Origin of the sequence: Exiguobacterium chiriqhucha RW-2, assembly GCF_000416965.1 — a bacterium.
GTDB classification, from domain to species: domain Bacteria; phylum Bacillota; class Bacilli; order Exiguobacteriales; family Exiguobacteriaceae; genus Exiguobacterium; species Exiguobacterium chiriqhucha.
The window spans coordinates 1-110,619 of the sequence record NZ_ATCL01000021.1 but is presented as its reverse complement, the minus strand read 5'-3'; the positions used below and the strand labels follow the sequence as shown (position 1 = coordinate 110,619).

Genomic DNA, 110,619 nt, shown 5'->3' with positions numbered 1-110,619 from the left:
AGCGGGTGAAGAGAATCGAACTCTCGTCATCAGCTTGGAAGGCTGAGGTTTTACCATTAAACTACACCCGCGAAACGCTTAACGTTACGGTAATATAATAGCACAGGATTTTAGCTTTGCAAACCCTTTTTTGAAAAAACATTGGTTGTTGCGGCTAGGTCGTCTTGCTAAGATAATAGAGGAGAGGAGTGGATGGGGCATGAGTGAGCGTAAATCCTATTTACAGATGATGAGCGAAGGGTTTCGGATGATGAAACAATCCAAACAACTCAACCACGAGACGAAGCTTCGCCAATGGATGTTCTCGATTAATCGCGAGTCGGACTGGCAGGTGATTCTTCGAACGGAACGATTGAAATGGATCGGCCCGGCGACGAATGAGTTCATCGTCGAACCGCTATCCGTTCAAATTGGGGCACTTCAGCTCACGCGTCATCTCGAAACGAACGAAGTACGTTTGAAGATCGAGGAAGAATGGGGAATTGAAAGTAAGGTCGTCTGTGACGACAAGGAGTGGGAACGATTCGTCGCGTCGCTCAAACAATTGAAGGGGGAGTAGTCGTGAGTCGAGAAAGGCTATATCGGATTGAAGCGGAAGCTCGGGGCAGTGCCTGGCGAGCCCGTGTATTGACCGGCATCCAACGATTCCGCTTTTTTAAAGGGGAATTGCTCGCACCGACTGAACGTCCTTATGTCGTCTTGAGCATCTCACAAGACAAGCAGGCACTCCCCGATTTGATTGAGACGGATATGGGAGTGTTGCTCATCCATGAACGAATCGGTCCAATTTTTATGAACCTATGCCCATACGATATTCAGCTTGTTCGAGTCGAGTTGCACACGAGCACCGGGAAGACGGATCAATATTGCGCGCTCAACGTATTGCGTCGCTTCGAGATTGAGCATCTCGAAGATTCAGGCGAATATCGACCGTTAGACCCGGACCGACTCTATTTTTTATCACATCAAACCGTAAGATTGAACTTATTCGGGCACATGATTGCCCAAGACCAAAACAGTCAACGTCTTTACGTGACCGAGCGCCTCAAATATGCGCTCCAAGCGAAGATGGTGACAGGTCTAGCATTTAAGAAGACGAAGGAGCAAACAGCATGAAGGAATACGAGATTGACGGTTGGATCCGTCTATCCTACCCAGAACACTTTGAATACAATGAAGAAGAAGACCATGTCAGCTTTTATTCGGTAGAAGCCGACGCCCAAGGGACGCTTCAGATGTCCATCTATGAAGCCGAGGAAGAGCAAGCGCCGAGCGACGCGGCTCTCCAAGAGTTGAACACATTTTTAGGCGAGTTCCCGATTGACGTCAAAGTCGCCCCGAGCGTCACGACGGAGGCAGGCGGTATGACGACGGCCTATGCGAGCGGAATCGAGGACGGGATGCATCTCGACGTCTGGTCACTCACAGACGGGAAACGACTCCTGTTTTTGACGTACGTCGCCGATGAAGTGACGAATGAAAAAGTAGAGATTGAATCGATTATCGACTCCATTGAATGGACATAACAAGAGACACGCGCCAACGTCGGCTGCGTGTCTCTTTGTGTCTTACTGGAATTTTGGAACTTCGAAGTAAAGCGTGTAGGCGTCGAGCTGTTGATACATGTTGTAGATGTTGGCGGTTTGTTTCGTCGCCCAAGCGATATCCGTGGCATATTGCATCGTCCCAGGATTTGATGGATTAAAGCGCATTTTATAGAGCGTGTTCTGTTTCCGGCTCGGGTTGTTAATATACGAATCCCCGATGAACTTGGCACCGCCGATGATGGCGGCTTCCGGTGTGAACCAACCTTCTTTATAAGCGCGCTCAGCCCCTTTGACGTGGGCGTTCCCGTCAATCGCACCGATTCCGTACATATTGTAGACGGTCTTCGGTGTGACGGCCTTGCCGTCGACGCTCGAGACAACTGTCCCGGTGGCGAGGGCGGACGTCCCATGACCGGTTTCAAGCAATGCATGCGACAATAGGTAAATTTCGTTGACGTTGTGCGTACGTGACGCATCGATGAACGCTTGACCGCGTCCATCTAAAATCCCTTTACCGACGAGCGACTTGTTCAAGACCGGCGCCGTCAAATCGGCTCCCTTCGACAAATCGAGGAACTGGAAATATTCCCGTGACGTCGTGGCGAACGAAGACGGTGACACGTGACGTGTGATTTCCTCATCCGTCGCAAGACGCCAAGACCGGTCATAGACGCGAATGTTGTATCCACTCGGGCGATAGTAGCTGATTGTGTAATATTGTCCGAGCTCACCAGTGATGCTCACCGTCTCACCTGGGTTGAGCACCCCGAACGAGTGAGCTGTCATAGAAGCGTCTTTCAATACCTTGACATTACCAGCGACGTTGGCGGCGCTGACGTATCCGGTCAGTATACCCGATTTTACTTTATACCAAGTCGTCGAACCGACTTTTTGTGTGCCGAGGTACTCAAGTTTCGTATTCGTCGACAAGCCGCCCAAGTTTGCTGCGGCTGTTGAAGCGGTTGCCTTCAAATATTGGAATGAAGTCGTCATGAGTTCCGTCGAACTGATCGTCCCTGTCGTGGCGGTCGGTGTCGCGCGAGTGATATACGCTTTCGGTACATAGGCGTTCGCAGCCCGGAAGGCGTCCGACTGGGCGAACACGTTGCGTTGCGTCGTCACCATCGATGCGAGCGTGTATGGATAGGCCGTTTCGGTGATGACCATTTCCTTACTGCCGGCGACAGGCGGTGTGTACGGTTTCGTATAAGTGAGGGAGATGTACCCTTTCACGAGCGAGCCGTTGACGAGATATGAGATGACCCCCCAGTCGCTACCGACGATTGGCTTCACTTTGACGACCGTCCCGTTCGCGAGCGTCCCGATGACGGCGCCATCAACTGCTTTATTGCGCACGTTCAGCGTCCCGTTGTTCGCGACGACGACCTCGACTTCACGTTCTGATTCGAGCTGTTCTTCTGGCACTGGCGGCTTGTCCGCAAAGTAACTCGCGGTCGCATAGCCCGTGAGCGAGCCGTACTTGATTTTATACAACGAGCTGGTCAATCCGGCCTCAGAAATTTGCTGAACTTTTGTCCCTGTCGGAATGACTGCGATTTTTGTTTTCGGTGATGCCGACCGGTCATAGAGGACGACTCGTTGCGTCGTGTAGTAATCTGTCACGACAATCACCTCCGGTTTTTCGACTGAGAAGTGACGTGAAGCGGCATAACCGGTTTTCCCGTCATAGCGGACTTTGAACCATGAGCTCGATAATCCGCTTTGAGAGATTTGTTCGATTTTCGCACCGAATGGAATCGTATCGATTTTCGTTGCGCCCGAGGCGGACGAACTGTACATCGCTACGTTCCGAATCGCGTAATAAGGCTTGATGACAATCACTTCTGGTGGTGTCGTCGAGAAATTGCGAGCGGCGGCATAGCCGGTGACACCGTCATACTCGATTTTAAACCATGAGCTCGCGAGTCCAGCATCCGACACTTGTGTCACTTTACTGCCGGCGCGGATGGTCCGGAGACGATCTGCACCCGAGGCAGACGATTTATACAAGACGAGATCGCGAGCGGCGTAATAAGGCGTTCGTACGACGACTTCCGGCTTCGTCTTCGAGAAGTTACGGGCTGCGGCATAGCCGGTGACGCCATTGTAACGAATCTTGAACCAGGACGAACTGAGTCCTGCCATTGCGATTTGTTCGACTTGGGCCCCCGAAGGGATGGTCGCGATCTTCGTCGCGCCTGAGGCCGAACTGTTATAAAGGGCGACGTTTGTGATTGAAAAATAAGGCGTCGTCGTTTCAGGCGTCGACGTATCTGGAGTCAATAGTGACGTCGAGAAGTTACGGGATGGAGCGTAGCCGATTTTCGTGCCATATTGGATTTTAAACCATGAGCCGGTCGCGCCGAGTGAGGCGAGATGCGTCACTTTGGCACCAGCCGGAATCGTCGCGAGTTTCGTCGCGCCCGAACCGGTCGAGTTGTATAGCACTGCTGTCTTGTTCGCGTAATACGGTGTTTCGACAGGAGCCGACGGCGTAAAGTATCGAGCTACGACGTAACCGGTGTACTTGCCGTACGTCACTTTCATCCATGAACCGGTTGCGCCATGCGAAGAAATATAAGTGACGGTCGCGCCTTTCGGGATGGTCGTCAAGACGGTGGCAGACGTCGATGTCGATGAGCGCAAGTTGACGTTCGCATCAGCCTTGTAAGCAGACGTCGCCGTCGTCGAGGCGGTCGTCGCCGTTTTCGTGACGGTCGATTTGAGTGTCAAATAAGTCGACGATACGTAGCGCTTTTCGCCTTCGAATTCAATTTGAGCCCAGTTGTCGTTCGTCGTATACACTTGAACGGTTTCGCCTTCGGTCAATTTCCCGACAATATCCGAAGTGGTAGATGTGGCGGAACGAACATTTAAAATCGATGTATTCACTGTTCCTTCGTATGTTGCTGCATATGAATGAGCGGGGACGAGCGTACTCAACACCGTGCTAGAGATGAGGACGGCCGTGCTCAATCGTGTGATCGTTGGCTTCAATGTGTTACCCCTTTCGGTGAATACGTATCAAAATATGTGTATTCTTTTAGTGTGCGGTCTAAGTATAGCGCACTTAAAAATTGGAAAGAAGAATCTAAATTACAAAAAAGGTAAATGAATTAGAATCCTATTGTATGATTTTGGTAAACAAAAAGAACCTCCTAGGAAATGGAGGTTCTTTTTGCGATTCGTATCGTTTGATGCATCCAGTCGCCGATGTCCGTCCAGATGTCTTGGCGTTGGCGCTCACGAAGCACTTCGTGGCGAGCCTGATCATAAGACAGCACGGTCAATTCGATGTCGGCGGCCTGATGTTTGCGGACGATTCCGGAGAGTCCTTCTCCGTCATGTACGACGGGATCATCGGCACCTACGACGAACAAAATTGGTAGTGTTTTCGGATGTTCTTGTATCCGGGCGGCAGAGGTCACATCGAGTGACGCTTTTGCTACCTCGTGTAAATATCCGAGCGTCGGAATCCCACCACAGTCCGGATCGTTCATATAGGCGGTCACTTCCTCGGGGACACTAGAAATCCAATCGCTCTCGGTCGTGGCGGGTAAGAATTTCAAGTTATATCGTCCGAACAACAAGCGTTCGAATAAACGGGATTCATGGGTGCTCCCTTTGAACCGAATGGCCAAATCGATCGCATACAGTCCGGCACGTCCAATCAATCCAGAATGCGGGGGCGGGGAAACGGCGATGACACCCGCCAAGCGATGACCTAACTGTTGACCGAGTCGACGCGCGAGCAACGAGCCGAAACTATGGCCGAGGACGACGGTCGGCAATTCATCTTGATAGTGATCGAGGAGCGAGATGGCGTCGTCGACCATTTGATCAAATCCTTCGTGTGGAGATAGATGAGCGTAAGTGGACTGGGTTCGGGCCAAGGAACCGGCGCCGCGAAGGTCGCACAGAAACACATTAAAACCAATTTCTGACAAAAAATCAGCGAATTCGACATAACGTTGATGATGTTCAAGCATCCCATGGAAAATGAAACAATTTCCAATCGGTTGTCTGGCCTTGACGTGCAATAGTTGTGTACGGTATCCGTCCGCATACGTATGTTCCGTGACGTCCATCCCTATCCCTCCGTTGTCTTGATTAGAATAAGCCAATCGCTTTCCCAGTCTCATCAATCCCCATATTCAAGGCGGCCGGTTGTTTCGGCAGACCCGGCATCGTCAAGACGTTACCTGTCAAGGCGACGAGGAAGCCAGCGCCGACCGACGGTTTCAACTCTCGCACCGTCACGGTGAACCCGTGTTGGTATCCGAGTTTCGTCGGGTCATCCGAGAGCGAGAACGGCGTCTTCGCCATACAAATCGGCAAGCTCTGCCAGCCGTTCGCTTCGATTTGTGCCATCTGTTTTTTCGCGGTTGCGGTAAAGGTGACGTCGGCCGCTCCATACACTTCACGGGCGATCGTCAAAATTTTCTGTTCGATGGAATCGGTTAACGCATAGAGCGGGGTAAACGAACTCTCATTCGACTCAATCGTGTCGATGACGGCCTCGGCGAGGGCACGACCGCCTTGTCCACCATTCGACCACACTTCACTGAGCGCCACTCGAATGTGGTTCGCTTCACACCAATCGAGGACGGCCGCCAACTCTTCGGCTGTATCCGAATTGAATCGATTGAGGGCGACGACGGTCGGCAAACCGAGTTTCCCCATCGTCTCGACATGTTTGGCGAGAAGTTTTAACCCGTTTCCGACAGCTCCGACGTTCTCGACGTGGAGTTGGTCTTTGGCGACACCGCCATGCATTTTCAAAGCACGGACTGTTGCCACGAGAACGACGGCGTCCGGGTTCAATTTTCCGATGCGTGACTTGATATGACAGAATTTCTCGGCGCCAAGATCGGCTCCGAAACCAGCTTCGGTGACGACATATTCACCGAGCTTGAGCGCGGTTTTCGTCGCAATCAATGAGTTGCATCCGTGCGCGATATTGGCGAACGGACCACCATGAACGAGGGCTGGTGTCTGTTCAAGTGTTTGCACCAAGTTCGGCTTGAACGCTTCTTTCAATAGCAGTGTCGCGGCACCGGCCGCACCGATTTGTTCGGCCGTGATCGGCTCATTGTCCCGATCGTATGCGACGACGATTCGCTTGATGCGTGCCTCGAGGTCAGTCAACGAATCGGCGAGACAGAGGATGGCCATGATTTCAGACGCGACCGTGATATCAAAGCCTTCTTCACGAGGTACGCCATGGGCACTGCCGCCAAGGCCAATCGTCACGTGACGGAGCGCCCGGTCATTCAAGTCGAGCACACGTTTCCAGACGATTTTCCGGACATCGATGCCAAGGTCGTTCCCTTGATGGAGATGATTGTCGAGCATGGCGCTAATCGTGTTGTGGGCCGCGGTGATAGCGTGCATGTCGCCTGTAAAGTGAAGGTTGATGTCTTCCATCGGCAACACTTGGCTGAATCCTCCGCCGGCGGCACCGCCTTTTAAGCCCATTGTCGGCCCGAGTGACGGTTCTCGCAAACAGACGATCGCTTGTTTGTCGAGTTGGTTGAGCGCTTGGCCGAGCCCGACGGTCACGGTCGACTTTCCTTCACCGGCTGGAGTCGGATTGATTGCCGTGACGAGAATGAGCTTCCCGTCTTCGCGAGTCGCCATCCGATCGATGACGTCGAAGGATAACTTGGCTTTATATTTCCCGTATAGGTCGAGGTCATCTTCTTGTAATCCGAGCTTTTCCGCAATCTCTTTGACGGGCAACATCTCGGCTTGTTGGGCAATCGTTAGGTCGGATAACGGTTTAATCGTCGTCATGTATAAAATCCCTCCACTTTCGAACATTGTAATCGGTTTATTTCATTTCATTCGTGAATCGACTTAGAATCAAGGTTTAATTCTTCATTCAGGAAGACTCGTTCGTGTTGTCATTGAGTTTATCATAACGCATCGTCTCGTATAATTCACCCATTGAGTGCAATATATTCCACCCTTTCCGTCAAATGTATCCGTTTTCATTTTGGTTATTTGAAGGTAAGTTGATAGTGGAGGCGATGAAGATGACAGAAACACCAAAACAACACAAGCGAAGACGAAATTGGAAGAAACCAGCGAGTTTTATTGCATTCGTCGGTCCGGCCTTTTTGGCGTTTGTGGCGATTGTGCTCATACCGTTCATAAACGGGATTTATTACAGCTTCACGGATTGGAACGGTGTGACGGGTCAGTTGAACGTAGTCGGGTGGGACAATTATCAGCGGATTCTATTCGAGGATGAACAGTTCCGCGCCTCGTTCTGGATTACGACGAAATACACGATTGTGGCCGTCATCTTGACGAACATCGTCGGTTTCTTACTGGCCTTACTGTTGACGATGAACATCAAGACACGCAATATCCTGCGCACCGTCTTTTTCATGCCAAACTTGATTGGCGGGCTCATTCTCGGATTCATTTGGCAGTTTATCTATGTGAAGGGCTTTGAATCAATTGGGGCACTGACCGGATGGAGTCTGTTCGAACTGCCGTGGCTCGGTGACGCCCGGACAGCCTTTTGGGGCATCGTCATCGTCGCCATCTGGCAAGGCGGAGGCTACGTCATGGTCATCTACATCGCAGCGCTTCAAAACGTGCCGACGGATTTGCTGGAGGCGGCCAAAATCGATGGGGCGAATCGGTTGAAGATGTTGCGTCACATCACGTTACCGATGATTATGCCGTCGATCACCATCTGTCTGTTTTTGACGATTTCCTGGTCGTTCAAAGTGTTCGACACGAACTTGTCGCTCACGAACGGTGGCCCATTCAAATCGACAGAGATGCTCGCCTTGAACATCTATACAGAATCATTCGTGAATAATAATTACGGGCTCGGCTCGGCGAAAGCGGTCATCTTCTTCCTTGTCGTCGCGGCGATTACCGTCACTCAAGTCTACTTGACGAAAAAGCGGGAGGTGGAGGCATGACGACAGAAAAAATTGAACGCATCGAAGCGAAGGTCGATTCATCTCCCCAGCGATTGCTACCGCAAAAACCGCTGCGGGCGGGTGGATATACGGCCGGTCTCGGTCTCGTCGAACTGGTGGCGATTCTACTTGGACTGTTATATCTCGTCCCGTTCTATTACGTCATCGTCAACTCGTTCAAATCAATTGCCGAGATTTACACGAACACGTCTGCCTTGCCGAGCGTCTGGCTCGCGTCGAACTATACAGAAGCCTGGGAGGCGATGAACTACGGACGCGTCTTCTTGAACTCGCTTCTCATCACGGCCGGGGCGAACCTTCTCATCGTGCTGTTCACCTCGATGGCGGCCTGGAAGCTCGTCCGGACAAAACATTGGATTTCGACCGTCATCTTCTTCTTGTTCGTCGCGGCGATGGTCATCCCGTTTCAGTCAATCATGATTCCGCTCGTGAAAGTGTCGAGCCTGCTCGGTCTTTTAAACAGTCATTGGGGACTGATGGTCATGTATCTCGGCTTCGGGTCTGGTATTTCGGTATTCTTATATCATGGCTTCATGAAGTCGATTCCGGAAGAGATTGAAGAAGCGGCCATCATTGACGGTTGCTCGACGTGGGGCGTGTTTTGGCGAATTGTCTTCCCGCTCCTCAAACCAATCACGGTGACAATCGTCATCTTGAACAGCCTTTGGATTTGGAATGACTTTCTCTTACCTTCACTTGTCCTCCGAGACATCGAGCTGCGGACGATTCCGCTCGCGACGTTCTATTTCTTCGGACAATATACAAAACAATGGGATTTGGCACTTGCTGGTTTAGTCCTTGGGATCGTTCCGCTCCTCGTCTTTTTCTTCGGTATGCAAAAGCATATTATCAAAGGGATTACGAGCGGCTCGATCAAATAACCCTGCCCAAGGGATCTCCCCCGTTCGCTACACGGGGGAGAATTTTTTTTTGGAAAAGTGGTTGACATTCGTCTGAATATTGATAATAATTGGGTCAATTCAATTGTGAACGACATTGAAAGGACGAGTACACAGAAGACGTAAGCAAAGCGAGCCGGGGAAGGTGAGAGCCCGGACTGAAATCTCTGTCGAAGAACCTCCTGGAGTCGCTACCCGAACGCTTTGCAAGTAGACGTAGCCGGACTGTTCCCCGTTATCGGAACTACGAGATGTTCGTCTCGAAAAAGTGAGTAGATTCGTCTACTAATTTGGGTGGCACCGCGGAGCTTGAAGCCTTCCGTCCCATAGTCCATGGGATTGGAGGGCTTTTTTCTATTGCTCCATCCCGAAATCCCACAATTGGAGGAAGAAAACATGACAACAACAGCAATGAGCAAGATGAAGGAAAAACAACAGGCGATTACAGTAGTGAAGGCGACATTCGAAGACAAGTTCAGCACGGCGCTCGGACTCACACAAGTTCAGGCCCCACTGTTCGTCACATCGGCGAGCGGTGTCAACGACCACTTGAACGGTGTCGAACGCATCATCCAGTTCGATACGCAGTATCCAGGGCATGAACTCGAAATCGTTCAGTCGCTCGCGAAGTGGAAACGTGAAGCGCTCGGCCGCTACGGATTCGAAGTCGGTGAAGGGTTGTACACACAGATGCGCGCCATCCGTCGGGATGAAGAACTCGACGCGACACACTCACTCCACGTCGATCAATGGGACTGGGAACGTGTCATCGCTCGGGAACACCGGACGACGGAGTACTTGAAGGCGACGGTCGAAACGATTTACGCGGCACTCCGCGAGACGGAACAGACGGTCGAAACGATGTACGGGATTGAGGCGATCTTGCCAGAGTCGATTCACTTCTTGACGAGCCAAGAGTTAGAAGACCTTTACCCGGATCTTACACCAAAAGAGCGTGAGCACGCGATTTGTAAAGCGTACGGTGCGGTCTTCCTCTCGCAAATCGGCGGCGCACTCGCTTCGGGCGATAAGCACGACGGTCGCGCGGCTGACTATGACGACTGGTCGCTCAACGGCGATATCCTCGTCTGGCACCCGGAACTCGAATCGGCGTTCGAACTGTCATCGATGGGAATTCGTGTCGACGAGACAGCGCTTGCCGAGCAGTTGGTGACAGCCGGAGCTGAAGACAAACGCAAGTACCCGTTCCACCAAGCGGTCCTCGAAGGACGTCTCCCGCTTACAATCGGGGGTGGCATCGGGCAATCGCGTGTCGCCATGTATTTGCTTCGTGCTCGTCACATCGGTGAAGTCCAATCTTCGGTCTGGCCGAGTGAGATGATCACAGCATGTGAAGAAGCTGGAATCAGCCTGTTGTAATTATATAGAAGAAACTAAAACCAGGACTTTCTTTTCAATAAGAAAGTCCTGGTTTTCTGTGCAACATTTTCCACCCTACACGTCAATTTTGACACCTACATAATGGAAGCGTTTTCATCTAAAGTTAGGGTGTACCGAATGATGAAGGATTGTCGACTCTATACTTAGGAGGAAGCGAAATGAAACGTAAATGGAAATTATCAACTGCCGTCATGACGGCAGGGATGGTATTGACGCTTGCGGCCTGTGGCGGCGGGTCGCTTACGGAAGATGAAGGATCGAACGATGCGAACGCGGATAACGGGGACAAGCAAGACGTCACGTTGAACGTCTTCCAGTTTAAAGCGGAAATCGCCAAAGATCTTGAAGCGATGGCGAAAGAATACGAGGAAGAGACGGGCGTCAAAGTGACCGTTCAAACGGTCGGCGGCGGAGCCGATTACGGCGCTGCGCTCAAGTCACAGTTCGCGTCAGGCAACGAGCCGGACATCTTCAATAACGGCGGGTTCACCGAAGCTCAGACATGGAAAGACAAATTGGAAGATTTGTCAGGCGAGAAGTGGGTCGGGGATTTGACGGAAGTGGCCAAGGAACCGATGACGATGGACGGAAAACTGTACGGGATGCCGATGAACTTGGAAGGATACGGCTTCATCTACAACAAGGAGCTGTTCGAGAAGGCGGGCATCAGTGAGTTGCCGAAGACGTTGTCTGAGTTGACGGATGCGGCTGAGAAGTTGGATAAAGCAGGCATCACACCGTTCTCGGTCGGTTATGCCGAGTTTTGGATTCTCGGAATTCACTTGCTCAACATTCCGATGGCGCAACAAGACGACCCGGATGCGTTCATCCAGGCACTCAACGAGAATAAAGAAAAATTTGAGGACAATGAGCAGTTCCAACAATTCTTGAAACTGTTTGACCTCACCATCAAATACGGCAATAAGAACCCGCTCACGACGGACTATAACACGCAAGTCACACAGTTCGCTCAAGGTGAGACGGCAATGCTTCAGCAAGGGAACTGGGCGCAACAGATGATTCTCGACGTGAATCCGGACATTGAGATGGGCTTCGTCCCAATCCCAATCAACGATGACAAAGAGAAGATGGATCGTCTCCCGGTCGGCGTCCCGAACAACTGGGTCGTCAATAAAAACTCGAAGTATAAAGAAGAAGCGAAAGACTTCCTCGAATGGATGGCGACATCTGATACAGGTAAAGATTACATGGTCAACAAATTCAAATTCATTCCGGCGTTCAAGTCGATCGAAGCGAACGACCTCGGTCCGCTTGCTGACGACATCTTGGCTTATTCGAACGAAGGCAAGACGATTTCATGGAACTGGTTCAAGTATCCGGATGGCGCGGTCAACGAGTACGGCGCGTTGATGCAAGCGTACGTCGGTGGTCAAAAGACCGGAGACGAGATGCTCCAAGACTTCACAAAAGTATGGGCCGATAAGGCAAAATAACAGCAACACAAGCAGCGAAATGACCCCTTCGCCGCTTGTGTTTTTTTTATGAAGAAACTGTCACACGAATCCCATAAAAACGACACACATACCCCCGTGGGTTTTCGTACAATATGTTCTGTAAGCGATTCATCAAGAGGAGGGGTTATGAGACGACTAAGCTGGTTACTCGCGTTATGGTTCTTCTCACCGATAGCTGTTCAAGCGGACACAGAACCGGTGTTGCTCGAAGAACCGATTGTGATTCAATCGAACGAAACGTTCAACGGTGCAGGAAAACGGTTCATCAGTTGTGAACGACCCGCTTTCCAACTCGAAGGAATCGGGGCCGTGCTCGAGAACGTCGAGATCGAACAGTGCGAACGGACGACTGTACCCGCGGTGCTCGTCGAGGGGTTGGGCCACCAAGTCATCGATGCGAGAATCGAAGCAGCCGGGACCGGGATTGCCGTCAGTGACAGTCATGGGGTCCGGTTGATTCGACCGAACGTGACCGGGACAGGTCGGGGAGAAGGCATCTCCGTACATAATAGTGAAGCGACGGTGATTAAAGGTGCCATCATCGACCACGCCCGAGACGGGATTTACATCGAAGATGGGAGCGGACATGAATTGGTTCGGCCACTCGTTATGAACTCACGGTACGGCATTCATCTCATGTTCCCGACGGACGTTTCAATCACCTCACCCATCCTGCACCATAACGAAACCGGCGCGATGGTGATGGGAACCGAGCGCGTCAGCATCGAAAATGGACAAATTCATGACCAGACAGGTGCGACGGGGATGGGGCTCATGCTGTTCGAGGCGGTCGAGACGACCGTTCGTGCGAATGCAATTCATGGGAACCGCGTGGGGATTTACGCCGAGAAATCGGAGTGGACGGCAATCCATCATAACGGAGTGAACGGAAATGATATCGCGTTGCGGTTGCAGCGGGCTACCGGGATGACCCTGGCCGGGAATGATTTGACACATAATCGCTATCCGGTCATATCGTTCAAAGCGGCTGACAACGTGATTACCGGCAACAGATGGGGCGGGCTGACGCTTGATTTGACCGAGGACGGACAGAGCGAGATTCCGTATCGGGCTGACCCGTATTTGTTTTTGCTCGCCGATTCGTATGAAGCGTTTGAATTATTGTACGGGGCCCCCGGGCTGACCGTACTCGAGCGTGCCCTCAGAAGTCCCGATGAGGTCACGCTCATTGACACGGCGCCACTTGTGACGAATTTCAAGTTTACGTGGCAAGGAACAGTCGGGGCGACCGTGTTAAGTGGATTATTGATGTTATTATGGCGATTTGGGAGGAAACAAGATGATTACTTATAAGAAGATGGCAGGATTACTTACCGTATCTGGATTGACACTCGCGCTAGGGGCGTGTTCAAGTGCGGCAGCGGAACCGTTCGACATCAAATGGGGCGAGACCGAATGTGAAGTGTGCAACATGAAAATCATGGACGAACAGTTCGCTGCCGAGGCAATCATGGACAACGGAAAAGGCTATGCGTTCGATGACATCGGTTGTTTGATGCGGGACTGGTATCCGGAACAGACCGAGGAAGACATTGCGGCCATGTACGTCAAAGACTATAACACGAAAGAATGGGTCGATCTCGAGGAAGGAACGTTCGTCCACGATAAGATGTCGAAGACGCCGATGGCATACAATATTGTCTCGTTCGCAAAAAAAGCGGACGCTGAGGCATATGCGGATGAGAACGGCGGAACGGTCATGGACTTCGACGACTTGAAAGAGCATTCATGGGAACGTGGTGAGATGAACCAACATAAAAAAATGAACACGGGTGATGACAACAAGATGAGTGACAGTGATTCATCAGAAGGCCACGGACAGTAAATGATGCTCTGGCGGATCGAGTGGTCGCGCACGTTGCGTCAAAAAGAGAGTTACGTCTTCCTGTTCACTTGGATGGTGACGCTCGTCTTGCTCGGTGGTCTTGGACAAGCACTGCCGGTAGCGTCTGCCTACACGAACGTCAACGCGTCACTGCTCACGATTATCGGTCTCGTCTTGCCGCTGTTCGTCATGTTGACGACGGCACTCCAATGGGGAGGAGAGCGGGAGTCAAAACGGTTGCGCCTCTTGACGACGTACCCGCTATCGATGTTTCGTCTCATTTGGATGCGATACAGCGCTTTTCTCGCGACGCAAGCTTTGATCGTGACGCTCGCCTATGCACTCGCCTCATTCGTCGTATCGATGCCCCTCACCACATGGTTCGTCTTATGGACCTATTCAATCGGACTCATCGCGTATGGGGCGGCGCTCGGGACGTTCGTTGGCGTTATCGGTCGAAATCGACTTCAAGCCGTCCTTCTGTCTTTCCTCATCTGGATCGTCATGATTTTATTGTGGCCAACGATACTCGTAAGTGTCATTGCTTGGATGCCGTATGGGATTCAGGCGGAAGCGATGATCGGTGCTTTGTTCTTGAACGGATTTGAACTGTTGCGTGTCTGGGTGAGCGCGGTTTTAGCAGCACCTGATTTGTTCGGCGCCATCTATGAGACGTTTATTGATTGGCTCGATGGATCAATCGGCACGGCCGTCGTCGGTTTTACAATCGCAACGGTTATTCTTTGGATGCTATCCGCTTCAGCCTGGTGGTTACGACGGGAGGGTCGACATGATTCAGCTTAAGCAAGTAGGGAAACGTTACGGCGAGTCATGGGCGCTCCATCCGCTCGACGTAACGATAGAAGCGGGTCAAATCGTGGCTTTGTGCGGCAGCAATGGGGCAGGTAAATCGACGCTGTTGAATCTCATGAACGGCACGATCACCCCAAGCGTCGGGAGCGTGTCGTTGAACGGTCGAACGATTGGTGACGGGAAAGCGTACCATCAGACGTTCGGTTACATGCCAGACGATTTTGCGTTCGACCCGTCTTGGACCGTCGGTGAGACGTACGCCTATTACGCCTTATGGCAAGGTGTGAAGCCGGACAAGGTACTGTTGAAGCGAGTCGGTCTCGATGAACTGAGGCATCGTCACGTTGGGAAGCTATCGAAAGGGATGCGACAACGGCTCTTGCTCGCGCAGGCGCTCGTAACCAAACCAGACATCCTACTCCTCGACGAACCGACGAACGGACTCGACCCAACATGGATGCATCTGCTCGGCGGTCTGTTACGGGATGAAGCGGCGCGTGGAGCGACAATCGTCTGTTCGACACATCAGCTCGACGTCGCAGCGATGCTTGCTGACGAAGTGTGGATGCTCAAGGACGGTCGGGTCGCCGGTCGCGTTATCGTAACGGACGAAACGGAGGCCTACGCTGAGATTAAACGTTTCTTTTTCGAATCGGAAGTTGAGGCTTGTCAAACGGGCGTCGCTCGCACAAAATAATAGACAGTTGAAGTGGTGCTCGGAACCTTCCGGCACCACTATTTTATTGGGGAGATGACAGATATGAGAAAGAATGTCACGGTCGCGTTGTTGTTGGCGACTTTTTTAGCGGCGATTGAAGGGACGGTCGTCTCGGTCGCGACGCCGGTCATCGCGAGCGAGTTGAACGGGGCCGCCCTCGTGAGTTGGGTGTTCGCCGCCTTCTTGCTGTTCACGGCGGTGTCGACACCGATTTATGGAAAAGTGGCCGATTTGTTCGGTCGCAAGCGGGTCCTACTGTTCGGGATCGGTTTGTTCACCCTTGCCTCGCTCTTATGCGGTCTCGCCACATCGATGGAGCAATTGATTATCTTTCGGGCGCTCCAAGGACTTGGTGCCGGGGCGGTATTGCCGATTTCGATGACCATCATCGGCGATTTGTATAAGTATGAGGAACGTGGCAAGATTCAAGGCATCTTAAGCGCGGTCTGGGGGGTCTCGGGCGTGCTCGGGCCGGTCATCGGCGGGTTCTTGGTCGAGACGTTGTCTTGGCGCTACGTCTTCCTCTTAAACGTACCGTTCGCACTGTTATCGTTCATCATGATCATTGTCTTCTATAAAGAGACGGTGACCGAGACGACGGAGCGGATTGACGTCAAAGGGGCGCTGTTGTTCGCGTTCGGTACGACGGCATTCTTATATGGACTGATCACGTTCAGCGAAACGAACGTCTGGACACCATCGATCATCGTCAGTGCCGTGTTCAGTGTCGTTCTGCTTACCAGTTTCTTTTTATCAGAGCGGCGTGCGAAAACACCGTTACTACCGCTCGATTTATTGAAACAACCGATTATCGCATCCATCAATGGCGCCGTCTTCTTCGCGGCATGGGTGCTCGTCTCGATGTCGGCCTATATCCCAATCTGGGCCCAGGCCGTACTTGGTAAATCGGCGACGGAAGCCGGATTCATGCTGATGCCACTCTCGGTCGCTTGGACGTTCACGTCGATTATCGGCGGCCGTACACTTGGAGCGGCCTCGCCACGGCGTCGGGCCGTGACAGGAATGAGTCTCTTGTTGATCGGGACAATCATCTTGACGCTGCTCACGCAATCAAGCCCAGACCTGTTCGTCTACCTCGCTGTCGCCATTATCGGCGTCGGGTTCGGCTTGTCACAGCCGATGTTCATCGTCGTTTTACAGACGGTCGTGTCTTATCGTCAACGCGGGACCGCGACGGCGGCAAACTCCTTCTTGAGTACCGTCGGTCAGACGCTCGGTGTCGCCGTATTCGGTGCCGTGTTTAACTTCATCGTCCTGAGTGGCTTCCGTGACGAGCCCGGGTTAAGCGGTGTGTCACTCGAATCGTTCTTCAATCGGAGTATGACCGAGGCGCTAAACGCGACAGTCCGGCTCCAAGGCGAGCAACTCATCGCCACAGGATTGAACACGGTCTTCATCGGTGCGGCACTTGCCGCATTCATCGCACTGTTGATTGCGCTGCGTTTACCGGTTAGCCCACCCGAACCTTCACGCGATAACTAAAGACACGGTATGATGGTGAAAAGGAGGCGATCATGTTGAGACGATGGATGTTCATCTTGTCGCTCGTATTTGTTGCCGGTTGTGCCTCGGAATCGACCGAGGCGCCGGAACCTGAACAGGCACCAGTCGAAGAGTCGACCGAAGAAGCACCGTCTGACACGGCACCTGATCCGGAACCAACTGAGCCAGAAGGCGACGTGTCGACCGGTGCGACCGAATCGATTGTCGAACAGTTAGAGGCACCGTGGTCAATCGCAAAAACCGATGACGGATGGCTCGTCTCAGAACGCGGCGGCACGATTGCCGTCATCGATGCAGACGGGAGTCTCGACCGACAAGCGGTCGTCTTGGACGAAGACGTGCTTGAAATCGGAGAAGGCGGTCTCCTCGGACTCGCGTTGACCGTAGATTTTGCGACGTCACGCCAACTGTACGCTTATCATACGTACGGGACACCCGGGAACGTCCAAAACCGGGTCGTCGAGTTGACGTGGGATGGCAATCAGTTTGAAGAGACGGACGTCGTGCTCGATGAGATTCCAGGGGCCCAGTTCCATAACGGCGGACGGTTATTGCTCGACGGTGACGTGCTTTGGGTCACGACCGGAGATGCGCTCGTGCCGGAACTTGCTCAAGACGAGACATCGATTGCCGGAAAAGTGTTACGGGTGCCATTATCCGGAGCGGGCAATCCGACCGATTGGATTTATTCGTCCGGGCACCGCAATCCTCAAGGTTTGACGAAAATCGAGGATACGTTCTATGCGAGTGAACATGGGGCGTCCGGTCACGATGAAGTGAATATCATCGAAGAGGGTAACAATTACGGCTGGCCGCTCATCGAGGCAGACCAAGAACGAGATGGGCTCGAGACACCATGGTTCGAGGTCGGGGAGACGTCGTGGGCACCGTCGGGCATCGTTGCCGACGACCGTTACGTGTATATGGCGACGCTGCGCGGGAATCGCCTCGTTGCCATCGACCGGGAATCACGTGAGGTCATCCCGCTCGTCGAGGATAAAGGTCGCATCCGTGACGTCTGGTTGGAAGACGACGGACTTTACTACATCACAAACAATACGGACGGACGTGGCAACCCTGGAAGTGGGGACGACCAGCTGTATCGCCTCACGATCGAATAGAAACTGACATACGTGTCAGTTTCTATTTTTTTGTTGAATACATCCATTTATCCGGTATAATGGACTTCATATGGAAAATGAAGGGGATTTTTACATGAAACAATCGCAATTGGTACATAAGAACGAAACATTGTATTTTGGACTGCTCGTCGCCGCCAGCGTGTTGACGGTGGTGCTAGGAATCGTCTTCACGATTGCCTCGCTCGGCATCTTTTTATGGGTGATCGGATCAATTTTAGCACTGTCTCTATTCACACACTGGCTCCAAATCGGATATATTCGCACGAACGGCGTCAAAGTCACGGAGCGTCAATTCGCCGACCTGTATCAGACGTATCAGCGTGTCGGGCAGGAAATGGGAATTCGCTTACTCCCAGACGTGTACATTCTTCAAGCCGGAGGCGTCTTGAACGCTTTTGCGACTCGTTTCTTCCAAAAGAACATGGTCATTCTGTATTCGGATGTCGTCGAGTTGTCACGTGACGGATATACGAAAGAAGTTGAATTTGTCATTGCCCATGAGTTGGCACATATTCGCCGGAATCATGTCCAAAAACAATGGGCGATGATGCTCGGCGGTTGGATTCCGTTTTTAGGGTCGGCTTATTCGCGTGCTTGTGAGTTTACGTGTGACCGTATGGCCGCCCATCATATTCAAGATCAGGCGGCATCGAAACGTGCTCTCACGATTCTTGCGATTGGTGGGAAATTGGCAAAAGAAGTGAGCGAGTTTGACTACTTATATGAAGCGAGTCGTGAGAACGGATTTATCGCCAAGTTGAGCGAGTTGTTATCGACACATCCGCCACTCCCGAAACGAATTGCGGCCATCGCGACGAACGCCGGTGAGACGAACGTTCCGGTCTTCAAGACGGCAGGGTATGTCAAAGGGTCGATTATCGGGACGATTGTATTGAGTGTCATTGTCAATGTGGCCATTGTCGCCTGGTTGTTCACGAGCGACGGATTGACTGGCTTCTCAGAAGGGTTCGGCTCTCTTGATGCCATGGCAGAAGAGCCGATTCAAGAACTTGCCTACAACGCCGCAACGTACGAAGAGTTTGAGGCCTTACTGGCAGACGGGGCTGACGTCAACACGCAAGACTTGTACGGCGACACGCCGCTTCATAACTTGCTCTATAATGAAGGCGTGGACATCGATACGGTTGGGTTGTTGCTTGAGAACGGCGCCGACGTCTCGCTTGAGAACGAGGATGGCATGACGCCGGCCGAACTCGCAGCTGACTCCGGGCAACCGACAGGCATCATCGAATTGATTCAATCATACGAATAAATAACGAGGTTTATGGCCGGAACAAAGGTCATAGACCTTTTTATTTTCAAGTATTGCAAACGCTTGCATAAGCCGTGATATAATGACAGCGAGGAGGCGATACGTGGATGAGCATTCGGACGAAGCTGACGGGAATGATCGCATTGACGATTATCGTTCCCGTCATTTTGGCGACGATCATTTCCTTTTGGTACGTCAAAGACCGGGAGCGGGAACGGGGGCTTCAGCTCACGGAATGGTCGCTTGAGCGAGGCACACTACAGATGGAACGGTATGTCTCGGACTTGAGTCGCTTGCCGACGAGTCTGTATGCGAATCGGGATGTGCTCGATATTCTCGAGTACGGCCCGGGACTGTCGCTCGAACAGACTGAACTCGAGGTACGACGGGCGCTGCTCGGGATGTACTTATCCCGTGAGGATGTGGCCCAAATCCAACTGCTCATGCTTGAGGATATGGATTCGTTCGCCGCCTATAAGATGAAAGTGTCCCCGCGCTCGAAACGGCAGCCAAGTGAGATTCAGCAACAACTATTGAAATATGAGGAGAGCCGCGTCCTGCTTGAGGCCTCGCATCCGCTCGTGCCCTATCATGATTTCGGGCCGCTCGTCTCGGAAGAGCAGGTCGTCACACTCCATTTCCGACTCGACAAAATCGAGACGGATCAGCCACTCGCGATATTGTCGATTGATATTCCGGAGGACATTTTCATCGGCCAACTCGCCTCACTACAGAACAATCCGAGCGAGAGCCTCTGGTTCGTCGGGGGAGGCAATCAAGTGTTCGCACAACTCGGTGACGGTGAAATCCCGCAAAATGTATCGACGAACTCGCTGTCGAGCGATGGAAAGCATCACCGTATCGTCAAATCGTTCGAGTTTGAGAACCAGACGTTCTACGTCGGAAAATCGATACCGGATCGATTGTTGACCGAGCCGGCGTCGCGGACGTCGTTCATCATCTTTGTCGTCGGGATGGTGTCGCTCGTATTGGCATTGATTGGGGCGACCTATGCCTCGATGCGTTTGACGACTCCAATCAAGACGCTCACGTCGAACATTTGGCGAATCGAACAAGGGGACATGACGGTCTCATTCGATTCCCTCGGAAATGATGAGTTCGGCGTGCTCGGACGGCAGTTCAAGCGGATGATTGAACGAATCGATGATTTGATTCAACGGGAGTACCGATTGGCGCTCGAGAATCGGACGAATGAGCTGAGGGCGCTCCAAGCCCAGACGAACCCACACTTCCTGTTCAACGCCTTGCAGTCAATCGGGACGCTCGCATTGAAAGGCGATGGCAAGACGGTGTACCGTCTCATCACGCAGCTCTCCTCGATGATGCGCTATACGATGCACCCTGATGAGTCGCTCGTGACGCTAAAGCGAGAAGTCGATCACCTCACGTCCTACATTCGCTTGCAACAAGTCCGGTTCCCGGATCAATTTGAGATTGAGGTCGATGTGCCGGAGCCGCTCCTCGATTTGATTGTGCCGAAGATGATTTTGCAGCCGCTCGCCGAGAACTTTTTCAAGCATGGGTTTGAGCGCGACGGTGCGACAGCGGCCAACCGTTTCTCCGTGCGAATTCATCAGTCGGGACAAAATCTTGTGATTCATTGTGAGAATAGCGGACGCGATCTCTCGGATGAAGAGTTGACGCTATTGAAAGAACGGATCGAGGTATCGACCGAGCCATTGAATGGGGCGGAAGGTACCGGTTTAAAGAACATTCGGGATCGACTCATGTTAAACTATAATCGGGAGGCTCAGTTTATGTTGGCTACACCAGAGACAGGCGGATTTCGTATTGTCATGCGTTTCCCGGCCGTAAAGGAGGCGGATGCGTCATGACGAAAGTGTTGATCGTTGATGATGAATCGCCGGTACGGGAAGCGGTGAAACTGCTCGGGGAGTGGGACCGGCTCGGCGTCACGAAAGTGATTGAGGCGCAAGACGGGGAAGAAGCGAAACGGATTATCGTCAAAGAACGGCCGGCGTTGATTTTATCGGACCTTCAAATGCCTCGATGTAACGGCATCGAGTTGATGGAGTGGGTCCATATGGAGGCGGAGACGGCCAAACTGATCGTCTTGACGGGCTATGACGAATATTCGTACATGCGGCGCGCGATCCAGCTAGGCAGTTTCGACTACTTGCTGAAACCGATTGACCCGGATGTCTTGAACGAGACGCTCGCACGTGCCCTCGCCGACGTCATTCCTGACGAAGACGATCCGATTCTACAGATTGGCGCGTTCATCGAACGCCATTATGCGGAAGAACTCAGCTTACAAGGGATGAGCGAGCGCTTTTACTTGAGCCGCGAATACATATCGCGTCGCTTCAAACAGCAGTACGGCGTCAACTTATCCGAATACTTGCTGTCGATCCGGATGCTCGAGGCGAAACGTCTCCTTGAGACGAGTAGACAACGTATTTATGAAGTCGCCCAAGCGGTCGGCTTTTCGGATGATAAGTATTTCCGGAAAGTCTTCAAAAAACAGATTGGTATCACCCCGAATGAATATCGGGAGCAGTGCCAACGACTATCTTGAAGGAGGAATTTAATCATGAGTGTACACATTGGGGCAGAAGCAGGACAAATCGCAGAAACGGTATTATTGCCAGGAGATCCGTTGCGTGCGAAATATATCGCGGAGACGTTCCTCGAGGATGTTGAGTTATACAACGAAGTCCGCGGCATGTATGGCTTCACAGGAACATATAAAGGAAAACGTATTTCCGTTCAAGGGACTGGGATGGGTGTTCCATCGATGTCGATTTACGTGAACGAATTGATTATGTCATACGGCGTAAAAAACTTGATTCGTGTCGGTACGGCTGGCGGAATTCAAGAAGACGTCAAAGTACGTGACGTCGTCATCGCGATGAGTGCATCGAGTGAGATGGCCCAAAACCGGGTTCGTTTCAACGGCATGGACTATGCACCGACAGCGACGTTCGACCTCCTACATCGTGCATATTTGAACGCCGAAAAGGCTGGTATTCCGGTCAAAGTCGGTCAAATCTTCACAGCCGACCAGTTCTACCAGGATGATTTCCACCATTTCAAGAAGTGGGCCGACTTCGGTTGCCTCGCCATCGAGATGGAAGCGGCAGGTCTCTACACACTCGCTGCGAAACACAAAGTGAATGCGTTGACGATCCTCACAATCTCAGACCACTTGTTGACAGGTGAAGAGACGACATCGGAAGAGCGTCAATCGACGTTTGACGAAATGATTCGTGTCGCACTCGATACAGCGGTCGAAGTCACAAACTAATGAACACGCCTTACAGACCATTGGTTTGTAAGGCGTTTTTGTGTCCGCGCGCCTTGTCTTGTATACAAAGTGAAACTGGCAGGCTAGACTGAAGCTGAAACGAACAGTTCCCGTATCGGGCTGGATCAAGGAGTTGTCATCATGAATAAAGCGTCCGCTTTTGTCATTTATAGTATCGTCTTTTTTGCCTTCTTTGATTTATTCGCCCAGCTTCCGGTCATGAGCACGTTTGCGACATCGGTTGGTGCGACACCGTTCATCGCAGGGCTCGTCATCGCCGTCTACTCGTTGTCGAATACGTTCGGCAACATTTTATCCGGCATTTGGACCGACCGGATTGGTCCGATCGTCATCTTGCTCGTTGGTCTTGCGCTGTCGAGCCTCAGTCTCTTGTCGTATCATCTCGTCGACACAGCGACGACGCTATTAATTGTCCGGATCGTGCACGGCTTTGTAGCGGGTTTGATTGTCCCAGCCGCGTTCACGTTGTCCGCCAATCTGACTGCCGCGAACCGACAAGGTAAAAAAGTGGCATTGACCGGCAGTTTTGTTGGTTTGGCAGCCATCGTCGGTCCGGCGTTCAGCGGCATCATGGCCAGCCAGACGACCGTGCCGATCGTCTTCACGTACGTCGCGCTGTTCGGGGTAGCCGTCGCGCTCCTCGCACTCGTCTTTTTGCGCCCGTCGAAGTTAACGCTTGAACCTTCCCATCGTACAGATGAAGGGACGTCGCGCCTGGAACGAGACGTAGTGAAAGCGTATATCGGCGCCTTCCTCTTGATGTTCTCGCAAGGGGCAATCGCGTACTTGCTTCCCCTTTACGTGCAGGCGCTCGGGTATGACTCTCGTCTGAGCGGGACATTGCTCAGCACGTTCGGTATCATGGCGGTGCTCGTGTTTGTGTTGCCGACGAATCGCCTGTTCGACCAAATCGAACCAGCGAAGCTCGCGGCACTCGGTGTCGGCATTCTCGGTGTGAGCCAACTGTTGATTGGCCAATCAGAGACGTCGCTCCTCTTGTACGCTGTCCTCGCCTTGTATGGCGTCGGGTTCGCCATCTTATTCCCAGCCATCAATACGATGTTGATTAAAGCGACGAATCAGGCCAATCGTGGTAAGTCGTACGGCTATTTTTATGCGTTCTTCTCGCTCGGGACAGTGACGGGCTCGGCATTGTTAGGCTGGCTCTCGATTACGCTGACACAAAAATTCGCGCTGACAGGTGGCATCCTGCTCGTCGCCGGTTTGATATTTGTCGTCATGCAACAAACGAAGAAACGGGACGTGCCTGTCAGATAGGACGGACGCATATCGAAGGTTCAAAATGGTCGCTGACCGAGTGAAGATGATAAGATGAAGCTAGCGTTATCATCCAAGGGAGGCAGATTTATGCTCGCACCAATCGAACAGTTGACCATTGAAGAGCTCATTCGTAAACAGCGTCGCTTCTTTCGGACGCAAGCGACCAAGTCGCTCGCATTCCGTCTCAGCATGTTGACGTTTTTAAAAGAGTCAATCAAGCATCATGAAGCAGAGATTCTTCAAGCGTTGGAGCAGGATTTGAACAAATCAGAACTCGACGCGTTCACGACGGAGATCGGTTTCGTCTATGACGAAATCACACGGACGACACGTGAGTTGAAGCGTTGGATGCGCCCGAAACGTGTCCGTGGCGCCTCAATCCATCTGGGGACGCAAAGTGAGGTCATGTATGAACCTTACGGAACGGTACTCGTGATCGCTCCGTGGAACTATCCGTTTCAATTGGCGATGGCGCCGCTCATCGGAGCGATTGCCGCAGGCAACACGGCTGTCGTGAAACCTTCGGAATTGACACCGAACGTCGCCCAAATGATCACGAAAGTGCTCGAACGGGCGTTCACCGACCGCTACGTCGTCAGCGTCGAAGGGGATAAGGACGTTGCGACCGAGTTGCTTGCCCAGAAATGGGACCATATCTTCTTCACAGGGTCGACGCCAGTCGGGAAAATCGTCATGGAAGCGGCGGCGAAGCACTTGACGCCCGTCACGCTCGAACTTGGTGGGAAATCACCGGCCATCGTCCATGAAGATGCCAATATCGAAATTGCAGCCAAGCGCATCGCCTGGGGCAAATGGATGAATGCCGGGCAGACATGCGTCGCTCCGGATTACGTCCTTGTCCACGAATCTAAACGAGAGGCATTCCTCGAGGCCATCAAACGGGAGGCGTTCACGATGTTCGGAAACGGCGTCGGGACGAAACGGTTCACACGAATCGTCAATGAGACCCACTTCGACCGCTTGACCGCATATTTGACAGAAGGAGACATTTTCTTTGGTGGCCAGACGGACCGGGACGAATTGAAGATTGCCCCGACCGTGTTGACGGATATCGAGGAGGACGCGAACGTGATGAAAGATGAGATTTTCGGACCGATTCTACCAGTCCTCACGTACCGCCAACTCGACGAAGTGATTGAGTTTGTGTCATCGCGTCCGCATCCGCTCGCGCTCTATTTGTTCACCGAGACGAAAGCCGTGGAGCAGACCGTGATGAAACACCTCACGTTCGGTGGAGGCTGTGTCAATGACGTGCTCATGCATTTGACGAACCCGAACCTGCCGTTCGGCGGCGTCGGCGAGAGCGGGATGGGCTCGTACCATGGACGTTACAGTTTTGAGACGTTTAGTCACGCCAAATCGATTTTACGAAACACGACGAAATTTGATTTACCAATTCGTTATCCGAACTTCAAAGCGGCCGAGAAGTTGATTCGACTCGTCTACCGTTGACCAGACTAGACTGCAGGGAGCCTGCAGTCTTTTTTTGTGGGCAAAGAATAAGAAGATTGTTTGAAATGTCACATACTTTTATGAAACTAGCTACATACCTCTTGTATAATATAGCCATACACATGACGTACGAGACTTAATCAGATATACGATTAGTGGAGGGAGCAGATAACATGACTATGAAATGCGGAACGACCAAACCGAACAGCTTTGTCTTTTCGCAAGAGACGAAACAGCTCTTGCTCGAGATGATGACGTTTCAAGATCATTCGAAAGGGAGCATCGTTTGTTGGGAAGGCGAGAAGTGCAACAAGTTCTTTTATTTGAAGAGCGGTTCCGTCAAATTCACGAAGCTGACGAAAAAAGGGAGCGCACTCATCATGTTCATCTATGGGGCGGACGACTTCTTCGGGGAGTTCGATATCGACGAGGTGTTCCCGAGTTCGTATAGCATCGAGACGACATCGGACAGTGTCATCGGTTGGATCTCGAAGCAAGAGATGGATGAACTCGTTCGGCGCGATGCGCAGTTGGCCACTGAAGTATTGCGGTGGACGTCGATGATGCGCAAGCAGTCCGAGATGAAACTCCGTGACTTGCTGCTATATGGGAAACCGGGTGCCCTCGCCTCCACGTTATTACGCATGGCGGCGATGGACGGCGTCGAGTCAGCAGAAGGGATCGTCGTGCCGAAACATCCGTCAGACGGGGAGCTCGGTCAGCTGATTGGCGCACCTCGCGAGACGGTGAATCGGATGATGAACCAGTGGCGGAAGGAAGGCATGTTGACGACGACGGGGACAGAGATGATTTTGCATGACATCGATTTCTTGAAAGAACTATGTTACTGCGAAGGCTGTCCCGCCGGTATCTGTCGGCTTTAATCTTTCAAGAGAGCTGCAACATTTCACCTTGTCAAAGCGCGTGAAACCGAACAGGTGGTTGACTCGATTCGTGTCGGGACAATCGCCTTTTTTGTATGCCTTTATACCAAATGTGAACTTTATGTGTGGAAACTACGCAAATTTGATGTGATTGTCACTTTTGGAGTGATAAATGTCACATATTAATCCCCATCCCATTTCATACAATAAAAGTGGAAATCACAGGGAAAGGGGTCCTTCACGTGGAGAAAAACGATGGACAAGAACCGAACTTAAAAGGCACGTTCACATCGGTCATGATTGTCGCGGGCGTCATCATTGCCATGTGGTCGTCAGTGTTTTACCTATTTATGACGCGATAACGAGCAGGAGGAGAGCAACAGATGCATATTCATAAACTTGAAAAATATTGGCTTGTATTCGGCATCATTTTATTAGGTGTGTTTTTAACCGTGCTTGGTATCTCTGCCTTTGCGGCAGGAAATCAACCGGCTTCGGACGCGGATTTAATCGATCCGGCGAAAGTACATCAAACCGCACCGTTCGACAAACCGGGACTTCATAAAATTGACGACAACGAATATGAACTTGTCATGGTCGCGCAAGCGTTCACGTTCACGCCGGGCAACGTCGAGATTCCAAAAGGGGCGAAAGTCACGTTTCTCGTCACGTCACCGGACGTCGTTCACGGTTTCCAGTTGACGGGCACACCGGTCAATATGATGGTCGTACCTGGTCATATCAACTCGCTCACGTATACGTTCGATGAGGCGGGCGAATTTTTAATCCTTTGTAACGAATATTGTGGTACCGGACATCACATGATGTCGACAAAAATTAAGGTGGTGGACTAAATGAATGACGTAGCCTCAAAACTAAAGCAGTGGGAAATGGAACGCGGCGTACCGGTACCGAGTATCGGTGTCAAAGAAGCACGCCTCGCCTATGCCCACGTCGTCATCTCGGTCCTCGCCGTCTTAATCGGTGGACTAGCCGGACTCATGCAGACGCTCATCCGGACCGGTGTCATCCCGGAAGTGTTCGGCTATTATCAACTGTTGACTGCACACGGCATCATGCTCGGTCTCGTTTTCACGACAATGTTCATCATCGGTCTGCTTTACGCGCTCCTCGCCAAGTCGTTCGGACGCTTTGAGTCGTTCCCAACGAGGGTTGCTTGGCTCGGGTTTTGGATGATTATCGCCGGCGCCGTGCTCGTCACGATCATGGTGCTCGCCAATAAAGCGACCGTTTTGTATACGTTCTACGCACCACTCATGGCCGACCCAGTGTTTTATATCGGTCTCGTCTTGTTCGTCGTCGGTACGTGGTTATCGGCGTTCGCCATGTTCCGGATGTATGCGGACTACAAACGGGAGAACCCAGGTATTCATCCGCCGCTTCCGGCGTATATGAGTATCATGACGATGCTCTTGTGGGTCATCGCCACGCTCGGTGTCGCCGGAACGATTTTATTCCAACTGCTCCCGCTCTCGCTTGGTTGGAAAGACACGGTCGGAATCGAGTTGTCACGGACGCTCTTCTGGTATTTCGGTCATCCGCTCGTCTATTTCTGGCTCATGCCGGCCTATATTGTCTGGTATACGGTCGTGCCGAAAGTCATCGGCGGAAAGATTTTCTCCGATGCGCTCGCCCGGATGGCATTCCTGTTGTTCCTGCTATTCTCGTTCCCGGTCGGCTTCCATCACCAGTTGACGGAACCAGGGATTGAACCGTTCTGGAAGTTCGTTCAAGTCATCTTGACGTTCCTCGTCGTCATCCCGTCGTTTATGACGGCGTTCTCGCTGTTTGCGACGTTCGAGCTGCGCGGCCGCGCACTCGGAGCTCGCGGTTTATTTGGTTGGGTCAAGAAGATGCCATATGGGGATGTCCGTTTCCTCGCTCCGTTCGTCGGCATGTTGTTCTTCATTCCGGCTGGAGCCGGCGGAATCATCAACGCATCGCACCAATTGAACGCGATGGTCCACAACACACTTTGGGTCACGGGCCACTTCCATATCACGGTCGGAACGGCCGTCGCCTTGACGTTCTTCGGAACGGCATATTGGCTCGTGCCGGTATTGCGCGGTCGTATTCTAACGAAAAAGATGAATCGAATCGGATTAATTCAAGCAGGCACGTGGGCGTTCGGAATGTCGATCATGTCTTACGCAATGCACATCTCAGGACTGCAAGGTAATCCGCGTCGGACCGGTCCGGCAACGTACTTCTCGGATGCGCTTACGCGCGAGTGGATTCCATACCACATCGCGATGGCGATTGGCGGGACGATCCTCTTGATTTCGGTCCTCATCTTCGTCTATTCAATGTTCAACTTGTCGTTCCTCGCTCCGAAGGGAGAAGAGGAGTTCCCGCTCGCCGAGACCGAAGAGGCGGCGATGGAGACACCGCGTTTCTTCGAGAATTGGAAGCTTTGGATTACGGTCACGTTCGTTTTAATTGCCTTCGCCTATACGATTCCGATTTGGCACTTGATTGAAAGTGCGCCGCCGGGAGCGAAAGGTTGGGTGCTCTGGTAAACTGAAGTCAGCCTCGCTAGCGGGGCTGACTTTTTCATGTGGGGAGATGGAAAGATGGAGCTACTTCGTGCAGATATTCACCGTGAATATGTTAGACGCGAGCCGGATCGGCCGTTCCTCGTCGCGATCGACGGGTTGAGCGGGGCAGGGAAGACGACGATGGTCGAACAACTACGCGGGATTGCAACGAATGAAGTGGTGTTACATATTGACGACTTTATCGTCGAGCGGCACCGACGTTACGCGACGGGACAGTCAGAGGCGATGGAATATTATGCGCTCCAATGGGACGTCGAGTTGCTCGTGGAGACCTTGTTCAAACCGCTTCGGGAAGGGCAGACGAATCTGATGTTGCCGTATTATGAGCGAGACCAGGACGCGGTCAACATGCGAACAATTGAGATTGCTCCGAACACACTTGTCTTGATCGAAGGGATCTTCTTATTGCGGGACGAGTGGCGTCCTTATTTTGACTACATCGTCTATCTCGACTGTCCGCGGGAAGTCCGGTATGAACGGGTCTTGAATCGTGATACGTATATCGGCGACTTGTCGGAGCGGCTTGCTAAGTACGAACGCCGGTATTGGCCGGGAGAAGCGCATTACATCAAAACGATCAACCCGCAAGCCCAGGCCGATCAAATCGTTCCATCTAGTTGACGCATCCATTTATAGGGGATGCGTTTTTGTTTTGGAAAAAACTGTTGACTCCGTTAGTGTACTATGGTGATAATACAGTTAGATAGTGTATTATTCGCATCATACACTTAGAGAGGTGACAACATGATCATACAATTCAACACGAGAGCCCCGGTTTACATTCAAGTCGTCGATTACTTCAAAAAGAAGATGGCGCTTGGCGAACTGCAGGCGGGCGAAGAGATGCCGTCGCGACGTGAGCTCGCGACCGAACTGAAAATCAATCCGAACACCGTCCAAAAGGCGTTCAAAGAGATGGAGGAACAACAATTGATTACGACCGAACGGAACCGTCCGAGCCGCGTGACGACCGATGAACATGTATTGAAACGCATCCGCACGGAACTCGTCGATGAGGCAGTCGCTGTCTTTGTCGAATCGATTCAAGAACTTGACGTCACGATGGATGAGCTCGTCGATAAAATCAAACGGCAATACGGGGAGGGGAATATTAATGATCGAAGTACTGGGAGTTAAGAAGCGTTACCGCAAAAAACAAGTCATCGAAGAGGTGTCGTTCACGGCCCAAAAAGGGGAAATCACGTGCTTGATCGGGTTGAACGGTACCGGGAAATCGACGATTTTAAAAGGCATCATGGGACTGACGCCGTTCGACCAGGGGACGGTGCTTGTCGACGGCAAACCGATCGATTTGAATCGTGTCGCGTTCGTACCGGACCATTCGACGTTTCCCATCCATTTCACCATTGAACAGTGCGAGGCGTTCATGCGCGACTTTTATCCAAAGTTCGACCCGAAATTGTTTGCCCGTCTTGTCGATGAGTTCAAGCTGTTCCCGGAGGACAAGTTGAACGAACTGTCGAAAGGGACGCTCGCGAAAGTGAACTTGGCGCTCGGCATTGCCCAAGATCCGGACTATTTGTTGCTAGACGAACCATTCTCAGGGATCGACGTGTTCTCGAAAGAACAAATTGTCGAGTTGTTCTCGAGTGACATTATGGAAGACCGCGGCGTGTTGATTACGACGCATGAGATTGAAGACATCGAATACTTGGTCGACAAGGCCGTCATGTTGAACCGCGGCCGGATCGTTCGCGAGTTCGATGTCGAGGACGTCCGCTTCATTCATGGGAAGTCGATTGTCGATGTCATGAGAGAGGAGTATGGCGCGTGAACCTATTAAAATTACTCGGGTGGGAAGTGGAGCGGGCGACGAAACCGTATCTCATCTTGATCACATTGCTTGTTGTCGCACAGTTCGCTTGGCTCGGCTTCTTTTTATGGAGCGAGACGAATATGTATGAAGAGATTCGTCGCACCGGGACGCCAGATTACGTCTTAACGTTTGCCAATTATCTCGGAGGGACACCGTTCATCTTGTCAATCGGCGTGGCGGTCGCGGCGATGGTATTCTTCAGTTTTTGGATTTGGTACCGTGACTTCCAAGGCCGTGGGACGTTCATGATGCGCCTATTGCTCATGCCGCAAAAACGGATGATCGTCTTCGGTGCGAAGCTAGTGACGATGATGTTGATGATCCTTGGCTTGTTCTCCGTCCAGTGGATTGCGCTCAAACTCCAGTACATAGCGTTTTCGAGTTGGTTGGACTCGCAGATGATTCCGGTGGGTGGGTCGTTCGAACAAGCGATTCGCTTCGATGGAGCTCTCTCGCCGATGTATCCTGCGTCTTTCGTCAATTTCCTGATTCATCAAGTGCTCATCGTGCTCGTCATTTTATTCATCTTCGCATTCGTGTTGATTGAGCGGAGTCTATGGCAACGCACATTGTGGTCACCGATTATTGCGATATTGATGCTTGGGGCGTTGATTGCCGTTCCAGTGACGGCGTTCTTTTTCCTAGAAAGTCGATTGTTCATGGACGAGATGATGGTTGTGGTTGGGCTCGGTCTGATGGGATGGATGAGTGTAACGGTATGGTTAAGTCGTCTCTACTTGACGAAAAAACTAAGTGTGTGAGGTGAGCAGATGAAACGAATGTGGAATGTGGCCGCGCTCGGCGCGGTCATCGTCATCGGTCTCGGGACGTTTGCTTTTGATATGAGGGACACGAAAGCAGAATGGGACTTGGCCGTCACGACGAATCCTGAGGTTTGGAAAGATCAAACAGTGAACTTGTACTACAATACGGAAGAAGGCGAGAAAGAACGGTTCGAAGTGACGATCGACCAAAGTCAGGTGACGACTGATTTGAATTATATCGAACAGGCGTTAGCGTATGACGACGAGGTCGACTCGTCCGTGCGCGACTTTTATCGGCAACTCTCAGGTCTAAGTTTTGTGCAATCGATTCAGACGCCTGACGGTTATATCGGGATCGGGCAGGACGGGAATAAAGAGATTGCTGTGTTTCGCTTGAACGGTCAGGATGTGACTAAACAAATCTTTGGGACAGACGTCAATGGTGCGTCTGAACTCATGGATAGCCCTTGGGCCGGCCTGTTCGTTCGTGCAGGAAACGTACATGTCATTTATCGCGACGGGTACGGGGAAAATCCAGTCACAAAAATTGCCATGATCGATGAAGGCGCCAAACAAATCAAGATCGAAACCGTGAAACTGCAAGATGAAGCCATTTCGTCTGTGACAGGCACTTCTTGGGCATTCCGACCATACGTGGCAACGATTGACGCAGACAATCGGTTCATCCCGGTCAGCATGACCGAACAGACATCGGTTACAGAGGGTGGAGAAACGTATTTGAGTGAGCAAGAGAAAGCGGGGCTTCATGCGTATGACGTGGAAACGAAGCAAGTCGTTGAATTGATGCCAGATGGTGACATGTGGAATGCGACCGTTTATGAGGATCAGTTAATTGCGTTACAAGAAGGTGGGACCGAACTTGTCGTCGATTTGAAGACGGGTAAACAATCGACGCGTCAAGTCATCGATGGTTCGGTCGGCACGACCTCTTACGTTGGCGACCAATTGTACCATGCCCGTCCGACAAAAGAGGGCGCCGTCATCGATGTATATCAAGATGGAAAAGCCATCTCGAGCGCCGTTGTGAAAGCGACGAACGACGAAGCGAAAGCGTTGCTTCCGAGCACGCAATTCTACGTGGAATAACAAATAACCGAGAGGCGACCGCCTCTCGGTTATTTTGATGGTTTCGGGACGATGACCCCGTCTTCTAAATCGAGCAACATGTCGATCAGTTCTGCACAGAACTCTGGGAACTGATCGAGGAACGCACCCGGACCGACCTCATCGGTGAAGTCGATATACAGGTCCGATACGTTACCGGCCATTTTCGCCGGAAGAGCGAGGAACGCCGACCCGAAACGCCAGCTGCCTCGGATATCGAGCAGCTTGCCGAGCATAATGTCGCCGACCTCACGTTTTTCTGGAAGGTTGACGCGATACGTCTCTTTCGTCTCCCAATCGCGCAGTCCTTCCTCGGTCACTTCAAACACTGAACAACGCGGGACCGCCAAGCCACGGAGCGCGTGATACAAGGCAGGGGACATGTCGGCTTTTTGATCCGCCAAATAGCGGCCGTGCGGTGTCATCCCGTCCTCGTCCGTCTCAAAGAAGACGGCCCAGTCGATGAACAGGTCGCGGAATAGCTCGGCGTCTTTCAACTGCCACGTGCCTTCCGAGGCGATTTCTTGAATATAGTTCGTCCAATGTGTGCTGCGAGCGAGCGCGGCTTGCTCATACAACTTTTTCAGCTCGGCCAGCAATTCGGACTCTTCTACAAGCAAAGGGAATGGAATTACTTTCCGGTCTTTTTTCATCGGCGCGGTCCTCGTTTGTTCGCAGGACGCTTCACGACCGGCGGTTTATCTTCGATCCGTTTCTCGATGACATCGCCACGATAAATCTCGAGTTCTTTCAATTCCACGCCTAGCTGGCGAGCGAACGATTTCAAGTGCGTCAAGTCTTCATCCGTCACGAGCGAGAGCACGGTCCCGGCCGCATTCCCGCGTGCCGTCCGGCCCGAGCGGTGAATGAAGTCATCAATCGATTCTGGCAAATCGAAGTGGACGACGTGCGTCACTTCTTCGATGTCGAGACCACGGGCCGCGAGACCCGTCGTGATGAGAAGTGGATAGTCGCCTTTCCGGAATTCACGGAGCGTCTCCACGCGTTCGCGTTTCCCTTTTAGGCTGTCGAGCATCCGGTAATTCACTTTCATTTTATCGAGTTCGCCTCTGAGTGGTGGCAAGAATGAGCGGTTGTTGATGAAAGCGAGCGCTTTGACGCCGTTGACGTGTGACAAACGACGAAGCAATTCCGGCTTATAGCGGCGTGTCGTCAACATATAGCCGTACGTCACTTGACTGCTCACAGCTCGTTCGATTTTCACGTGTGCCGGCTCCTTCAAGAACGGGGCAGCCCATGCTTGAAGCGTGTCTGTGAGCGTTGCCGATACGAGGGCGATTTGATGTTCGTGCGCCGTGTGCTTGATGATGCGTTCGGCAGCTTCTGTTAATCCGCTATCGATGATTTGGTCAGCTTCATCGAGGACGATTGTGTGCGTCTCATGAAGCTTCAATTTTTTCTTGTCGATCAGTTCGACGAGTCGGCCCGGTGTCCCGACAATCAAATGGGGCTTTTTCTTCAAGCGATCGATTTGACGTTTCAATTCGACACCGCCAATAAATGAAGCGATGCGGACATCACCTTTCTCGGTGAAGCGTTGCGCGACCGTTTGAATCTGCATGACGAGCTCACGCGTCGGCGCGACGATGACGACTTGAATCCGGTCGTTCGAGGCGTCGATTTTTTCAATGGCGGGTAACAAATAAGCAAGCGTCTTCCCGGTACCTGTGGGCGCTTCGATCGTGACGTCTTTTCCGTCAAGAAGAAGCGGGAAGGCTTCGGCTTGGACCGGCATTGGTTCAGTAAAGCCAAGGCGATCCCAGGCTTCGTTAATAAATGGTTTTGTAAAGTTCATATCAATTCTCCTTATCGTGGGGCAAAAACAAAGGAAGCATAAGCGCTCCCTGTCTTAGATATAGCGAACATGTTCAGTATCTTGGTCGAATGAAGAACGGAGTGTCTGTGTGAACGTCTGTCCGTCCTCGATGAGTTTGATGTGCACATCGATTTGGTCAGCCGACGCCTCGACGCCTTCGACGGTGAAGCCTTGATACACACGATACTGCAATTCTTTCGTCAACCGTTCGTATGAAGCGAGCTCTGGATACGTCGCTGCCACGTCAATCGGGCGCGAGATGAGAGCAACGAGCAAGTTATCGCGGTAGTCGATGAAATCCTCGTTTTCGATGTCGTCGTCAAACCGAATCCAAAAACCTGCGTCTTCAAATTCTGTGATAAATCCATCACGTTGTTCACCGTTCGCTTCTACTTTAAGGGAGATGCGGTCACCGGCTTTCAAGTCGTGATCAGCTGTCAATAATTCGTACGTCATGGGAAGAACCCCTTCCTCTTCTACAATGTTCTGCCTTCATTGTGTCCGATGTAAGGCAAAAATTCAAGTTCTATCCCCGAGTCGTGATATACATCACACTAAAAACTGTATAAATCGTCACATCCGAATCGAGATGATACAGAATCGACGTAAATCCTATCGTGACGTGAATTATCTGTTTCATAGTGAATGAGAAATGCGTTATAACAGATTTTAAAGCGCTTACAAAAATGGCTTTAAGCCAACGTTCATGAGATTGTTACAACTTTCACAAGAATGTAAAACATAATGTTCACGTTTTCACGTACACTCAACTTATAGAAAGCACGCAGTTATCTCAACTATGAGGAGTGACCCACAATGGCAACCGAAATTAAATCAGCCTGGTCAGGATTTGTACCTGGGCAGTGGACGAACGAAGTGAACGTCGGTGAGTTTATCCGTTTGAACCGACATGAGTACACAGGAGACGACCGTTTCCTCGTCGGACCGACCGAAGCGACGAATCGTCTTTGGGCACAAGTGATGGAATTGACGAAAGAAGAGCGGGAACGCGGTGGTGTTTGGGCCGTCGATCAAAACAACCCATCGACAATCGTCTCGCACGGACCGGGATACTTAAACAAAGAGCTCGAGAAAGTGGTCGGCGTTCAAACGGACGAGCCGTTCAAACGTTCGATTCATCCGAACGGCGGCATCCGGATGGTCGACGCTGCACTTGAATCGTATGGCTTCGAACCGAACCCTGAAATCACAAAGATTTATTCGGAAATCCGCAAAACGCATAACCAAGGTGTCTTCGATGCGTATACACCTGAGATGCGAGCAGCACGGAAGTCAGGGATTATCACAGGACTTCCTGATGCCTATGGCCGTGGACGGATTATCGGCGACTACCGTCGCGTTGCCTTGTACGGGTTAGACTTCTTGATTGCCGCACGTAAAAAAGATTTGGCGAACCGTGGCGGTTTCTTATCAGAGGCAGATATTCGGACACGGGAAGAAATGTCTGAGCAGCTCCGGGCCCTCCAAGAGTTGAAACAACTCGGTGCGGCGTACGGGTTTGACCTCGGCCGTCCGGCGGAAAATACACAAGAGGCGTACCAATGGGTATACCTTGCATATCTCGCAGCCGTCAAAGAACAGAACGGCGCCGCCATGTCACTCGGGCGTGTCTCGACATTCCTCGATGTATACGCAGAGCGTGACATCGAAGCGGGTCGTTTGACCGAGTCGGATGTTCAAGAAATCGTCGACCACTTCATCATGAAGCTCCGGATCGTCAAATTCTTACGCACACCAGACTATAACGAATTGTTCTCGGGTGACCCAACATGGGTGACCGAGTCAATCGGTGGGATGAGCGAAGACGGACGCTCGAACGTGACGAAGAGCTCGTTCCGCTTCTTGCATTCACTCTCGAACCTTGGACCAGCACCAGAACCGAACTTGACGGTGCTTTGGTCGACGAAATTGCCAGAAGGCTTCAAACAATATTGTGCGAAGATGTCGATTGAGACGTCCGCCATCCAATATGAGAACGATGACCTCATGCTTCCAGAGTTCGGTGACGATTACGGCATCGCCTGCTGTGTGTCACCGATGAAAATCGGGAAACAGATGCAGTTCTTCGGAGCCCGCGCCAACATGGCGAAAGCACTCCTTTATAGCATGAACGGAGGCCGTGATGAGAAGAGCGGCGACCAAATCGCACCGGTTTGGGAGATGAACACCGAGGACGTGCTCACGTACGACAAAGTGTATGCCGACTTCGACCGGACGCTCGATTGGCTCGCCGAGCTCTATGTCAACACGCTCAACGTCATCCACTTCATGCATGATAAATATGCATACGAACGAATCGAGATGGCGCTCCACGACCCTGAGATTTTACGGACGATGGCATGTGGCATCGCCGGCCTCTCGGTCACGGCGGATAGTCTGTCAGCCATCAAATATGCGACCGTGAAACCGGTCCGCAACGAGCAAGGCATTGCCGTCGACTTCGAGACAGAAGGCGACTTCCCTAAATTCGGCAACAACGACGACCGTGTCGATGCGATTGCCGTCGAGCTCGTCGAGTCGTTCATGCAAAAAGTACGCAAGCATAAAACGTACCGCGATGCGCTCCATACGCAATCGGTCTTGACGATCACATCAAACGTCGTTTACGGCAAAAAGACAGGGAACACACCGGACGGACGTCGCGCCGGCGAACCGTTCGCACCTGGTGCGAACCCGATGCATGGCCGCGATACGAAAGGGGCAGCTGCGTCGCTCTCATCAGTCGCGAAACTCCCGTTCGAACACGCACAAGACGGAATTTCATACACGTTCTCAATCGTACCGAAAGCGCTCGGTAAAGAAGAAGTGGCCCGTGAACTCAACTTGGCGGCACTCCTTGACGGTTATATGGGCGGCGAGCATAAAGGACATCACTTGAACGTCAACGTCTTCAACCGTGAGACGTTGCTCGATGCGATGGAGCACCCGGAAGAATATCCACAGCTCACGATTCGTGTCTCTGGCTATGCGGTCAACTTCATCAAATTGACACGGGAGCAACAAATCGACGTCATCAACCGGACGTTCCACGGTTCATTGTAAACAAAGGCTTGGCGGCCTTCACTCGAGGGCCGCTCATTCGTTAGGAGGTCATTTCGATGACAATGGGATATGTACACTCGGTCGAATCGTTTGGAACCGTTGACGGCCCGGGAATTCGTTTTATCGTCTTTTTACAAGGTTGTGCGCTTCGTTGCTTGTATTGCCACAATGCTGACACGTGGGATTTCAAAAAGAATAACCATCGTTCGGCCGAGGACGTCATTCAAGAAGCGCTCAGCTATCGTCCGTTCATGGAAGCGTCAAAAGGCGGCATCACGATTTCTGGGGGCGACCCGCTCGCGCAGCCAGAGTTTTTAGAGGCGCTCTTGCGTGAAGCAAAGAAACACGGGCTTCATACGACACTCGACACGTCCGGTGCACTCCGTCCCCCTAACTTGGATGCGATTTTAGACCATACGGACCTCGTGTTGCTTGATATCAAACATATCGACGATGACATGTGTAAGAAACTGACAGGACGGAGCAACGTCAACACGCTCGCGCTCGCTGAACATTTATCCGAGCGCGGAACGAAAATGTGGATTCGCCACGTCCTCGTCCCGGAATGGACACTTGATGAAGGAGCGCTCCGCCGCACGGCAGCGTTCATTCAAAAGCTCGACCACGTCGAGAAAGTCGAAATTTTGCCGTACCATGAGATGGGCGTCTATAAATGGGAGGCGCTCGGTCTCGACTATCCGCTCAAAGGAATTAAACCCCCGACGACGGAAGAAGTCGAATGGGCGGAAGGGATTTTACAAGGAACCGTTTAAAAAACTGCGCAGACCATCATGGTCTGCGCAGTTTTTGGATTACAAATGTTTTTGACTGACGTGCTGACGGATGGCGGCCTCATCGAGAGGACGTTTGGCGACGCCGGTCTCGACGGCGGCTTTGGCGACCGCGACCGCCACGGCCGGTGCGATTCGTTCATCGAATGGGCTCGGGATGACGACACCGTTCGCCAAATCTTCTTCGGTCAATAAATCGGCAATCGCGTGGACGGCCGCTTCCTTCATCTCCTCATTGATTTCGCTGGCGCGAACGTCAAGTGCGCCCCGGAAAATACCTGGGAAGGCGAGGACGTTGTTCACTTGGTTGGCGAAATCGGAACGGCCGGTCGCGACGACACGCGCCCCGGCTTTTGTCGCGAGGTCTGGCATAATCTCCGGAATCGGGTTCGCCAGAGCGAAGATGATTGGATCGACGGCCATCGAGCGGACCATGTCTTCCGTGACGGCCCCGGCCGCCGAGACACCGATAAAGACGTCGGCACCTTGAAGCACGTCGGCGAGCAATCCTTCGTGTTGCTTCCGATTCGTCGCTTTGGCGATTTGATCTTTGAACGGGTTCATCCCTTCGACGCGTCCTTCGTAAATCGCGCCTTTCGTATCACAGATGACGAGGTCCTCGACACCGAAACGCTTCAACAGTTTGGCGATGGCGATGCCCGCGGCCCCGGCACCGTTCATGACGACACGGAGTTCAGGCATCGTTTTATCGACGAGGCGCAACGCGTTGACGAGACCGGCCAAAACGACGATGGCTGTCCCGTGCTGGTCGTCATGGAAGACAGGAATCGGGAGCGATTGTTTCAAACGGGCTTCGATTTCAAAACACTCGGGTGCTTTAATGTCTTCTAAGTTGACGGCACCAAACGTCGGTGCGAGCAGTTCGACCGTCCGGACGATTTCATCGACGTTGTGCGTGTCGAGACAGATGGGAAACGCATCGACGCCAGCGAAGCTTTTGAACAAGACGGCTTTTCCTTCCATGACCGGCAGTGCGGCTTCTGGACCGATATTGCCGAGACCGAGCACGGCGCTCCCGTCCGAGACAACGGCGACCGTGTTGGCGCGGAGCGTGTAGTCATACGACAACTCTTTATCCTCGGCGATGCGACGGCACGGTTCGGCGACGCCAGGCGAATAGGCGAGGCTGAGTGCTTCTTTCGTGTCGACGTCGACTTTCGGTGTCGTTTCCAATTTTCCGTGATGGAAGGCATGCATCTCGAGTGCGCGTTCGTTCAATGTTTTCATAAGTCTCTCCCTATAATTAGCGATTTTAATCTGTGACAATACGAGTCCATTGTAACGGAGAAACCGCTTACTTTCGAGGGTTTTACCTGCATTTGGGCGAACTATTTCTGAACGGTTGTTCACAAATGTCGGATTGCTGATAGGACTTGGTGCTAGGTCAGGAAGGTCAAAAAAGGAGCCACAGTTTTTCTGTGACTCCTTTCGTAGATTAAGCTTTCGTTTTTCGTTTCTTCTTCTCGGCGAGACGAGCCGCTTCCGCTTGTCGTTTTTCGGCGTAGCGGAGTTCACGCTCGAGCTTGACGAAGCTTTGATAGCGCTTCGCGTCGAGCATCCCGGTTTCAATCGCCTTGCGGACCGCACAACCGGGTTCGGTCTGGTGTGAACAGTCCCGGAACCGACACGCCTCGGCGAGCGCCTCGATATCCCGAAACGTATCGTCGAGGTGATCGGCCCCGTCCCAAAGGCCAAATTCACGCATCCCCGGTGTATCGATGACGAACAAATCGTCAATCTGGAACAGTTCGCGATGCGTCGTCGTATGCTTGCCGCGTTCATCGCTCTCGCGGACGGCCTGTGTCTCGGCGACGGTCGTCCCGGCGAGCGCGTTCGTCAGCGTCGATTTCCCGACACCGGACGAGCCGACGAGCACGATGGTGCTTCCGCTCGGCAGTGCGGCTCGCAACGCTTCGACGCCGTCACCAGTGACTGAACTGACAGGGAAGACGTCGACCCCAGGCACTGTCAACGTAAGTTCGTCGACGAGTGCATCTGCGTTGTCGACTTGGTCCGATTTCGTCAAGACGATGAACGGCGTGGCGCCAGTTTCCCACGCGGCGAGCGAGTAACGCTCGAGCCGACGCAGATTGAAATCGTGTCCGCACGCCATCGTGATTAAGATAAAGTCGACGTTCGCACAGATCAGCTGTTCGCGCGTCTCGTTGCCGGCGGCTGCCCGTGATAGGACAGTGCGCCGTTCAAGGAGACGTCGAATTACGCCTTGACCGTGTTCGCGAACGGTGAACTCGACGAAGTCACCGATGACCGGATAGTCGCGCTCGCTTTCAGCCTCATGTCGGAATTTCCCGGTGACGCTGCACGTGTAGGCTGCATTTTCGGTCGTGACCGTGTACATATGTTGGAACTGTGCCGTGACACGCCCCGTTGTGATTGTTGTTTGATTCAAATAGAATCCTCCTCTTAGTGATGGAGGACAGTCGCCCTCCGATTGGCTGACAAGGTGTATACTGCGTTGAATACGGTGCTCATAAAACATCATCCTTTCATTGTTCGATGCCTTTAGTATAGCACAGGATTTGAGAACGCTATCATCTCAGTCTATAGACCGAGGGAAAACGGGCCTTGCGCTCGTCGCGCTATAAAAAATAACGTATTATGATAAGAGTGTACTTAACGAGGAGGGATGATAGATGAATCGCCAGGTGAAACAAGTGTTGTTCATCGTGGCCGCGATCTCTTTAGTTCTCGTTCTAATCGGCTTTTTACCGAATATGATCATGTTCGGTTTGGGGGCGCTCTTAGCACTGTGGGCTGGAGTCAGATTCATGGCCGTGACACATGTCGGCGCAAAAATCGGTTACGGCGCGCTTGCCGTGATCGGGATCATCACAATTTTATCGAATATTTGGGCGTTGATCGGAATTGTGGTGGCATGGGTATTGTTTAAAGGGTATATGATGTATGCCAACCAAAAACAAGACGTCGAGATTTTGAATGCGGACGGCTCGCGTGCGAACCGGAGCAGCTTTCAATCGTTTGATCAAGTGTGGCAGAAGTTTGTAAACCGTCGCTAAGCTTCACAAGGAGGATATTATGATGAAAACACCATTTGACCAGTTTCGTGATTTAGCTAACGAGTTGACGAAAGAATTGTCGAAAGAGATGAAGAAGTTCCAAGATAAAGAGGGTCCACGTTCGGCACCGCGTTCGAGCGGGGAGGCCGAGTTGAACCGCCACATCCGTGGTGCTGAAAAAGAAGCGATGTCTGTCGAACGTCTCGTCGAACGTCAAAAGGCGCTCCTCGATGAGCTGGCGACAAAACGTGATGACGCTAAACTGATGGCGGATAAGCGTTACGAGCAGACCGAGCTCGCCAAACAAGCGGGCGAAGAAAAACTCGCGGAGCGGGCCGCGCTCGAGTCGAAGCATTACGGTGAGCAGTATCGTTACTTTGAAGGGTTGCTCGACGAAGGAGCGCGCGAACTCGATGCCCTCGAGCGCCGTGCCCTCGAGATGCGACTGAAACTCGATGAGATGCAAAACAAACGCTATGAGTTCGCGATGCGAGAGAACCTGGATTTATTGAAAGGTGCGCTCGATCAAATCTTCGGAGCGGAGACGTCGAAGACTCATCCGTTCACGGAAGAAGAGAAGAAGCAAGAACCGGCCGCTGAAGAGAAAATCGATGCAGCGGACGAAGATGATTTCGAAGCAAAACTAAAAGAACTTGAGCGTCGATTCAAACAAGACTGACGTAACGGTTCAGCGATGGTCCGGCGAATGAGTTGGGCCATCGCTTCTTTGCTTCATTGTACATACTGTCAGAGAGGGGGAAGCAACGTGGAACGTTGGAACACACGCCAAATCATCGGATTCATGATTATTTTGTTTGCCATTGGACTATTTATCGATATCGTGACGGGTGGAAACAGCGTCCTCTTCAGCATGGTCGTCCCGTTATTGTTGCTTTATATCGGACGACGTTTCAGCCGCAAAGGCAATCAGCCGGTCAGCTATATCTTTTACGGGATTGGCGGCATCATGCTCGTCGGACTCATCTTTTCGTCGGCGGCATTTGGTTTCGTGTTGTCGGGTCTATTGCTCATGTTCGGTTATCGGCTGTATAAAAACCGTCCGCTCGAATCGAGCCGATTCAAGTCGCACATCCGGCAAGAACAGGCGTTTACGTTCGGAACAAAGGAAAGTGGTCACTACGTGCTCCAAGACACGAATGAATTTTTCTTGTTGCGTGACGTCGAACTCGACTTGTCGCGCGCGATTATTCCGGAAGGAGAGACGTTCTTACTGTTGAATGGGCTCGCCGGGGATATCCGGATTCTCATTCCGGCAGGTTACGATTACTCGATTGACGCCTCGATCGGGTTCGGCAAGATTCAAGTCGACGAATCGAATTATTCGCCCGTGTTCAATCGTCGCTTTTATACGGCATCGGACGATTACGCGTCAGCGACGCGAAAAGTCCGGATTCATATCGTGCTCATGAGCGGAAGTGTCGAGGTGATGACTGTATGAAGAAGGACTCGTATCCAAGGACCGTTGTCTGGCATCAACTGTTCAGTAGCCTCTTGACGGCACTGTTCGTCACGATTGCATTTTTAATAGGTGACTCGACTTCACTCCGAGATTTGTTCACACGTGAAGAAGGGTTGCCTTTCGGTGTGTCTATCCTCGTCATCGCCGTCTTGATTGGTAGCGTGTTCGGGGTCGGTTCGTACTTTTATTTGCGCCGTGACTTCCGGGAAGTGGCGATTGCCTTATGGAAGCTCGAGAATCAAAAAGAAATCACGTTCCGGCCGCTGTCGCCTTATCGCGATACACTCGAACGGATTGCACGCATCTCGAAACAGCGCGCAGAAATGGTCGAGATGGCGAAACGGGTCGGTGACCGGCCTGTCAGTGTCGAGGAAGCGCGCAGTGAAGCCGTCGTTGAGGAGCGGCGCCGTGTCGCCCGAGAGTTACATGACTCGGTCAGCCAGCAACTGTACGCCATCTCGATGATGACGACGGCAGCCAAGCAGACGATTGAGGCGAAGCCGGACGTGGCCGCCAAACAAATCGAACAAGTCGAAGTGATGGCGCAAACGGCTCAGGCCGAAATGCGCTCGCTCTTATTGCAACTTCGTCCGGTCGAACTTGAAGGGATGACGCTCAAGACGGGTATCGAGCGATTGTTAGAAGAGCTGTCGCGCAAACAGTCGACCGAACTTATCTGGCGCCTCGAAGAAGTCGAGTTGTCGCGTCACACCGAAAATGAACTGTTCCGTATCGTTCAAGAAGCGATCAGCAATACGCTTCGACATGCGAAAGCGAAGCGACTCGAAATCGAAATGCGGACCGTGCAACAGACGGTCATCTTAAAAATAAACGACGACGGCATCGGCTTTAATGTCGATGATACACAAGTCGCCTCATATGGCTTACAATCGATAAGAGAGAGGACGGCTGAGGTCGGCGGGACGTTACGACTCGTCAGTGTGCCCGGCGTCGGTACTCAGATTGAAGTGCGTGTGAAACAACAAGTGGAGGGGTTACAATGATTCGAGTCGTATTGATTGATGACCATGAGATGGTGCGGGCCGGAGTCTCGGCGTTCTTGTCGACGCAGCCTGACATCGAAGTCGTCGGAGAGGCATCGGACGGCGCGACTGGAGCGGAACTCGCGATCCAAGAAAAGCCGGATGTGGTCTTGATGGATTTAGTAATGGAACCTGTCGATGGGGTCGAGTCGACAAAACGGATCAAGGCGAGTTGGAAAGACGCTAAAATCTTGGTCGTGACGAGCTTCTTAGATGATGAGAAAGTGTATCCCGTCATCGAGGCCGGGGCGATGAGTTACGTCTTGAAGACGGCAAACGCCAATGAGATCGCTGATGCGATTCGTCAAACGGCAGCGGGCAATCCCGTCATGGCCGCCCAAGTGACGGGCAAGATGCTCGAGCGGCTCCGTCACCCGGAAAAGACGTTGCACGAGAGTCTAACGGCCCGGGAACGTGAGATTTTGCAGTTGATGGCAGAAGGAAAGTCGAACCAAGTCATCGCCGATGAACTATACATCTCGTTGAAGACGGTAAAGACGCACGTCTCCAACATTTTGACGAAGCTCGACGTCTATGACCGGACGCAAGCTGTCGTCTATGCATTTCAACATAACATCGTCAGTAAAGGGTGAACGGGATGCTTCCAACGATTGAAACGGAACGGCTCCGATTACGACAACTCGACGTGACCGACGCTGAACGGCTGTTTACCATCTTTTCAGACCCAAACGTCTTGCGCTACTACGGAATGGAACCTCACACGTCCATCGTGGAGACGCAACAGATGCTAGCCGGTATGCTCGAAGGGATTGAATCCGGTGCGGTGATGCGCTGGGGCATCGTGACGAAAGAGTCGTCTGACTTGATTGGAACGATTGGATTCCATAACCGAGCGCCGCGACATCGACGTGCCGAAGTCGGCTATGAAATTCACCCGAACTATTGGCGTCACGGATATGCGACCGAAGCACTCCAGGCCGCGTTAAGCTATGCCGCGCAGACAGGCGAGATGGAACGGGTCGGGGCCATCGTCTTCACCGAGAACGTCGCGTCGCAACAAATGCTCGAAAAGAACGGCTTCTCGCGGGAAGGGACGCTCCGTCACTATATGCGACAAGGCGACCGCGCGCACGATGTGCATGTATATGGCTATACGACAAACAAGGATCACGCCGACGCGTGATCCTTGTTTTCATTTCTTCTGTGCTTGAATTTGTTCATCAATCTCCGATAAATATTCCCAACGCTCCATCTTCGCATCGAGTGCTTCTTTCAACGCGGCAATTTCGGCGTACAGTTCATTCACTTTGCCGAGGTCGCTTCCGGCTATAGCGAGCCGAGCTTCCGCTGCTTCAATCTCGGACTCGAGAGAAGCGATATCTTCCTCGATCGTCTCCCATTCCTTCTGCTCTTTGAAAGTGAATTTGACGACGTCGACTTTGACACGCTCTTTCTTTTCTTTCGATTCTTTCTTCACTTGTTGCTTCGTCTGTTCTTGGAGTGTGGCCAAGTAATCACTGTATTCGGCGTGATAGACGTTGATCGTCCCATCTTCGAAGGCGATGAGCTGCTCTGCAATCCGATCTAAGAAATAGCGATCGTGACTGACGGCGATGACCGTACCTGGGAACGACTCCAAGTAGTCCTCGAGGACGGACAGTGTCTCCGTATCAAGGTCGTTCGTCGGTTCATCCAAAAACAGTACGTTCGGCTCGTCCATCAAGATACGGAGCAAGACGAGGCGGCGTTTCTCGCCACCGGATAGTTTGGCAATCGGTTTGTATTGCGCGTCCGGGGTGAACAGGAACCGTTCGAGCATCTGACTGGCCGTGATCGTCTCGCCGTCCGGCGTATAAATGACTTGAGCGATGCGTTCAATCTCATCGATGACGCGGCGCGATGTGTCCTCAAACTCGACTTGTTGCCCGTAATAGCCGAGATGGACCGTCTCGCCATGGACGACCGTTCCTTGCGTCGGTTGAAGGCGATGGGCGAGCAAGTTCATGAGCGTCGTCTTCCCGCTACCGTTTGGTCCGACGATGCCGTACCGCTCACGTCGTCCGAACAACCACGTGAAGTCTTGGATGAGCAACTTGTCGTCGTAGCCGAATGATAAGTTCTCGACTTCAATCACTTTTTTCCCGAGACGACGTGATCCGACGGACACTTCGAGCGCCTCATCCTCGGCGAGCGTCTCTTGGTGTTTCAAATCTTCGACGCGTTGGATACGCGCCTTCTGTTTCGTCGTCCGGGCTTTGGCGCCTCGGCGCAACCAGGCGAGCTCGCGGCGCAAGATGTTTTGGCGTTTCTGCTCCATCGAATGCGACCGGGCTTTTCGTTCGGCGCGTTTTTCAAGGAAGAGTTCATAGTTCCCGTCATAAAAATAACTTGTCCCGTCGGCGATCTCGAGAATGTGGTTCGTGACTCGATTCAAGAAATAGCGGTCGTGGGTGATGAGTAAGATGGCGCCTCGATAATCGGCCAGAACCGTCTCGAGCCAAGCAATCGTATCGGCGTCGAGTTCGTTTGTCGGCTCATCGAGCAACAACAGGTCGGCTTCATCGAGCAGGGCGGCGGCCAAAGCGACCCGTTTCTGCTGTCCACCGGAGAGCGAACTGATTTCCGCCGTCACATCCGGAAGGCCGAGCCGATTCAAAATCGATTTCAACTTGGCCTCTGTCTCCCAAGCGTCGGCTGCATCGACTGCTTGTTGGGCTTTCATGAAGCGTCCCAACCACTGTTCACTCGTCGGGTTTGCCTCGAGTGCTTGGCGGGCCAGTTCATATTGCTTCAATGCTTGAACGGATGGGGTGTCACTCGTGAACAAGGCGTCCAAAATCGTTTGACCCGGATCGAAATCGACCGTTTGCGTCAAATAGCGAATCCGATAGTCGTTTGGATGTTGCATCGAACCGCGGTCTGCCGTCTCGACGCCAGCGACGATTTTTAAAAACGTCGATTTTCCGGAGCCGTTGACTCCAATCACACCGATGCGATTGCCTGGATGAATCGTCATCGTGACGTCATCGAATAACACTTTATCTGCAAATTCTTTGTGGATACCTTCAATCGTTAATAAGCTCATGATTCTTCTCCTTCAACAACGCGGCGAATCATCGTCTCCGCAAGCGCGGCAATTTCTTTGTTCGGGACGTCGGCCGGATCGATGACCGGTAAAAAGGTGACGTCGACCGTCCCAGGGGTGATGCGGTTTTTCGTTTCGAGCAAATGATGACTGCCTTTGATGGCAACCGGGACAATCTTGGCGCCACTTGATGTGGCGAGCGTCAGGCTGCCGGCTTTAAACTCTTTAATCGGCCCGCCTTTCGAGCGGGTGCCTTCCGGGAAGACGATAATCGATTGGCCGGATTGAATCGTCTCGACGCCGGAGCGGATGGCTTTAATCGACTGGCGGCGGTCGCTGCGGTCGATGAAGATACAACCCATTAGTTCCATCCAACGTGGGATGATTGGGAACTTTTGAACTTCGATTTTTGAGATGAACGCTTTCGGATGTTTCGTCGCCGTGATCATGATCGGGACATCGAAGTTCCCTTGGTGGTTCGCGACGTAGACGACCGGTTCATTCGGAATGTTCTCTTGGCCATGAACGCGGACGCGAGCGCCGGCAATCCGGAGTAGAAAGCTTGCCCATGTATAGGCGACGGTTTGAACGTACGCGTAACGTTCGGGCGGCGTCAGCCGTTTCGCTTTCGGATAGAACGGAAGCGTCAGCGGTAAGACGGCAAAAAAGGTGATAAACCAGATGGCGGTGCGGATCATGAGTCATTCTCCTTTCAATCGTACAACTGTTAGTCTGGACACGAAGAAAGAGTCTTCTTCTCTAAGCGAGAATCCGACTCTTCGGCATGAATCCTTATTCCCAGAAGCGAGATTCGCTTTCCTCTTCTTCTTCCTCGAGTTCGAACGTGATTCGTTTATTCACCGGGTCCACGGCAAAGTAAGCCCCGTCTTGATCGATGCTCTTGAACTGCATGACGTGATCAGTGCTGATTTCGAGGGTGAGTCGAATCCGGTTGTCATCGTCGACGAGCAAGATGCCGTCTTCTTTCAGCCATAGCTCCATGACAGGTGAATAACGTAATAGCCATTCGTTCGATAAAGGGATTTCATTCATACGTGTTTGTGCCTCCTACGGGTTGAGTCCGTTTTGCTCTCTGTCTACAATAGAATAACAAAAGTGGAGGGTGAAGACGAGTGTTATGTAGAACGTTTACGTGTACTTGAATGCATACGTGCCACGATGCGTTTGATTTTTTTCTGGTTGCGGCGTTCAATCAATAAGACGTTCGTTTGTGCGACTAACTGTTTAAATGAAGATAAGCCCATGGCGAGCAATACGGCGAACAGGAATGTACCGATCGGGTCTTTGAAAAAACCGGTTTGGAGCGAGACGGACAAACCGACGACCGAAAGAATCGTGGTGAGAAAATAAAATAGCATGAGTGGCTCTCCCTTCCCAGATGATTCAATAGTAAAAGCCGAACGTTATGTTCGTTCGACAGCTGCACAAAAAATCCCTTTTTTTGTCGGAACAAAACAAAAAAACGCCTTCTGTCAGGAGAGGGCGTTTACTCTTGGACCATCGTGACGGATGAAGATACGTTTGTATCGACTCCGTTTGAGAAAATGAAGCTAAGTGAAGCGAGTAGCGCGAAGAAAGCAATCAATAAGCCTTTCATAAAGCGCTTCGCAAATGATCGAGATTGAACATCAAACATTTATTATCCCCCGTTCGGCCATGGCTGAAACCTAATTCGTTAAACAACACTTCCTTAATAATAACGTTTTCAAAATGTGGATACTAGATGGAAAATGCACGTTCACAAAATTGTCACAAAATTTGAAATAAAGACGTTAGAATGCTCGCCAATCGGTCATATGCGTCTTCGTCTCTCGTTCACAATTTAGACACAATTAAGCGGAGCAATGAAATCGAACATGATATGATTAGGAACGTGTGTAGGTAGGTATACTGACAGTAATAGATGAAAAAGGATGTGGATTGTATGGCATTACGTGCAGGAGAAGTAGTAGACTTGGTCGCGGAACGTTCAGCTGATTTTGGAGTGTTTATCGGTAACGGTCGCGAAGAGGTACTCCTTCATCGAAAAGAACAAACAGAAGAAGTTGCGGTCGGACAGACGGTACGCGTCTTCCTTTATCACGACTCGGAAGGACGTCTCGCTTCGACGATGACGATTCCTAGTGTCACGTTCGATGACTATGAATGGTATGAAGTGACAGGGGTCCGGTATAACACAGGTGTGTTCGTCAATATCGGGATTCAAAAAGATGTACTCGTCTCATTAGATGATCTTCCTGAGAACCGGTCGTATTGGCCGAAAGAAGGAGACAAGCTATGCATTCGTCTCAAGTACGACCAAAAGAGCCGCCTCCTCGGCGAACCGGCTCATTATGCGTACTTGAACTTATTGGCGCGTCCCGCCAAAGAAGAGTGGGGCAACCAAGATGTGCAGGCGATCGTCGTCAATCGACGCGACGTCGGTGTGAACGTCTGGGTCGAGAACGAGTCGCTTGGCTTCCTACATGAAGCAGAGATGACACGTTGGCCGCGCCTCGGTGAGCAATTGACGGTGCGCGTGACACAAGTGAAGCAAGACGGGACGGTCCTCGTCTCAATGAAACCTCGGGCCTATGAGGCGATCGACCCGGATGCGGAAAGTATCCGTGCCTACATTGAAGAGCGCGGCGGCCAAATGCCTTACGGCGACAAGACGGCGCCGGATGTGATTGATCGTGAGTTCGGGATGAGTAAAGCAGCGTTCAAACGGGCGCTCGGGAAACTGCTGAAAGAAAAGCAAGTTGAAAAACTCGACAATGGCTATAAATTGAAATAAGATAACTCATGTCCAGGTGGCTATAAAAAGTTTTAGAATGTATTTCTTTCATTTTAGAAACAAATGCGTTATAGTAGTAAGAGTTGACTACGAGGAAACATTGTAAAAACGTCTGTAGAACTAAACCTCAGACGTTTTTTGTATGAAAAAAGGAGAATATAATTTGACAAAATTCCAAGATTTACAGTTAAGTGAAGTATTAGTAAAAGGTGTACTCAAAATGGGCTTCGAAGAAGCTACACCGATCCAAGCTGAGACAATTCCTGTCGCACTCACAGGAGTGGACGTATTAGGTCAAGCGCAAACAGGTACAGGGAAAACAGCAGCTTTCGGTATTCCGACAATTGAGCGAATCGATACAAAGGCACGTCAAGTCCAAGCACTTGTTCTTGCACCGACACGTGAACTTGCGATTCAAGTTGCAGAAGAATTGAACAAAATTGGTGAAGCGAAGCGCGTTTACGCACTTCCAGTATACGGTGGCCAACAAATCGACCGCCAAATCCGTGGTTTGAAAAAGAACCCACAAATCGTCGTTGCGACACCTGGACGTCTCATGGACCACATGAAACGCAAGACGATCAAACTCGACGAGATCCAAACAGTGATCTTGGATGAGGCAGATGAAATGCTCAACATGGGCTTCGTTGAAGATATCGAGATGATTTTGAAAGGCCTTCCGGCTGAACGTCAAACGCTTCTCTTCTCTGCAACAATGCCACCACAAATCAAGAAGATTGCTGAGCGCTTCATGAAGTCGCCGACAATCATCAAAGTCAAAGCGAAGGAAATGACAGTTGAGAACATCAACCAACAATTCCTCGAATTGCGCGAAGGCCAAAAATTCGATACGCTTTGCCGTTTGATCGACATCGACTCACCAGAACTCAGCATCATCTTCGCTCGTACGAAGAAACGTGTTGACGAAGTGACAGAAGCACTTATCAAACGTGGTTACACGGCTGATGGTCTTCACGGTGACTTAACGCAATCAAAACGTGACCAAGTCATTCGTCGCTTCAAAAACAGCACGATTGACATCTTGGTCGCAACAGACGTAGCGGCACGTGGTCTTGATATCACAGGCGTTACACACGTTTACAACTTTGACGTCCCACAAGACCCGGAAAGCTACGTGCACCGTATCGGACGTACAGGCCGTGCTGGTAAAACAGGTACAGCTCTTACGTTCATCACGCCACGTGAATTCGGTCAAGTCAAAGCAATCGAACGCGTAACAAACAAGAAGATGAACCGTCGTCACGTTCCGACAATCGCAGAAGTGCTTGAGGGCAACCAAAAGCAATCGGCTGAAGATTTGATCGAACGTGTACAAGCGGGCGACTTCAAAGCTTACACGCAACTTGCGACTGAGCTTCTTGAAGAGTACGAAGCAGTCGAGCTTCTCGCAGCGGCACTTCGTGGATTGACGAAAGAGCCAGATTCAACTCCGGTTGAAATCTCGTATGCAGAACCAGTTCGCGTCAAACGTCAAGGTGGACGCAACGACCGTGGTGGATACCGTGGAAATCGCAGTGGCGGCGGCGAACGTCGTGGCGGCGGTGACCGTGGTGGACGCAGCGGTGGCGGCGGTGGATACCGTGGCAAACGCACGGGTGGAGAAGACCGTCGTCGTTCAGACGACCGTGGCCCACGCCGTCCGCGTGACTAATCAATAACCCAAAACCGCATCTCCCTAAGTGGATTTGCGGTTTTTTTTTTGGTGTCATGCTACACTAAACGAGTAGAGACAGAAAAATGAGGTGTCAACGGATGATTGAACTAGGTTTTGGTCTCGTCATACTATTGGCGTGCGTCCTGGCTTTGAAACCGATTATAACGCGGACCGAGCGTCCGAATTTCCGATATATCCCGGTCGCCACGCTCCTGTTCGGCGCCATGATTTGGCTGGTGATGGCCATCGGCGTCGGTGGGAAGATGGGAATCGGGTACGGTGTGATGAGTATCGTATATTTCATTGCTTGTTTCGGTGCCTATATGTATGTGCATACACGAGCGAGCTGAGCCCAGCTCGCTTTCGTGTTTAGAAAAAAAGACGAGGTGATCAAGGTGGATGCAGTGGATGTGATGATGAACCCAGAGGAAGTCGAAGTGACATTTGAACCGATTCTCGGGGCTGCTACCTTTCAAGTAGAGGGGTATATGGTGCATGGGCAGTTCAGGGGCGAGTCGCTCACGCCTTTCTTTTATGACGATGACGTTCCGCTTGAGTACCAGCTCGATATCGCTAAACGAATGGAGCGTCTTGCGGCCGAACAGTTGCGGGACGAAACGCAATTCGTCACGTTCCGATGTCGGTCGGAATGGATTCTCGATCAAGGCGGCGAGGCGTTTTTGGCCCCGCTGCGGGAGTTGAACTTCCCGCTCCATCGCATTTATGTGACGCTTCAAGGGACCGATCTCGTCGACGTGTCACGTTTGTCGCGAGTCGTCCAATATTATCGTTCGTCCGGTGTCAAAGTCGCGCTCGACTTCGCTGAGTCGACAAGCATTGAAGATATCATGACGGTGGCGCCTGAGATGCTACTCGTCGATTTGGCGACGATGGTCGAGAAGAAGACGTTATCGGTCACGTATCCGCAAATGCTTCAGACGATGGAATATATCGCTTCCCGTCTCGGGGCACCGCTCCTGTACAAATCGATTGATCACCTCGGACAGCTGCGTTATGCGTGGCGTCACGGCGGACGTTATTATATGGGTGGACTCCTTGGTCAAGGTGATGCGACACCGCCGCGCGAAGCGAAAGGCATGAGCGTCTTGACACAAGAAGTGCCGTCATTTTTCTTGCACGATCAAGAGCGGATTAAGCGATTGTATGAGCTTGAGTTCGAACTCCATAAACAAATTCACGACCTCGTCCAAAGCGGGAAGTGGTCGCGCGATAAAAAAGATGAATGGTTGCTCCATATTGCGCCGAAACTCGAAGGAACGTTCGTCCGTTACTATTTGACGGACCAAACCGGGTTCCAGACGAGCGCGAACGTCTATCAGGCGCAGTCGAATTGGACGGTCGACAATACGTATCGCGGCTATAACTGGAGTTTCCGGCCGTACTTCATTCGCACGATGGCGGCGATGGACGTGCGCGGACGAGGCTACTTGTCCGAGGATTATCGTGACTTCAGCTCGAACGAAGTGACACGGACGTTCAGTTATCCGTTACCGGATGGCATGTTCTTGTTTGCGGATTTATCAGAAGAGTTCTTATATCAAAATCGACTATTAGATTGAGAGGGAAAACGATGTTAGATTATGATTACGATGCATTGCGTGAGATTGGACGGATTGTCGCCTTGGCGCGCGACGAGATGGCGAAAGCGGTCAAACCGGGCATGACGACGAAACAGTTGGATGAGATTGGACAACGTATTTTGGAAGCGGAAGGGGCCGCCTCGGCCCCGATTACGATGTATGAGTTCCCAGGCTACACGTGCATCTCCATCAATGAAGTCGCAGCCCACGGGATTCCGGGCGACCTTGTCATCCAAGACGGGGACGTGGTCAACGTCGATGTATCGGCCGTGAAGGATGGCTACTATGCCGACACTGGGCGTACGGTCATCGCGGGCACGCCGAAATCGGCTAAACACGAGCGTTTGGTCGAAGTATCATTGACCTCGCTCGAAGCAGGTCTCAGTAAAGTGAAGGCGGGCGTCAAGGTCAACCAAATCGGCAAGGCGATTTATGCCGATGCCCGGAAGAACGGCTTCACGGTCATCCGCAACTTGGCGGGCCATGGTCTTGGGCGCACCCTTCACGGGGAGCCGGAGACGATCTCGAACTACTATAGTCGTGAAGAAAACGACATCTTGAAAGAAGGTCAAGTTATTGCCGTCGAGACGTTCATCTCGACGCAAGACGAAATCGTCTATCAATCGGAAGAAGACGGCTGGTCGTTGTTCACCCCGAACAACAGCCTCGTCTCTCAATTCGAGCACACGGTCGTCGTCACGAAAGACGGCTATGAAGTGTTGACGGGCACATTCCGTTAACGATGAAAAGGCGGCAGACGCGAGGTCTGCCGCCTTTTTTGCGGAGTTTTTACAGGAGTCGAATCGTCTGTTCGCTCAGTTGCTCGATTGTCGTCCAATCCGGTGCGACTTGATCGGGAAGCATCAACTGTCCGTTCTCGACCTCGAGCGGGGTATCGAGCAAATCGGTCTCGAAGTAAACGCTCGTCCCGGCCATATCGGCCGGGTAGGCGGCTCCGCTCATTGAGGCGAATAAGAGCGTGTGATAACGGCCGATGGAGGACTCATACATACCACCGACCCAGTAGGGGGTGCCGCTATCGCGAATCGCGAGTGCCTCGCTCCAGCCGCCGACGCGGGCCGGTTTGATATTGACGATGCGACCGGCTCGAAGTCGATGCATCGTCGCCACGTCTTGAGCCGAGCTAATCGATTCATCGAGACAAATCGGTGTGGCGAGCCGTGCCTGCAAGTCTGCTGTCTCGACCCAATGTGTGCTCGGATAAGGCTGCTCAATCATCAAGAGACGGTAGGTATCTAACGCCTCAAACCAGTCAAGCGGTTGCTCGGAGCCACTTCCGTTCAAATCAATCATGAGCGGGGCGTCCGGAAAATTGTTCCGAATTTCGCCGAGCGCAGGGAGTAGTTCATGCGGGGACGCTTTTAACTTGATCCGGTCGAATCCGGACGCGAGCGCAGACTCGATGGCGTTCAATGTTTGACTGAGCAGACCGATGCCGATGGTCCGGCCACAGGCCACGGTGTCGCCGGCTTGGACGTATTGTTTTAATGTCTGATTCGCGCGGGCCGCTTCCACTTCCCATAGAGCGCTCTCCCACATCGCTTTCGCCATCGGGTGGCCGATGATGGAGCTGACATGGGTACCGAACGAGGCGGCGGACAACGTCATTCCTTTCAACAGTTGGATAATTAAAGCGGACGTATCGATGACGGAGCGGACGGTCTCAGCCGTATACCATGGCGTCTCGAACGCGACACCTTCCCCGTAGCCGACAACACCGTCGACCGTCTCCAGACGGAGGATGGCCGTCCGTCTCGTCGTCAACACGGCGTGGGCGGTGACAATCGGATGTTTGAACGTGAGGGGGACGATATACAGTTCAGCGCGACGAATCATGGTCAGCCTCCTTTAAGCGATGACGCATCAATTTACCGTTGGCGTTACGAGGCAACTCGTCGACGGCAATCCATGCTTTCGGATGTTTATAAGACGCCAGATGGTCGTGCAACAGCTGAATTGCCTCATCGAAATCGAACGTACCGACCGTGAAGGCGACAGGTATCGCTCCCCAAGTCGGGTCGGGACGACCGACGACCCCTACGTCTTGAATGCCCTGGCAACGCAATAACACGCTCTCGATTTCGGCTGGATAAATGTTCTCGCCGCCAGAGATAATCAAGTCACTGCGACGGTCATGGACGTACAAGTAACCGTCCTTGATTGTGCCGAGATCACCGGTCTGCCAATAGCCGTCGGGCGTCCAGGCGTCGGCCTCTGGCTGTCTATAGTAACCAGGGGTCACCGTCGGTCCGTTCACTTCAATCTCCCCATCCGCATTGATACGGAGTTGGGTCGGCGCAATCGATTGACCGCTCGAACCGATGTGGGCGAGCGCCTCGGATGGCAAGAGCGTCGCGACTTGCGAACACGTCTCCGTCATTCCGTACGTCTGGGCGACCGGTAACTGCCGCCGCTCGGCTTCTTCGAGCAACGGGCGCGGTACGGGACCACCACCGACGAGCAGAAGTCGTAGCTGATGGCGGGAAAGACCTGCGTCGAGGAGACGCTGAAGCATGACGGCGACAAGCGAGATGTGGGTGATTCTTGCCGTCTCAATCAACTCGAGTGTCCGGACGACATCGAACTTCGGTTCGACGTATAATGTCGAACCGAAACGGGCGCTCCGATACACTTGGGCGAGTCCGCTCATATGGAAGAGTGGCGTCACGATGAGCATCCGATCACTCATCCCATATCCGAGGCGCGTCTTGGCCGCCTCGGCGCTCGCGATGTGATTGCCGAACGTCTGCTTTACGGCCTTGGCTCGACCGGTCGTGCCTGAGGTGAACATGAGCGACATGACTTCATCGTCTGCCCACTCGTGCGGTGTGGCGAGTGACGCCTCATCTCGTGACGTCAACGCGAATTGGGTGATCGACAGTTCAATCGGTTCATCGACGAGCAATACATCGATATCGGCCGTCTCGATTTGTCCTGCCAGTTCGCTCATCGTCAACCGCGTGTTGAGCGGAACGAGCACTTTTCCGAGTAACTGGATGGCATGGACAGCGATGACATAATCAGCGCTGTTCGCAGCGCGTAATCCGATATGGCGGGCTTCGGGTGCGACCCTTTCCAGGAAGTGGGCCAAACGGGCACTCTCCGTGCTTAACTCGGCCCAGGTCAAACTGACGGACGCGGTGACGAGTGCCATGGCATCACGTCGATGTTGTGTCACATAACGATTCATCATCAGGACCTCCAAAAAAAGAGTAGCGAAGTCGCTACTCTTTGTCGATTTACGGGAAACGCGGGAACTGACCGAAGTCTGGGTCGCGTTTTTCTTTGAAAGCGTCGCGTCCTTCTTTCGCTTCGTCTGTCGTGTAGTAGAGAAGCGTCGCGTCGCCGGCAAGCTGTTGAAGTCCTGCAAGTCCGTCCGTGTCGGCGTTCATCGCTGCCTTCAAGAAGCGAAGTGCCGTCGGAGAGTGTTGCAAGATCTCTTGGCACCATTGGATCGTCTCGGCTTCAAGTTGCTCGAGTGGGACGACCGTGTTGACGAGTCCCATGTCAAGCGCTTGCTGTGCGTCGTATTGACGGCAGAGGTACCAGATTTCGCGTGCTTTCTTGTGGCCGATGATGCGAGCCAAGTAACCTGAACCGTAACCGGCATCGAACGAGCCCACTTTTGGTCCAGTTTGACCGAAACGGGCGTTGTCGGCTGCAATCGTCAAGTCACAGACGACGTGCAAGACGTGTCCGCCACCGATCGCATAACCGGCTACCATGGCGATAACTGGTTTCGGGATGACGCGAATCAAGCGTTGAAGGTCGAGGACGTTCAAGCGTGGAATCTCGTCGTCACCGACGTAGCCGCCGTGGCCTCGTACTTTTTGGTCGCCGCCTGAGCAGAAGGCTTGATCGCCTTCACCAGTCAAGATGATGGCACCGACTTCTTTATCGTCACGGGCGCGTGCGAACGCGTCGATGAGCTCGTTTACCGTGAGTGGACGGAACGCGTTCCGTACTTCCGGACGGTTGATGGTGATTTTGGCGATGCCATTCCACTTCTCGTACTTGATATCTTCGTACGTGCGGACCGATGTCCAGTTTGCTACTGATTCCATTTAAATTCCCCCTAAAATCAATTTCTCTATCATTGTACCAAATTGTTGGGCATTCTCGACATGTGGAGCATGAGATGCGTCCGAAATTTCATGAATTTCAATATCGGGACGAATCAACTGCATGTTCCTAGCAATCTGTTGAAACTTCACATCGTGTTCTCCGACGATCAAATCGGTGCGAGGTAAACGGTCGAGTAGCGGCCAGAGCGACGGCATGCTACCCGTCCCGATGGCGCGGAGGCTGTCCGCGAGTGCGGCTGGACGTTGGGCCAACCGCTCAGGACGGAGTGCGGCACGCATCTCATCAGTCTGATGCCAGAGCGGAAGCTGTTCCCAACGGTCGACGAACGCCTCCAGTCCTGCTTGCTCGATGAATTCGGCGAGCTTTTCGTCTTGAAGCCGGCGTTGTCGACGTTCGGCCGCACTGAGTCCGGGCGTCGTGCTAATCCCAATGAAATGGGTGACCCGATCATCATAGGCGGCGAGTGTCATGCCGATACGTCCGCCGAGCGAGTAACCGACGACCGTCCACGGACCTTCGTCCGTATCGAGTAGCGCCGACAAGTCTTTTACCTGTTGACTCATCTTGGCACGCTCGACCGGCTGATGGCCCGTTTCACCATGTTGCAACAGTGTCGGGGCGACGAGTCGGACGGGTAGTTCCGGGAAGCGGGAAAGCCATCCCGCGTTTCCTGTGAAGCCGTGCAACAGCAAGACCGGCCGCCCGTTGCCGCGTTCGAGCACCTCGTACGAGACGCCTCGCAGCGGACGCATCACGACTCATTCCCCGTCGCCAAGCGGTCCGTGAGCGAGGCAGTCCAAAGACGGTGCTCCGCCACGTTCGTCGTACGGTCGGATGGGAACTCGATGAGTTGGACGCCCGCCTCGATGGCGGCCGTGACGTCTTCAGGCTGCTCGAGCCGTTGATAGCTGAGCCCGTACGTGTCAGCGAACCCACGTAGATTCAACTGCAGCGGCGTCCCGAACAAGTCCTCGAACATTTGCGGTGCAATCGAAGCTTGTGGCAAGAAGGAGAAGATGCCGCCCCCGTCGTTGTTGACGACGACGATGGAGAACGTACCTGGGTGCGATCTGACGAGCTGGAGCGCGTTGCTGTCATGATAAAACGCCAAGTCGCCAATCAACAGGGCGGCCTTGTCCGTATCGTGACAGGCACCGAGCGCGCTCGAGATGATGCCGTCAATCCCATTCGCCCCGCGGTTGGCGACGACGTCAATCGACTGACCGGCTGAAAGTGTCGTATCGATATCACGAATCGGCATGCTATTGCTAACGAAGATGCGTTCGAGACGTGACGCTAGCAAATGACGCGTCAATGCACTTTCTCCGCTCAAAGCAGGTTTCGCGGATTCGGTGATCTGTTCGAACAACGCGAACCGATCGAATAAGTCGACGTCATAGTTTTTGTTGATGGCGGCTACATAATCAATCGCATCTCCGTACACGACCGTAGCATGATTTGACGGGTCGCGGAACGAGCCCGGTTGCTCAATCAAGACGCACGGGACGTCCTGGAGCCACTGGTTCAATCGTTTCGAGACAGGAGCGGCGCCGAAGCGGACGACCGTGTCAGGCGTCCATTCCGTCCGATGCTCGCTCGCGAGCCACGTGTCGTAGTTCGTCAGCACGTGATCAAATCGGCGCATCCCGCTTAACGGGTCGGCGAAAATCGGGATTTGATACGTCCGTGCCGTCTGATAAATCGGTTCGAGCCATGACGTCGGCGTCCCAGGACCGACAAGAAAGGCGAGATGCGCGACATCGATTTCTCGTTTGAACCGGTTCACGTCACTTGTTGTCGGCTTGAGATAAGTCGGTTCAGACCATTCGGCGTTCCCGTCAAGCAGTGACGTTAAGCGTTCGATGTCCGGCACTAACGGCTCGCGGAACGGGATGTTCATGTGGACCGGCCCGAACGGGGCGTGCAGGCTCGTCCGGACGATTCGGGTCACCGCTTGTTCCATATAACGCTGACTGGCGGCTTCAGGAACAGGGAGGTCGATACTCGCTTTGACGTGTTCGCCGTACAGTCGGACTTGATCGATTGCTTGAGGGGCGCCCACGTTCCGTAGTTCGTGCGGGCGATCCGTCGTCAATACGATGAGCGGCAGTTGCGAGATGTTCGCCTCGGCTACCGCAGAAAAGTAATTGGTCGCGGCGGTGCCGCTCGTGCAGATGAGCGCGACCGGTCGCAACGATGAGGTGGAGCGGGTCAAGCCGAGAGCGAAGAAGGCGGCCGAACGTTCATCGACGATGATATGATGACGGACGCTCGGATGAAGATAAGCGGCCATGGCCAGCGGGGTCGAGCGCGAACCGGGACTGATGACGATATCCTCGACGCCTTGTTCGACGAGCCGGTTCATCATCTGGGCGACCCAATCCGTTAACGTTTCATTCATGCTTGATTGCCTCCTGCGCTTACTTTGTCCAACCCGAGTGCTTGCTTGATTGGACTGAGCTTGATTTCCGTCTCGGCGAGTTCCGCTTCGAGCTCAGACTCTTGGACGATTCCACAGCCTGCGTATAGCGCCACGAATTGGTGATGCACGAGGGCGGATCGGATTGAGACGACGAATTCGCCTTCTCCTTCCGTATTCAACCAGCCGAACGGCGAACCGTACCAACCGCGGTCGAAGCGCTCAATCTCACGCAATAAGCGGACAGACGTCCGTTTCGGTGAACCGCCGAGCGCGGGGGTCGGGTGGAGCGACTCGATGATGGACAGCAAGGACGCATTCGTGTCGAGCGTCGCTTGAATCGGTGTATGCAGATGGAACACCGAGCGATTTTCTAATATACGCGGCGTCTCGGGTGCCTTGATGGTAGCAGCGTATGGGGTGAGGGCATTTTTAATGTCCTTCACGACGATTTGATGTTCCTCTAAATTTTTGGCGTCGTGCAACAGCGTCTGTTTGGCAGCATCCGCCTCGATTTCTGTGTCCGGTCGTTTAATCGTCCCGGCGATAGCGGCCGTTTCGATATACGGTCCTTGCTTTTTGACGAGGCGCTCTGGGGTCGCCCCGAAAAAGCCGATTTCGCGCTTCGGTTGATATAAGAAGACGTAACTGCCCGTTTGATGTTCTGACAAATGGCGTAACGTTGTCGCGAACGGGAACGGATCTTCTGATGTTTGATAAATCTCTTCACGGGCGATGACGATTTTCTCGACACGTTCTTCCGAGATGTTCAATTTGGCTTGTTGGAAGCTCGACTTGAAGTGGTCGACGCCATCTTTCACTTGAGAGTAGGTCGGTGCCTGCTCGTCGGGAGCGTGCAACGCGTTGAACTGGGCGAGCTGATCGGCCAGTTGAATCAAATATTGTTCGACTGAACGTTTCGCGGAGACGAGTGTCGAGACGGTCAACGTGTGTTTGTCACCCGAACGGCGATATAAAAATTTAGGCACGACCAATGACGCTTCGCCGAACGCTTCCCACATATTTTTCTGGGGGCGGATGAACGTGTCGAACGAGAAGCCTGAGAACGCATAAATGACCGCATCGACGTCCCGGCGGTGCAGGCTCCAATCATATTGCAACCGTTGGAACCGTTCCGGGCCAGAAGCCGTCAACACGAGCGCATCGGCACATCCGAGCATCTCGAGGGAGCGGTCGGGTGTCGAAAAATAATAATGGGACGTTTCGGTATTTTGAATGATATGAAACGCGTCGAACGAAGGGATCTCCCACGTGTAGGAGGCCAAGACCGGCCGTTGCCAAGCACGTGCCCGTTTATGGGCTTGCTCGATTCGTTGTTTAATGTGTGTTTGAGTATCTGGCATGTAAGAAAAGCCTCCTCAATCCAATGGAATTCTCATTCTTTAGTGTATCATGACTTCACGGCAGAACTGGCCGTCAAATGCTCGGGAAAGTGAAGGGAACCGTTCGAGCGACTGGCATTGACAGATTTTTTTAAAGAGACGTAAACTAACGAAGGGAGGGAAGTGCATGAAGAAGAGAGAGAAAGGTGCCTATTGGCGCATGATTCGTCCGCACACATTGACGGCGAGCTTCATACCGGTGCTGTTAGGGACGTTCATCGTCCTCGGGCAAGTCGAATTGAAATGGGGACTGTTCCTAGCGATGCTCATCGCCTCGGTCTTGATTCAAATCGCGACGAATTTATTCAATGAGTATTACGATTATAAGCGCGGGCTCGACCATGAAGGATCGATCGGAATCGGCGGTTCAATCGTACGCGATGGATTCACACCGGGCCAAGTCCTCGGGATTGCCCTTGGGATGTACGGGGTAGCGGCCGTGCTCGGTCTTTATATCGCCGCTTCGACGAGCTGGCACTTGATTTGGATCGGCGTGTTGTCGATGGTCGTCGGGTTCCTCTATACAGGAGGTCCGCTTCCCATCGCCTATACGCCGTTCGGTGAACTCGTCGCCGGTCTGTTCATGGGGTATGTCATTATCGGGATTTCAGGATACATCCAAATCGGAACGGTGACGACGGAGTTGTTGCTCGTGTCGTTCCCGATGGCGCTGTTAATCGGGGCCATCTTGCTCGCGAACAATATTCGCGACTTAGATAACGATAAAGTGAACGGGCGCAAAACGATTGCCTGTCTCGTCGGACATCGACGTGCGGTTCTCGTCTTAGCTGGATTCTTTATCGCGGCGTTGATTGGCATTATCGTCGCTGTCGTCGGGTTTGGCGTGACGCCTTGGGTGCTGTTGTCACTCTTGACCATTCCGATTATGATTCGGGCGGTGAAACGCTTTTGGGTCAAACAGGAACCGGCTCAATTGATGCCAGCGATGGCGATGACCGCAAAAGTGAACACGTTGTTCGGTGCTTGGATGGTCATCGGTTTGATGGTCGCGCGATTCATCGCGTAAATAAAAGGAGGGAACCATATGTCAGTCGTTCAAGAAATGTTAGCGTTCAATGAAAAATTCGTCTCGGAGAAACAATACGAAGAGTTCGTCTCGGACAAGTTCCCCGATAAGAAAATTGTCATTTTAACATGTATGGATACACGTCTGACGGCGTTACTGCCGAAAGCTCTCGGTTTGAAAAACGGGGATGCTAAAATTATAAAAAATGCGGGTGCTGTCCTATCACATCCGTTCGGTTCGGTCATGCGTTCCATTCTTGTCGCGCTGTATGCGCTCGGAGCGGAAGAAGTCATCGTCATCGGGCACTATGATTGCGGGATGGCGGCCATCGACCCAAACGCGGTCATCGGCGAAATGGAGCGTCGCGGGATCGAACCGCAAACGCTCCAGACGCTCAAATCGTCGGGTATGGATTTGGAGAAGTGGCTACACGGGTTTGACTCGGTCGAAGCGAACGTCGTCAACTCGGTCAGTCTCATCAAAAATCATCCGCTCTTGCCACCGGGCACGAACGTCCACGGATTCGTCATCGATCCGGCGACGGGACGTCTCGATGTCGTCGAAGCATAACGTAAAAGGCGGTCTCTCCTGCAGAGACCGCCTTTCTTTGGTTACCCGTATGTGTTGACGGGAATGTCTTTATACTCGTCCTCGTCCGAATCTTTCGATTTGGACTTTTTATTTTTCTTATAGTTTTTCTCGTACTCACGTTCGCTCGGCGTTTTGAAGAAACGTTGCCAAGTAGCATTGATTTCTGACCCGATCAAAATGATCATGCCGGTCAATTGTAACCAGAGCAACGTGACGATAATCCCCCCGAGTGAACCGTATGTCGAATCGTAGTTGCCGAAGTTCGAGACGTACAGGCTGAATCCGAGCGAGACGAGCTGCCAGGCGATGACGCCGAAGATCGCGCCTGGAATCGTGCTCTTCCAAAACACGTGTTGTTGAGGAGCAATCTTATAAAAAATCGAGAGCGTCAAAATCAAGATGACGGTCGTCAACACGTAGCGGAACACGTTAATCAAGATGACGTCAGCCCCTGAGATGGGGATGAAGCGCATCAAAAAGTCGATGATCTGTGAACCGAACACGTTCGAGACGATGAGCAACAGTACGCCGACACCGAGCAAGAGCGTCAAGCCGAGCGCGATGCCTTTGCTGACGAAAAAATTTCGTTCGTTGTCTTCCCCGTATGCGTGAATCGCCATGTTAATCAAGCGTTCGACCCCTTTAGCGGCCGACCAAATCGCCAAAATCGCACCGATTGAGAGGAGTCCGCCGCGCGGTTCGCCAATCGCGTCAAAAATCCCGGTCAAAAAATCAGTCGCGGCCGCCCCGGGTGCCAAGTTGTTTAACTGTTCTTGGAACGATGCCTGGGAAATGTCGAAGAACGACAGCAACGCGAGAATGAAGATGATGCCCGGGAAAATCGATAAGAACCAAAAAAAAGCGAGCGTCGCGCCGTAATCTTGAACATCATGTTCTTTGAAGCGACGAAGCAGCTCCTTCCCGAAGGCGAACCAATTCTTTTTTTCTTTCACTTCTGTAGTATCCATGTATGAGCCTCCTGAACGTTATCGTTAGAAACTTTCTTTCCCGAAATGTCAGGAGGCTACACATAAAATCAGTCTTCGGCCAGCGTTTTATTGAAAAAGCGCTCGGCCTCGTTCGCGAGCAAGTCGGCGAGTGACGGCGGTCGTACCGGCAAATGGCTGAGCGCGCTGCGTTTCACCCACATCGGTGTGTATGAACCGTTCGTCTGTTCGGCTTGAAACTCTTCGCCCGTGCCGGTGCCGAATTCGCCACCGGTCACGCGAGCCCAGTAATACGGGTTCAACTCGCCATTGAAAGCGACGTGAGCGGCGATCCCTTCGAGTTCGACGTGGACGCCGAGCTCTTCGAACGCCTCACGGACGGCCGTCTCTTCGGCGGTATGGCCGAATTCGACTCCGCCACCTGGGAAGACATAATACAAGAGGTTCTCTTTTTCTCGGCGAATGAGCGCGACTTCGTCATGTTCATTCACGAGGATGATGGCACTGCGTAATTTCGTTCTGACCAATGGAATCGTTCCTTTCGATTTCGAATCGTGAACAAAACGCATCGACTCGCGGCCGATGCGTTTTGGTTAATCTGCTGCTGGTTGTTCGAGTGATGCATACATATCAGGCGTCAGGCCGTTATCGTGCGAGGCGATGACTTTCCCGGCGACGCGCATGCCGAGTCGGAGCGCATCCTCAATCGGATGACGTTTCATCAACTCGGAGATGACAGCGGAGAAGAACGAGTCACCGGCACCGGTCGAGTCGGCGACTTTCACTTTCGTCGTCGGGACGTGGCCTTGTTCGTTCGTACGCAAGTCGACATAGACCGCACCGAGTTCACTCATCGTGACGATTGTGAGCGGGGCACCTTTCATGGCGAGCACTTCGGCGACACGTAACGCATCGTCCACCGTGACGATCGACATGTCAGATAAAATCTCTGCTTCTTCACGGCTACAGATGAAGCCGGTGAAGCCTTGAAGCAAATGGCGGTTCCGTTCGATGACAGACAGATGGCCACACACGCCGTAAAGCGGGAGTTTCATCTCGCGGCATAGCTCAATCGTCTCGTTGAGCACGTTGACCGACAAGTCGAGGTCGATGGCGACCGCCTGACTTTCGGCGAACACCGTATCGATGCGACGAAGGATACATTCTTCCATCATCGCCTCGTCCGGTTGCTTCGAGATCGACGTTTGAAGATCGCCGTTGTTATCCATGACGGCCAGCCACATGCCCATGCCGTTGTCATCGAGCAAATCGACGTGATCGACGTTCACATTCAAACCGCGGAGTTCCTCGAGGACACCCATTCCGATTTGATCGTTCGTCACGGTCGACACGAAACGGACATCATTGCCGAGGACACCTAAATTTTGAGCGACGTTACGGCCGGTTCCGCCGTTTGAGAACGCGATGTCACCGACGTTCTTGGCATCTTTATGGAGCGGGGCGAACGAGGTTCCTTTAATATCGACAAACACTTTGCCGATTACTGCTATCGTATTCATACACTGTACCACCTTTAGCCAATCTTCCTAATCAGTTCCGGTCTAATTAGACACATTGTTTCAATTATAGCGAAATCGCCAACGGCTTTCAATGACGGTTTCGGAAGGTGTCGAATTTTGTCAGTCCCATGACGTGCTGAGCAAGCGCAGGCCGTTCAAAATGACGAGGATGGTCGATCCTTCGTGCCCGACGACGGCGAATGGCATGACGAGCAATTCGAAGATGTTCGTCGCAATCAAGACGAGGATGACCCCTAATGCGAACACGACGTTTTGGAGGACGACCCGATTCAACTTACGCGACTGTTTGATGGCCGAGCTTAGGCGGTTCAAGTCGTTCTTCATCAAGACGACGTCGGCCGTCTCGAGAGCGGCGTCCGTCCCTTCTCCCATCGCAATCCCGACATCGGCCGTCGCGAGGGCAGGGGCGTCGTTAATCCCGTCACCAATCATGCCGATGCTGCCATACTCTTGTTTCAATCGTTTAATGTGCTCGACTTTCTCTTCCGGAAGACATTCGGCAATATAGCGGGTCAAGCCGGCCTCGGAGGCGATGGCGCGTGCTGTTGCCTCGTTGTCACCCGTGATCATGATGGTGGCGATGCCGAGGTGGTTGAGTCGCTCGATCGCTTGCTTGGCCTCGGGACGTAACGTGTCTCGAAGCGCGAACGCCCCAATTGTCTTCTCTTCGTCACTGATGAATACGAGTGTGTGGCCGGCCGCTTTCAAACGTTCGACTTCGTCGCGGAAAAAGTCGTGGCTGCGATCGGCGAATTTCTGTTTACCGACCCGGTAAGCGACACCGTCGATGGTCGCTTCAATCCCAGACCCGGTCACGTCTTTAAAGTGTTCCATCGCCCCCGTATAACTGCCCGTGTACTGAACGAGCGCCTCGGCGAGCGGATGCATCGAATGTTCTTCAATCAAGCTGACAATGCGATACACGTGTTCTTGTGTCGTATCGGGATGAATCAACGCCGCTTGGACTTCTGGTTTACCGATTGTGAGCGTACCGGTCTTATCGAACGCGACGGCTTTCAAACGTCCCATATTTTCGATATGGACACCGCCTTTGAATAAAATCCCGTGTTTAGCAGACGAGGCAATGGCTGCGAGTGCCGCCGGCGTGATGGCGGCAACGAGGGCACACGGCGAAGCGACAACGAGAAGGATCATCCCGCGGTAAATGCTCGTCTCGAGCGACCATGACGTCAATACCGGGCCTAGCAAGATGATTGCCGTGACGGAAGCGAGCACGACTTGAACGTAGCGTCCCTCGTACCGGTCGATGAACTGGGCGGACGGTGATTTTTCTTCTTGCGCCTGCTGGACCATTTGAATGATTTTTTGGAACAATGTCTCTGTGGCGAGCTTTGTCACTTCGAGCGTCAAGACACCGTTCAAGTTTACGCTTGATCCATATACCTCATCGCCGACGTTCCGGTCGACCGGAATCGATTCACCGGTGATGGCGGCTTCCTCAATCGAGGCGCTACCTTTCAAAATCCGACCGTCGACCGGGATGCGCTCGCCGGGTCTTACGTAGATGTGGTCACCGACGCGCAGTTCGTCGATATGGACGACCTCGAGGCCGCCCGAGCTGTTCAATCGGGTCGCCTGCTCAGGTTGGAGTTCCATGAGCGATTCAAGGGCACGCTCATTTTTATTCATCGTATACGTCTCAAGGGCGCCTGATAACGCGAAGATGAAGATTAGGATGGCGCCTTCCATCCAGTACCCGATTGAAGCAGCACCGATGGCGGCGATAATCATGAGTAGCTCGACGTTCAAGGAGCGCGTCTCCCATGTATCGGTCAAGCCTTCCTTGGCTTTGGCATATCCGCCGATTAAAAAGGCGGTCAAATACAGAGTGACGTAGAGCGCAGGAGCTCCGTCTTGTCTTTCCGCGATATATGCGAGTACAATCAATACACCACTGATGAGCGCCATGATGAGCTCGATATGTTCGACCCAGCTGGCCCGTTTGAAGACGTGGCTTTTTTCGTGTGTGACGGTTGATGTGTTCATGTGAGCACCTCTTTCTAATTGAGAATATATATCAGTTAAATGATAATGAATGAGGATGATTATCATTATCTATTGTTGATATTATTAGGTTTTACGCGAATTAAAGGTGAATCCCTTATTTATAATGATTATCGTGTAAGTCTATTTTAGCACCAAACGTAATCACTCACAAACTAAAAGATTAAGGAGTTTTTGTGTCATGCCGAATGTATTTCAACGCCCTTGGACGGTCACGTTCTTAGCCCTATTCAACACGTTCTTATGGGGGAGCGCTTTTCCGTTCATCAAACTGAGCTACGAAGCGCTCGATATCCAGGAAAACGAATACGGGCAACAGCTGTTCTTTGCCGGGGAACGCTTTTTATTGGCCGGTCTGCTCTTACTCGTCATCAGTCGACTCGTCTTCAAGCGTCCGATTCGCTTAACTGCTGAAAAGCTAAAGGCGTATGCGCATTTAGGGGCATTTCTGACGTTCTTACAATATTTGTTCTTCTATATCGGTCTTTCGATCTCGACGGGGGTGCAGGGCTCGATTATCGCGGGGTCGACGTCATTTTTCCAGATGGCACTCGCTCATTTTCGTTATGAGGATGATCGCTTGAATCGCTTGAAAGGGATTGCCCTTACGCTCGGATTCTCCGGAATCGTCATCGCCAACTGGCCGACGGCAAGCGCGGAAGTCGGGTTTGGGATTGGAGAGATTCTGCTGATTATGGCGATGATCTCAGGCGCGTTCGGGAATTTGGTTGCCAAAGATTATTCGCGCTCGCATGACGTCGCTCCGATGACGGCTTGGGCGATGGTGATTGGCTCGCTCGGACTACTCATCGTCGGTTACGTGCTTGCGCCAGGGGATGTGTTCCTGCCTTACACCGTGACAACCCTCTTCTTCTTGTTGTATCTCGCCCTCTTGTCGGCGGTCGGGTTCACATTATGGAATACGCTGATGAAATATAATCCGGTCAGCCGGGTATCGCTCTATATGTTCTTTGTTCCCTTATTCGGTGTCGTCCTATCGAGCATGTTACTCGGGGAGACGATTCCATGGAACGCGCTTGTCGGGTTGTTGTTCGTCATCGCTGGGATTTATCTCTCCACATATTTTCAAGGACGAGCGAATCGGGGAGTGCGATGACAAAGTGAGGGAGAGGCATGGTTGACGGAATCTTGTTCCCATGGCAAAATATATTAAAAATTCTGAATTCTTTCAGTTGAAATCGGTCTTCGTTGTAAAGACTTGCGTGCGAATCGAAAAGAAAGGAGGGTGCTACCGTGGCAAGAAATCCAATCGTCCGAAACATACTCATCTCTCGACAACCGCGAGACGAGTATGTCAAATACGTGATGAAGTGCGTAAGTCGCGGGTTGAAGGAACATCATGAGCAAGTGGACGCGCGTGCTATGAGGCATGGCGAAGACATTCAGACGAAATGGCAAATCAATGATCGAGTCATTGAAGTCACGCTCAAGTCCGACGTGTTGGCCTCGCTCGAGACGGAACCGTTCGCGCTCGATGAGGTGTTCATGCGGGCGTTCGAACGAAACGATGTCAGGCTCGGTCCGGTGAAAGAATAACGTGAAACAGGGAGGGTCTCGGCGGAGACCCTCCCTTTTAGATGTCAATCGGCTTGGCTTTCGCCGTGAATAAACTGACGGCCAGAATCCCAAGAATGAGCGTATACATCAAGAAATACACTTCTTTTGGTAACGCGATCCAAAATGCGCCAATCATCGGTCCGCTAATCGAACCTACGCTGAACGAGATGCTATAGAGCATATTGCCGGTCGGTAACAACGAACGTGGCAACACTTCCGTCATATGGGCCAGTCCGAGCGAATATGTCGAGCCGAGCCCGGCGCCTGCGAGCGCGAACAAGACGAGGAGCCAGACGTAATGGTCGACGGCCAGGTTGGCAATCGCAAAAACGAGCGTGCCGAGTGTCAGGACGATTTGAAGAATCCGCTTTTTCCCGAAGTGATCGGCGAGCCGACCGAGCGGTAATTGCACGACAATCGAGGCGACGATGAACGTCGTGATGAGCGTGCTCGTCTGCGTGAGCCCGATATCGTTGCGGACTGTGAAAATCGGTAAGTTGGCATTCAAGCTCGCTTCAAGGAACCCGTATGTAAAAGCAGGTAAGAGCGTATACCCGCCGCCGATGAGGACGAGTCGGATGCGTCCTTTCGAGTCGGTCTTCACTTTCTCGGCCTCAGGATACTCATTGTCGACCTTGAAGATCAAGAACAAGGATGCGAGACAGAAGACGATCAAGACGAGGAACGGCAGCCAAAAGTGAAGGTCGACGAGCGGCGCGATGAGCGGACCGACCGCGAAACCAAGGCTGAACGCCATCCCGTAATACGCCATTGCTCGTCCCAGGCTCCGCTTGTCGCTCGCAGACGTGACCCACACTTGGGATCCGTAATGGAGCGCCGAGTCACCGAAGCCGATGACGAAACGCATGAGCGCCCACATGAGCAGGGACGGCCAGAGCGGCAAGAAGAACGTAGCGAGCGCCGTCAAGATGATGCCAAGGACGATGGTCGGACGAAATCCGTACTTGCGGACGAACCGTTCGAGTAGCGGGGCGGAGACGATGACCCCGAGATAGAGCATGGTCGCGTTCAACCCGTTCAACCAGGCCGGGTTGCCGTCCCGTTCGATGAGTGTCGACAAGAGCGGGATGAGCGCACCTTGAATCAAGCCGGAGATAAAGACGACAAGTAATAAAATTGAAAATCGAAAGCGTTGCATAGTTCACCTCATCATTGATTGCATAGTAAAAAGCTGAGAAGAGTCTCAGCTTTTTGGCTCGTCAATCGGTTGGGGTACATGGTTCAAGTGTAAGAGTTCATCGTCCCAACTGCCTTGACTGAATACTTCATCACGGTCTACTTTGTCTGAAACGAATGCGGCTGTCAATAAGATGCTGAGCACACCACCGAAAATGATGATGGCCATGACGGTGATCATAAATACATAGATGGCTGTCATCTTCAAACACCTCGATTCAGTTTATATACTGAACATTTCCCGAATCGAAGTAATTAAAACGGTTCGGCCACACGTTCCCGGAAGTTCACTTCAGGATAGTACGCTTGTTTGACGAGTGCGTTCGGGCCGAGGCATTTGACAGCCGGACAGTGGCAGGACAGTGTGGCGTTCAAACTGCTGTTCGTCCACGCCTCATACGCGTCTTGGAACGAGGTGTCATACAACGTCCCGAGCGTGCCGAGCTCATCGCCGAAGTCGGTGACGATGATTTGGCCGTCGAAGATGTTCGTGTTGAGGCGTGAGCGGCCATCCGGGTCGTTTCGCACGGTCACGTTCTTCGCCTCGTGGAGCCGTTTCAATAAAGCGCGGTCTTCCGGTAACTCGGAACAAGCATAGAACGGCAACGTTCCGAACAGCATCCAAACGTTCTCGTCCCGGACATCGAGCAGGTCGTGAATCGCCTGGCGAGTGTCAGGGAGCGACGCCGACTCGAGCGCACTGGCAAAATCGGCGGGGTACATTGGGTGCACTTCATGACGTTGACAGCCGAGTGCGACAATCTCTTCATGGATTTCCTTCAAGTGCGGAATCGTCCGTTTGTTGAGCATCGTCTCGGCCGATACGATCACACCCTCGGCCGTAAGCGCACGGGCGTTGTCTTTCATCGTCTGAAGCATCTTCAAACGTGCCTCCGCGCTCGGTTTTCGGTCCATCATCGCGAAACCGCCCTCTAAGAAGTCGGCGTCCGTTCCCCAGTTATGCGAAATGTGCAAAACGTCGAGGTAAGGGGTAATAAGATGGTAGCGAGAGAGCGGGAGCGTCAAGTTTGAGTTGATTTGCGTGCGGGCGCCGCGCTCCTTAGCGTAACGCAAGAGTGGGACGACGTAGTTGCGCACCGATTTCATCGACAGCATCGGTTCGCCGCCCGTAATCGAAAACGCGCGTAAATGCTCGATTTCATCCAAACGCGAAATCAATAAGTCGAGTGGGACTTCGGGTTCTTCTGTCTGGTCGAGCATATAGCCGACCGCGCAATGCTCGCAGCGCATATTGCATAGCTTGGTCGTCGTCACTTCGACGTTCGAAAGGACGAGGCGACCGAACTCGGTTTGATCGAGGTATGCTTCCCACGGATCAAACGTTGTCGAGATGTTTTGCATATCAATTCCACCTTTTCATCAAGTCACACGAAATAGTATGCTATAATAACAACTCTTTGTCACGAACCAAAGGAGCGATCACGAGATGGGTAAATCACGAACAGATACGGCAGGAAAAATGAACGTGTTAAAATCGAGAACGGAATTACTGTGCTTATCAGTCAATACGTTGGACGAATTCACGACGCCAGAGGATTTGCATCGATTGTTAGCTGATATTGATTCCTTACGTGCGAAAGTCGTACGTTACGCCAAAGATTTAGAACAAGTATCTCGAAAGGATGAAACACATTGAAACTGATCGTAGGAGAATACACAAGCGCCCAAGCCGAGCGGCTAGGCATTAACGGAGAGGGCATCGCGACGATTGATCGCATGGTCATCTTCATTCCGAACTTATTGCCGGGAGAGAAGGCGAAAGTCGAAATTACGCGCGTCGAGCGGAACTACGCCGAGGCGCGCGTCATCAAGCGCGATAATGATTCACCGGACCGGGTCAAACCGCCGTGTCCGATTTATGACGAGTGTGGCGGTTGCCAGATTCAACATATGAGTCCGCGCCTGCAGATGGACTATAAAGAAGAAATCGTCCGCAACGCCTTCCGTCAAAAGACGAAATTGAACGTCGACAAATCGGATATCCGTGGTACGAAAGGGATGGACAACCCTTGGTATTACCGCAACAAGTCACAATTCCCGCTCTCGACGCGCCGCGGTGAAATCGTGTCAGGGCTCTACAAGCCGAACACGAATGAGCTCGTGCCAATCGAACACTGCATGGTGCAACAGCGAGACACGACGAACATCAACAACGCCATCGTCCGTATTTTGAACGAACTCGACATCCCTGTATACGATGCGCGCCGTGACGTCGGCTTTGCCCGTACCGTCATCGTCCGCTCGGGCTACAAGACGGACGACGTCCAAGTCGTGCTCGTCGTCGGAAACGAGGACGTCCCGCATTTGGACGAACTGAGTGACCGCATCATGGCGTTGCCGAACGTCGTGTCGTTCCACTTGAATATTAACTCGAACCGTTCAGGCGTCATTTTCGGTTACCGTACGGTCTATATCGCCGGCCAAGACAAGATGGACGAACAGCTTGACGACGTCCATTACCACTTATCACCGCGCGCGTTCTTCCAGCTTAACCCGGCTCAGACGGAAGTCATGTATCGGGAAGTCGTCGAGGCGGCTGGCCTAACGGGTGAAGAACGGGTCATTGATGCGTACGCTGGTGTCGGTTCAATCGGGCTATGGCTCGCGCCACATGCAAAAGAGATTCGCGGGATGGAAGTCGTCCCAGAAGCAGTCGAAGATGCGAATGCGCACATGCGTGAGAACGGGTTCAGCCATGCAACCTATGTTGAAGGCCGGGCCGAACATTGGATTCCGCGCTGGGTCAAGGACGGTTGGATTCCAGATGTCATCGTCGTCGATCCGCCGCGCACAGGTGTCGATCATCAACTCCTCAATGCAATGATTTCATCGAAAGCGAAACGCATCGTGTACGTGTCATGTAACCCACAGACACTCGCACGGGATGCGGATCAACTCATGAAAGCCGACTATAAAATCAACTATATCCAGCCGTACGATATGTTCCCGCAGACGGCACACGTCGAGTCAATCGTCGTCTTCGAGAAAAAGAAAAAGAAAAAGTATTGACGGGGTTGTGAAAACGCTTGCAAAAACAGTGTTTTCACGCTATAGTTCAGATGTCAGACTTCTTTTGATAAACGTTAAGAAGCGGAGGAACATCAGATGATCCCACAAGAAAAAGTGAACGAGCTTGTCCATAAAGCAATTGATGCACGGTCGCGTGCCTATACACCGTATTCGAAATTCAATGTCGGGGCCGTCGTCATTGACGAGACCGGCAAAGAAATTTTGGGTTGCAACGTCGAAAACGCTTCGTACGGGTTGTCGATGTGTGCAGAACGGACCGCCATCTTCAAAGCGGTATCGGAAGGCAGCAAGGCAATCGAGACGGTCGTTGTCGTTGGAGACACAGCGGGCCCAATCTCGCCGTGTGGCGCTTGCCGTCAAGTCATTGCCGAGTTTGCGAGTGACGACTTTACGTTGATTCTCGCGAACATGGCCGGAGAGACGAAAGTGATGACAAAAGAAGAGATGCTACCATACGGCTTCTCGCCAAAAGATTTAACGTGAAATAAAGATGCGGACGAATTCGTCCGCATCTTTATTTGTTGCCGTCATATTTTTTCTCGCTGGCCGAGTCGTCCTTCGAGTGTCGTTTCTGTTTTTCATCCTTCACTTTTTGGTTCAGCTCTTCCACCGGAATCGGGTCGACGGTCTCCATGCCCTCCTGGTCGAAGATGCTCTCCTTGTCGGTATCGACAGCATCCGGATTATCGAACGGTCGCTTTGACGGGTTCTGTGATTTCTTCATCCTCATCGCCTCCTTGTGTTGATTGTTATTCCACTCTGTTAAATTGTGTAAACGCTTTAGGAAACGGGTTTCGATTTCGCGGAACAGTGGAATTATCCGTACATAGCGACTAAGGAGGGGTATTCGGATGGATAAGAAAGTCTTAATGGGAATCGTACTCGGTGTGGCCGGGGCAGCGCTCGTCGCGCCGAAAGTGGCAGCGCTCTTGACGCAAGACCACGATGAGGATACATGGAGCAAGATGGATCGCATGGAAAGTGTCGATTCAGATAAAGACGAGGCGGAAGCGGGTCTCACTCAACTTGACTCGAATCACCGGGCCGAGTGGCAAGCGAACGGCTTTCCGCAGACGCACGCTGAGCGGGAGCGTCTCATGAATGAATCAGATGATGCCTATAAAGGGAAGGACATCTAAAAACAGACAGCCATCGCGGCTGTCTGTTTTTTAAATATCTTCGTCCGGTAAAAGGGGGAGCGTGAGTGTGACGGTCGTCCCGTTGCCGACTTCTGAGGCGAAGTGCATCGAGCCGCCGTGGCGCTCCATAATATGTTTGGCGATGGCGAGCCCGAGTCCGGTCCCGCCGTCTTCGCGTGTCCGTGACTTATTGACGCGATAGAATCGTTTCGTCAATTGATCGAGGTCTTCTTTCGGAATGCCCCGGCCTTCGTCATGAATCTCGGTGACGGCATTGTTCGCGGTCGCATACGTCTTCACATGAATCGATTTGCCGGCTTCCGTATAGCGGAGCGCGTTATCGAGCAAATTCCCGACGACTTGCTCGAGTCGATCGTGGTCCCCGAGAATAATCAAGTCGAAGTCGAGGTCCGTCTCGATGGTGACGCCTTTCGCCCGCGCGATCGGCTCGAAGCGATAGAGAACGTCTTCGAGCACTTGCGAATAGACGACTGGTTCTTTCGTCATCGGATACGAATCACGCTCGAGTTGGGCCAAGTCGAGCAAATCGTTGACGAGCCGTTGCAACCGTTCGGTCTCGTTCTCGATAATCTCATAATATTGATCTTTCGTTTTGTCATCGAGCGACGGGTCTTGAAGCATCTCGGTATAACCGCGAATATACGACAGTGGCGTCCGCAATTCGTGGCTCACGTTCGCCAAGAACTCTTTCCGTTGTTCTTCGACGAGACCGAGCGATTCGGCCATCCGGTTCAGTGTCTCGGCAAGCTCACCAATCTCATCATCGTAATAGATGGGGATGCGGTGCGAGAAATCACCTTTGGCATACACTTGGGACGCTCGTTTCATTTGAATCAGCGGTTGGATGATTGTATCGATAATCTGAGTGCCGAAAATGAGTAAGTTCACGATCATCAAGATGAGCAAGAACGTGATCATGAGCCGAATCGGTTGGAACGGTTCACTGATTTTACTCAGCTCCATATACAGGATGAGCGCATTATCGAGTTCGCCGTCTCGGATGAGCGGGAAGGCGGACATGAGGATGTCGACGTCTTCGGTCGGGTGCTTGCGGGTAACAGAAATCGCATAGCCGTCTTGCAACTTGGCGAGGTCCTGCTCCCGTAAAAACGTCTTGCCCGATCCGAGACTGTCTTCCCGGACGGACGAGAGAAACACTTTCGTCTCGGTCAGTTCGTTCGTGTACGTCATACTGTCGGAAAACGCGTCAGAGAAGCCGTCCGCCTTATAGATGGTGACGAGCTTCTCTCCGCGGTTGATGAGCAGTTCTTCTTGCGTCTGAATATAAAACTTGTCATACAAGTAAAACGTCATGATGATGAACACGAACGCGGAGAAGAGGCTTGCGGTCCAGATGGTGATCCAAATCCGCTTCCGGATCGTGTATTGCTTCATACGGTCGCCTCGAACTTATAGCCGATCCCCCAGACGGTTTGGATGTAGCCACCCGCTTCGCCGAGCTTGAGACGAAGTGTCTTGATATGGGTGTCGACCGTTCGGAGGTTGCCGTGATACTCGGTCCCCCAAATTTGGTCAAGCAATTGTTCACGCGAGAACACTTTCTCTTCGTTCGTGATGAACAAGTAGAGCAAATCGAACTCTTTCCGGGTCAAGTTGACCGTTTTGCCTTTCACGCTGACCGCACGGCCATCGATATCGATGGACAAGACGCCGGTATCGAACGTCGCTTCTTGTTCTTTTGAGAAATTATGCGTCCGACGAAGCGTCGCTTCGATTCGAGCGAGCAACTCGCGGGGGCTGAACGGCTTCGTGATATAGTCGTCCGCGCCAATCTTCAAGCCGTGGATGCGATCGAGTTCTTCTGAGCGGGCCGTTAGCATAATGATCGGCACGTTCGAGAACTCACGGATGCGCATGCATGCCGTGAGGCCGTCGAGTTCAGGCATCATCACGTCGAGCAGCACGAGGTGGAACGACTGTTCTTTCAATAAGTCGATTGCCTCGAGACCGTTCGTTGCTGTGACGGTCTCGTATCCTTCCTTCTCTAAGTTCGAAACGAGTAAATCCCGCATTTGCTCTTCATCATCGGTCACTAAGATGCGAAACGTTGGTTCTGACATTGGGCATTCTCCTTTACAAAACGGTTAACGGGGACGTGTGATAATTCCCTCATACTTCTATCATACCTATCTCTCCGAATTAGAACAGAAATATTCATTGTCGTAAAGTTGTCCTCATGAAATCCACACAAAAACGCCACAAAAAAGCCAATTCTTTGTCAGAATTGGCTTATGCTTCGAGCTGGGCTTCGTACGTATGGTCAAATTCAGGCGCATGGAGTGAGTGCAAGTAAAGTTGGAAACTCGACTTCGACACTTCATACAGCACGTATTCGACATCACCTTGATTGATTTCAGTTAGTAATTCAGACCGAATCTCATTGGCGCAGAAAGCGTACGGCAGTTTTTCCGCCGCCGCGATTGAACGCTCATTCGATTGACGGATTTTCAAAAATACACTTTCAATGTCAAGTTCGAAGAAAAGTTCTGAGAAGAACGCTTCTTTCGCGACTTGATTGTAACCTTTGCCGTGATACGGTTTGCCAAGCCACGTCCCGAGGAATCCATAGCCGGATTCCACATCGAACAAGCTGATTGTCCCGATTGGGGTACCAAACTCGTTCGTGATGGTACGTGAGATGATGTTTCCTTGCTCTTCTAGCTCGATGATTTGCTTCGTGCTAAATAAAAACTCGTCAAAGTGGACCGTCTTTTGACGGACATATGGAAAGACATCTGGGTGTTGCATCAGTTCGAACAACTCCGCGCAGTCGGTAAGCTCACGAAATTTGAGCACCTTTACATTCCTCCTCCTATTTCAGACCGCTGAAGAATAGTTGTAACGAAAGCATACTTCTGGCTTCGTTGTTCGAACTTGCCTTGGCTGCTCCCTTTTATGAAGTTACAAGATTATTTTATATAGTTTTTTTAAAAAAGCAAGTAAATAAAATGCAACTTCACAAAAAAATAATAAGAGCGCTTTCACGACTGGTGTCACTCACATCTCGTGATGCGTTTTCGAGCGGCTCGTCGAGTAAACGATGTGACCGTCGACGATGGTCATAATCGGCTTCGACATGTAGTCGAGCGGGAAGTGGCTCCATAGGACAAGATCGGCATCTTTGCCGATTTCGAGCGAGCCGATGCGGTCGTCTACTCCGAGCGATTCAGCCGGATGAATCGTGATGGCGCGGAGCGCGACGTCGACGGGAAGCCCTTCGCGGGCAGCAAGACCGGCGCACAAATTCAAATATTGAACCGGCGTATAAGGATGGTCCGTCGTGATGGAGACGATCATATCGTGCTCATGTAAGATGCGGTACGTCTCCCACGTCTTGTTTTGGAGCTCGATTTTCGACTTCCGTGTGAACGTTGGTCCGACGGTGACATGTTTGACACCGAGTTCGCGCAACTTTTCGGCGACGAGATGTCCTTCCGTACAGTGCTCGATCCGATAATCGAGGTCAAACTCTTGTGCGAAGCGGACAACCGATAAAATATCGTCGGCGCGGTGGGCGTGGACACGAATCGGCATCTTGCGATCGAGCGCCAGTTGAATCATCTGGCTACCGAACGTGCCGATCGTCTTTGTCGAATCAACGGTCCGGAACGCTTCACGTAACAAGCCCATGATTCCCATCCGGGTCAACTCGCCGGATTTCCCCATGCTGTGGACGCGCTTCGGGTTCTCGCCGAGCGCGAGTTTCAGGCCGGCATAGCGGCGGAGCACCATGTCCTCGATGAAGCGGCCATGGGTTTTGATGACACTCGTCACGCCGCCGATGACGTTCATACTGCCAGGCATGACTTGGACGGCCGTCACCCCGGCCATGAGCGCTTCCCGGAAGCCCTCATCGAGCGGATAGACGCCATCGATGGCCCGTGCGTGCGGGGTCATCGCCTCGACGGTCTCGTTCGCATCGTTCCCGACTGAACCCGTCCCTTCGTCATACAGTCCGAGATGGGTGTGGGCATCGATGAAGCCGGGGAACAAGAAGTTGCCTTCGGCTTCGATGACCGTCTCTCCGTCGAGCGGGTCCAACAAGTCCGCCATCTCGACGATTTTGCCGTCTTTGACGCGAAGGTCCCCGTAAAAATGTGGTGCGGTGATCGGATAGATATGGGCGTTACGAATTAACAAATTACTCACGTGCTAGCTCCTTTCAAGTCAAATGAAGTAGTTGTTTCAGGGCGGGTTCTAACGTTTCATAACGGAACCGGAAACCGTGGTTGAGGGCTTTCGTCGGAACGACTTTCGCTCCTTCGAGGACGATGACGCTCTTCTCTCCGAGTGCGAGCTTGAGGAGCGGCGCCGGGGCGGGTGCCCAGTGGGGACGATGCATCACCCGGCCTAGCGTCTTCCCGAATTCGTCCATCGTGACAGGCGTCGGTGCCGTGCCATTGACGGGTCCCTCGATCGTACTCGTCTCGAGGATATGGACGAACAGACGGACGAGGTCGTCTAAATGAATCCACGGCACCCATTGCTTGCCGGAGCCGAGTCGTCCACCGATACCAAGCGTGTACGGCAACTTCATGAGCGGGAAGGCGCCGCCGTCATTCGATAAGACGACACCGGTCCGCATCGTGACGAGACGGATGCCCATGTCTTGAACGGGTTGCGCCTCTTTCTCCCACAATACGCAGACGTTGCCTAAAAAGTTGGTTCGGTCGGGGAGCGGTGTCGCTTCCGAATACGTGATGGATCGATCTTCACCGTATATCCCGATGGCGGACCCGCTGATGACGACGCTCGGCTTGCGTTTCATATTTTTAATGATGCGGACGACTTCTTTCGTCCCATCGATCCGACTTTGAAGAATGGCTTGCTTTTGTTTGTGCGTCCAACGTCCGTCGTTGATCGAGGCTCCTGCCAAATGGACGATGGCATCGACGTCTTGAAGCTCGGATTCAGGATGACTATCGGGCGTCATCCATTCGACGAACGAGATCCCTCCTTGCCGCGGACGTGGGTGGCGCGTCAATACGACGACTTGATGTCCGGCTTCGGCGAGCGCGCGTACGAGCGGTCGGCCAATCAATCCGGTACCACCAGTGATTGCTATTTTCATGGGTCTCCCTCCAATATCCTTTAAGCGATTTCAAAACGGGTATGAGGACTATAGGAATGTCTTGTACAGATAATACCCCTTCTTCTAACTTATCAAAAATCCTGCCCGAACGGGGAACGTGATATGTTAGAAGCAGGAAATGGAGGGATTTTGTGAAAATCGCCAAGTTTACGACCCAGAAGAAAAATCAAGATCGATTGAACGTCTTTGTCGAAAAGGACGGACGGGAGGAATTCGCGTTTGCCATCGACCTCGACGTCTTCATCAAATACGAATTGACGAAAGGGATGGAACTCGAGGACGATTTCGTCCGGGACGTCCTTCAAGCGGAAGAAGAACAGAAAGCGTACAAAGCGGCCGTCAACTATTTATCGTATCGAATGCGTGCCGTCTCAGAGGTGCGTGACTACCTCGTGAAGAAAGAGATAGATGAGTCAGCCATCAAACGCGTCATTGAACGCTTGATTGAACAGCGCTATTTGAACGATGCCGAGTTCGCCAAAGCTTACACCCAGACAAAGTTCAATACGAGCCCGAGCGGACCCGTGAAAATCAAACGAGAACTCGCTCAGCTTCAAATCGCTCCGGATCTTATCGAAGACGTCATCGCCGCCATCTCGCACGAAGACCAGCTTGAAAAGGCCGGAAAGTTCGTAAATCGGAAACAAATGGAAACAAATCGCCGTTCCGCCACAGAAGTGCAACAAAGAATTCAACAAACCCTGATGCAAAGGGGATTTTCGTTTGATATCATTTCAGAGGCGATTCTCACGTTTTGGGAGAACGAGGATGAGGACGTTGAACTTTCAGCTTGTCTGACACAGGCTGAAAAACTGAATCGAAAGTTTAGCGGGTACGCCCCATATGAGCGGAAACAACGGATGAAGATGCAGCTTCGTCGCAAAGGTTTTCCGTATGAGGTGATTGAGAGGGCGTTAGAGAGGCTCGCTGAACAAGAGTCATAATGGGAGATGTTTTTACGGTAGGGGAAAAATCTGAAAAGGTGGGTCTACATTGACGATTTTTGAATGGATTACAGCACTGATGCCGATTGTGGCAGTGCTCATCTTATTGGTCATTATGCGTTTACCGGCGTCGGTTGCGATGCCACTATCTCTCGTCTTGACGGCTGGACTTGCGTTCTTCGTCTGGCAGCTCGACGCGACGCGAATCATGGCGGCGACGCTACAAGGACTTGTCATCGCCATCACGACAGTCTGGATTGTCTACGGTGCGATTGGAATGATGAATACGATGAAAGAGGGCGGCGGCATGAACGCCATCCGTTCCGGCTTCATCAACATTACGCCCGATCCCCGGATTCAAGTGCTCATCGTCGGTTGGTTGTTCGTCTCATTCATCGAAGGCGCATCTGGTTTCGGTACACCGGCCACGGTTGCGGCACCACTGTTAATCGCACTCGGCTTCCCGCCGATCGCTGCCGTTGTCATCGCCTTGTCGGCAGACGTATCGGCCGTCACGTTCGGCGCGGTCGGGACACCGGCCTTAATCGGGATTGGGAACGGGCTGTCACTTGACGTCAACCAACCCGAGACGATTGAGTTTTTGACAACCGTCGTCTTGCAGACGGTGCTCATCGATATGTTCGTTGGTCTTTTTATCCCATTCATTTTAATCTTGATGCTGACGCGATTCTTCAGTAAAGAAAAATCGATTAAGCCGGCGCTCGAAGTATTCCCGATCGCGATCGTCGCGGCGCTCGTCTATAGCATCCCGGCCTACATCTGGACGCTCATCCTCGGATTCGAGTTCGGGGGTATGCTTGGTGCATTGACGGGTCTCATCATTCTCGTCACGATGGCACGCAAAGGCATCCTCATGCCGAAACGGTTATGGACGTTCGACGGCTATGCCGATGAAATCGATCAACCGCTCGAGAAGCCGTCCGTCGGCAAAGGCAAACGCGAGCTTCCGCAATGGAAAGCGTGGGCCCCTTACTTGATTTTAACGATTTTCCTCGTGTTGACGCGGACCGTGCCGTTCTTGAACGAACTGACGCGTAGCGTCCGCATCGATTTGCCGAACATTTTGAGTATCGAAGGCATCTCGACATCGTGGGAACCGTTCTATTCACCAGGCTTCATGTTCATCTTGACGATGATTGCGACGTTCTTCCTCCATAACATGAGTTGGTCGCAAGTGACCTCGGTGTTTAAAGCGACGACGCTCGGTGTCGTCGGGACGGCGATCACGCTCGCTGCTTCCGTGCCGATGGTTCGGATTTTCATTCATTCGGAAAATGGTGGGGCAGGTCTCGCTTCGATGCCGGTCGAACTCGCAACGGCTGCGGCCGACACGTTCGGTGGCGTCTGGCCGCTCGTCGCACCTTGGATTGGTGCGCTCGGGGCGTTCGTTTCCGGGTCGGCTACGTTCTCGAACATGATGTTCTCGAGTTTAACGACGAATGTCGCCGAGTCGGTTGGAGTCAACGAGACACTTGCCTTGTCGATGCAGATGGCGGGGGCGAACGCCGGTAACATGATTTGCGTCTTGAACGTCGTCGCAGTCGCCTCAGTGGCAGGGCTCCTCGGAAAAGAAGGAACTATTATCCGCTATACGCTCATGCCAATGATTTATTACGTGACAGCGACCGGTCTTGTCGGTTTGATGCTCGCTGCATTCTTCTTGTAAAAAGTTACAAATTATTTACGACAATAATATTGACAATTTTCTGAACAGTCTGCTAAGGTTTTAGTAGATTTTCAAACTATGAACAGAGAGGAGCCAGCATGATGAAGTACATCCCAACACTACAACGCACACACACAACATCATATGGCTACTCGTATTTGACTGCATAATTTGGCAGCTGGATAGGGGTAGTGTCCTTTCCCTGACCATGCAAAAGACTGAAGACTCAGAAGCGTACTTCATCCGATTGGTTGCACAATCAGGTGACGTGCGCTTTTTTGCGTGCGCGGAAAGGACGAAAGGGGGAATCAGTCATGAAACTGATTAAACAATTAGATTGGTTTATTAAAAGACAAAAGCGGACGTATATCGTCGCCATCATCTTGTTGATTATCACCGGGGTCGTCGATATGCTCCCGCCGTGGATCATCGGACAGGCGATTGATGCGATTCGCGAAGGCAGCCTGACGACAGAACGGCTTGTTATGATTGTCGGGTCATTGCTCGGCATCATGGTATTATCGTACGTCCTTTCGTATGTATGGATTGCCCGCCTCTTCGGGACGGCGTTCCTGCTCGAGAAAAAACTGCGGGCCCGATTCTTCGGACATCTGCTCCGGCAGACACCGCGCTTTTATCAACAGCACCGCACGGGTGATTTGATGGCGCTCGCGACGAACGATTTAAAAGCGGTGGAACGGACGGCTGGATTCGGTGTCATGACACTCGTCGACTCGTTCAATATGACACTCATCGCTCTCACCATCATGGGAGTGTTCATCGATTGGAAATTGACGCTCGCGGCACTCCTGCCGATGCCGCTCCTTGCCTGGTCGATGAATAAGCTTGGCCGCCAAATCCATGCCCGCTTCACAGCGGCGCAGGATGCGTTTGGCGTGATGAACGACCAAGTCGTCGAATCGATTTCAGGCCTTCGGGTCGTCCGCTCGTTCGTCCAAGAAGACGCGGATACGAAAAAGTTCGATACAATCACCGACGACGTCATGGCCAAAAACATGCACGTCGCCAAAATCGACGTCTTGTTCGAACCGGTTATTAAACTGCTCGTCGGCTTGAGCTATTTGATCGGGTTGTCGTTCGGCACGTACCTCGTGTTCACGAATGACATCACGCTCGGACAGCTCGTCTCGTTCAATATTTATCTCGGGATGCTCATTTGGCCAATGTACGCGTTCGGGGAACTGATTAACGTCGTACAACGGGGAACGGCTAGCCTCGAACGAATCGAAGCGACGATGAACGAGACACCGGATGTCGTCTCGACCGGCACGGTCGAAGTCGGCGTCCCGGAGAAAATCACGTTCAAATCATTGTCGTTCCAATATCCAGGATCGACCCGCGCCTCGCTCGAAGACATCGTTTTGCACGTGTCGCGTGGTGAGACGATTGGGGTCGTCGGACCGACCGGGGCCGGCAAGACGACGCTGTTGCGTCAATTGCTTCGGGAGTATCCGATTGATGACTCGTTACTCGTCAACGGTGTCCCGATTCACGACATCAAACTCGATACGGTACGCGGTTGGAGCGGTTACGTCTCGCAAGAACATTTGCTGTTCTCGAAGACGGTCCGCGACAACATCTTGTTCGGCTCAAACGATGCGTCGGCACAAGATCTCGAGACGGCGATCCGGCTCGCGGCGTTCGATACCGATATCGAACATTTGGAAAACGGTCTCGACACGGTCGTCGGGGAGCAAGGGGTTATGCTCTCGGGCGGTCAGAAACAACGGCTCTCGATTGCCCGCGCCCTCTTGAAAGATCCAGAGATCCTTTTGCTCGATGATTCGCTTTCAGCGGTCGACGCCAAGACGGAAGCGCGCATCATCGATTCGGTCCGGACGAGCCGGGCCGAACAGACGACGTTCATCGTCGCGCACCGCCTGTCCGCTGTCGCCCACGCCGACCAGATTCTTGTGTTACAAGACGGTCGTGTGACGGAACGGGGCACGCATGACCAACTGATGGAACGACGCGGTTGGTATTATGAACAATACGTTCGACAAGGAGAGTCGGAGTAATCCGGGAAAGGGGGAATCTCTCATGATCGATCAATATGAATTAGATCCAGTCCGCAGGAAGAAAACGATCCGTTCACTCGTCGGCTATGCCAAACAAGTGAGACGCTCGATTTTCCTCGGTTTGACCTTACTATTTTTAGCGGTCGGCGCCGAATTGGCCGGACCGTACATCGCCAAAATCATCATCGACGACCACATTGTCGCCATTGAGCGGGATTGGGTACAAGTCGAGTCAGGCGGGAGTGTCGCTTTTGACGGAAACTCCTATGAAAAAGAGACGAGGATTGACGGAGAGACGGTCGTCCGTCCCGTCTCGATTGTGCAGACGACAGACGGCTATTATCTCGTCCCTGACGCCGTCATTAGTGGTGGCGTCCGTGAGGTCGAAGATGACGTGCTCACCATCACGCGAAGCGAAGAGACGGCGACGTATGACAACATCGTGCCGCTCTCGTCGACCGACGTCTTCCGTTTTTACGAGACGGATTTGCGGGCCGTGCTGTTGCTGTCTGGTCTGTACGTCGTCTTGCTTCTTATCGCGGCAGGGTTGAACTGGGGGCAACAGATGCTTCTCCAACGCTCGGCCCATAACATCGTCAAAACGATGCGCCTTGACGTCATGCGGCATTTGCAGACGATTCCGGTCCGTTACTTCGACCAGACACCAATCGGGAAAATCGTCAGCCGGGTCACGAACGACACCGAGACGATTCGCGACCTATATTTGGGCGTCCTCGCACGTGTTTTCCAAAGCGTCGTCATGATGATCGGAGTCTTGATCGCCATGTTCTTCTTGGACGTGCGCCTCGGTCTCGTCTCGCTCATCATCATCCCGGTCGTCATCGTTTGGATTAAATTGTTCCAACGCCTGTCGACCCGGAACAACTTTCGTGTCCGCGCCCTCGTCGCGGATATGAACGCCCAATTGAATGAGAGCATCCAAACGATGCCGATCATTCAGTCGTACGTCAAAGAAGATCTCGTCTATGACGAGTTCAACGAGAAAAACAGTGACAACTTCCAAACAAGACGGAAGCTGCTCAAACTGGATGCACTCATGTCGCACAACTTGGTCAACTTCTTCCGCAACATGGCACTCGCCTTACTCATCTGGGTCGTCGGTGCGCAGACGCTCGGAACGGGGAGCGTGCTCACGCTCGGGATTTTGTACGCCTATATCGATTACGTGTCACGGATTTTCGAGCCGGTGACGCAAATCATGAACCAGCTGTCTCCGCTCCAACAGGCACTCGTCTCGGCAGACCGGATGTTCCAGTTGCTTGACGAGAAAGGGGAAGACGTGTCGGCGGAACGAATCGCTCGCTTTAAAGGTGAGGTCGTGTTCGACGATGTGTCGTTCAGCTATGAAGCCGGGAAACCGGTACTCCAACACATCGATATCCATGCGGCACCAGGTGAGACGGTGGCGCTCGTCGGACATACCGGCAGCGGTAAGAGTTCGATCATGAACTTGCTCATGCGCTTCTATGACCCGTCAGAAGGAACGCTCAACATTGACGGTATGGACGTGACGAAACTACCGACCCAAGCCGTCCGGGCCCATCTCGGCATCGTGCTTCAAGACCCGTTCTTGTTCACAGGCTCGATTCGGACGAACGTGACGCTCGGCGATGAGACGATTTTGGACGACCGCGTATGGCGCGCATTGACGGCGGTCGGAGCCGATCGTTTCGTCAAACAGTTGCCACACGGGCTAGACGAGCCGGTCATCGAACGCGGCGCCTCGCTCTCGAGCGGAGAGCGCCAGTTGATCAGCTTCGCCCGCGCCCTCGTCTTCGACCCGGCCATCCTCGTCTTAGACGAAGCGACGGCAAGCGTCGATTCAGAGACGGAAGCGCTCATCCAAGAAGCGCTCAAAACGCTCACGTACGGACGGACGACGTTCGTCATCGCGCACCGTCTCTCGACGATTCGGGAAGCGGACCAAATCCTCGTCCTCGACCACGGTCACATCATTGAGCGGGGCAACCATCAGTCGCTCATCGCGGCAGGCGGCGTTTACGCCCGGATGCATGAGCTGCAAAGTAAACAACAAGCCATCAGTTGAGGAGGTCTTATGGAGATTATCGGAAAGCATAACCGGGCCAAAGTATTCAATGAACGGATTGACGATACGACGCGGGCCCAAATCCAAACGCTTGTCGACCAACCGTTCACGCAAGGCGCCTCGATTCGAATCATGCCGGACATGCATGCCGGCAAAGGGTCGGTCGTCGGGACGACGATGACGATTCACGACAAGGTCGTACCGAACCTCGTCGGCGTCGACCTCGGGTGTGGCATGCTCTGCACGGAAATCAAGGTGAAGCGAATCGACTTTCAACGGCTCGATGACGTCATCCATCAATACGTACCGAGCGGGATGAGCATCCGGGATACAGCACACCCGTACGCCTCTGAGCTCCCGCTCGAGGACGTGCGGGCGCCGTATAAGCTGGACCGGGCACTCCGCTCAGTCGGCACGCTCGGCTCGGGCAATCATTTCATCGAAGTGAACCGGGACGAAGCCGGACGCACGTTTCTCGTCATCCACTCCGGCTCACGCCACCTCGGTGTCCAAATCGCTGACCATTATCAACAGTTGGCGGTCGAGCACATGATGAACACGGTCGACATTCGGGACGAGATTGAACGGATGAAGGCAACGAGGCGGCAGCAGGACATCTCGGCCTATCTCGAGACGGAGCGCGAGGCACGGAAACGTTTCCGCGACCTCGCCTACGTCGAAGGGGAAGCGATGGAAGATTACATGCACGACGTGCGCATCGCACAGCAATATGCGGCCGCCAACCGTCTCGCCATGACCGACGTCATCGTCGAGGCGATGAACTGGAACGTCGTCGATCAATTCGATACGGTCCACAACTACATCGATCACGACGCGATGATGCTTCGAAAAGGGGCCATCTCGGCGCGGGACGGCGAGCGGGTCATCATTCCGATGAACATGCGCGACGGCTCGCTCATCTGTACTGGCAAGGGCAACCCCGACTGGAACTTCTCGGGACCACACGGCGCCGGTCGCGTCATGTCACGCTCGGCCGCGCGAAAACGCGTCGACTTCAACGAATTTAAAAAGTCGATGGCAGATGTCTGGTCAAGTTCGGTCCGACCATCGACGATTGACGAGTCACCGTTCGTCTATAAGTCGATGAAGGAAATCGTCCGTTATATCGAGCCGGCCGTCACCATCAATCAAATCATCAAACCGCTCTACAACTTCAAGGCGAACTGAACATCGTTTCAGTTTCGCCTTTTTCTTTTCCACGAAAAATCTGATACGCTACAAGAGAGGTGAGCGAAATGGAAAAACGATTAAGCGATTTATCAAAATATGAGCTTGAACAAGAAATTCGAGCGCTCCATGAACGGAAGCGGAAAGCCGAACAGATGGGCATGGTCAGTGAGATTGAGGTCGTCTTGCGACGGATCGCGATTGCCGAGAGTTATTTGATTGACCCGAAATCGTTCAAGCCGGGGGCGACGTATATCGTCAACTATAACGAGCGCCCGTTCCGCTTGAAGTTCGTGAACGGTGTCATGGGCTGGGGGACGTTTGAAGGGGAGACGGCTGAACATGCGATTCCGCTCTCGGAGTTGTCGGAGGTGAAAGCATGAACCGGACCGAACAATACGAGCGCTTGGCCGAAATCTTGAAACAGAAAAACGATGTCTTGAGCGAGCTTGAGGCGTTGACGTGGGTTGAAGTGCTGTGGGAGGATTTTGAGACGACGCTCGCCCGTGCCGGCGAACCGTATCCTGGGGAAGCAAAATCGTTCCAATATGTCGTGCAACAAATCGATGCGTACGGCCCCCAGCTCCACCTGTTTCAAACAAAAAATGAGAAGTTCAAACATTTGATGTCTAAGCGCGACATCCATTAAAAATCACGCCGGAAATCGGCGTGATTTTTTACTTGCAAACTGCACACAATCCGTTATAATAAAGGTCGCTATTAGTTCGCTTTGTAGTTAAGTATTTATAAACTTTCTTTAGTTGGAATCATCTTTCACTAAACTTGAATCAAAGCTGAAAGGAGGGATTGTGACTTGGAAGTCGGTCAAAAAATCAAGCGGCTCCGCGTCAAGAAAGGGCTGACGCAAGAAGAGTTGGCCGAGCGCACGGATTTGAGTAAAGGCTACATTTCTCAAATCGAGCGTGATTTGAGTTCACCTTCGCTTGAGACGCTATTCGACTTGTTGGAAGTGCTCGGATGTTCGCCGAAAGAGTTTTTTGATGAAGATGTGAATCAAAAAGTGATCTATACCGAGGACGATCGGACCGTCTACGTCGACGAGGAGCGGAAATATCGGACTGAATGGCTCATCCCGGAATCGAACGAAAAAGAGATGGAACCCATTTTACTAACGTTCTCGAAGCAGGGCGAGTTCAAACGATATGAGCCGTCGCGATCGGAGACGTTTGTCTATGTCCTATCGGGGCACATCGCGCTAAAACTTGGCAATCATACGTACTTCGCCAAGACCGGAGAAACACTCTATTACGTCGCCTCCGATTCGCATCAACTCGTCAATGACTACGACGGCGAGAGTGAATGTTTAATCGTCGCGACCCATTCATATTTATAAGGGAGGAACTGAAATGAACCCAGAAACGATTATTCGCTTTGACAATGTGTCGAAGCGTTACGATGACACCGTCGTCTTAGAAAACATCAGCTTCGAGATTGAGAAAGGGAAGTTCTACACGTTGCTCGGGCCATCTGGATGTGGGAAGACGACGATTTTACGTTTGATCGCCGGCTTCACGGATGCGTCAGCAGGCGATATCCAGTTCGACGGGAAACGCATCAACGACGTCCCGGCGAACAAACGTCAAGTGAACACCGTGTTCCAAGATTATGCGCTCTTCCCGCACTTGAACGTGTTCGAGAACGTCGCGTTCGGTCTGCGCATCAAGAAGATGAAAGAAGCGGACGTGAAGACGAAAGTCGAACAGGCGCTCAAATTCGTCAACTTGAAAGGGTATGAGTCACGTGAAATCGATGAGATGTCAGGCGGGCAGCGCCAACGTGTCGCCATCGCCCGTGCCATCGTCAACGAACCGGAAGTCATCTTGCTTGATGAACCGCTCTCGGCGCTCGATTTGAAACTCCGGACCGAGATGCAATATGAGCTCCGCGAATTGCAACAGCGTCTCGGCATCACGTTCATCTTTGTCACGCATGACCAAGAAGAAGCGCTCGCGATGTCGGATGAGATTTTCGTCATGAATAACGGGAAAATTGTACAAAGCGGGACACCGACTGATATTTACGATGAGCCGATCAACCGTTTCGTCGCCGATTTCATCGGGGAGTCGAACATCGTACCGGGCGTCATGCCAGAAGACAACGTCGTCACGTTCGCCGGGAAGACATTCGATTGCGTCGACCAAGGGTTTGATCGCAACGAGAAAGTCGAGGTCATCATCCGTCCGGAAGATTTAGAGATGACATCGGTCGAATCTGCGAAACTTGTCGTCGACGTCGACTCGCAACTGTTCCGAGGCGTTCACTATGAGATTTGCTGCTATGACCAAGAGGGCAACGAATGGCTCGTTCATTCGACGAAAAAATCGGTCGTCGGTTCGAAAATCGGCCTCACGTTCGATGATGAGGCGATTCACGTCATGCGCTTAGGAGAGACGGAGGAAGAGTTCGACCGTCGTCTCGAGTCCTATGAGGAGGTCGCTCATGAATCAAACTAGTCAAACCGCGAAGACGGTCTATTTGACGACCTACTGGTTATGGATTGCGCTGTTCGTCATCGCGCCGCTCCTGCTCGTCGTCTACTACTCGTTTTTTGATATCGAAGGGAACTTGAGTTTAGAGAACTATCAGATGTTCTTCACGTCGACGTATTTGACGATGACGTTATCTTCTTTCTGGTATGCGTTCTTGATTACGTTCTTCTCGCTTTTGATCGGGTACCCGACCGCCTATTTATTGACGAAGACAAAGCATAAGCAACTTTGGCTTTTGCTCATCATTTTGCCATCATGGATCAACCTATTGCTCAAAGCCTATGCGTTCCTCGGCATTTTCGGGACATACGGCATCACGAACCAGTTTTTAGAGGCGATCGGCATCGGGACACGACAGATTTTGTTTACGGACTTCAGTTTCGTGTTCGTGTCAGTTTACATCTTCATCCCGTTCATGATTTTGCCGATTTATAACGCCATCGAGAAGCTCCCGCCGTCGCTCGTCTATGCGTCGCGCGACCTCGGGGCCTCGAACTGGACGACGTTCCGCCGGGTCATCTTCCCGCTCACGCTCGACGGTGTGAAGTCAGGGATTCAAATCGTCTTCATCCCGGCGTTGTCGCTCTTCATGATCACTCGACTGATTGCTGGGAACCGTGTCATCACGCTCGGGACGGCGATTGAACAACAATTCCTCGTCACGCAAAACTGGGGCATGGGCTCGACGATTGCCGTGTTCTTGATTTTGGCGATGGTCCTCGTCATGGTCATCACACGTGACTGGGGCGCGAAAGGAGCGGTGCGTCGATGAAACCGAAAAAATTTAAATTAGCCAACCTCTATTTGATGGCGGTGTTCTTCATCCTCTATGCACCGATTCTCTATTTGGTCGTCTACTCGTTCAACAGTGGCGGGACGATGAGTAACTTTGAAGGCTTTACGCTCGATTGGTACAAGTCGCTCTTTACCGACACGCGCCTGCTCGTTATCGTCTTGAACACGATTGTCATCGCCTTGCTGTCGGCGACGATTTCAACCGTGCTCGGCGTCATCGGGGCGCTCGCTATCTATACGGCGCGACAACGCTTCACGAAGACGTCACTCTTATCACTCAACAACGTGTTGATCGTCAGCCCGGACGTCATCATCGGGGCGTCGTTCCTCATCTTGTTCACGATGCTCGGGATTCAGCTCGGCTTTTACTCGGTGCTATTGGCGCACATCGCCTTCTCGGTACCGATTGTCGTCATCTTGGTCTTGCCGAAGCTGCAAGAGATGAGTCCGACGCTCATCGATGCGTCGCGTGACCTTGGGGCAAGTACGTGGGACGTCTTGACGAAAGTCATCTTGCCGTACATCACACCGGGTATCTTTGCCGGGTTCTTCACGGCACTCACGTATTCGCTCGATGACTTTGCCGTCACGTTCTTCGTGACCGGAAACGGCTTCACGACACTTGCCGTTGAAGTCTACTCACGCGCCCGTCAAGGCATCTCGCTCGAGATTAACGCCTTGTCAGCCATCTTGTTCTTGTTCACACTCATTCTCGTCCTTGGGTATTATGTGCTCGCCCAACGCGGTGGTAAAGCGAAGGAGGTAAGACGATGAAAAAATTGGTCATCATGTTGACGGTACCGGTCGTCGTCAGTTTCGGCCTCTTGCTCTGGGTGTATCAAATCAATATGGCGCAAGGGTTCGGCGGCGATAACACGCTCGTCGTCTACAACTGGGGCGATTATATCGATGAAGACTTGATTGGAGAGTTCGAGGAAGAGACGGGCTTGAAAGTCATCTATCAGACGTTCGACTCGAACGAGGCGATGCTCACGAAAATCGAGCAAGGCGGTACGGCGTTCGACATCGCTGTCCCATCGGATTACGCCATCAGTAAAATGATTGAAGAAGACCTGCTCTTGCCGATCGATTATGACAAGCTCGAGAACTTCGATAACATTGACCCACGTTTCCTCGACAAGTCGTTCGACCCGGGCAACACGTACTCGGTCCCTTACTTCTGGGGGACGGTCGGCATCGTGTATAACCCTGAACTCGTCGACGGTGAGATTACGTCGTGGAACGACCTATGGGACATGCCGCTCGAGAATGACATCTTGCTTGCAGACGGGACTCGTGAAGTGATGGGCTTCGGTCTGAACTCACTCGGTTACTCGCTCAACACGACGGACAAAGATGAGTTGCTCGAAGCGGAGAAGAAGCTCGAGACGCTCTGGCCGAACATTAAAGCGATCGTCGGCGATGAAATCAAGATGCTCATGGCCAATCGCGAAGCGGCCGCGGCCGTCGTCTGGTCAGGTGACGCCTCCGAAATCATGTACGAGAACGAAGAACTGACGTACGTCATCCCGGAAGAAGGGACGAATCTCTGGTTCGACAACCTCGTCATTCCGAACACATCGAAAAACATCGAAGGCGCGCACCAGTTCATCGACTTTATGCTTGACGCGGAAATCGCGGCCCGAAACACCGATTATGTCGGATATTCGACACCGAACGAAGCGGCACTTGAATTTTTAGATGAAGAAGTGACGTCAGACGAACGTTTTTATCCGACAAAAGAAGTGACGGATGAGCTCGAAGTGTATGAGAACTTAGGCAAACGCATGAACGCGTACTACAACGAACTATACTTGCGCTTTAAAATGCAGAGTAAATAAAAGGAGTCCCGCTCACCGTGAGCGGGACTTTTTTGGATGGGACAGCCCATCACGTCACCCGTTGCTTGGCGGCGATATGGGCTTCCTTGACGGCTTCGTCAGCAGATGCGAATTGGAGCAGGTGCTCGTAGATGGCCGTCTGTTCCGCCAACGTCAACCGGGCCTCACCTGGCAAGGCAATCTGTTGTTTCCATGTCTTCCGGTTCAACACGGGAACGTCCGCCACGTCGATGCGTTTCAAGGTCGACCGGTCGCTGAAGACGATCCAAGAGTGTAATAGACTCCGCTCCACAGCAAGCGTTTGTTCCATCGCTTTCATATGTAACTCATTTTGTTTGATCGGATTGAAAAACCGGAACTTCTTTCGGTTCGGCATCGATTGGGTCCAATGCCGTTCTTGTTCATGTCCAAAAATCCAGCCGCTATAATTTTTCGACTCAATCACGTGGACACCGCTCTGGTTGATGAACACCACATCGATTTCAGTCGTACGCTCTCGATTTTTTGGATGGGGCAAATATAGATTCGTCAAGATGAAGGGATTCGGGACGCGCTCCTCGATGGCGGCGACACATAAATATTCGCCGTATAAGCCGGTGTCTTGAACGACTTTGAAATAGCTGTGTCCGGTCTGGGCGAAATAGCGGCTCCGTTTATAACGCTTGACCTTCGTATACAATATACCGCTCATCACCAGGAACAGAGGACCGAATAGACTGACCAATGAAATCATCATACCGTTAAGCATGCTCGTGAGAAGCTCGGACATAGGCTGCCTCCTTTCGTGTCTCTTTTTACTATATCGAATCGAGTCGATTGTTAGGTTGGTTTTTGGGTTAAATTGGAAATGTGATTTTGAGAAAAGGGTGCCCTTTGACTAAAAAAAGACCAGCCCTCGAGATGGCTGGTCTTCTACATTCAACTCTGTTGCAACTCGGCCCGTTCTTCGTCCGTGAACACGCGGGAACGGCTTAAAAACCGTTTTCCTTCGACGCCCTCGACCGAGAACATACCGCCCCGGCCCTCGACGACGTCGATGATGAGCTGGGTGTGCTTCCAGTAGTCGTATTGCTTCTCGTGCATATAGAACGGACAACCGCCGATTTCGCCGAGCAGGACGTCATGATCTCCAATCATGAACTCGCCTTGCGGGAAACACATCGGGGAGCTCCCGTCACAACAACCGCCCGACTGGTGAAACAAGAGCGGTCCATGTTTTCGTTTCAGCTGTTCGAGGAGCGCGAGCGTGGCGGGGGTGGCCTCGACGCGGTTCACCATCTCAGAAGAACCCGAGTTTTTGTTCGCTATAGCTGACGAGCATGTTTTTCGTCCGTTGATAATGGTTGAGCATCATCTTATGGTTCTCGCGGCCAATCCCAGACATCTTGTATCCGCCGAACGCGGCATGGGCCGGATATTGGTGATAGCAGTTGATCCAGACGCGACCTGCTTGAATCTCGCGACCGAACCGGTAGGCGCGGTTCATGTCACGCGTCCAGACGCCGGCACCGAGTCCGTATAACGTGTCGTTCGCGATGGCGAGCGCCTCGGCGTCGTCTTTGAACGTTGTCACCGATAAGACCGGTCCGAAGATCTCTTCTTGGAAGATGCGCATCTTGTTATGGCCTTTGAAGATGGTCGGCTGCACATAATAGCCGTCGGCGAGTTCGCCGTCCATCATGTTGCGTTCGCCGCCGATGAGGCACTCCGCGCCCTCCGACTTTCCGATCTCCAAATACGACAAGATCTTTTCCATCTGCTCATTCGAAGCTTGGGCACCCATCATGACGTCAGGGTCGAGCGGATTGCCGAGCTTGATGGCTTTGACCCGTTCGAGCACCCGTTCCATGAACGGCTCATAAATCGACTCGTGAATGAGCGCGCGTGATGGGCACGTACATACCTCGCCTTGGTTCAAAGCGAACATGACCAGCCCTTCGATCGACTTGTCAAAGAAATCATCATCCGCATCCATGATGTCCGCGAAGAAGATGTTCGGTGACTTCCCACCGAGTTCGAGCGTGACCGGGATGATGTTTTGTGAGGCGTACTGCATGATGAGTCGACCTGTCGTCGTCTCACCCGTGAAGGCGACTTTGTCGACGCGGTCGCTCGACGCGAGCGGTTTGCCGGCCTCGAGTCCGAACCCGTTGACGATATTCAACACGCCTGGCGGGAGTAGGTCTTCAATCAATTCCATGAGCACCATGATCGAAGCCGGCGTCTGTTCGGCTGGTTTCAATACGATACAGTTTCCGGCAGCGAGAGCCGGCGCGACTTTCCAGACCGCCATTAAAATCGGGAAGTTCCATGGGATGATTTGGGCGACGACACCGAGCGGTTCATTGAAATGATAAGCGACCGTGTCGTTGTCGAGTTCACTGATGCCGCCTTCCTGTGACCGGATGACGCCCGCAAAATAGCGGAAGTGATCGATAGCGAGCGGTAAATCGGCATTGAGCGTCTCGCGGACGGCTTTCCCGTTTTCCCACGTCTCGGCGTATGCGAGCATTTCGAGGTTCGCTTCCATACGATCGGCGATTTTATTTAAAATGACAGAGCGTTCAGTGACCGACGTTTTGCCCCAGGCGTCTTTGGCGGCATGGGCCGAATCCAAGGCGAGCTCGATATCTTCTTTCGTTGAGCGGGCGACTTCGCATAAAACTTTACCATTTACCGGAGAGGTGTTCTCAAAATATTCTCCCCCTGCAGGCGCGGTCCACTTTCCGTTGATGTAATTCTCATAGCGGTCTTTAAAGTGAACTTTCGTGCCTGTCGAGTTTGGGACTTCATAAATCATGGTCGTTCCTCCCTTTTCCGTAAAGTATAGGGATTCTATGTATGCGCTTACATTTTACTGTAAGTCAACAGCTCCCTTTTTTCATCGTAACGGGTCGGCGTGATAAAAGTCAAAATTTTTCGACAATAATTTGTCACATTTGAACGGAAATGTTTTGAAGTCAAGATTTGTGGTAAACATCATATTAGTATCAATTCCAAATCGAAGGAGTGGATAGATTCATGGCAAAAACATATCAAGTCGACCCGGCACACAGTTCGATTACATTTACGGTCAAGCATATGATGATTTCGAAAGTAAAAGGGGAGTTCAAAGATTTTCACGTCGAGGCGAACGGACAACCGGACGATCTCGCGAACGCGAGCGTGAAGGTGACGATCAAGGCGGCATCGATCGATACGAATAACAGTGACCGCGACAACCATTTGCGGTCTGGAGACTTCTTCGATGTGGAGCAACATGAGGACATCGTGTTCGAATCGACATCGTTCCGCTCAAAGGGTGGCGGTGAATTCGAATTGACCGGGAATTTAACGATTCGCGGGACGACCCGGGAAGAGACGTTCGAAGTCGAGTACGAGGGAAGCGCGAAAGATCCGTGGGGCAATATGAAACACGCTTTTACCGGGGACGGGTCAATCAACCGAGAAGATTACGGATTGACGTGGAACCAGGCTCTCGAAGCGGGTGGCGTTCTCGTCGATAAAAAAGTCAAATTTGACTTTGAGCTCCAGTTCACTGAGTCAGAGGCATAAAAAAAGTCGCTCCTGTGAGCGACTTTTTACTGTTCGTAGGCCAATTTCTTTTGCAAGCTCTCTTCACTGAACACCCAGCCTGTGAATGAAGACAACACTTCATTCGATTCTTCGTCGACGATGACGACGGCGACGAACGGATAAATATCTTTCGCGAAATAGCGCAAGTTCGTGAAGCGATACTCGATCATACCGTTGTGACGCGTGACCGTATACGTGTGAATCTTCGAGAATTCGAGGAACGATTGAAGATCCGCATTTTTACGGGCTTCCACGAAGTGAAAGTCATCTTCACCTGGCATCGGCTTGTCACGGAAACGACCGCATTCGATGACCGTTCCCTTTTTCACTTTGACGGCACCTAAACCGTTGCGGAATCGAACGGCGACATGCCAGTCATCCCAACCGATACCTGGCGAGATGAACAGTTCGTGTGCACCAGCGAAGTGACGGGCGACCGTGGCGAGGGCGCGGTTACGCAACTTGAATTGAATCGCGTAATAGCTGATGACGAGCGCAATGAGCAGTGCAAAAATCGGGACAGTCGCCCCTGTGATAAGCCATAATACATATGCCCCATAATAGGCAGAGAACAAATACGGATCAAACGTCCCGATGACGCCCCAGCCAATCCATTTTTTCGAAAACGGTTGGAGGGCCTGCGTCCCGTAGGCGTTGAACAAGTCGACCGTAACGTGTAACAACACGGCGATTTGTGCCATGACCCATAATGAAGCGGGGTTGACGCCAAGCGCGAGTCCGATGACGGCGCTGACGATGATCGGCCAGGCGAGTAGTGCGGTTATTCCGTGTGAACGACCGCGGTGCTGGCGTAAATACGTGCTATTTCCTTTTAGTTTGAAGACCGTGTCAAAGTCCGGAGCATGTGAGCCGACGAGCGCCGTCGCTGTCATGGCTAGAAACATTTGTGCGTCGCCTGACACCTCCGGGCTGAGTGTCGCGATTGCACTTAAACCTAGTCCCATCCCAATGTGAGTAGCAGTATCCAATGTGCTTCAGCACCTCCATAAAAGTAGAAAAACCGCATATTTTAATCCACTACATCATACAATATTTTTAAAACGAGGGGAAACAAAATGCTCGATGTTGATAAATTGTTCACAAATTATAATATTCAAGAATTCAACACAAATTTAGTGACGTGGTTCAATCGCGAAAAGCGTGATTTGCCATGGCGTCACGGAAAAAATCCATATCGGGTCTGGGTGAGCGAAGTCATGCTCCAACAGACGCGCGTCGATACCGTTATCCCATACTATAACCGTTTCATGGAGCGGTTCCCGACGATTGAGGCATTGGCAGCGGCCGAACCCGATGAGGTCGTCAAATATTGGGAAGGACTCGGTTATTACTCACGGGTTCGAAACCTTCATCAAGCCGTCCGAGAAGTCGTTGCCGTGTACGACGGGATTGTCCCCGAGGAAAAAGAACGGTTCGAAAAACTGAAAGGTGTCGGACCGTATACGACTGGGGCGGTGTTATCGATTGCCTACAATCAGCCGGAACCGGCCGTCGATGGCAACGTCATGCGCGTCATGTCCCGTCAATTCGGGATTTATGACGACATCGCCGTCCCGAAAACGCGAAAACTGTTCGAGCAAGTCGTGCGCCGACTCATGGACCCGGCGCATGCCTCAGACTTTAACGAAGGCATCATGGAGCTCGGGGCGACGGTATGTACGCCGAAAAACCCGATGTGTTCGCTCTGTCCCGTTCAAGACGATTGTTATGGTTATACCCATAACGTTCAAGATGAACTCCCGGTCAAGACGAAAAAAGGGGCGGCTCGGATTGAGATGTATGATGCGCTCTACTGTCGCCAGGACGGCCGGACCGCATACGTGAAGCGCCCGGATGCCGGTCTTCTCGCTGGAATGTGGCAATATCCGCTTACAGACCGCGGAACGGGGGAACAGTTAAACGGAACCTATATTGGACAAGTGAAACATGTGTTTTCCCATATCGTCTGGTACATCGACCTATACGAGGTCGAGACGCTACCGGACGGCGAGTGGGCTTGGCTCGACGAAGAGGCACGCGACGTGGTGACGGTATCGGTCGCCCAACAAAAATTAGAGCAGATGGCAGGTGCGAAAGATGAGACAGTTTGACGTACGAACACCATTCGACACGTCTGTGGACACATTATGGACGTTGCTTCAAGACGCTTCGCTCTTATCAAAACTGACGTCCTTCCCGAAAGTGACTCTCGTTGGAGATGGGGCTTCGGTCGAGGGGAACGTCGTTCAGCTCCGTATCGGGGTTGGGCCGGTCTCTTTGCCTTGGAATAGCGTCATCACATTGGCTGGAGACCGTGCCTTTTGTGATCAAGGCGTAAAGTTGCCGTTTCCTTTCCGTCGTTTCAGTCACGTCCACCGCGTCGAACAAGTGGACGGGCAAGCCGTTATGGTCGATGAGGTCACGTTCGACAGTTACGTGCCGACTGTCCTCGTCGAGTACTTCGTGCTCCGGCCGATGTTCAAAGCGCGAGCCGAGGCATTCCAAAAAACACTAAATTCGTGAAAATAAGAGATTTCCTTTTTCATTGGTTCTGAAAGTCGCTATAATTAAATATGAGAATTGTATAGCATCATAGCGGAAAGGAGGAGCTTATGAGCTTATTTCCCAAAGCAGGTAGCAAGATCGAGATACAGAGCTACAAGCACAACGGAACTTTGCATCGCGTTTGGGAAGAAACGCTCGTCCTTCAGTCGTCAAAAACGGATATGATCGGATTCAATGACCGCATCATGGTCAGTGAGTCAGACGGCCGGCAATGGAGAACACGTGAGCCGGCAATTTGCTACTTTTCATCTGAGTTTTGGTTCAATGTCATCTGCATGATTCGCGAAGATGGGATTTACTACTACTGTAATCTAGGTTCGCCGACAACGTTCGATGGGGCAGAACGTGCCATCAAGTACATCGATTACGATTTGGACATCAAGGTGTTCCCGGATATGTCGTACACGATTTTAGATGAGGATGAATATGAGCGGCATCGTCGCGAGATGAATTATCCGAAAGCGATTGATCGAATCTTGAAACAGAACGTTCAAGAACTTATTAACTGGATTCGAGGACGGAAAGGGCCGTTCAACCCAACATTCGTCGATGAATGGTATCGCGAATACGAAGCACGTTACCGGAGATGATCGCTCATCTCCGCTTTTTTTCTTGAAGGAGGAACTAATGGGTAGTATTAAACGTTATTTACAGTTCGTTAAACCGTATAAGAAACAAATCGCGCTGACCATTTTCGTCGGGATTTTGAAATTTTCCATCCCGCTCGGGTTGCCGCTCCTTTATAGATATGTCATCGATAACTATTTGACAGACCCGGAACCGGCGAGGGATTATACCGAGCTCGTCTGGCTGTTCAGCATCGTCTTCTTCGTCTTCCTCGTCTTGAAGCCGCCGATTGAATACTTGCGCCAATATTTGGCGCAATGGGCAGCGACGCGGATTTTGTTCGACGTCCGGAACCGATTGTTCGACCACGTCCAAAAACTATCGCTCCGCTATTATTCGAACAATAAGACGGGACAGATTATCTCGCGCATCATCAACGATGTCGAACAGACGAAAGACTTCGTCATCACCGGTTTGATGAACATTTGGCTCGATATGGTCACGATTTTAATCGCGATCGCCATCATGTACACGATTGACCCGCAATTGACGCTCATCGCCATCTTGCCGCTCCCGTTCTACGCCATCGCCGTCCGCTACTTCTACGGAAGATTGCGCCGGCTTACGCGGGAACGCTCGGCCGCCCTTGCGGACCTTCAAGGTCATTTGACCGAACGCGTCAACGGGATGGCCGTCATCCGCAGCTTCGCCCTCGAACCGTATGAGAACAAGGCGTTCGAAGAACAGAACGGTGGCTTCTTGAAGGCCGCGCTCCGTCATACGGGGTGGAACGCGAAGACGTACGTCGTCGTCTCGACGATCACGGACATCGCCCCGATCTTAATCTTCACATCGGCTTCTTGGCTCGTCCTGCAAAGGGACGTCTCGCTAGGGACACTCGTCGCCTTCATCGCGTATATCGATCGTCTCTACGCACCGCTCGGCCGTCTCGTCAACTCGGCGACGACGCTCACGCAGTCGGTCGCTTCGATGGACCGGGTCTTCGAGTTCCTCGATGAGCCGTATGACATCGAAGAAAAATCGAGTGCGTTCGTTCCCGTGAAAACGGCAGGCGACATCGAACTCGATCAGGTCAGCTTTGCGTACGAGAAAGACGGTACCCGCGCCCTCCGTGACGTCAACCTGCATATTCGCTCTGGAGAGCGGGTTGCGTTCGTTGGCATGTCCGGTGGCGGAAAGTCGACGCTCGTCAGCTTGATTCCACGGTTTTATGACGTCACGTCGGGCAGCATCAAAATCGATGGCACCGATGTCCGTGATTTCAAATTGCGGGCTCTGCGCGATCAAATCGGGATGGTCATGCAAGATTCGGTTCTGTTCAGTGAATCGGTCGCGATGAACATCCGGATGGGGAATCCGGAAGCGAGTGACGAAGATGTGATCGCCGCCGCGAAAGCAGCGAACGCACATGAGTTCATCTCGAACTTGCAGGATGGCTACAATACGCCGGTCGGGGAAAAAGGTGTCAAACTGTCAGGCGGTCAGAAACAACGGCTTGCCATCGCCCGTGTCTTCTTGAAACATCCGCCAATCATTATTCTCGACGAAGCGACGAGTGCGCTCGACCTTGAGAGTGAGGCGATGATTCAGGATTCGCTCGCGCGTTTGACGAAAGGGAGAACGACGCTCATCGTCGCGCACCGATTGTCGACCATCACCGATGCCGATAAGATTGTCGTCGTCGATAACGGACAAATTATGGAGACCGGGACGCATGAAGAACTGATGCGTCGCCGCGGAGCCTATTACGATTTGTATATGATTCAAGATTTGGCAGTCGTCGAATGAGACGCGGCCTCGAGGAGACTCGGGGCCTTTTTTTGTTTTCCGTGACAGTGAGACGGGAATGAAGAAACGACATGCCAAAAGGGGGAGAGTCCAATGATGAACGGGGAAGGTTTAATCACAGTAAAACCGCTTAAGGACGCGCTCGAGCTGACGTGGTCAGTGGAGGGGAAGGTCCGGCTTACGCGGAACGGGAAGTATGTGTATGAAGGGACCGACCAGCACTATGTCGACCATGAGACGGCCGTCGGAGAGCAAGTCGCCTATCGTCTCACGGATGAGCAAGGGGAAGTGGCGAAAGTGTATACGGCCGCCGTCGACCCGAGCGATGATTTGTATTGGAATCGACATCTCACATCGGCCGTCGTCGCGTCGACCGGTACCCATCTCCAATGGGATCCGATTCCTGACGTCGAGACGTATGCGATCTATCGACAAGGACGACGAATCGCCGAGGTCGTCGGGAACGCCTATTTGGACGACACACCGCTACACGAACCGACGATGTATGAAGTTCGGGCGCTCCGCCCGGTGAAGCGAGACGCGAAACCGGGGACGCGTCTCATTCACGCTGTCGGCAAAGCAATGTCACTCGCCAAAGAATTGAAGACGGACACGCGGCGCGACAAAGAACTGTTCGTCATGTATTTTCTCGTCAGTCCGCTCCGTCCTGATTTGGAGACGGTCAATCAGATTCAGCTTCGCGTCCAGACGTTCATTCGTCCGCCGATGATTAAAAATCCGAACTTATTGTCGCCTCACCCTTATTTTGAAGGGGATGGACGACCATACAACGTTCATGCGAACGACTATCGGACGCGGACGGAAGTGAAAGTCGAAGGGATGCACGACATTCCGATCGTCTCTATCAAAAAAGATGCCGGAGTGACGCGCGGATACAACGCCCGTCATCAACTGACAGGAGAAGATGTCGCTTCGGTCGATCAAGTGTATCTTGACGATATCGATATTGACCGGGGGCGGACCGCATACCGCTTGCACCATTCGGTCGGCAATCCGCTCGTCATCGCGCCGGACATCAAGTACACGATTGTCGCACAATTGAAGGACACTGCCACGTTCAAACTGTCCGGTAGTCATACGCAATCGCCGCACCATGAAGTGTATCTTCAAGTCGGGGATGCCCCGTGGACGACGATTCACCGGGCCGATGACCTCGGTGTCAGTTTCATGGGCAATCCGATGCCGGAGTGCCATTGGACGTACTTGACGTGTATGGACTAAAAAAACCGTCGACTCATCGAGTCGGCGGTTTTGGTTGTTGATCGAGAAACCGGCTTCGTTCTTCCGGTGTCGGCAGTTTACACGTCTGTTTTTGTCCGAACCATTCGTAACGATGCTTGGCGATGACATCATAGCCGAAGTCGCGAATCGGTTTTGGGACGATTTTCACGAACCGGAGCCATCGCCACATCCCATCCAATCCTTCTGCAATCCGGATGGCCGCGTCGGATTTGATATAAGGCACGCCGTCACGAATCAAGACGATGCTGTCAACCGAGTCGCTGATGCGGTGACGTTCGCGTAACGCTTTCCCAGCGTCGCCTTGAAGCGAGGCAAAGTGGAAATTCCCTGTTGTGTCCCGATTCAGGATGAATTGGACGCTGGCGTCGCAAAAATTACAGTCTCCATCAAACAATACAATGGCTGGCATTTGGTTCGCCTCCTTCACTCTTGCCTGTTTCCGTTCCGGAGTCAGTTCAAACGTCATGCGGCAAGCTGGCGCAGCGATTCCATTTTATAGAGCGAGACGTAATAAAGATACGCCCCGAGCGCCCCGAACAAGAAGATGTAGCCGCTCATGAACACAGGTCCGATGAACGCCCCGACGACGATGCCGGCCGCGGCCACGAGTTTGGCCCCATGGAATGTGAGTCCTCCAAAAGCGAGATACGAAGCGCGACGCTCTGGGTCGAGCAGGTCGACTTGCTTCACTTGGCGGATTGGTGAGTATAGCAACTCCCCGACCGTGAAGACGATGGCCAAGACGGCGAGAATCAGAAATGAGTTCATCGATGTGATGGCCGCATATGCTGTGATATAGAGTGACAAGCCGATGAAAAATACGTATTTCTCCCGGTACCGTTTCACAAAGCCGGTGACGGCGAACGTGATGGCGACGACGAGCAATGTGTTCTCGAGCTGCATGAACGCCATCATCCGGACACCGTCGAACGGCACGCCGATAATCGCACGTTCTTGAAACGATTCGGCCAAATGAACGCCGATATAGTTTGCCATATGAAACTCTGTCGAGAAGACGAGCATGCTACCGAGCACGAAGAGCATCCAGCGTCGGTCATTCAAGGCAATCCGATAGTTTTGAATCACGCCGACGATCGGGTTGGCCGGCGTCGACCGGTTACCTTGATGTGAATCGACGAGATAGCGTTGCAAGACGACCGTTGTGATGGTCAATACGAGCGTCATACCGATAAATAAACCAAACCGATAGTCGCGATAGAACGCACCGCCGAGCATGACACCGCCGGCGATCGCTAAATTGACGAGCCAATAATCATATACATAAATCGCTTTTCGATTCGATGGTTCCATCGAGTCGATCACAATCGCTTCGAGAGCCGGATAGTTCAAGCCGTTGGCGACGGCGTGACCGAAATACAAGATGGCTACGGCGAGTGCCCAGTTGTTCGATGGGTGAATCGCGACTGTCATTCCGATGAAGCAGAGAATTTGGACGAGTTGGCCAATCTGTAAGACGTGCTTGCGATTAAAGCGGTCGGAGAAGTACCCACCGAACAAGCCGGTGACATACCCGACGATGACGAATGACGTCATGATGATCCCGGCAGCGATTTTGCCGAGTTCTTCTGAAAAATATAAAGCCATGAATGGAAAGATGGCCGAGCCGACGATGCGGATGAAAAATCCACAGACGAGTCGAAGTCGGACGTTAGTTGGGAAATCTTTGAATTTCATGTGAGCACCTCCTTGTCACTACTTTAAACGTGGACTACACTTGGTAAAAAGAGACAAATTATTTGGACATGTCCACTTTTAGGGGGAATGACATGAATGCAAAACTAGTGGCAATTTATCGCTATGCGTTACAGGCGGACAAAATGGACGTGACACTCCGGCAAGCCGTCGAGGTGGTCGGCTATAGTGAGAAACAAGTTAAGCGCGATATCAAGGCATGGGAGGCGATGGGGTGGGTGACCTATCAAGCTGGCAAAGGGCGCGGCCATGAATCGAGGCTTCGTTTTCAGTCGGACTTTGACGAGACGCTCCAGGCGTGGGTCGTAACCTCATTTTCTGAGGCTACGATGGCGCAGGCGGCCAAAAGGTTGGAGTGGGATTGGCCAACCGCATTACGGGAACTGATCCAAGCGCGGATTTGGAACCGATTTGGCTTCGAACAGACGGAAGAAGACCGTTTTATTTTCCCGAGAACACGGACACTCGAGTCACTTGATCCGCTTGATATCCACATCGCAATGGAGGCGTCGTTATCGCGTCACGTCTTCGACCGCCTGTTCGAATGGGACGGGACCACGGTTCAACCGTCGCTGGCCCATCATATGGAGGAGACGCTATTTGGATTTCGCTGTTACATCCGTAAAGGGATCACTTTCCACAACGGGATGACGTTAACGGGCAAAGACGTCGTCTACTCATTGAGCCGACTCTTGGCTCGCGGCAAACAAGTTTGGTTGTTCGCACCGATTGATCGGGTCGACTCGCCCGCACCGTATGTGGTCGACCTCTATACGAAAGCACATCGGGCCTACATCGAGCGCTTGCTTGCTCAAACACCGGCATCCATTACGTATGAAGGAGCAGAAGGGATTGTTGGGACGGGGCCTTTCAAATTGGAGAAACAATCCGACGACGTCGTGCGTTTACGGGCGTTCGAGCGGGGGTTGCGCCCGCGTCCGTCATTGGACGTGGTTGAGTTTGTCACGTTCTCGGAAGCAGATCACGCCAAATGGAGCGCCCGGGACGATCATAGCGTCGTGAAATGGATTGCCGAGGCCGGGGCTCGTTATCTCATGTTCAACTTACAGCACTCCTGGCTGAAAGAAGATATGGCGACGCGACGAGCGATTCAACGGGCGATCGATAAACAAGCGGTCGTCGATTTGGGGGGAGAACGTCATCAAGTGGCCCACGGCTTCTTCCCGGAAACGAGTCGCCCGATTCCACTGGCCGAGCCAAGCGAGAGTTCTAAGCGTCCGCTCCGACTATTACACTTGCCGTTCGACGTGGCGACGGAAGACGCGGCGCTTGTCGCATCACAGTTGCGGGCTGCCGGTTTCACCGTCGAGACGGAGACGTATGCGCTCAGTTGTTTACTGCAAGAGGAGACACTTCGCCGAGCCGATTTGATTTTATGCGGGGAGATGATGAGCGAAGACTTGGATTTGGCGTTTCTCGCCTTTTTGACGAGTGAACTGTCGCTCGTCGGCAAGCTCGTCGCACATGAAACGGACCTCCGAACGATGATGGACCGCTACCGTCAAACCGATATGAGCGCTTGGCCGATGCTCCATCGGGAGGTGGAACGCTATCTGACGGAGGCGGCGCTCGTCATTCCGCTATACCATGTCGAGCGGGAGCGGAGCTTCCCGAGTTTTCTAGGCGACGTGCCGGTCGATATATTCGGACATCCACGCTACGACCAGTTGTGGATCCGACCTTCGGTGTAATCAAAAAGGAGATGCCGCGGCATCTCCTTTTACTTATAGTTGGGCGAAGGCGCGGTTTACCGCAACAATCGTCTCTTCGATATCTGTCTCGCTATGCTCAGTCGTCAAGAACCAAGCCTCATACTTAGAAGGGGCCAAATTGACACCGTTCTCGAGCATCAATTTAAAGAAGCGTCCGAACACTTCAGCGTCCGACTTCTCGGCTCCCTCATAGTCGGTCACGACCTCGTCCGTGAAGTACACCGTAAGTGCGCCTTTTAGACGGTTCAATGTGATGGTCACGCCGTGTGTTTCAGCGGCTTCACGAATCCCGGCCTCGAGCTGGGCACCGAGCGCGTCAAGCTTTTCATACACACCCGGTTGCTCGAGTACTTCGAGGCAAGCAATCCCTGTTGCCATCGATGCCGGGTTACCGGCCATCGTTCCGGCCTGATAAGCTGGACCGAGCGGAGCGACCGTCTCCATAATTTCAGCTTTACCTCCATAGGCACCAATCGGCAAGCCTCCGCCGATGATTTTCCCGAGGGCGGTCATATCCGGCTCGATGCCATATACTTGCTGGGCACTACCGTATGTGAAGCGGAACGCCGTGATCACTTCGTCGTAAATAACGAGGGCGCCATGTTCATGGGTGATGTCGTTGATGGCCTGGAGGAATCCAGGTTTCGGCTCGACGATGCCGAAGTTTCCGACAATCGGTTCGACGAGGACACAGGCGATTTGACTGCCCCATTCGCGCATCATGTCTCGGAACGCCTCGACGTCATTGAACGGCACGGTGATGACTTCTTTCGCCGTGGCCCGTGTGACGCCGGCCGAATCTGGTGAGCCGAGCGTGGCTGGTCCGCTGCCTGCTGCGATGAGCATCAAGTCCGAGTGGCCATGATAGCAACCGCTGAATTTGACGACGAGTTCGCGTCCCGTGTAAGCACGGGCGACACGTACGGTCGTCATGACCGCCTCGGTCCCCGAGTTGGTGAAACGGACCTTGTCCATTGACGGGATGGCCGCCTTTAGTTTTTTCGCGAACTCGACTTCAAGCGCATGCGGTGTCCCGTAAAGGAGTCCTTTAGACGAAGCCGCGATTAACGCTTTATGGATATGCGGATGGGCGTGGCCCGTGATAATCGGACCGTACGCCGCCAAATAGTCGATATAACGATTGCCGTCGACGTCATAGAAATAGGCGCCGTCTCCTCGTTCCATATAGACGGGTGCACCTCCGCCGACTGCCTTGAATGAGCGGGAAGGGCTGTTGACCCCGCCGACGATATGCGTCAAGGCGTCGGTATACAAAACGTCTGAATTGTTGCGTGTAGATGATGTTGCCATATGTATTGCCTCCTTTTACAAATTCGCACTTATTGTATCACAGCCGTCAACCGCTTAAGCTCAACGTTTGACGACCGTTCCAGAAATCAGTACACTATTTATAAAGATTACTATGTAAGAAATAGGTTAATTACTACTAACACTTCGAATGAATTCTATAGAAGAAATGAGGGATTGACGTGGGAAGCGAAATGCTTGACCATGCTGTTCAGTCGCTCCGAGAACATGGAGTCAGAATGACGCCTCAGCGCCAGGCCATTTTGGAGTACCTCGTCACGGAGCACAGTCACCCGACAGCGGATGACATTTATAAGGCACTTTCGGCGAGATTTCCGAACATGAGTGTCGCTACCGTCTATAACAACTTGCGCGTCTTTAAAGAAGTCGGTCTCGTCCAAGAGATGAATTACGGAGACGCATCGAGCCGGTTTGATTTCGTGACGTCGCGTCACTACCACATCATCTGTGATGCGTGTGGGAAAGTCGTTGACTTCAACTACCCGGTCCTCGATGAAATCGAATCGGTCGCATCTCAATTGACTGGGTTCAAAGTCGACCGCCATCGTCTCGAAGTATACGGGACATGCCCGGCGTGCCAAGCTGAACAAGCGCATAAACATTAAAAAAACATCCTCTGCCTGAGGATGTTTTTTTATTCGTGTGAATGTGATTGGCGTTTGTTATATTTTTCGTCGAACTCTTTACCTTCGAGCGATTGGTCGATCGTGAGCGGTTCGTCGCAATGCATACATAAGTCGACCCGACCGAGCATCTTTGTCTGTTTCTCACAATTCGGGCAAGTGACGACGATGGCTTTCGTGGATGCCATCCCAATAATAAAGTAGAGCGCTGAACTCGATAACACCATCACGAAGCCGAGCAACATGAAAATAATCATCAGCCATGTGATGCTTTTCGCCAACAGGCCGAGATACATGACCCCGATTCCCGCAAAGACGAGCAACAACGCAAGGTTTCGAGCGCGGTTGATTTTATTCCCCCGTTTTTTCATTTCGTAATCCCTCCATGTCTGTCTTTACTATAGCTCATCTGCTCGATCGTGAGAAGTTCATACAATCGCTGGCAGGAGAATTTTAAAAGAAGGCGAATCATTTTCGTATCAGATTATTGGGTGGACGTTTGAAGTTCATCATATAGAAAGAAGGTATCAAGGTGACTATGGAGTATGCCACACGCACGATCTATTCGGAATATGCAGCCTTGAAGACGACGCTTGGCATCATCGAAGTGAAGAAGAAACGACCACGCGATCCGTTGACCGACCAATCGGACCGGTTGTTGATTGTGATTGAAGCCAAAGAAGAACCGTTCTGGACAGTGAAACACTATCAGGTCGGACAAGAAAAAATCATTCTCCATTTGGTGAGTGATTCGATGATGGACCGCTGGATTTTGATGAACGAGAATCGCCGGGCCATCCACTGGATTGAAGATGGAATGGTGTTGTTTGAACGAAATACGTTTTTATTAGACTTGCGACAACGTCTTCGTAATTTCTCAAACGATGAGCAACGTCTGCAACTATCGCTTGCTTTTGCGAAATTGCTGCGACGCTTTGAAGACGGCCGAAGCTTATTTTTGCAAGAGGAACACCAAGACGCCTTCACCCAAATTCATCATGCCTTGACTCATTTGGCCAGATTATCGGTCTTAGAGGCCGGGATTCATCCTGAAATCGTATTATGGAAACAAGTACGCACACTCGATTTAGAAATATATAAACTCCACGAGGAACTCGTGAGCGGACATGAGTCGCTTGAACAACGGATTCACTTGGTGATTATCGGAATGGAACATTTGATTCAATCAAAAGTGTTGCCGGGCACGCTTCTGCTACTGCAAACGATGCAACAACGCGACGAACCGTGGCCGTTTTCGGAATTAATGGAACACCCGAACTTGCAAGCATTGAAAGTCGACCTAGGTAGCATCGTCGGGTTCCTTGTCCGCAAAGGATACGTCCGTTCGGTCGCGCGACCGACAAAAGGTGTTGGGGTGGAAGCCATCGCCTATGAGATCGCCTAACTATATATAAGCGAATGGAGTAGTTGAATCAGATGAAAATCGTCAAGTTTATATTCGGTAGTGTGTTGATTGTGCTTGTGACCGCAGTCATATCGGTCTTTACAGCACTCTTTACGATGGGCAATCCGATTGCAGGAGGACGCCCGATCCTTTGGACAATTTGGTACGTTGCCGCTTTATTAATTCTCATTATGGCGCTATATGACTTCTCGTCGTTAACGAAGGGGCAACTCAAACGAGTCGGATTGATTGGAACCGTGATTGGAGTCGTGTTCTTCGGTTCAGTGAAAGGGTACTACGTGTATACAGAAGGTTTGCGGATTGAAGAACGCGGTGTTGAGTTGTTTGACTATCAACCGTTTAAAGAGGAATCCGATTTAGCTAAGCTCGATGCGCCATCTTCGTTTAAAATCGATTCAAATCTCCCACGCCTCGATGGTGCTACGGCACTCTATCCACTGTATGCGTCTTTTGTCGAAGCGGTTTATCCTTCTGACGAATATAATCCGTATAGTACGGAGGAGAGTCCTGTCGTCTCAACGACGACGGGAGAAGCGTATGATCGGTTGATTCAAGGGAAGACGGACATCATCTTTGTCGCCGGACCATCAGATCTTCAAGTGGCCGCGGCTAAGAAGGCTGGTGTGGAGTTCAACATGACACCGATCGGGCGCGAAGCGTTTGTCTTCTTTGTACATGAAGACAATCCAGTTGACTCGCTTAAATTAGACGAGATTCAACAATTGTATGCCGGAGACATCGATAATTGGAGTGAGGTCGGAGGCGAGAATGATCCGATTCGAGCCTTCCAACGTCCAGAAGGAAGCGGGAGCCAGACGGCCTTGCAGCGGGTGATGGGTGATCGTAAATTGATGGCTGCACCCGTTGAAGATGTTCCGGAAGGTATGGGCGGTATTATCGAACAGACGGCCGCATACACTAATCATAAAAATGCGATTGGGTTCTCTTTCCGCTTCTATGCGACCGAGATGGTCGAAGATCACGACATTAAATTACTTCAAGTGAATGGAATCGCTCCAACGGTCGAAACCATCGCTGACGGGACGTATCCGATCACTTCTGAATTTTATGCCATCACGACAGAAGAGAACTATGAAACGCATAAGCCGTTTTTAGATTGGATGACATCTGAAGAAGGGCAGACATTGGTGGAGCGGACGGGCTATGTGCCGCTAGCGAAAGATTGAAGCGTTGGGCCTCATGACGGGGGCTCAACCTTTTTTATTTTTTTGTAATATTTCTATTGACGAAGTGGTAAATAGAGATTATAGTTATAAACGTTGTCACGGCAAAAGATTATTTCAGTAAAACAATTTGTGAAAAAAATTGTTGACGCGGAGATAGACGACGTGATAAATTAATGAAGTCGCCAAGAGCGACAGACGAACTTTGAAAACTGAACGATGAGGCAAAAACGATTTACAATTTTTGAATGAAGCGCAAGCTTCGTCATTTTTAAAGAGCTATATCAAATTCTTTGGAGAGTTTGATCCTGGCTCAGGACGAACGCTGGCGGCGTGCCTAATACATGCAAGT

Annotated in this window: 111 protein-coding genes, 1 tRNA gene, 1 rRNA gene and 1 other annotated feature; of the genes, 72 read left to right on the top strand and 41 right to left on the bottom strand. The window is 52.2% G+C overall.

Annotated features, from left to right (window positions below):
* A tRNA-Gly gene (locus M467_RS29575) sits at nucleotides 1-71 on the bottom strand.
* A 128-nt stretch (nucleotides 72-199) separates the two neighbouring features.
* Between M467_RS29575 and M467_RS29570 the strand changes: the two genes are divergently transcribed.
* The 3 genes from M467_RS29570 to M467_RS29560 are packed head-to-tail and all read left to right on the top strand — an operon-like array spanning nucleotide 200 to nucleotide 1,526.
* On the top strand, nucleotides 200-559 hold the full coding sequence (locus M467_RS29570; RefSeq protein ID WP_021067840.1) for a hypothetical protein: 360 nt from the start codon (nucleotides 200-202) through the stop codon (nucleotides 557-559).
* Nucleotides 560-561: 2 nt separating this feature from the next.
* Nucleotides 562-1,116, top strand: a complete 555-nt coding sequence (locus tag M467_RS29565; protein ID WP_021067839.1) for a hypothetical protein — start codon at nucleotides 562-564, stop codon at nucleotides 1,114-1,116.
* Nucleotides 1,113-1,526, top strand: coding sequence for a hypothetical protein (locus M467_RS29560; protein ID WP_021067838.1), 414 nt, complete (start codon nucleotides 1,113-1,115; stop codon nucleotides 1,524-1,526). Before M467_RS29565 ends, M467_RS29560 begins: the two co-directional genes overlap by 4 nt.
* A 42-nt stretch (nucleotides 1,527-1,568) precedes the next feature.
* On the opposite strand, the gene M467_RS31515 is transcribed toward M467_RS29560, so the two are convergent.
* From M467_RS31515 to M467_RS29545, 3 genes are all read right to left on the bottom strand, one after another.
* Nucleotides 1,569-4,544, bottom strand: coding sequence for an SH3 domain-containing protein (locus tag M467_RS31515; RefSeq protein ID WP_021067837.1), 2,976 nt, complete (start codon nucleotides 4,542-4,544; stop codon nucleotides 1,569-1,571).
* A gap of 161 nt (nucleotides 4,545-4,705) precedes the next feature.
* Nucleotides 4,706-5,635: an alpha/beta fold hydrolase gene (locus M467_RS29550; protein WP_021067836.1), complete on the bottom strand. Its 930-nt coding sequence runs from the start codon at nucleotides 5,633-5,635 to the stop codon at nucleotides 4,706-4,708.
* A 22-nt stretch (nucleotides 5,636-5,657) separates the two neighbouring features.
* Nucleotides 5,658-7,343 (bottom strand): formate--tetrahydrofolate ligase, encoded by a 1,686-nt coding sequence (locus tag M467_RS29545; protein WP_021067835.1) that lies wholly within the window; start codon nucleotides 7,341-7,343, stop codon nucleotides 5,658-5,660.
* A gap of 242 nt (nucleotides 7,344-7,585) precedes the next feature.
* Between M467_RS29545 and M467_RS29540 the strand changes: the two genes are divergently transcribed.
* From M467_RS29540 to M467_RS29425, 25 genes are all read left to right on the top strand, one after another.
* A complete protein-coding gene (locus tag M467_RS29540; protein WP_021067834.1) occupies nucleotides 7,586-8,491 on the top strand; it encodes a carbohydrate ABC transporter permease in 906 nt (301 codons plus the stop codon).
* The gene (locus tag M467_RS29535) at nucleotides 8,488-9,393 is read left to right on the top strand and encodes a carbohydrate ABC transporter permease (protein WP_021067833.1); all 906 of its coding nucleotides are present in this window, start codon (nucleotides 8,488-8,490) and stop codon (nucleotides 9,391-9,393) included. Before M467_RS29540 ends, M467_RS29535 begins: the two co-directional genes overlap by 4 nt.
* 106 nt (nucleotides 9,394-9,499) lie before the next feature.
* Nucleotides 9,500-9,741 (top strand) — a binding site (T-box leader).
* A gap of 66 nt (nucleotides 9,742-9,807) precedes the next feature.
* Nucleotides 9,808-10,791 carry an aspartate--ammonia ligase gene (gene asnA / locus M467_RS29530; protein WP_021067832.1) on the top strand — a complete coding sequence of 328 codons (984 nt, stop codon included), beginning with the start codon at nucleotides 9,808-9,810 and terminating at the stop codon, nucleotides 10,789-10,791.
* Between the two features lie 179 nt (nucleotides 10,792-10,970).
* Nucleotides 10,971-12,266: an ABC transporter substrate-binding protein gene (locus M467_RS29525; protein ID WP_021067831.1), complete on the top strand. Its 1,296-nt coding sequence runs from the start codon at nucleotides 10,971-10,973 to the stop codon at nucleotides 12,264-12,266.
* A 147-nt stretch (nucleotides 12,267-12,413) separates the two neighbouring features.
* Entirely contained in the window at nucleotides 12,414-13,601 is a 1,188-nt protein-coding gene (locus tag M467_RS29520) for a NosD domain-containing protein (protein WP_021067830.1), read from the top strand.
* Nucleotides 13,588-14,133 (top strand): nitrous oxide reductase accessory protein NosL, encoded by a 546-nt coding sequence (locus M467_RS29515; protein WP_021067829.1) that lies wholly within the window; start codon nucleotides 13,588-13,590, stop codon nucleotides 14,131-14,133. Before M467_RS29520 ends, M467_RS29515 begins: the two co-directional genes overlap by 14 nt.
* The gene (locus M467_RS29510; RefSeq protein WP_021067828.1) at nucleotides 14,134-14,937 is read left to right on the top strand and encodes an ABC transporter permease; all 804 of its coding nucleotides are present in this window, start codon (nucleotides 14,134-14,136) and stop codon (nucleotides 14,935-14,937) included.
* Nucleotides 14,924-15,643 (top strand): ABC transporter ATP-binding protein, encoded by a 720-nt coding sequence (locus tag M467_RS29505; protein WP_021067827.1) that lies wholly within the window; start codon nucleotides 14,924-14,926, stop codon nucleotides 15,641-15,643. The genes M467_RS29510 and M467_RS29505 overlap by 14 nt, the downstream gene beginning before the upstream one ends.
* Before the next feature lie 63 nt (nucleotides 15,644-15,706).
* On the top strand, nucleotides 15,707-17,167 hold the full coding sequence (locus tag M467_RS29500; protein WP_021067826.1) for an MDR family MFS transporter: 1,461 nt from the start codon (nucleotides 15,707-15,709) through the stop codon (nucleotides 17,165-17,167).
* A gap of 35 nt (nucleotides 17,168-17,202) precedes the next feature.
* A complete protein-coding gene (locus tag M467_RS29495; RefSeq protein WP_235045194.1) occupies nucleotides 17,203-18,309 on the top strand; it encodes a PQQ-dependent sugar dehydrogenase in 1,107 nt (368 codons plus the stop codon).
* A 94-nt stretch (nucleotides 18,310-18,403) separates the two neighbouring features.
* The gene (locus tag M467_RS31510; protein WP_021067824.1) at nucleotides 18,404-19,603 is read left to right on the top strand and encodes a M48 family metallopeptidase; all 1,200 of its coding nucleotides are present in this window, start codon (nucleotides 18,404-18,406) and stop codon (nucleotides 19,601-19,603) included.
* 107 nt (nucleotides 19,604-19,710) lie between these two features.
* Entirely contained in the window at nucleotides 19,711-21,459 is a 1,749-nt protein-coding gene (locus M467_RS29485; protein ID WP_021067823.1) for a sensor histidine kinase, read from the top strand.
* The gene (locus tag M467_RS29480) at nucleotides 21,456-22,163 is read left to right on the top strand and encodes a response regulator transcription factor (RefSeq protein ID WP_021067822.1); all 708 of its coding nucleotides are present in this window, start codon (nucleotides 21,456-21,458) and stop codon (nucleotides 22,161-22,163) included. The genes M467_RS29485 and M467_RS29480 overlap by 4 nt, the downstream gene beginning before the upstream one ends.
* Before the next feature lie 15 nt (nucleotides 22,164-22,178).
* On the top strand, nucleotides 22,179-22,892 hold the full coding sequence (gene deoD / locus M467_RS29475) for a purine-nucleoside phosphorylase (protein WP_021067821.1): 714 nt from the start codon (nucleotides 22,179-22,181) through the stop codon (nucleotides 22,890-22,892).
* Nucleotides 22,893-23,033: 141 nt separating this feature from the next.
* A complete protein-coding gene (locus tag M467_RS29470; protein ID WP_021067820.1) occupies nucleotides 23,034-24,191 on the top strand; it encodes an MFS transporter in 1,158 nt (385 codons plus the stop codon).
* Nucleotides 24,192-24,281: 90 nt separating this feature from the next.
* Nucleotides 24,282-25,667, top strand: a complete 1,386-nt coding sequence (locus tag M467_RS29465) for an aldehyde dehydrogenase (RefSeq protein ID WP_021067819.1) — start codon at nucleotides 24,282-24,284, stop codon at nucleotides 25,665-25,667.
* A gap of 173 nt (nucleotides 25,668-25,840) precedes the next feature.
* Nucleotides 25,841-26,551: a Crp/Fnr family transcriptional regulator gene (locus tag M467_RS29460; protein ID WP_021067818.1), complete on the top strand. Its 711-nt coding sequence runs from the start codon at nucleotides 25,841-25,843 to the stop codon at nucleotides 26,549-26,551.
* A 242-nt stretch (nucleotides 26,552-26,793) separates the two neighbouring features.
* On the top strand, nucleotides 26,794-26,913 hold the full coding sequence (locus M467_RS31680) for a hypothetical protein (protein WP_021067817.1): 120 nt from the start codon (nucleotides 26,794-26,796) through the stop codon (nucleotides 26,911-26,913).
* 21 nt (nucleotides 26,914-26,934) lie between these two features.
* Nucleotides 26,935-27,405 (top strand): cytochrome c oxidase subunit II, encoded by a 471-nt coding sequence (locus tag M467_RS29455; protein WP_021067816.1) that lies wholly within the window; start codon nucleotides 26,935-26,937, stop codon nucleotides 27,403-27,405.
* The gene (locus M467_RS29450; RefSeq protein ID WP_021067815.1) at nucleotides 27,406-29,091 is read left to right on the top strand and encodes a b(o/a)3-type cytochrome-c oxidase subunit 1; all 1,686 of its coding nucleotides are present in this window, start codon (nucleotides 27,406-27,408) and stop codon (nucleotides 29,089-29,091) included. It begins immediately after the preceding gene.
* Nucleotides 29,092-29,145: 54 nt separating this feature from the next.
* Nucleotides 29,146-29,751, top strand: coding sequence for a kinase (locus M467_RS29445; RefSeq protein WP_021067814.1), 606 nt, complete (start codon nucleotides 29,146-29,148; stop codon nucleotides 29,749-29,751).
* A gap of 123 nt (nucleotides 29,752-29,874) precedes the next feature.
* Nucleotides 29,875-30,267 (top strand): GntR family transcriptional regulator, encoded by a 393-nt coding sequence (locus tag M467_RS29440; protein WP_021067813.1) that lies wholly within the window; start codon nucleotides 29,875-29,877, stop codon nucleotides 30,265-30,267.
* Nucleotides 30,245-30,925, top strand: a complete 681-nt coding sequence (locus M467_RS29435; RefSeq protein ID WP_021067812.1) for an ABC transporter ATP-binding protein — start codon at nucleotides 30,245-30,247, stop codon at nucleotides 30,923-30,925. The genes M467_RS29440 and M467_RS29435 overlap by 23 nt, the downstream gene beginning before the upstream one ends.
* Nucleotides 30,922-31,728, top strand: a complete 807-nt coding sequence (locus tag M467_RS29430) for a hypothetical protein (RefSeq protein ID WP_021067811.1) — start codon at nucleotides 30,922-30,924, stop codon at nucleotides 31,726-31,728. The genes M467_RS29435 and M467_RS29430 overlap by 4 nt, the downstream gene beginning before the upstream one ends.
* A gap of 9 nt (nucleotides 31,729-31,737) precedes the next feature.
* The gene (locus M467_RS29425; RefSeq protein ID WP_021067810.1) at nucleotides 31,738-32,838 is read left to right on the top strand and encodes a hypothetical protein; all 1,101 of its coding nucleotides are present in this window, start codon (nucleotides 31,738-31,740) and stop codon (nucleotides 32,836-32,838) included.
* Nucleotides 32,839-32,867: 29 nt separating this feature from the next.
* Here the strand turns inward: M467_RS29425 and M467_RS29420 are convergent, their stop codons facing one another.
* From M467_RS29420 to M467_RS29410, 3 genes are read right to left on the bottom strand one after another with little or no spacing between them, the layout of a single operon-like run.
* Nucleotides 32,868-33,509 carry a hypothetical protein gene (locus tag M467_RS29420; protein ID WP_021067809.1) on the bottom strand — a complete coding sequence of 214 codons (642 nt, stop codon included), beginning with the start codon at nucleotides 33,507-33,509 and terminating at the stop codon, nucleotides 32,868-32,870.
* The gene (locus M467_RS29415; protein ID WP_021067808.1) at nucleotides 33,506-34,672 is read right to left on the bottom strand and encodes a DEAD/DEAH box helicase; all 1,167 of its coding nucleotides are present in this window, start codon (nucleotides 34,670-34,672) and stop codon (nucleotides 33,506-33,508) included. The genes M467_RS29420 and M467_RS29415 overlap by 4 nt, the downstream gene beginning before the upstream one ends.
* A gap of 54 nt (nucleotides 34,673-34,726) precedes the next feature.
* Nucleotides 34,727-35,149, bottom strand: coding sequence for a hypothetical protein (locus M467_RS29410; RefSeq protein WP_021067807.1), 423 nt, complete (start codon nucleotides 35,147-35,149; stop codon nucleotides 34,727-34,729).
* 360 nt (nucleotides 35,150-35,509) lie between these two features.
* On the opposite strand from M467_RS29410, the gene pflB reads away from it, so the two are divergent.
* Both pflB and pflA read left to right on the top strand, forming a co-directional pair.
* On the top strand, nucleotides 35,510-37,756 hold the full coding sequence (gene pflB, locus M467_RS29405) for a formate C-acetyltransferase (RefSeq protein WP_021067806.1): 2,247 nt from the start codon (nucleotides 35,510-35,512) through the stop codon (nucleotides 37,754-37,756).
* A 56-nt stretch (nucleotides 37,757-37,812) separates the two neighbouring features.
* Nucleotides 37,813-38,529 carry a pyruvate formate-lyase-activating protein gene (gene pflA, locus M467_RS29400; protein ID WP_021067805.1) on the top strand — a complete coding sequence of 239 codons (717 nt, stop codon included), beginning with the start codon at nucleotides 37,813-37,815 and terminating at the stop codon, nucleotides 38,527-38,529.
* 39 nt (nucleotides 38,530-38,568) lie between these two features.
* Here pflA and M467_RS29395 read toward each other — a convergent pair whose 3' ends face one another.
* A complete protein-coding gene (locus M467_RS29395) occupies nucleotides 38,569-39,795 on the bottom strand; it encodes an NAD(P)-dependent malic enzyme (protein ID WP_021067804.1) in 1,227 nt (408 codons plus the stop codon).
* A gap of 208 nt (nucleotides 39,796-40,003) precedes the next feature.
* Nucleotides 40,004-40,978, bottom strand: coding sequence for a ribosome small subunit-dependent GTPase A (gene rsgA / locus M467_RS29390; protein WP_021067803.1), 975 nt, complete (start codon nucleotides 40,976-40,978; stop codon nucleotides 40,004-40,006).
* A 244-nt stretch (nucleotides 40,979-41,222) separates the two neighbouring features.
* Between rsgA and M467_RS29385 the strand changes: the two genes are divergently transcribed.
* From M467_RS29385 to M467_RS29360, 6 genes are all read left to right on the top strand, one after another.
* Nucleotides 41,223-41,606, top strand: coding sequence for a lmo0954 family membrane protein (locus M467_RS29385; protein ID WP_021067802.1), 384 nt, complete (start codon nucleotides 41,223-41,225; stop codon nucleotides 41,604-41,606).
* Between the two features lie 22 nt (nucleotides 41,607-41,628).
* Nucleotides 41,629-42,285, top strand: coding sequence for a PspA/IM30 family protein (locus tag M467_RS29380; RefSeq protein ID WP_021067801.1), 657 nt, complete (start codon nucleotides 41,629-41,631; stop codon nucleotides 42,283-42,285).
* Between the two features lie 87 nt (nucleotides 42,286-42,372).
* Nucleotides 42,373-43,065 (top strand): cell wall-active antibiotics response protein LiaF, encoded by a 693-nt coding sequence (liaF, locus tag M467_RS29375; protein ID WP_021067800.1) that lies wholly within the window; start codon nucleotides 42,373-42,375, stop codon nucleotides 43,063-43,065.
* The gene (locus M467_RS29370; protein WP_021067799.1) at nucleotides 43,062-44,090 is read left to right on the top strand and encodes a sensor histidine kinase; all 1,029 of its coding nucleotides are present in this window, start codon (nucleotides 43,062-43,064) and stop codon (nucleotides 44,088-44,090) included. The genes liaF and M467_RS29370 overlap by 4 nt, the downstream gene beginning before the upstream one ends.
* On the top strand, nucleotides 44,087-44,722 hold the full coding sequence (locus tag M467_RS29365) for a response regulator (protein WP_021067798.1): 636 nt from the start codon (nucleotides 44,087-44,089) through the stop codon (nucleotides 44,720-44,722). The genes M467_RS29370 and M467_RS29365 overlap by 4 nt, the downstream gene beginning before the upstream one ends.
* A 5-nt stretch (nucleotides 44,723-44,727) precedes the next feature.
* Nucleotides 44,728-45,273, top strand: a complete 546-nt coding sequence (locus tag M467_RS29360) for a GNAT family N-acetyltransferase (RefSeq protein WP_021067797.1) — start codon at nucleotides 44,728-44,730, stop codon at nucleotides 45,271-45,273.
* 9 nt (nucleotides 45,274-45,282) lie between these two features.
* Here the strand turns inward: M467_RS29360 and M467_RS29355 are convergent, their stop codons facing one another.
* The 5 genes from M467_RS29355 to M467_RS31815 all read right to left on the bottom strand — a co-directional run bounded on the left by M467_RS29355 (nucleotide 45,283) and on the right by M467_RS31815 (nucleotide 48,832).
* On the bottom strand, nucleotides 45,283-47,175 hold the full coding sequence (locus M467_RS29355) for an ABC-F family ATP-binding cassette domain-containing protein (RefSeq protein WP_021067796.1): 1,893 nt from the start codon (nucleotides 47,173-47,175) through the stop codon (nucleotides 45,283-45,285).
* A complete protein-coding gene (locus M467_RS29350; RefSeq protein ID WP_021067795.1) occupies nucleotides 47,172-47,873 on the bottom strand; it encodes a lysophospholipid acyltransferase family protein in 702 nt (233 codons plus the stop codon). Before M467_RS29350 ends, M467_RS29355 begins: the two co-directional genes overlap by 4 nt.
* Nucleotides 47,874-47,967: 94 nt before the next feature.
* Nucleotides 47,968-48,228 carry a hypothetical protein gene (locus M467_RS29345; RefSeq protein WP_021067794.1) on the bottom strand — a complete coding sequence of 87 codons (261 nt, stop codon included), beginning with the start codon at nucleotides 48,226-48,228 and terminating at the stop codon, nucleotides 47,968-47,970.
* An 83-nt stretch (nucleotides 48,229-48,311) separates the two neighbouring features.
* Entirely contained in the window at nucleotides 48,312-48,554 is a 243-nt protein-coding gene (locus tag M467_RS29340) for a hypothetical protein (protein WP_021067793.1), read from the bottom strand.
* A gap of 128 nt (nucleotides 48,555-48,682) precedes the next feature.
* Nucleotides 48,683-48,832: a hypothetical protein gene (locus M467_RS31815; RefSeq protein ID WP_021067792.1), complete on the bottom strand. Its 150-nt coding sequence runs from the start codon at nucleotides 48,830-48,832 to the stop codon at nucleotides 48,683-48,685.
* Nucleotides 48,833-49,120: 288 nt separating this feature from the next.
* On the opposite strand from M467_RS31815, the gene M467_RS29335 reads away from it, so the two are divergent.
* The 5 genes from M467_RS29335 to map all read left to right on the top strand — a co-directional run bounded on the left by M467_RS29335 (nucleotide 49,121) and on the right by map (nucleotide 53,988).
* Nucleotides 49,121-49,972, top strand: a complete 852-nt coding sequence (locus M467_RS29335; protein WP_029596042.1) for a CvfB family protein — start codon at nucleotides 49,121-49,123, stop codon at nucleotides 49,970-49,972.
* A 163-nt stretch (nucleotides 49,973-50,135) separates the two neighbouring features.
* Nucleotides 50,136-51,644: a degradosome RNA helicase CshA gene (gene cshA, locus M467_RS29330; RefSeq protein WP_087576473.1), complete on the top strand. Its 1,509-nt coding sequence runs from the start codon at nucleotides 50,136-50,138 to the stop codon at nucleotides 51,642-51,644.
* A 101-nt stretch (nucleotides 51,645-51,745) separates the two neighbouring features.
* On the top strand, nucleotides 51,746-51,997 hold the full coding sequence (locus M467_RS29325; protein ID WP_021067789.1) for a hypothetical protein: 252 nt from the start codon (nucleotides 51,746-51,748) through the stop codon (nucleotides 51,995-51,997).
* A gap of 45 nt (nucleotides 51,998-52,042) precedes the next feature.
* Entirely contained in the window at nucleotides 52,043-53,227 is a 1,185-nt protein-coding gene (locus tag M467_RS29320; protein WP_029596040.1) for an EAL-associated domain-containing protein, read from the top strand.
* 11 nt (nucleotides 53,228-53,238) lie between these two features.
* A complete protein-coding gene (gene map / locus M467_RS29315; RefSeq protein ID WP_021067787.1) occupies nucleotides 53,239-53,988 on the top strand; it encodes a type I methionyl aminopeptidase in 750 nt (249 codons plus the stop codon).
* Nucleotides 53,989-54,037: 49 nt separating this feature from the next.
* On the opposite strand, the gene menC is transcribed toward map, so the two are convergent.
* From menC to M467_RS29285, 6 genes are read right to left on the bottom strand one after another with little or no spacing between them, the layout of a single operon-like run.
* Nucleotides 54,038-55,105: an o-succinylbenzoate synthase gene (gene menC / locus M467_RS29310; RefSeq protein WP_021067786.1), complete on the bottom strand. Its 1,068-nt coding sequence runs from the start codon at nucleotides 55,103-55,105 to the stop codon at nucleotides 54,038-54,040.
* Entirely contained in the window at nucleotides 55,089-56,459 is a 1,371-nt protein-coding gene (menE, locus tag M467_RS29305) for an o-succinylbenzoate--CoA ligase (protein ID WP_021067785.1), read from the bottom strand. The genes menC and menE overlap by 17 nt, the downstream gene beginning before the upstream one ends.
* Nucleotides 56,460-56,508: 49 nt before the next feature.
* Nucleotides 56,509-57,333, bottom strand: a complete 825-nt coding sequence (gene menB, locus M467_RS29300) for a 1,4-dihydroxy-2-naphthoyl-CoA synthase (protein ID WP_021067784.1) — start codon at nucleotides 57,331-57,333, stop codon at nucleotides 56,509-56,511.
* Nucleotides 57,334-58,107, bottom strand: a complete 774-nt coding sequence (locus M467_RS29295; RefSeq protein ID WP_021067783.1) for an alpha/beta fold hydrolase — start codon at nucleotides 58,105-58,107, stop codon at nucleotides 57,334-57,336. It lies immediately after the preceding gene.
* Entirely contained in the window at nucleotides 58,107-59,756 is a 1,650-nt protein-coding gene (gene menD / locus M467_RS29290) for a 2-succinyl-5-enolpyruvyl-6-hydroxy-3-cyclohexene-1-carboxylic-acid synthase (protein WP_021067782.1), read from the bottom strand. The genes M467_RS29295 and menD overlap by 1 nt, the downstream gene beginning before the upstream one ends.
* Nucleotides 59,753-61,138: an isochorismate synthase gene (locus tag M467_RS29285; RefSeq protein WP_021067781.1), complete on the bottom strand. Its 1,386-nt coding sequence runs from the start codon at nucleotides 61,136-61,138 to the stop codon at nucleotides 59,753-59,755. The genes menD and M467_RS29285 overlap by 4 nt, the downstream gene beginning before the upstream one ends.
* 166 nt (nucleotides 61,139-61,304) lie before the next feature.
* Between M467_RS29285 and M467_RS29280 the strand changes: the two genes are divergently transcribed.
* Nucleotides 61,305-62,204, top strand: a complete 900-nt coding sequence (locus tag M467_RS29280) for a 1,4-dihydroxy-2-naphthoate polyprenyltransferase (protein ID WP_021067780.1) — start codon at nucleotides 61,305-61,307, stop codon at nucleotides 62,202-62,204.
* Between the two features lie 18 nt (nucleotides 62,205-62,222).
* Nucleotides 62,223-62,774, top strand: coding sequence for a beta-class carbonic anhydrase (locus tag M467_RS29275; RefSeq protein ID WP_021067779.1), 552 nt, complete (start codon nucleotides 62,223-62,225; stop codon nucleotides 62,772-62,774).
* A gap of 41 nt (nucleotides 62,775-62,815) precedes the next feature.
* Here the strand turns inward: M467_RS29275 and M467_RS29270 are convergent, their stop codons facing one another.
* The 4 genes from M467_RS29270 to M467_RS29260 form a co-directional block, all read right to left on the bottom strand.
* A complete protein-coding gene (locus M467_RS29270; RefSeq protein WP_021067778.1) occupies nucleotides 62,816-63,763 on the bottom strand; it encodes a YihY/virulence factor BrkB family protein in 948 nt (315 codons plus the stop codon).
* A gap of 68 nt (nucleotides 63,764-63,831) precedes the next feature.
* Nucleotides 63,832-64,269, bottom strand: a complete 438-nt coding sequence (locus M467_RS0116040; protein ID WP_034797425.1) for an NUDIX domain-containing protein — start codon at nucleotides 64,267-64,269, stop codon at nucleotides 63,832-63,834.
* A 66-nt stretch (nucleotides 64,270-64,335) separates the two neighbouring features.
* Nucleotides 64,336-65,262 (bottom strand): carbohydrate kinase family protein, encoded by a 927-nt coding sequence (locus M467_RS29265; protein WP_021067776.1) that lies wholly within the window; start codon nucleotides 65,260-65,262, stop codon nucleotides 64,336-64,338.
* Between the two features lie 120 nt (nucleotides 65,263-65,382).
* Nucleotides 65,383-67,290 (bottom strand): heavy metal translocating P-type ATPase, encoded by a 1,908-nt coding sequence (locus tag M467_RS29260; RefSeq protein WP_021067775.1) that lies wholly within the window; start codon nucleotides 67,288-67,290, stop codon nucleotides 65,383-65,385.
* A gap of 199 nt (nucleotides 67,291-67,489) precedes the next feature.
* On the opposite strand from M467_RS29260, the gene M467_RS29255 reads away from it, so the two are divergent.
* Nucleotides 67,490-68,425, top strand: a complete 936-nt coding sequence (locus M467_RS29255; RefSeq protein ID WP_021067774.1) for a DMT family transporter — start codon at nucleotides 67,490-67,492, stop codon at nucleotides 68,423-68,425.
* Nucleotides 68,426-68,562: 137 nt separating this feature from the next.
* On the top strand, nucleotides 68,563-68,865 hold the full coding sequence (locus M467_RS29250) for a hypothetical protein (protein WP_021067773.1): 303 nt from the start codon (nucleotides 68,563-68,565) through the stop codon (nucleotides 68,863-68,865).
* Nucleotides 68,866-68,902: 37 nt separating this feature from the next.
* Here the strand turns inward: M467_RS29250 and M467_RS29245 are convergent, their stop codons facing one another.
* From M467_RS29245 to yfkAB, 3 genes are read right to left on the bottom strand one after another with little or no spacing between them, the layout of a single operon-like run.
* Entirely contained in the window at nucleotides 68,903-70,045 is a 1,143-nt protein-coding gene (locus M467_RS29245) for an MFS transporter (protein WP_021067772.1), read from the bottom strand.
* A 45-nt stretch (nucleotides 70,046-70,090) separates the two neighbouring features.
* Nucleotides 70,091-70,285 carry a hypothetical protein gene (locus M467_RS29240; RefSeq protein WP_021067771.1) on the bottom strand — a complete coding sequence of 65 codons (195 nt, stop codon included), beginning with the start codon at nucleotides 70,283-70,285 and terminating at the stop codon, nucleotides 70,091-70,093.
* A 53-nt stretch (nucleotides 70,286-70,338) separates the two neighbouring features.
* Nucleotides 70,339-71,445 (bottom strand): radical SAM/CxCxxxxC motif protein YfkAB, encoded by a 1,107-nt coding sequence (yfkAB, locus tag M467_RS29235; RefSeq protein ID WP_021067770.1) that lies wholly within the window; start codon nucleotides 71,443-71,445, stop codon nucleotides 70,339-70,341.
* A gap of 85 nt (nucleotides 71,446-71,530) precedes the next feature.
* On the opposite strand from yfkAB, the gene M467_RS29230 reads away from it, so the two are divergent.
* From M467_RS29230 to M467_RS29220, 3 genes are all read left to right on the top strand, one after another.
* Nucleotides 71,531-71,740 carry a hypothetical protein gene (locus M467_RS29230; protein ID WP_016510454.1) on the top strand — a complete coding sequence of 70 codons (210 nt, stop codon included), beginning with the start codon at nucleotides 71,531-71,533 and terminating at the stop codon, nucleotides 71,738-71,740.
* Nucleotides 71,737-73,113 carry a 23S rRNA (uracil(1939)-C(5))-methyltransferase RlmD gene (gene rlmD, locus M467_RS29225; protein WP_021067769.1) on the top strand — a complete coding sequence of 459 codons (1,377 nt, stop codon included), beginning with the start codon at nucleotides 71,737-71,739 and terminating at the stop codon, nucleotides 73,111-73,113. Before M467_RS29230 ends, rlmD begins: the two co-directional genes overlap by 4 nt.
* A 96-nt stretch (nucleotides 73,114-73,209) precedes the next feature.
* On the top strand, nucleotides 73,210-73,617 hold the full coding sequence (locus M467_RS29220) for a cytidine deaminase (RefSeq protein ID WP_021067768.1): 408 nt from the start codon (nucleotides 73,210-73,212) through the stop codon (nucleotides 73,615-73,617).
* Nucleotides 73,618-73,648: 31 nt separating this feature from the next.
* Here M467_RS29220 and M467_RS29215 read toward each other — a convergent pair whose 3' ends face one another.
* The gene (locus tag M467_RS29215; protein ID WP_031200364.1) at nucleotides 73,649-73,864 is read right to left on the bottom strand and encodes a hypothetical protein; all 216 of its coding nucleotides are present in this window, start codon (nucleotides 73,862-73,864) and stop codon (nucleotides 73,649-73,651) included.
* A gap of 121 nt (nucleotides 73,865-73,985) precedes the next feature.
* Here M467_RS29215 and M467_RS29210 point away from each other — a divergent pair, with 121 nt between their 5' ends.
* Nucleotides 73,986-74,273 carry a hypothetical protein gene (locus tag M467_RS29210; protein WP_021067766.1) on the top strand — a complete coding sequence of 96 codons (288 nt, stop codon included), beginning with the start codon at nucleotides 73,986-73,988 and terminating at the stop codon, nucleotides 74,271-74,273.
* A 30-nt stretch (nucleotides 74,274-74,303) separates the two neighbouring features.
* Here the strand turns inward: M467_RS29210 and M467_RS29205 are convergent, their stop codons facing one another.
* The 5 genes from M467_RS29205 to M467_RS29185 form a co-directional block, all read right to left on the bottom strand.
* Entirely contained in the window at nucleotides 74,304-75,689 is a 1,386-nt protein-coding gene (locus M467_RS29205; protein ID WP_021067765.1) for a sensor histidine kinase, read from the bottom strand.
* Nucleotides 75,686-76,375: a response regulator transcription factor gene (locus M467_RS29200; protein WP_021067764.1), complete on the bottom strand. Its 690-nt coding sequence runs from the start codon at nucleotides 76,373-76,375 to the stop codon at nucleotides 75,686-75,688. Before M467_RS29200 ends, M467_RS29205 begins: the two co-directional genes overlap by 4 nt.
* Before the next feature lie 169 nt (nucleotides 76,376-76,544).
* Nucleotides 76,545-77,111 (bottom strand): GNAT family N-acetyltransferase, encoded by a 567-nt coding sequence (locus M467_RS29195; protein ID WP_021067763.1) that lies wholly within the window; start codon nucleotides 77,109-77,111, stop codon nucleotides 76,545-76,547.
* Between the two features lie 201 nt (nucleotides 77,112-77,312).
* Nucleotides 77,313-78,464: an amidohydrolase gene (locus M467_RS29190; RefSeq protein WP_021067762.1), complete on the bottom strand. Its 1,152-nt coding sequence runs from the start codon at nucleotides 78,462-78,464 to the stop codon at nucleotides 77,313-77,315.
* A gap of 13 nt (nucleotides 78,465-78,477) precedes the next feature.
* Nucleotides 78,478-79,386, bottom strand: coding sequence for a TIGR01777 family oxidoreductase (locus M467_RS29185; protein WP_021067761.1), 909 nt, complete (start codon nucleotides 79,384-79,386; stop codon nucleotides 78,478-78,480).
* A 152-nt stretch (nucleotides 79,387-79,538) separates the two neighbouring features.
* Between M467_RS29185 and recX the strand changes: the two genes are divergently transcribed.
* The 12 genes from recX to M467_RS29125 all read left to right on the top strand — a co-directional run bounded on the left by recX (nucleotide 79,539) and on the right by M467_RS29125 (nucleotide 92,479).
* On the top strand, nucleotides 79,539-80,351 hold the full coding sequence (recX, locus tag M467_RS29180; protein WP_021067760.1) for a recombination regulator RecX: 813 nt from the start codon (nucleotides 79,539-79,541) through the stop codon (nucleotides 80,349-80,351).
* 49 nt (nucleotides 80,352-80,400) lie between these two features.
* Nucleotides 80,401-82,038 (top strand): L-lactate permease, encoded by a 1,638-nt coding sequence (locus M467_RS29175; RefSeq protein ID WP_021067759.1) that lies wholly within the window; start codon nucleotides 80,401-80,403, stop codon nucleotides 82,036-82,038.
* A 314-nt stretch (nucleotides 82,039-82,352) separates the two neighbouring features.
* Nucleotides 82,353-84,077, top strand: a complete 1,725-nt coding sequence (locus tag M467_RS29170; protein WP_021067758.1) for an ABC transporter ATP-binding protein — start codon at nucleotides 82,353-82,355, stop codon at nucleotides 84,075-84,077.
* A gap of 22 nt (nucleotides 84,078-84,099) precedes the next feature.
* A complete protein-coding gene (locus M467_RS29165; RefSeq protein ID WP_021067757.1) occupies nucleotides 84,100-86,145 on the top strand; it encodes an ABC transporter ATP-binding protein in 2,046 nt (681 codons plus the stop codon).
* Between the two features lie 9 nt (nucleotides 86,146-86,154).
* Complete coding sequence (locus tag M467_RS29160) at nucleotides 86,155-87,333, top strand: RtcB family protein (RefSeq protein WP_021067756.1); 1,179 nt, start codon at nucleotides 86,155-86,157, stop codon at nucleotides 87,331-87,333.
* A 68-nt stretch (nucleotides 87,334-87,401) separates the two neighbouring features.
* On the top strand, nucleotides 87,402-87,716 hold the full coding sequence (locus M467_RS29155) for a YfhH family protein (RefSeq protein WP_021067755.1): 315 nt from the start codon (nucleotides 87,402-87,404) through the stop codon (nucleotides 87,714-87,716).
* Nucleotides 87,713-87,982: a YfhJ family protein gene (locus M467_RS29150; protein WP_021067754.1), complete on the top strand. Its 270-nt coding sequence runs from the start codon at nucleotides 87,713-87,715 to the stop codon at nucleotides 87,980-87,982. The genes M467_RS29155 and M467_RS29150 overlap by 4 nt, the downstream gene beginning before the upstream one ends.
* A gap of 165 nt (nucleotides 87,983-88,147) precedes the next feature.
* Nucleotides 88,148-88,687, top strand: a complete 540-nt coding sequence (locus tag M467_RS29145) for a helix-turn-helix domain-containing protein (RefSeq protein ID WP_021067753.1) — start codon at nucleotides 88,148-88,150, stop codon at nucleotides 88,685-88,687.
* Between the two features lie 13 nt (nucleotides 88,688-88,700).
* Entirely contained in the window at nucleotides 88,701-89,807 is a 1,107-nt protein-coding gene (locus M467_RS29140; protein WP_021067752.1) for an ABC transporter ATP-binding protein, read from the top strand.
* Nucleotides 89,794-90,615, top strand: coding sequence for an ABC transporter permease (locus M467_RS29135; RefSeq protein ID WP_021067751.1), 822 nt, complete (start codon nucleotides 89,794-89,796; stop codon nucleotides 90,613-90,615). Before M467_RS29140 ends, M467_RS29135 begins: the two co-directional genes overlap by 14 nt.
* A complete protein-coding gene (locus tag M467_RS29130) occupies nucleotides 90,612-91,412 on the top strand; it encodes an ABC transporter permease (RefSeq protein WP_021067750.1) in 801 nt (266 codons plus the stop codon). The genes M467_RS29135 and M467_RS29130 overlap by 4 nt, the downstream gene beginning before the upstream one ends.
* Nucleotides 91,409-92,479, top strand: a complete 1,071-nt coding sequence (locus tag M467_RS29125; protein WP_021067749.1) for an ABC transporter substrate-binding protein — start codon at nucleotides 91,409-91,411, stop codon at nucleotides 92,477-92,479. Before M467_RS29130 ends, M467_RS29125 begins: the two co-directional genes overlap by 4 nt.
* Nucleotides 92,480-92,528: 49 nt before the next feature.
* Here M467_RS29125 and M467_RS29120 read toward each other — a convergent pair whose 3' ends face one another.
* From M467_RS29120 to exaC, 3 genes are all read right to left on the bottom strand, one after another.
* Entirely contained in the window at nucleotides 92,529-93,248 is a 720-nt protein-coding gene (locus M467_RS29120; RefSeq protein WP_021067748.1) for a nuclease-related domain-containing protein, read from the bottom strand.
* 149 nt (nucleotides 93,249-93,397) lie between these two features.
* Nucleotides 93,398-93,757 carry a DUF779 domain-containing protein gene (locus tag M467_RS29115; RefSeq protein WP_021067747.1) on the bottom strand — a complete coding sequence of 120 codons (360 nt, stop codon included), beginning with the start codon at nucleotides 93,755-93,757 and terminating at the stop codon, nucleotides 93,398-93,400.
* A gap of 1 nt (nucleotide 93,758) precedes the next feature.
* Nucleotides 93,759-95,279, bottom strand: coding sequence for an acetaldehyde dehydrogenase ExaC (gene exaC / locus M467_RS29110; RefSeq protein WP_021067746.1), 1,521 nt, complete (start codon nucleotides 95,277-95,279; stop codon nucleotides 93,759-93,761).
* A gap of 221 nt (nucleotides 95,280-95,500) precedes the next feature.
* Here exaC and M467_RS29105 point away from each other — a divergent pair, with 221 nt between their 5' ends.
* Nucleotides 95,501-96,034, top strand: coding sequence for a YceI family protein (locus M467_RS29105; protein ID WP_021067745.1), 534 nt, complete (start codon nucleotides 95,501-95,503; stop codon nucleotides 96,032-96,034).
* Between the two features lie 26 nt (nucleotides 96,035-96,060).
* On the opposite strand, the gene M467_RS29100 is transcribed toward M467_RS29105, so the two are convergent.
* Nucleotides 96,061-97,044, bottom strand: a complete 984-nt coding sequence (locus M467_RS29100) for a metal-dependent hydrolase (RefSeq protein ID WP_031200356.1) — start codon at nucleotides 97,042-97,044, stop codon at nucleotides 96,061-96,063.
* Nucleotides 97,045-97,131: 87 nt separating this feature from the next.
* Between M467_RS29100 and mutY the strand changes: the two genes are divergently transcribed.
* The 5 genes from mutY to M467_RS29075 all read left to right on the top strand — a co-directional run bounded on the left by mutY (nucleotide 97,132) and on the right by M467_RS29075 (nucleotide 102,238).
* On the top strand, nucleotides 97,132-98,166 hold the full coding sequence (mutY, locus tag M467_RS29095) for an A/G-specific adenine glycosylase (protein WP_021067743.1): 1,035 nt from the start codon (nucleotides 97,132-97,134) through the stop codon (nucleotides 98,164-98,166).
* A complete protein-coding gene (locus M467_RS29090; RefSeq protein ID WP_021067742.1) occupies nucleotides 98,153-98,578 on the top strand; it encodes an SRPBCC family protein in 426 nt (141 codons plus the stop codon). Before mutY ends, M467_RS29090 begins: the two co-directional genes overlap by 14 nt.
* Nucleotides 98,579-98,667: 89 nt before the next feature.
* Nucleotides 98,668-99,210 carry a nucleoside tri-diphosphate phosphatase gene (gene ntdP / locus M467_RS29085; protein WP_021067741.1) on the top strand — a complete coding sequence of 181 codons (543 nt, stop codon included), beginning with the start codon at nucleotides 98,668-98,670 and terminating at the stop codon, nucleotides 99,208-99,210.
* A gap of 37 nt (nucleotides 99,211-99,247) precedes the next feature.
* Nucleotides 99,248-100,996, top strand: coding sequence for an ABC transporter ATP-binding protein (locus tag M467_RS29080; protein WP_021067740.1), 1,749 nt, complete (start codon nucleotides 99,248-99,250; stop codon nucleotides 100,994-100,996).
* Nucleotides 100,997-101,089: 93 nt separating this feature from the next.
* Nucleotides 101,090-102,238 carry a DUF3238 domain-containing protein gene (locus M467_RS29075; RefSeq protein ID WP_021067739.1) on the top strand — a complete coding sequence of 383 codons (1,149 nt, stop codon included), beginning with the start codon at nucleotides 101,090-101,092 and terminating at the stop codon, nucleotides 102,236-102,238.
* Nucleotides 102,239-102,251: 13 nt separating this feature from the next.
* Here M467_RS29075 and M467_RS29070 read toward each other — a convergent pair whose 3' ends face one another.
* The gene (locus tag M467_RS29070) at nucleotides 102,252-102,668 is read right to left on the bottom strand and encodes a thiol-disulfide oxidoreductase DCC family protein (protein WP_021067738.1); all 417 of its coding nucleotides are present in this window, start codon (nucleotides 102,666-102,668) and stop codon (nucleotides 102,252-102,254) included.
* A gap of 53 nt (nucleotides 102,669-102,721) precedes the next feature.
* The gene (locus tag M467_RS29065) at nucleotides 102,722-103,954 is read right to left on the bottom strand and encodes an MFS transporter (protein ID WP_021067737.1); all 1,233 of its coding nucleotides are present in this window, start codon (nucleotides 103,952-103,954) and stop codon (nucleotides 102,722-102,724) included.
* 92 nt (nucleotides 103,955-104,046) lie between these two features.
* On the opposite strand from M467_RS29065, the gene M467_RS29060 reads away from it, so the two are divergent.
* On the top strand, nucleotides 104,047-105,684 hold the full coding sequence (locus M467_RS29060; protein ID WP_021067736.1) for an ABC transporter substrate-binding protein: 1,638 nt from the start codon (nucleotides 104,047-104,049) through the stop codon (nucleotides 105,682-105,684).
* A gap of 33 nt (nucleotides 105,685-105,717) precedes the next feature.
* Here M467_RS29060 and M467_RS29055 read toward each other — a convergent pair whose 3' ends face one another.
* A complete protein-coding gene (locus tag M467_RS29055) occupies nucleotides 105,718-107,016 on the bottom strand; it encodes a glutamate-1-semialdehyde 2,1-aminomutase (protein WP_021067735.1) in 1,299 nt (432 codons plus the stop codon).
* A gap of 191 nt (nucleotides 107,017-107,207) precedes the next feature.
* On the opposite strand from M467_RS29055, the gene perR reads away from it, so the two are divergent.
* Entirely contained in the window at nucleotides 107,208-107,639 is a 432-nt protein-coding gene (gene perR, locus M467_RS29050; protein ID WP_029596002.1) for a peroxide-responsive transcriptional repressor PerR, read from the top strand.
* Between the two features lie 29 nt (nucleotides 107,640-107,668).
* Here perR and M467_RS29045 read toward each other — a convergent pair whose 3' ends face one another.
* Nucleotides 107,669-108,028, bottom strand: coding sequence for a YgzB family protein (locus M467_RS29045; RefSeq protein ID WP_021067733.1), 360 nt, complete (start codon nucleotides 108,026-108,028; stop codon nucleotides 107,669-107,671).
* A gap of 167 nt (nucleotides 108,029-108,195) precedes the next feature.
* Between M467_RS29045 and M467_RS29040 the strand changes: the two genes are divergently transcribed.
* From M467_RS29040 to M467_RS29030, 3 genes are all read left to right on the top strand, one after another.
* Nucleotides 108,196-109,062 (top strand): nucleotidyltransferase-like protein, encoded by an 867-nt coding sequence (locus tag M467_RS29040; RefSeq protein WP_021067732.1) that lies wholly within the window; start codon nucleotides 108,196-108,198, stop codon nucleotides 109,060-109,062.
* Between the two features lie 32 nt (nucleotides 109,063-109,094).
* Nucleotides 109,095-110,270, top strand: a complete 1,176-nt coding sequence (locus tag M467_RS29035) for a PstS family phosphate ABC transporter substrate-binding protein (RefSeq protein ID WP_021067731.1) — start codon at nucleotides 109,095-109,097, stop codon at nucleotides 110,268-110,270.
* Nucleotides 110,271-110,557: 287 nt separating this feature from the next.
* Nucleotides 110,558-110,619 (top strand): 16S ribosomal RNA (locus M467_RS29030); the annotation flags it as partial.

Excerpts from the sequence above, each read along its gene's own strand:
- M467_RS29570 (WP_021067840.1), top strand. The coding sequence starts at position 200 with ATGAGTGAGCGTAAATCCTATTTACAGATGATGAGCGAAGGGTTTCGG.
- M467_RS29560 (WP_021067838.1), top strand. The coding sequence starts at position 1,113 with ATGAAGGAATACGAGATTGACGGTTGGATCCGTCTATCCTACCCAGAA.
- M467_RS29550 (WP_021067836.1), bottom strand. The coding sequence starts at position 5,635 with ATGGACGTCACGGAACATACGTATGCGGACGGATACCGTACACAACTA.
- M467_RS29545 (WP_021067835.1), bottom strand. The coding sequence starts at position 7,343 with ATGACGACGATTAAACCGTTATCCGACCTAACGATTGCCCAACAAGCC.
- M467_RS29540 (WP_021067834.1), top strand. The coding sequence starts at position 7,586 with ATGACAGAAACACCAAAACAACACAAGCGAAGACGAAATTGGAAGAAA.
- M467_RS29535 (WP_021067833.1), top strand. The coding sequence starts at position 8,488 with ATGACGACAGAAAAAATTGAACGCATCGAAGCGAAGGTCGATTCATCT.
- asnA (WP_021067832.1), top strand. The coding sequence starts at position 9,808 with ATGACAACAACAGCAATGAGCAAGATGAAGGAAAAACAACAGGCGATT.
- M467_RS29525 (WP_021067831.1), top strand. The coding sequence starts at position 10,971 with ATGAAACGTAAATGGAAATTATCAACTGCCGTCATGACGGCAGGGATG.
- M467_RS29520 (WP_021067830.1), top strand. The coding sequence starts at position 12,414 with ATGAGACGACTAAGCTGGTTACTCGCGTTATGGTTCTTCTCACCGATA.
- M467_RS29515 (WP_021067829.1), top strand. The coding sequence starts at position 13,588 with ATGATTACTTATAAGAAGATGGCAGGATTACTTACCGTATCTGGATTG.
- M467_RS29510 (WP_021067828.1), top strand. The coding sequence starts at position 14,134 with ATGATGCTCTGGCGGATCGAGTGGTCGCGCACGTTGCGTCAAAAAGAG.
- M467_RS29505 (WP_021067827.1), top strand. The coding sequence starts at position 14,924 with ATGATTCAGCTTAAGCAAGTAGGGAAACGTTACGGCGAGTCATGGGCG.
- M467_RS29500 (WP_021067826.1), top strand. The coding sequence starts at position 15,707 with ATGAGAAAGAATGTCACGGTCGCGTTGTTGTTGGCGACTTTTTTAGCG.
- M467_RS31510 (WP_021067824.1), top strand. The coding sequence starts at position 18,404 with ATGAAACAATCGCAATTGGTACATAAGAACGAAACATTGTATTTTGGA.
- M467_RS29485 (WP_021067823.1), top strand. The coding sequence starts at position 19,711 with ATGAGCATTCGGACGAAGCTGACGGGAATGATCGCATTGACGATTATC.
- M467_RS29480 (WP_021067822.1), top strand. The coding sequence starts at position 21,456 with ATGACGAAAGTGTTGATCGTTGATGATGAATCGCCGGTACGGGAAGCG.
- deoD (WP_021067821.1), top strand. The coding sequence starts at position 22,179 with ATGAGTGTACACATTGGGGCAGAAGCAGGACAAATCGCAGAAACGGTA.
- M467_RS29470 (WP_021067820.1), top strand. The coding sequence starts at position 23,034 with ATGAATAAAGCGTCCGCTTTTGTCATTTATAGTATCGTCTTTTTTGCC.
- M467_RS29465 (WP_021067819.1), top strand. The coding sequence starts at position 24,282 with ATGCTCGCACCAATCGAACAGTTGACCATTGAAGAGCTCATTCGTAAA.
- M467_RS29460 (WP_021067818.1), top strand. The coding sequence starts at position 25,841 with ATGACTATGAAATGCGGAACGACCAAACCGAACAGCTTTGTCTTTTCG.
- M467_RS29455 (WP_021067816.1), top strand. The coding sequence starts at position 26,935 with ATGCATATTCATAAACTTGAAAAATATTGGCTTGTATTCGGCATCATT.
- M467_RS29450 (WP_021067815.1), top strand. The coding sequence starts at position 27,406 with ATGAATGACGTAGCCTCAAAACTAAAGCAGTGGGAAATGGAACGCGGC.
- M467_RS29445 (WP_021067814.1), top strand. The coding sequence starts at position 29,146 with ATGGAGCTACTTCGTGCAGATATTCACCGTGAATATGTTAGACGCGAG.
- M467_RS29440 (WP_021067813.1), top strand. The coding sequence starts at position 29,875 with ATGATCATACAATTCAACACGAGAGCCCCGGTTTACATTCAAGTCGTC.
- M467_RS29435 (WP_021067812.1), top strand. The coding sequence starts at position 30,245 with ATGATCGAAGTACTGGGAGTTAAGAAGCGTTACCGCAAAAAACAAGTC.
- M467_RS29425 (WP_021067810.1), top strand. The coding sequence starts at position 31,738 with ATGAAACGAATGTGGAATGTGGCCGCGCTCGGCGCGGTCATCGTCATC.
- M467_RS29420 (WP_021067809.1), bottom strand. The coding sequence starts at position 33,509 with ATGAAAAAAGACCGGAAAGTAATTCCATTCCCTTTGCTTGTAGAAGAG.
- M467_RS29415 (WP_021067808.1), bottom strand. The coding sequence starts at position 34,672 with ATGAACTTTACAAAACCATTTATTAACGAAGCCTGGGATCGCCTTGGC.
- M467_RS29410 (WP_021067807.1), bottom strand. The coding sequence starts at position 35,149 with ATGACGTACGAATTATTGACAGCTGATCACGACTTGAAAGCCGGTGAC.
- pflB (WP_021067806.1), top strand. The coding sequence starts at position 35,510 with ATGGCAACCGAAATTAAATCAGCCTGGTCAGGATTTGTACCTGGGCAG.
- pflA (WP_021067805.1), top strand. The coding sequence starts at position 37,813 with ATGACAATGGGATATGTACACTCGGTCGAATCGTTTGGAACCGTTGAC.
- M467_RS29395 (WP_021067804.1), bottom strand. The coding sequence starts at position 39,795 with ATGAAAACATTGAACGAACGCGCACTCGAGATGCATGCCTTCCATCAC.
- M467_RS29385 (WP_021067802.1), top strand. The coding sequence starts at position 41,223 with ATGAATCGCCAGGTGAAACAAGTGTTGTTCATCGTGGCCGCGATCTCT.
- M467_RS29380 (WP_021067801.1), top strand. The coding sequence starts at position 41,629 with ATGAAAACACCATTTGACCAGTTTCGTGATTTAGCTAACGAGTTGACG.
- M467_RS29370 (WP_021067799.1), top strand. The coding sequence starts at position 43,062 with ATGAAGAAGGACTCGTATCCAAGGACCGTTGTCTGGCATCAACTGTTC.
- M467_RS29365 (WP_021067798.1), top strand. The coding sequence starts at position 44,087 with ATGATTCGAGTCGTATTGATTGATGACCATGAGATGGTGCGGGCCGGA.
- M467_RS29360 (WP_021067797.1), top strand. The coding sequence starts at position 44,728 with ATGCTTCCAACGATTGAAACGGAACGGCTCCGATTACGACAACTCGAC.
- M467_RS29355 (WP_021067796.1), bottom strand. The coding sequence starts at position 47,175 with ATGAGCTTATTAACGATTGAAGGTATCCACAAAGAATTTGCAGATAAA.
- M467_RS29350 (WP_021067795.1), bottom strand. The coding sequence starts at position 47,873 with ATGATCCGCACCGCCATCTGGTTTATCACCTTTTTTGCCGTCTTACCG.
- M467_RS29345 (WP_021067794.1), bottom strand. The coding sequence starts at position 48,228 with ATGAATGAAATCCCTTTATCGAACGAATGGCTATTACGTTATTCACCT.
- M467_RS29340 (WP_021067793.1), bottom strand. The coding sequence starts at position 48,554 with ATGCTATTTTATTTTCTCACCACGATTCTTTCGGTCGTCGGTTTGTCC.
- M467_RS31815 (WP_021067792.1), bottom strand. The coding sequence starts at position 48,832 with ATGTTTGATGTTCAATCTCGATCATTTGCGAAGCGCTTTATGAAAGGC.
- M467_RS29335 (WP_029596042.1), top strand. The coding sequence starts at position 49,121 with ATGGCATTACGTGCAGGAGAAGTAGTAGACTTGGTCGCGGAACGTTCA.
- M467_RS29325 (WP_021067789.1), top strand. The coding sequence starts at position 51,746 with ATGATTGAACTAGGTTTTGGTCTCGTCATACTATTGGCGTGCGTCCTG.
- map (WP_021067787.1), top strand. The coding sequence starts at position 53,239 with ATGTTAGATTATGATTACGATGCATTGCGTGAGATTGGACGGATTGTC.
- menC (WP_021067786.1), bottom strand. The coding sequence starts at position 55,105 with ATGATTCGTCGCGCTGAACTGTATATCGTCCCCCTCACGTTCAAACAT.
- menE (WP_021067785.1), bottom strand. The coding sequence starts at position 56,459 with ATGAATCGTTATGTGACACAACATCGACGTGATGCCATGGCACTCGTC.
- menB (WP_021067784.1), bottom strand. The coding sequence starts at position 57,333 with ATGGAATCAGTAGCAAACTGGACATCGGTCCGCACGTACGAAGATATC.
- M467_RS29295 (WP_021067783.1), bottom strand. The coding sequence starts at position 58,107 with ATGCGTCCGCTGCGAGGCGTCTCGTACGAGGTGCTCGAACGCGGCAAC.
- menD (WP_021067782.1), bottom strand. The coding sequence starts at position 59,756 with ATGAATGAAACGTTAACGGATTGGGTCGCCCAGATGATGAACCGGCTC.
- M467_RS29285 (WP_021067781.1), bottom strand. The coding sequence starts at position 61,138 with ATGCCAGATACTCAAACACACATTAAACAACGAATCGAGCAAGCCCAT.
- M467_RS29280 (WP_021067780.1), top strand. The coding sequence starts at position 61,305 with ATGAAGAAGAGAGAGAAAGGTGCCTATTGGCGCATGATTCGTCCGCAC.
- M467_RS29275 (WP_021067779.1), top strand. The coding sequence starts at position 62,223 with ATGTCAGTCGTTCAAGAAATGTTAGCGTTCAATGAAAAATTCGTCTCG.
- M467_RS29270 (WP_021067778.1), bottom strand. The coding sequence starts at position 63,763 with ATGGATACTACAGAAGTGAAAGAAAAAAAGAATTGGTTCGCCTTCGGG.
- M467_RS29265 (WP_021067776.1), bottom strand. The coding sequence starts at position 65,262 with ATGAATACGATAGCAGTAATCGGCAAAGTGTTTGTCGATATTAAAGGA.
- M467_RS29260 (WP_021067775.1), bottom strand. The coding sequence starts at position 67,290 with ATGAACACATCAACCGTCACACACGAAAAAAGCCACGTCTTCAAACGG.
- M467_RS29255 (WP_021067774.1), top strand. The coding sequence starts at position 67,490 with ATGCCGAATGTATTTCAACGCCCTTGGACGGTCACGTTCTTAGCCCTA.
- M467_RS29245 (WP_021067772.1), bottom strand. The coding sequence starts at position 70,045 with ATGCAACGCTTTCGATTTTCAATTTTATTACTTGTCGTCTTTATCTCC.
- M467_RS29240 (WP_021067771.1), bottom strand. The coding sequence starts at position 70,285 with ATGACAGCCATCTATGTATTTATGATCACCGTCATGGCCATCATCATT.
- yfkAB (WP_021067770.1), bottom strand. The coding sequence starts at position 71,445 with ATGCAAAACATCTCGACAACGTTTGATCCGTGGGAAGCATACCTCGAT.
- M467_RS29230 (WP_016510454.1), top strand. The coding sequence starts at position 71,531 with ATGGGTAAATCACGAACAGATACGGCAGGAAAAATGAACGTGTTAAAA.
- M467_RS29220 (WP_021067768.1), top strand. The coding sequence starts at position 73,210 with ATGATCCCACAAGAAAAAGTGAACGAGCTTGTCCATAAAGCAATTGAT.
- M467_RS29215 (WP_031200364.1), bottom strand. The coding sequence starts at position 73,864 with ATGAGGATGAAGAAATCACAGAACCCGTCAAAGCGACCGTTCGATAAT.
- M467_RS29210 (WP_021067766.1), top strand. The coding sequence starts at position 73,986 with ATGGATAAGAAAGTCTTAATGGGAATCGTACTCGGTGTGGCCGGGGCA.
- M467_RS29205 (WP_021067765.1), bottom strand. The coding sequence starts at position 75,689 with ATGAAGCAATACACGATCCGGAAGCGGATTTGGATCACCATCTGGACC.
- M467_RS29200 (WP_021067764.1), bottom strand. The coding sequence starts at position 76,375 with ATGTCAGAACCAACGTTTCGCATCTTAGTGACCGATGATGAAGAGCAA.
- M467_RS29185 (WP_021067761.1), bottom strand. The coding sequence starts at position 79,386 with ATGAAAATAGCAATCACTGGTGGTACCGGATTGATTGGCCGACCGCTC.
- M467_RS29170 (WP_021067758.1), top strand. The coding sequence starts at position 82,353 with ATGAAACTGATTAAACAATTAGATTGGTTTATTAAAAGACAAAAGCGG.
- M467_RS29165 (WP_021067757.1), top strand. The coding sequence starts at position 84,100 with ATGATCGATCAATATGAATTAGATCCAGTCCGCAGGAAGAAAACGATC.
- M467_RS29160 (WP_021067756.1), top strand. The coding sequence starts at position 86,155 with ATGGAGATTATCGGAAAGCATAACCGGGCCAAAGTATTCAATGAACGG.
- M467_RS29155 (WP_021067755.1), top strand. The coding sequence starts at position 87,402 with ATGGAAAAACGATTAAGCGATTTATCAAAATATGAGCTTGAACAAGAA.
- M467_RS29150 (WP_021067754.1), top strand. The coding sequence starts at position 87,713 with ATGAACCGGACCGAACAATACGAGCGCTTGGCCGAAATCTTGAAACAG.
- M467_RS29140 (WP_021067752.1), top strand. The coding sequence starts at position 88,701 with ATGAACCCAGAAACGATTATTCGCTTTGACAATGTGTCGAAGCGTTAC.
- M467_RS29135 (WP_021067751.1), top strand. The coding sequence starts at position 89,794 with ATGAATCAAACTAGTCAAACCGCGAAGACGGTCTATTTGACGACCTAC.
- M467_RS29130 (WP_021067750.1), top strand. The coding sequence starts at position 90,612 with ATGAAACCGAAAAAATTTAAATTAGCCAACCTCTATTTGATGGCGGTG.
- M467_RS29125 (WP_021067749.1), top strand. The coding sequence starts at position 91,409 with ATGAAAAAATTGGTCATCATGTTGACGGTACCGGTCGTCGTCAGTTTC.
- M467_RS29120 (WP_021067748.1), bottom strand. The coding sequence starts at position 93,248 with ATGTCCGAGCTTCTCACGAGCATGCTTAACGGTATGATGATTTCATTG.
- M467_RS29115 (WP_021067747.1), bottom strand. The coding sequence starts at position 93,757 with ATGGTGAACCGCGTCGAGGCCACCCCCGCCACGCTCGCGCTCCTCGAA.
- exaC (WP_021067746.1), bottom strand. The coding sequence starts at position 95,279 with ATGATTTATGAAGTCCCAAACTCGACAGGCACGAAAGTTCACTTTAAA.
- M467_RS29105 (WP_021067745.1), top strand. The coding sequence starts at position 95,501 with ATGGCAAAAACATATCAAGTCGACCCGGCACACAGTTCGATTACATTT.
- mutY (WP_021067743.1), top strand. The coding sequence starts at position 97,132 with ATGCTCGATGTTGATAAATTGTTCACAAATTATAATATTCAAGAATTC.
- M467_RS29090 (WP_021067742.1), top strand. The coding sequence starts at position 98,153 with ATGAGACAGTTTGACGTACGAACACCATTCGACACGTCTGTGGACACA.
- ntdP (WP_021067741.1), top strand. The coding sequence starts at position 98,668 with ATGAGCTTATTTCCCAAAGCAGGTAGCAAGATCGAGATACAGAGCTAC.
- M467_RS29080 (WP_021067740.1), top strand. The coding sequence starts at position 99,248 with ATGGGTAGTATTAAACGTTATTTACAGTTCGTTAAACCGTATAAGAAA.
- M467_RS29075 (WP_021067739.1), top strand. The coding sequence starts at position 101,090 with ATGATGAACGGGGAAGGTTTAATCACAGTAAAACCGCTTAAGGACGCG.
- M467_RS29070 (WP_021067738.1), bottom strand. The coding sequence starts at position 102,668 with ATGCCAGCCATTGTATTGTTTGATGGAGACTGTAATTTTTGCGACGCC.
- M467_RS29065 (WP_021067737.1), bottom strand. The coding sequence starts at position 103,954 with ATGAAATTCAAAGATTTCCCAACTAACGTCCGACTTCGACTCGTCTGT.
- M467_RS29060 (WP_021067736.1), top strand. The coding sequence starts at position 104,047 with ATGAATGCAAAACTAGTGGCAATTTATCGCTATGCGTTACAGGCGGAC.
- M467_RS29055 (WP_021067735.1), bottom strand. The coding sequence starts at position 107,016 with ATGGCAACATCATCTACACGCAACAATTCAGACGTTTTGTATACCGAC.
- perR (WP_029596002.1), top strand. The coding sequence starts at position 107,208 with ATGCTTGACCATGCTGTTCAGTCGCTCCGAGAACATGGAGTCAGAATG.
- M467_RS29045 (WP_021067733.1), bottom strand. The coding sequence starts at position 108,028 with ATGAAAAAACGGGGGAATAAAATCAACCGCGCTCGAAACCTTGCGTTG.
- M467_RS29040 (WP_021067732.1), top strand. The coding sequence starts at position 108,196 with ATGGAGTATGCCACACGCACGATCTATTCGGAATATGCAGCCTTGAAG.
- M467_RS29035 (WP_021067731.1), top strand. The coding sequence starts at position 109,095 with ATGAAAATCGTCAAGTTTATATTCGGTAGTGTGTTGATTGTGCTTGTG.